A 115,343-nucleotide genomic window follows, 5' to 3' on the forward strand; every position below is an offset into this window, starting at 1 on the left:
CGTTTTTCCGGCGTCGATCCGAAAACGGCCGCGTTCCTGATTTCGGCGATTTTCATCCTGCCGTTCGTGCTGCTGTCGGCGACCTCGGGCCAGATCGCGGACAAATACGACAAAGCGATGCTCACGCGTTTCGTCAAAAGCTTCGAAATCGTCGTGATGCTGATCGGCGGCGCGGGTTTCTTGCTGCATAGCGCACCGCTGCTGTATCTGTGCACGTTCCTGATGGGCGTCCATTCGACCGTGTTCGGGCCGGTCAAGTATTCGTACCTGCCGCAGCACCTGTCGAAGTCGGAACTGGTCGGCGGTAACGGCATGGTCGAGATGGGCACCTTCGTCGCCATTCTGATCGGCACGATCGTCGGTGGCGTGGGTGCGGGTTTCGTCGAGCATGGCGCCGCGATGCTGGCCTGCGCATGCGTCGCGATTGCGCTGGTGGGGCGGCTGGTGTCGAACTTCGTGCCGGTTACGGCGGCGCCGCAGCCCGATCTGCGCATCAACTGGAATCCGGTCAGCGAGACGTGGCGCAACCTGAAGCTCGCGCGCGAAAACCGGACGGTGTTTCTGAGCCTGCTGGGGATTTCCTGGCTGTGGTTCGTGGGCGCGACCTTTCTGTCCTCGTTTTTCAGCTTCGCGAAAAACGTGCTGTCCGCCAATCCGGACGTCGTGACCGTGCTGCTCGGCACCTTCTCGATTGGCATCGGCATCGGCTCGCTGCTATGCGAAAAACTCTCCAAGCGGCGCATCGAAATCGGCCTTGTGCCGCTCGGCTCGATCGGCATGAGTGTGTTCGCGATCGATCTGTTCTTTGCGAGCCATGCGCTGCCGGCCGCCGGCCATCTGCTGAGCGTCGGCGAATTCCTCGTGCGGCCGGCCCATTGGCGCGTGCTGGCCGATCTGTTTCTGCTGGCCATGTTCGGCGGCTTCTATAGCGTGCCGCTTTATGCGCTGATCCAGAGCCGCAGCCAGCCGAGCCACCGCGCGCGCATCATCGCGGCGAACAATATTCTGAATTCGCTGTTCATGATCGTGTCGGCGTTGATGGCAATGGGGCTAACCGCGGCGGGTTTCAGTATTCCGGCGATTTTCCTCGTCACCGCGCTGCTGAACATTGTGGTCGCGACGTATATCTATTCGCTCGTGCCCGAGTTTCTGCTGCGCTTTATCGCCTGGGTGCTGGTGCACACGTTCTACCGGATTCGCCTGGTTCATGCCGAACGGATTCCGGAAGAGGGCGCGGCCGTGCTGGTGTGCAACCACGTGAGTTTCGTCGATGCGATCGTCATCATGGCCGAGAGCCCGCGGCCGATCCGCTTCGTGATGGACCATCAGATCTTCAAGTCGCCGTTCGCCGGCTGGGTGTTCCGCCACGCGAAGGCGATTCCGATCGCGCCCGCCCATCAGGATCCGGCGCTGCTGGCGCGCGCTTATGAACGTTGTGCCGAGGCGCTGGCTGAGGGGGATCTGGTCTGCATTTTCCCCGAAGGCAAGCTGACGAAGACCGGCGAAATGAATCCATTCCGCCACGGCGTGACCGAGATCATCCGCCGCACGCCGGCGCCGGTGATACCGATGGCGTTGCGCGGATTGTGGGGCAGCGTGTTTTCGCGCGCCAACGATGCGCGCTGGCCGCGACCGATCCAGAAGGGTGTGATGAGCCGGCTGACGCTGGCCGTGGGCGAGCCGATCGATCCGGCTGAGGCGACGCCGGAACTGCTGCAGCAGATCGTCAGCGAATTGCGCGGGGCGCGGAAGTAGCGCCAGCGGGTAACGGCTTGCCGATCGGGCCCGGAGCCCATCGGCTGTCGCGTACCGCGGCCTTGGCGGCATCAAGGCTGGCATAATAGTGTTTTCCCCGCATTTCTTTGGACGACGCCCATGTCCGGCAACACGCTCGGTACGCTTTTCACTGTCACGACCTTCGGCGAATCGCACGGCCCCGCTATCGGCTGCGTGATCGACGGCTGCCCGCCGGGCATGGCGCTTAACGAAGCCGACATCCAGTTCGAACTCGACCGCCGCAAGCCGGGCACGTCGCGCCACGTCACGCAGCGCCAGGAAGAGGACAAGGTCGAGATCCTGTCGGGCGTGTTCGAAGGCCAGACCACCGGCGCGCCGATCGCACTGCTGATTCGCAATACGGACCAGCGCAGCAAGGATTACGGCAATATCGCGGACACTTTCCGTCCCGGTCACGCTGATTACACCTACTGGCAGAAATACGGCATTCGCGACTATCGCGGCGGCGGCCGGTCGTCGGCCCGTCTGACTGCGCCTACGGTGGCGGCTGGTGCCGTTGCGAAGAAATGGCTGCGTGAGAAATTCGGGACCGAGATTCGCGGCTACATGGCGGCGCTCGGCGAGATCGACGTGCCGTTCGTCGACTGGGTCCATGTGCGCGAGAATCCGTTCTTCGTGCCGAATGCGCAGATCGTGCCGGAACTCGAAACCTACATGGACGCACTGCGTAAAGATGGCGATTCCATTGGCGCACGCATCAATGTCGTGGCTTCCGGCGTGCCGGTTGGGCTTGGCGAGCCGCTGTTCGACCGTCTCGACGCGGACATCGCGCACGCCATGATGGGCATCAATGCGGTGAAGGGCGTCGAGATCGGCGCGGGCTTCGCCAGCGTCGCGCAACGCGGTTCGGTGCATGGCGACGAATTGACGCCGGAAGGCTTCGTCGGCAACCACGCGGGCGGCGTGCTCGGCGGTATTTCGACCGGGCAGGACATCACGGTGTCCATCGCGATCAAGCCGACTTCGAGCATCCGCACGCCGCGCCGTTCTATCGACAAGGCAGGGCAGCCGGCCGTCGTCGAAACGTTCGGGCGCCATGACCCGTGCGTCGGCATTCGCGCTACGCCGATCGCCGAATCCATGCTCGCGCTGGTATTGATCGACCACGCGCTGCGTCACCGTGCGCAATGCGGCGATGTCGCCGTCAGCACGCCGAAGATCGCCGCGAGCGCGCCGTAAAGGGCGCGTTTCGAGCGTCCTCGTAGTGCGCGCGGCATCGTTTTAATGACCGATCCGAACATCGAGCCGGCAAATAGCCAACTCGCGGATTTGCGTGCCCGCGCTGCCGCGCCGCAAGCCGGCGCAGCCGATTGCCTCGCGTTCGGGCAAACATTGTTGCAACACGCCGCTCGCGACAAAGGCAGCCAGCACGAAGCGCTTGCAGCGCTCGTACGGGCCTATCAGCTTGATCCCTCCTGCGAACCCACATTGCTTCACACGATTGCGCAAACGGCGTTCATCGTGCGCGATTGGGCACTCGTCGACTCTGCCACTACGCTGCTTCTCGAACGGAACGCCGAAGACGCCAACGCGTTGATCTGGCGTGCCGCCGCCGTGCAACAACGCAACGACTTCGACACGGCCGAGCACCTGCTGCGCGAAGCGGTGCGCGTCGCGCCCGGTAATCCGGTGGCACTTCACAAACTTGCGTTGTGCATCAAGGAGCAGGCGCGTTTCGAGGAAGCGGAAGCCTTGCTCAGGCAGGTGTTGGAGTTGTCGCCGGATAACGTGCATGCGCTATTCGATCTGTCGGAGCTCGAAATCCGCACCGGGCGTTTCGCCGAAGGCTGGGCGCATTACGAATCACGCGTCGCGTTCGGTGACGATTTGAATAATGCGCAGCATGCGCTTGCTGCAATCAGCGCACATTGGCAGGGCGAATCGCTGCAAGGCAAAACGCTGGTGGTGTACGGCGAGCAAGGCAACGGCGACTGTCTCTGGGCGGTGCGCTTTCTGCCGCTGCTGGCAGAGCGGGCGCGCCGTGAGGGCGGTCGCGTGATTTTCGGTCACGACGGGCCGTTGCGGCATCTATTCGAACGAATGCTGCCTGCCGATTTGCGGCTCGAAACGAGCCTCGAGACCGAGCCTGATTTTCATTGCGGGTTGATGAGCTTGCCGTTGCAGCTTGGCGTCTTCGATGTCAAAGGGTGGGGTGCGCCGTATCTGAGTGCCGAGCCCACGCGTGTGCAGGTTTGGCACGAGCGGGTTGATGCGCACACGGCGCGCAAACCGGGTAATCGCAAAGTCGGTCTGGTGTGGAACGGCAATCCTGACCATGTCCGCGACAGGCGGCGCTCGGTGCCCGTCGAACAACTCGAGCCGTTATTGAGCGTGCCCGGTGTGACCTGGTTTGCCTTGTCGCCTGGGCGCAGCGAGACGGTTGCGCAGTGGCGGGCCCAAGGTCACGATGTCGCCGATTTGACCCATCATTTTCAGTCCGGATTCGATGACGTCGCTGCTTTGCTGGCGAATCTGGATCTGGTTGTCACGATCGATAGCGGGCCGGCGCATCTGGCGGGCGCACTTGGCGTGCCGACCTGTCTGATGATCGATCATGTGTCGGCATGGTTCTGGGGCGACGAATCGCGCACCACGGCCTGGTACGATTTTATTGAGATCTTCCGGCAGCCTGAGATTGGCGCGTGGGCGCCGGTGCTAGCCAAGGTGCGGGAGCGGATTGAAATGATGCGGGGCGTCTGAGTTTTCGGCTTTGCGGCGGCATTGGGGCTGGCATTGACAGTAAGTCTGCCCTGGACGCCTTCTTGTTCTTTACCGACTCAGAACGGTTGATGCAGACCGTGCACGGGCAGACCAACAAGCTCCGCGCACGGCAAATCAACTCCGGATCACATGTTCGGATAGTTCGGACCACCGCCACCTTCAGGCGTCACCCAGACGATGTTCTGGGTCGGGTCCTTGATATCGCAGGTCTTGCAGTGCACGCAGTTCTGCGCGTTGATCACGAGCCGCTCGCTGCCGTCGTCGTTCTTCACGAACTCATAGACTGCGGCCGGGCAGTAGCGCGATTCCGGACCGGCATAGGTCTGCCAGTTCACATTCACCGGCACCGAAGGGTCTTTCAGCGTCAGGTGAGCCGGCTGGTTCTCTTCATGATTCGTGTTCGAAATGAACACCGACGAGAGCCGGTCGAACGTCAGCTTGCCATCCGGCTTCGGATAGACAATCTGCTTGCACTGCGATGCGGGTTTGAGCATCTCGTGATCGGAATGCTGGTGATGCAGCGTCCACGGCACATTGCCGCCCAGCAGCTTCTGCTCGATGCCGACCATCAGCGTACCGAGGTACAGGCCCTTGCTCATCCACTGCTTGAAGTTGCGCGCGCGATGCAGTTCCGTGTGCAGCCACGAAGTCTTGAACGACTCCGGATAGGCCGTCAATTCATCGCTGGTGCGGCCAGCCTGCACGGCCTCAAATGCGGCATCGGCGGCCAGCATGCCGGTCTTGATCGCCGCATGCGAGCCCTTGATCCGCGATGCGTTCAGGAAGCCCGCATCGTCGCCGACCAGCGCGCCGCCCGGGAACACCAGCTTCGGCAACGACATCAGGCCGCCTGCGGTGATGGCCCGTGCGCCGTACGACACCCGCTTGCCGCCTTCCAGAATCGCGCGGATGGCCGGATGCGTCTTGTAGCGCTGGAATTCCTCGAACGGCGACAGGTACGGATTCGTGTAGCCGAGGCCGACCACGAAGCCCACCACCACCTGGTTGTTGTCCATGTGATAGAGGAACGAGCCGCCGTACGTGTCGTTCTCCAGCGGCCAGCCGGCGGTGTGCATCACCAGACCCGGCTTGTGCTTCGCCGGATCGATTTCCCACAGTTCCTTGATGCCGATCCCGTAGACCTGCGGATCGACGCCTTCGCGCAGCTTGAATTTGTCGTTCAACTGGCGGCCCAGGTGCCCACGCGCGCCTTCGCAGAACAGCGTGTACTTGGCGTGCAACTCCATGCCGAGCTGGAAGTTCTCGGTCGGCTCGCCATCCTTGCCGATGCCCAGATTGCCGGTGGCGACACCTTTGACCGAGCCGTCGTCGTTATACAGAATCTCGGCGGCGGGAAAGCCCGGGAAAATCTCGACGCCGAGCGCCTCGGCCTGCTGACCCAGCCAGCGCGTGACGTTCGCGAGGCTCACCACGTAGTTGCCGTGGTTCTTGAAGTTGTCCGGCAGCGCCCAGACCGGCACGCTCTTCGAACCGGTTTCGGTCAGGAACAGGAACTTGTCTTCGGTCACGTCCACCGTCAGTGGTGCGCCTTTTTCTTTCCAGTCAGGGATCAGTTCGGTGATCGCGCGCGGATCCATCACCGCGCCCGACAGGATATGAGCCCCGATCTCCGAGCCTTTTTCCAGTACGCACACGCCAATCTCGACGCCTTTCCCAGCCGCCAGCTGCTTCAGGCGGATCGCCGCGGACAGGCCAGCCGGGCCGCCGCCGACGATCACGACGTCGTATTCCATCGACTCGCGTGGTCCGTATTGCTCAATGAGGCTTGCGGGGGTCATTGATGCTCCTCTTCTTACCGTTAGAATGCTTTTTTCGGGATCGTATTGTGGGCGATGGTCTCCGCCACTGCAACCCGATCAACGGAGATTAGCACGATCGTTCTATTTTTGTGATACGGTGTGACCCGCAGTGGCGGTCTTGCCGTATCCGTCAATCGCGTCTGTAACAACAACCGAACAAGGGAACGACAATGGGCCGTTCGATCAATCTGGAAGGCAAAGTCGCGCTGATTACCGGCGCTTCGAGCGGGTTGGGGAAGCGCTTTGCTCAGGTATTGTCGCAGGCCGGCGCCAAAGTCGTGCTGGCGAGCCGCCGCACCGAGCGTCTGAAGGAATTGCGCGCCGAGATCGAGGCTGCGGGCGGCGCGGCGCATGTTGTCTCGCTCGACGTCACGGATTATCAGAGTATCAAGTCGGCCGTCGCGCACGCGGAAACCGAAGCGGGCACGATCGATATTCTGGTGAACAATTCAGGCGTGTCGACCACACAGAAGCTTTCGGAAGTGACGCCGGCCGATTTCGAGTACGTGTTCGACACGAACACGCGCGGTGCTTTCTTCGTCGCCCAGGAAGTTGCCAAGCGCATGATCATGCGCGGCGGCAACGGGCAGAAGCCGTCATACCGGATCATCAATATCGCGTCGATGGCGGGCTTGCGCGTGCTGCCGCAGATCGGCCTGTATTCGATCAGTAAGGCCGCCGTCGTCCATATGACGAAAGCCATGGCGCTGGAATGGGGCAAGCACGGCATCAACGTGAACGCCATCTGCCCGGGCTATATCGATACCGAGATCAACCATCATCACTGGTCGACCGAGCAGGGGCAGAAGCTGGTGTCGATGCTGCCGCGTCATCGTGTCGGCAAGCCGGAGGATCTGGACGGGCTGTTGCTGCTGCTGGCGGCCGATGAATCGCAGTTCATCAACGGTTCGGTGATTGCCGCCGACGATGGATTCGGGCTCGCCTGAACGCACGGACCGTTCGCCAGAAGACTGCCCGCGTGCCCTTGTTTGTCATGTTTGCGCCGGCTTACTCGCCGGTTTCACCCTCGTTTCAACCCGTTAAAGAAGTACGATGAGCGATTTTCACGCAGTTTTTGAGATGTCTATGCCGATCCGTTGGGGCGACATGGACGCATTCGGCCATGTGAACAACACGGTCTATTTTCGTTATATGGAGCAGGTGCGGATTTCCTGGTTCGAACAAATGGGTATGCTCGGCAGCAACGCCGATGGGCAGGGGCCGGTGATCGTCAATGCGTCGATGGAGTTTCTCAAGCAGTTGCACTATCCCGGCGACGTGATCGGCCGGATGTCTGTGGCGACGCCTGGGCGCAGCAGTTTTGACACGGCCTTCGAGCTCGTGCGTGCCGACGACCCGAACACCGTCTATGCCCGTGGTGCTGCCCGCTGTGTATGGATCGACTACGCGGCCGGCAAATCGGTGCCGGTTCCCGATCAGTTGCGCGAGACCATCGAGCGCGCGGCGCCGGTCAAGGCGGTCTGACCCAAGTAAGCCGATTCAGGCGGCCAGATGCAGGCGGCCTGATCGCCCCTCAATGACCGAGCAAGCGCTGCAGTAGCTCGGTCGCGTTCCCCGTATCGTATTTGCGCATCAGCCGCGCGCGGTAGACGTCGACCGTGCGCGGGCTGATATCCAGCACCCGCCCGATCTGCTTGCTGGTTTTGCCCGTCACCAGTTGCGCGGCGATTTCCCGTTCCCGCGGAGTCAGTTCGACCGCCACGCGCCGCGTCGCGCTCAAATCCTCGAAGGTCCAGACGCCGGCTGCGTGCGCGTCGGCGCGTTGCTGCGCGCGGCCTGTCACGTGGCACCAGAACAGTTCGCCATTGGCCCGCTTCATGATCCGGTCGTCCGCATAGCTGCCTTGCGCGGTCATGATCGGCGCAATCCGTGCGCCGATCCGCTCGAATTCGTCGGTCGACGGGTACAGCACCTGGAACGACTGGCCGAGCAGCGTTTCGCGCGGGTAGCCGAATATCGACGCCAGTTCGTCGTTGCAGTCTTCAATGATCCGTTCGCGCGACAGCACGAGTCCGATCGGGGCGAGGTGAAACGCGGTTTGGTAATCCAGTGCGGGCATGGGCTGGCGGCAAGTACTTATGTATTTTTGCGTATTGTGCCGCATGGCGCGCCCAGCGTACTCTTTCGGGCACATGACAAGGCGGCGAAGCATTCGCGGCGGGCGTTGGCGCAAGGTAGGGCAACCTGAGCGCAGGACCAGCCGCAGATGACTAGAATGACGTGTCGGGCTTTTGCCCGCTGAGCGTCATATCGAGGCCGCAACGAACCGATTTCGGGTTTCCATAAAGGAAGGGACATACAGATGAACAAGGTCTATCCAGGCGCTGCCGAGGCGCTGAAAGACATCGTCAAGGACGGGCAGACGTTTGCCGTCGGCGGTTTCGGGCTGTGCGGCATTCCCGAGGCGCTGATCGCGGCGCTGCGCGATTCGAAGGTGCAGGGCATCACCTGCATCAGCAACAATGCGGGTGTCGACGGTTTCGGCCTCGGTCTGTTGCTCGAAACGCGCCAGGTCAAGAAGATGATTTCGTCGTACGTGGGCGAGAACAAGGAGTTCGAACGCCAGTATCTGGCCGGTGAACTCGAACTGGAATTCACGCCGCAAGGCACGCTCGCCGAGAAGCTGCGCGCCGGCGGCTCGGGCATTCCGGCTTTCTTCACGAACACCGGCTACGGCACGCTGATCGCCGAGGGCAAGGAAACCCGCCAGTTCGGCGAGAACCAATATGTGCTCGAACATTCGCTGACGGCCGACGTCGCGCTGGTCAAGGCATGGAAGGCCGACAAATCGGGCAACCTGATCTATCGCCGTACCGCGCGCAACTTCAATCCGATGTGCGCGATGGCCGGCAAGATCACGGTCGCGGAAGTCGAGGAAATCGTTGAAGTGGGCGAACTCGATCCGGATGCGATCCACACGCCGGGCATTTTCGTGCAGCGCATTGTGCTCAATGCGCATCCGGAAAAACGCATTGAACAACGCGTCGTCCGCGCGAAAGGAGACTGATCATGGCATGGACTCGTGACGAAATGGCCGCCCGCGCGGCGAAGGAATTGCAGGACGGTTTCTACGTGAACCTCGGCATCGGCTTGCCGACCCTGGTGGCGAACCATGTGCCGGCCGGTGTCGAAGTGTGGCTGCAGTCGGAGAACGGCCTGCTCGGCATCGGCCCGTCGCCGACCGAAGAAGAAGTGGATGCCGACCTGATCAATGCCGGCAAGCAGACGGTGACCACGCTGCCGGGTTCGTCGATTTTCTCGTCGGCGGATTCATTTGCGATGATTCGCGGCGGCCACATCAACCTGGCGATTCTGGGCGCGATGCAGATCAGCAAGAAGGGCGATCTGGCCAACTGGATGATCCCCGGCAAGATGATCAAGGGCATGGGCGGCGCGATGGATCTGGTCGCGGGCGTCAAGCGCGTGGTCGTGCTGATGGAGCACGTCGCCAAGGGCGACCAGCACAAGATACTCGAAGACTGCACGTTGCCGTTGACGGGCGTGGGCGTGGTCGATCAGATCATCACCGATCTCGGCGTGATCGAAGTGACGGAAGACGGTCTGAAAGTAACCGAGCTGGCGCCGGGCGTCAGCGTCGAGGAAATCAAGGCGAAGACGGGTGCGCCGCTGGATGTCAGCGCGGTGAGCTGAACGGTTTTGTGAGCCGCCCGCGGTTTCGGTCTGCATGACCGGCACGGGGCGGCGGGGCAGGACCCGGAGCGGGCGAGGCGTGAGTCTCGCCCGCTTTGTTTTGGCGCTTGATGTCCGCTCGATGCCAGTCCCAGGCCGTCCTATGACGTTCGGCTGATCCTTGCCGCACGGCAAAGCGGTTTACAATCTTTCGAAGTTTGGACGCTTATTGATCCCTGCTGTGCCCAGGCCGAATCCGCAGCGCTTTTGCAAGGAAACCCGATGACCGAAACGTCCACTTCCACCGCCGGGCGGCCTGCGCCGCGCCAACGTTACGTGCAATGCGCAAGCGGCGGTGGCTTGCACCGTATCGCCTACACCGAGTGGGGCGACCCGGCCAACCCGCGTGTGCTGCTGTGCGTGCACGGCTTGACGCGCTCGGGGCGCGATTTCGACCGCCTCGCGGCGGAATTTGCCGGCACTTACCGCGTGGTGTGTCCGGATGTGGCGGGGCGGGGCTTGTCTTCATGGCTCGCAAACCCCAACTTCTATACCGTGCCGCAGTACGTCGCCGATATGGTCACGCTGATCGCGCGCCTGAACGTCGAAACGGTCGACTGGTTCGGCACTTCGATGGGCGGTCTGATCGGGCTCGCGCTGGCCGGTCTGCCGGAAACGCCGATTCGCAAGATGCTGCTGAACGACGTCGGTCCGCATCTGGAACCGGTGGCCGTGCAGCGAATCGGCGATTACCTCGGTAAGCCGGTGCGTTTCGAATCGCTGCAGCAGGGTATCGATTACGCCGCGTTGCTTGCGCAAACGTTCGGTCCGCTCACGCCAGAGGAATGGCGCGAGATCAATACGCCGCTTTTGCACGAGCAGGACGGCGCATGGTTGTTCCGCTACGACCCGCGAATCGCGCAGCCATTTACCGCGACAACCGAAGAGGCGGCCAAACTCGGCGAAGCCGCGCTGTGGCATTCGCTGGCGGCGTTTCAGGGGCCGGTGCTGGTGGTGCGCGGCGAGCAATCGGATCTGCTTTCTCGCGAGACCGTCGCGAAGATGGTCGAAACCGGGCGTGCCGTATCGAGCGCGGAAATCGTGGGCGTCGGGCACGCGCCGGCGTTCCTCTCGGCCGATCAGATCGACCTCGCGAGGCAGTTCTTCATCGGGTCGGCCACTGACGCGTCATAATGTAGGGTTCCGCACATCGCCCTTTCGTTTCTGATCGGGTGCAATGCGGAACGCATCTTCGATCAACTTTCAACCCAACTCAGGATTCTTCATGGCAGTCATTCGTCATCACGTCGGCAAGCGCCTCTCGGAAACCGCCGTTTACAACGGTACCGTGTACCTCGCAGGCCAGATCGCCGAAGACGCGGATCAGGACATCACGGGTCAGACGCGCGAAGTGCTTGGCCACATCGACCGTCTGCTGGAGGAAGTGAACAGCGACAAGTCGCATTTGCTGTCCGTGCAGATCTACATCTCGGACATGGTGCATTTCGCCGGCATGAACGCTGTGTGGGACGAGTGGGTCGCACAAGGCGCCACGCCGCCGCGCGCTACCGTGGAAGCGAAGCTCGCGAATCCGAAGTGCCTCGTCGAAATCGTCGTGGTCGCGGCGCAGCGCGATTGAGCGTGACCGAACCCGGTCTCGCAGTTGTTGAAATTCTGTTGATCCGTCTGGCCCGGTGGGCCGTCGCACCATGACTACCGAAATCGTTACGAGCACGCCGGCCCCCATCCCTTCCTTCGACGAAGCGATGGCGTTCGTGCGCGAGCATGCGGGCGAGGTGCGGCTCTCGTCGGGTGAGTTGCTGGCGGATCATGCGGCGGGTACGGCGTCGATCATGCGCACGCTCAATGTCGATCCGCCGGCGGTGCTGGCGGCGGCCCTGTTTGCGCTGACGCCGCATCTGCAAGACCCGGAACGCGTGATCGCCGACAACTTCGGCGAAGAAGTCGCGCAACTGGTCGGCGATGTACGCAAGCTGCTGCGCCTCGGTACGGTGAGCTTGCGCGCCGCGCAAAATGCAATGCCTGAAGCCGGACGCGATGCGCAGGCCGCGCGCCGTGCCCAGGTCGAGGCGCTGCGCAAGATGCTGCTCGCGTTCGCGCAGGACATTCGCGTCGTGCTGATACGACTCGCGTCGCGCCTGCAATCGCTGCGCTATTACGCGGCGGCGAAGATCACACCGTCGCCCGACGTCGCGCGTGAGACGCTCGATATTTATGCGCCGCTCGCCAACCGTCTGGGCATCTGGCAACTGAAATGGGAGCTCGAGGATCTCGCGTTCCGTTTCGAAGAGCCGGTCACGTACAAGCGCATCGCCAAGCTGCTCGACGAAAAACGCGTCGAGCGCGAAAGTTATGTTGCGCAGGCGATCGAGCGATTGCAGCAGGAGTTGGCTGCGGCGAACGTGCAGGCCGAAGTGAGCGGCCGGCCCAAGCATATCTATAGCATCTGGCGCAAGATGCGCGGCAAGGAACTGGACTTCGCCGAACTGTACGACGTGCGCGCGTTTCGCGTGATCGTGCCGGACATCAAGGATTGCTACACGGTGCTCGGCATCGTGCACAACCTGTGGCAGCCGGTGCCCAGAGAGTTCGACGACTACATCTCGCGGCCGAAGCCGAACGGCTATAAATCGCTGCATACGGTTGTGATCGGCGACGACGGCCGTGCGTTCGAAGTGCAGATCCGTACGCAGGAAATGCATCAGTTCGCCGAGTACGGCGTGGCGGCGCACTGGCGCTACAAGGAAGCGGGCACGCGGGGTTACGGTGGCCAGTTCAGCGCCAATGAGAAGTACGACGAGAAGATTGCGTGGTTGCGTCAACTGCTCGCATGGAAAGACGAAGTTTCAGAAGGCGAGCACGGCGAGAAGCGCGCCGCGCAGCCGTGGGAGCAACTGCGCCAGGCCACGCTCGACGACGACCACATCTACGTGCTCACGCCGCAAGCGCGGGTGATTCCGTTGCCGCACGGCGCGACGCCGGTGGACTTCGCGTATCACCTGCATAGCGAGCTGGGGCATCGCTGCCGCGGCGCGCGCGTCGACGGCGCGATGGTGCCGCTCAACACGCCATTGCAGAACGGTCAGACGGTCGAGATCGTCGCGGTGAAAGAGGGCGGTCCGTCGCGCGACTGGCTCAACCCGCAACTCGGATATCTGCAGAGCCATCGGGCACGGCAGAAAGTGCGCGCGTGGTTCAACGCGGTCGAAGTGCAGGAGCACATCGCGAGCGGCCGGGCGATGGTCGAAAAGACCCTGCAGCGCGAGGGTAAGACGTCGGTCAATCTCGATCAGCTTGCCGCCAAACTCGGTTTCAAGACCACCGACGATCTGTTCTCGGTGGTCGGCAAGGAGGAATTCAGTTTACGGCTCGTCGAGCAGGCGTTGCACGATGCGCCGCCGCCCGAGCCCGTCGTCGAGGCGCCGGAACAGTTCGAGAAGCGCAGTAGCGGGGCGAGTGTTGCCCGTGGCGCTTCCACCGGTGTGCTGGTGGTCGGCGTCGACGCGCTGCTTACGCAGCTCGCGCGCTGTTGCCGGCCCGCTCCGCCCGACGACATCAGCGGTTTCGTCACGCGCGGCAAGGGCATGTCGATCCACCGCAGCGATTGCCCGACCTTCCTGCGCATGGCCGATCGCGCGCCGGAGCGCGTGCTGCAAACCGCATGGTCGGCCGATGTGATGAGCGGGCGCGGGCAATCGGTCTATCCTGTCGACCTCAGCATCGAGGCAACGGATCGGCAAGGCCTGCTGCGCGATATCTCCGAAGTTTTCGCGCGCGAGAAAATGAACGTGATTGGTGTGAAAACGCAATCGCGGCGCAACGCCGCGTTCATGCAATTTACCGTCGAGGTATCGAGCGCGGCGCAGATTCAGCGCGCGTGTACGTTGCTCGGTGAGGTGACGGGCGTGATGCGCGCTTCACGCAAGAATTAATGTTTGGACGCCGCGGTGGGTTGCCGGCAGGCATCCCTTCAACGCGCCCGGGCGCGTGAGTAGAAATTTAAAGTCGATGCATAAAAGTACTTGCCAAGCGGTGTGGCGCTCCATATAATCTCGTTTCTTCAGGCTCGTAGCTCAGCTGGTTAGAGCACCACCTTGACATGGTGGGGGTCGTTGGTTCGAGTCCAATCGAGCCTACCAACGAAAGAGAAATTCCGGTTTTGCCGGGGTTTCGCAAACTGCAGTAAGCGCTTCGGCGCAAAAGGCAAATACGGTTATGGCACCGCGAACGTTGACCGAAACTACTTCGGAGCGACGCTAGTCGAGGACCACTTTCGCCAATGTAGTTTGCAAAAAATGTGAATGCGGCCCCTCGAAAGCGGGGCCGCATTTTTTTTGGCTTGTTTGATGGTTGTATGTGCCGCCGCCGGTCGGCACCACGGAGAACACAATGGTTTCGATACGTCTGCCCGACGGTTCTGTTCGACAGTACGAGCATCCGGTGACCGTCGCCGAAGTGGCCGCCTCGATCGGCCCCGGCCTCGCGAAGGCCGCGCTCGGCGGCAAGATCGACGGTGAACTCGTCGACACGTCCACGCTGATCGATCACGATGTGGCGCTTGCCATCGTCACCGAGAAAGACGCAGACGGCCTCGATATCATTCGCCACTCCACGGCGCACTTGCTCGCGTACGCGGTGAAGGATCTGTTCCCGGAAGCGCAAGTCACGATCGGCCCGGTTATCGACAACGGCTTCTACTACGACTTTTCCTACCACCGTCCCTTCACGCCTGAAGATCTCGAGAAGATCGAAAAGCGCATGCAGGAACTCGCGAAGAAAGATGAGCCGGTCTCGCGCCGCGTGGTGTCGCGCGACGAAGCGGTGGACTACTTCAAAAGCATCGGCGAAAAGTACAAGGCCGAAATCATCGAATCGATTCCGGCTACCGACGAAATCAAGCTGTATTCGCACGGCAGCTTCACCGATCTGTGCCGCGGCCCGCACGTGCCGTCCACCGGCAAGCTGAAGGTTTTCAAGCTGATGAAGCTGGCCGGCGCCTACTGGCGCGGCGATTCGAAGAACGAGCAGTTGCAGCGCATTTACGGCACGGCCTGGACGAAGAAAGAAGACCAGGACGCGTATCTGCACATGCTCGAAGAGGCGGAAAAGCGCGACCACCGCAAACTCGGCAAGCAACTCGATCTGTTTCATATGCAGGACGAGTCGCCGGGCATGGTGTTCTGGCATCCGCGTGGCTGGACGCTGTGGCAGCAGGTCGAGCAGTACATGCGCCGCCGCGTGAACGACGCCGGCTACCTTGAAATCAAGACGCCGATGATCATGGACCGCTCGCTATGGGAAGCGTCGGGCCACTGGCAGAACTATCGTGAAAACATGTTCACGACCGAGTCGGAAAAGCGCGACTACGCGATCAAACCGATGAACTGCCCGGGTCACGTGCAGGTGTTCAACCACGGTCTGCGTTCGTATCGCGATCTGCCGCTGCGATACGCGGAATTCGGCTCGTGCCACCGCAACGAATCGTCGGGCGCGCTGCACGGCCTGATGCGCGTGCGCGGTTTCGTGCAGGATGACGCCCACATTTTCTGTACCGAAGACCAGTTCATCAGCGAATCGATCGCGTTCAATACGCTGGCGATGAGCGTCTACAAGGACTTCGGCTTCGAGAATGTCGAAATCAAGCTGTCGTTGCGCCCGGATGCGCGCGCCGGCACGGACGAGACGTGGGATCGCGCGGAGCAGGGTCTGCGCGAGGCGCTGACGGCCTGCGGCGTAACCTGGGAAGAGTTGCCGGGTGAGGGCGCGTTCTACGGTCCGAAGGTCGAATACCACATCAAGGACGCGCTCGGCCGCTCGTGGCAGTGCGGTACGTTGCAGCTCGACATGGTGCTGCCGGAGCGTCTGGGTGCCGAATACGTCGCCGAAGACAATAGCCGCCGCCGCCCGATCATGCTGCACCGGGCAATCGTCGGATCAATGGAGCGCTTCCTCGGGATTCTGATCGAGCACCATGCTGGTGCAATGCCGTCGTGGCTTGCTCCGATGCAGGTTGTGGTGATGAATATCGCGGAAAATCAGGCCGAATATGCGCGGTCTCTAGCCCAATCGTTGCAAAAACAAGGGGTTAGAGTAGAGGCCGATTTGCGCAACGAGAAGATTAGCTATAAAATACGCGAGCACACGCTAGAAAAGGTGCCGTACCTGCTCGTGGTCGGCGACAAAGAGCGTGAAGCCCAAACGGTAGCCGTGCGTGCCCGTGGTGGTGTCGATCTGGGTGTGATGCCTCTCGATACCTTCATTGAGCGTCTGCGTCAGGACGTGCAGTCGTTCAACTGAGCCACTTGGCAGCCCGGCTCGTTTTTTTTAATTTTTAGAGGAAACGTAACATCGCTACTGATAAGTCTGCGCACCGCATCAACGGTGAGATTACTGCACCCGAGGTGCGTCTGGTCGGAGTCGAGAACGAACCGCTCGGCATCGTGAAACTCGCTGATGCGTTCCGCATGTCGGAACAGCAAGATGTGGATCTGGTCGAAATCGCTCCGCAAGCGGTCCCGCCGGTCTGCCGTTTGATGGATTACGGCAAGTTCAAGTACTCGGAAGCGAAGAAGCAGCACGAGGCCAAGCTCAAGCAGAAGGTGGTTCAGGTCAAGGAAGTCAAATTCCGCCCGGGTACCGATGACGGCGATTACAACGTCAAGCTGCGCAACCTCATCCGCTTCCTCGACGACGGCGACAAGACGAAAATCACGTTGCGTTTCCGTGGCCGCGAAATGGCTCACCAGGAAATCGGTATGCGCATGCTCGAGCGTCTGCGTACTGACCTCGACGAAGTCGGTCAGGTCGAGCAGATGCCGAAAATGGAAGGGCGCCAGATGATCATGGTGCTCGCGCCGAAGAAAAAGAAGTAAGCGATTGGAGCGGCGGCGCGCCGTGTGGCGCGCGCTCTGGTTGTCATTGTGAAAGATTGAACGGTGCTGTGCCGGGTGTCCGGCGCGGTATCGGCAGGTTTCGGATCGGTGTCCATGCAAATGGGCGCTGTGTCCTGAAAAGCGGCTGCCGGCGGCATTTTCACTTGCCGGCGGTCTGCATACCAAGTGGAATGGGTTTCGAAGGGCGGGTAATGGCCATCTGGCCGACCGCACACCCATATCCATCTAATAATGGAGTTGTCATGCCGAAGATGAAGACCAAGAAGAGTGCTGCAAAGCGCTTCGTGGTGCGTCCGGGCGGTACCGTCAAGCGCGGTCAAGCCTTCAAGCGCCACATTCTTACCAAGAAGACCACCAAGAACAAACGCCATTTGCGCGGTTCGACGGCAGTTCATGAAGCAGATATGAACTCCGTGCGCGCAATGCTGCCGTTCGCTTAACCCTTAACCGACACTCATAGGAGCAAGATATGCCTCGAGTAAAACGTGGGGTTACCGCACGGGCCCGTCACAAGAAGATCATCAAGCTGGCCAAGGGTTACCGCGGCCGTCGCAATAACGTCTATCGCATCGCCAAGCAGGCGGTCATGCGCGCAGGCCAATACGCCTACCGCGATCGCCGCAACAAGAAGCGTGTGTTCCGTGCATTGTGGATCACGCGTATCAACGCGGCGGTGCGTCAGCACGACATGACGTACAGCGTGTTCATCAACGGCCTGAAGAAGGCTTCGATCGAACTCGACCGCAAGGTGCTGGCCGACATGGCTGTGTTCGACAAGGCTGCTTTTGCTGCGATCGTTCAGCAGGTGAAAGCCGCCGTTGCAGCCTGATTGCGCTTTGGGCAATTAAACTGCGTGGTTCGTTGCAGCGAACATCCGGTAGTCTCGGTGACGCTGCAACAAAAACGGGGCTCCTCACCGAGCCCCGTTTTTGTTGGTAGAACCAGTTTTGCAACGATTGAACACTGACGTTGAAATGATGGGATCAATGGATCTGGACCAGATTGTCGCCGACGCGCAAAAAGCCTTCGCAGAAGCCTCCGACGTCACCACCCTCGAGAACGAGAAAGCCCGCTTTCTCGGTAAATCGGGTGCGCTGACGGAGCTGTTGAAGGGCCTTGGCAAACTTGACCCCGAAACGCGCAAGACCGAAGGCGCACGGATCAACCTCGTCAAGCAACAAGTGGAAGCCGCGTTGACGGCCCGCCGTCAGGCGTTGGCCGACGCGTTGCTGAACCAGCGCCTCGCCGCTGAAGCCATCGACGTTACGCTGCCCGGTCGCGGCACCGGTGCGGGCAGCCTGCACCCGGTGATGCGCACATGGGAGCGCGTCGAACAGATTTTCCGTACGATCGGATTCGACGTGGCCGACGGCCCCGAGATCGAAACCGACTGGTACAACTTCACCTCGCTGAACAGCCCGGAAAACCATCCGGCGCGTTCGATGCAGGACACCTTCTACGTCGACGGCAAAGACGCCGACGGCCGTCAATTGCTGTTGCGCACGCATACCAGCCCGATGCAGGTGCGCTACGCGCGTACCAACACGCCGCCGATCAAGGTGATCGTGCCGGGCCGCACCTATCGTGTGGACAGCGACGCGACTCACTCGCCAATGTTCAATCAGGTCGAAGGCCTGTGGATCGACGAGAACATCAGCTTCGCGGATCTGAAGGGCGTCTACTCCGACTTCCTTAAGAAATTCTTCGAGCGCGACGATATTCAGGTGCGCTTCCGTCCGTCGTACTTTCCGTTTACCGAACCGTCGGCTGAAATCGACATGCTGTTCGAAACGGGCAAGAACGCCGGCAAGTGGCTCGAAATTTCGGGTTCCGGCCAGGTTCACCCCACGGTGATCCGCAACATGGGCCTCGACCCCGAACGCTACATCGGTTTTGCTTTCGGCAGCGGCCTCGAACGGCTCACCATGTTGCGATACGGCGTGCAAGACCTGCGTCTGTTCTTTGAAAACGACCTGCGTTTCCTGCGTCAATTCGCGTGAACCGGCGCGTACGAACGCGACTAGCATAGAGCGCGGCATCGCACGCAGTGCGTGCCGCCAGCAGCGTCCCCGGCAGTGCCCAGCGAATCAATGGGCCGTTTGCCGGACATGGACCTAACCTGATCAGAACGTACACAGAACCATGCAATTCCCGGAATCCTGGCTGAGAACCTTTGTCGATCCGCAACTGACGACCGATGAACTGTCGCACGCTTTGACGATGGCGGGTCTCGAAGTCGAAGACCTGCGGCCGGCCGCGCCGCCGACCTCGAAGATCGTCGTCGGCCAGGTGCTGGAGGTCGTCAAGCATCCGGATGCGGATAAGCTCAACGTGTGTCAGGTCGACGCCGGCACGGGCGCGACGCTGAACATTGTGTGCGGTGCGCCGAATGTCGCGCCGGGCATCAAGGTGCCGGTCGCATTGGTCGGCGCGCAACTGCCGCCGGCCGAAGAGGGCGGCACGCCATTCGCGATCAAGCTTTCGAAGCTGCGCGGCGTGGAAAGTCAGGGCATGCTGTGCTCGGCACGCGAACTGAAGCTCTCGGAAGATCATAGCGGCCTGATGATCCTGCCGGAAGCTACGCCGATCGGCCAGGACATCCGCGAAACGCTCAATCTCGACGACACGGTTTTCGAAATCAAGCTGACGCCGAACAAGGCGGACTGCCTGTCGGTGTTCGGCGTGGCGCGCGAAACTTCGGCGATTACCGGCGCGCCGCTGCGCCCGCTCGAGATCAAGCCGGCCGCAGTGACGCTCAACGAAACCTTGCCCGTCAAAATCTCGGCCCCCGATCTGTGCGGCCGTTTTTCGGGCCGCGTGATTCGTGGCGTGAATGCGCGCGCGAAGTCGCCGCAATGGATGGTTCAGCGTCTCGAGCGCTCGGGCCAGCGCAGCATTTCGGCGCTCGTCGACATTTCGAACTATGTGATGCTCGAACTCGGCCGTCCGTCGCACGTGTTCGATCTGGACAAGATCCACGGCGGCATGGACGTGCGCTGGGGCCGCAAGGGCGAAACGCTCAAGCTGCTGAACGGCAACACCGTCGAACTCGATGAAACCGTCGGCGTGATCGCCGATGAACAGCACATCGAAAGCCTCGCCGGCATCATGGGCGGCGACAGCACGGCCGTTACGCTCGACACCACCAACATCTATCTCGAAGCCGCGTTCTGGTGGCCGGATAGCATTCGTGGCCGCTCGCGCAAGTACAACTTCTCGACCGATGCCGGACATCGTTTCGAGCGCGGCGTCGATTACGCGACCACCGTCGACCACATCGAACGCATTACGCAACTGATTCTCGATATCTGCGGCGGCGAAGCCGGCCCGGTCGACGATCAGATCGTCAACGTGCCGAAGCGCGAGCCGGTGAAGATGCGTGTCTCGCGTGCGAACCGCATTATCGGCATCAAGATCGACGCGGACGAAATCGCGCAGATCTTCACGCGCCTCGGCCTGACGTTCGAACGCGACGGCGATACCTTCGCGGTGAACCCGCCGTCATACCGCTTCGATATCGAAATCGAAGAAGACCTGATCGAAGAGGTCGCGCGTATCTACGGCTTCGAAAAGATCCCCGCGCGTCCGCCGGTCGCCACCAGCGAAATGCTGCCGACCAACGAAACGCAGCGCTCGATCCACGTGATCCGTCACGCGCTTGCCGCGCGCGATTACGCGGAAACGGTCAACTTCAGTTTCGTCGACGCCGAGTGGGAACTGGACTTCGCCGGCAACGACAAGCCGGTACGTCTGCTCAATCCGATTGCAAGCCAGTTGTCGGTGATGCGCACCACGCTGTTCGGCAGCCTGATCAACGTGTTGCGCACCAACCTGAACCGTCGTGCGGCCGATCGCGTGCGCGTGTTCGAAGCCGGCCGCGTGTTCCTGCACGATCCGTCGATCAAGGCGGGTGAGCTGACGGTAGAAGGTTTTGCACAGCCGAAGATGATCGGCGGCCTCGCCTATGGTCCCGCTCTCGAAGAGCAATGGGGGGCGCAAACGCGTGCGGTCGACTACTTCGACGTGAAGGGCGATCTGGAAGCGGTGCTTGCACCGGCCGTGGCGAGCTTTGTGAAAGCGGGGCATCCGGCATTGCATCCGGGCCGCAGCGCGCGTATTGAACTGAATGGCCGCGCAGTGGGCTGGATTGGCGAATTGCATCCGCGCTGGATGCAAAAGTATGATTTGCCGCATGCGCCGATTCTGTTTGAAATTGAAGCGGAAGCATTAATGCAGCGGGTATTGCCCACTCCGGCGGATGTGTCTAAATTCCCACCGGTACGGCGTGATATTGCGCTAGTCGTCGATCAGAAAATCGAGGTGCAGGCGCTGCTGGACGAGCTTCAGAAGGCCCAATCCGAAGCGGCCTGCAAGGCTGTCCAGAAGGTTGCGCTTTTTGACGAATTCCGTCCAAAATCAAACACTTCCGGTGGTCTGGCTGCGCATGAGAAAAGCCTTGCGTTCCGTGTGACCTTGCAAGATACTGGCGGGACCCTTCAGGATGAAACGGTCGAACTGGCCATTCAAACTCTGGTGGAACGTCTGGCTCGAGTATATGGCGCACGGTTGCGTGGATAACCCGCAGTTAACATTTGCACGGCATTTTTCCGCAACTTCCGTTTCTGCTTGGCGCGCCATTTGATAGATATGAATGAAATGAACTCGAGTGATTTCGAAGCCCTTCTTACGGCGCAGCGTAGCGCCATGATTCGCGATATTCCGACATCACCCGCGGCCGTTTCTACCGAAACGCCGACGCTGACCAAAGCTGAACTTGCCGAGTTGCTGTTCGACAATGTCGGGCTCAACAAGCGGGAAGCGAAAGACATGGTTGAAGCATTCTTCGAGGTGATCCGCGACGCGCTGGAGAGTGGCGATAGCGTGAAGCTGTCGGGGTTCGGCAACTTCCAGTTGCGCGACAAACCCCAGCGTCCTGGCAGAAACCCGAAGACCGGCGAGGCGATTCCGATCGCCGCGCGCCGCGTTGTGACGTTCCATGCAAGTCAAAAGCTGAAAGCGCTGGTCGAGAACGGCGCTGAAGCGAGCTTCACGCGCTGATCGACTGGCGCGTCCCTGCGCAACCCACCACGACGGCTAACTGACGATGACAGCGACGATCGAAAAAGTCGTCTTGCCTCCGATTCCGGCGAAGCGCTACTTCACAATTGGTGAGGTCAGCGAACTATGCGGTGTGAAACCGCATGTGCTGCGCTATTGGGAACAGGAGTTCACGCAGTTGAGGCCGGTCAAGCGGCGCGGCAATCGCCGGTACTACCAGCATCATGAGGTGCTGCTGATCCGGCGGATTCGTGAGTTGCTGTACGAGCAGGGTTTTACGATCAACGGTGCGCGCAATCGGCTGGATTCGCACGGCGGCGGCGCCCACGGTGCGCCTGCTGAGATCGCCGGGGAAGGTGAGGACGTGGCGGCACCGGCAGCAAAAACGGCCGCGGTCGACGTGGAGCAGCTGCGCAAGGAGTTGCTGCACGTGATCGATCTGTTGGGCCACTAGTTGGCTTTGTTGGGCTCGGGCAGTTCTAATCGCCTGAAGTGTCTGTTATAATTTTTAGCTGTTCGGGGCGTAGCGCAGCCTGGTAGCGTACCTGCATGGGGTGCAGGTGGTCGGAGGTTCAAATCCTCTCGCCCCGACCAAGAGACATAGCCCGGTAAGTCAAGCCAGTATTGGTAAAGCCAATGCTGGTAAGGCTCACCGGGCTTTCTCGTTTACGGCTGTGTCTCTGGAGTGTGTCAATCCGCTGTGCGAAACTACGGAGATGACAGACATGCCCGTTACTCTTCCTGCTGGCGTTAGCCTTCGCGGCTCCGTGTATCACTTGCGCATCAGAGTGCCTAAAGACATCTAGCCTCGTCAATCGAATGGCAAGCTTGCCGTCGATGCCTATCGTGCAAGCCTCAAGACTTCGAACCGCAACGAAGCTGCCGTTAAAGCGCATGCCATCATCGCTGAGTATCAACGCAAGTTCGCGAAGCTTGCGGCCGACGCGCAACCGCTGCCCTACACGCCGATCACTGACGAGCTAGTTGCATACGTCGTCCAAAAAACCGAGCAAATGATTCTCGCGATGGATGACGTGTTGCGCCACAATCCAGCGTATTTTGCTCAGTGGTATGGCACCCGCAAATGGCAAGGCTACCGCATCACAGAAGCCCACCTCATGAGCCTGTTGCTATCTTTCCCCGCAAATCGGTGATGTCCGCTGCACTTCGCGCTCAAGCGACACCTGCTACGCGCCTCGTGCTTTCGAAAACAGCATGCCACGCGTTTTGGCGCCTGGCATCGCTTCACTGGGATCGTCCACGATCCGCCCGCTTTCGGAGCATGCGGGTGCCCTGTCCGCTATGGAGCGCGAACAATTTACCGTGACAGCCCCAACAATCACGGAACCGGAAGGCGCTTTGCGTTACTCAGCGATGGCGACGACTCACACTGATCGTCCGAATGCTTTGGCGCTCTAGATCTCACTTTGTACCCATGCAAATCTCGACACTCGTCAGGAAGTCAACTATGTCAATGGATGCGATGGAGCGTGCGCTCGCGGGGTTGGGTGCACTCATCGGAATTCCGGATCTGACGTTCGATGATGACGGCATCAGTCACCTCAAGGGCGACAAACAACAGCAGCTCGCGATAAAGCGGGATGACCGGAATTTCCGGTTCGTTGTGGTTGGACTTGTCGCGTTAGCGTTGCCTGAGTGGCTTGACCGGGCGGTCATTGAAGAACTGCTTGCGCTTGGACTGAGCCCGTTGCGAGAAGATGGGGCGGGCGTCGGGCTTGATTCGTCATCCGGGGCAATCGTGTTACATCAAAGCTTTCGGCTTGACCAGAACGATGCTGAACAGCTTCGTGACGGCCTCGTGCAATTCATCCGTTTGCAGACGCATTGGAGTGAGCGTCTGAGCTTCGCGACCATGGCCACACTGATGTGACGTACGCGGCAGCCTTCGCTGCCGGCTTGGAGCCTTCCGTTCATTGCCAGGTTTCACGGTGGCCAGCGCGGCATCACAGTGATGCGGACGAGCCCCGAATACCATTGCACAAGGAGATTGCGTGGATCCGATCACGCCAGGCCTCACCCCCGGGACGATATCAATTTCCTTGCCCGAGGGTGTTGCCAGATCGCAGCAACACTTTACGAGTGTGAAGAAGCCGGACAATTTTATCGACCGGCTATTTAGCGGTCTGTTTGCCAGTTGGTCGGGATTCAGCGTCGCGAAAGGTGGTGTTCTGGCCACACAGGGTTCCACGGGTGCGGGCGCGTCTGCGCCGGTGATCCGGGGCGCCACGATAGCAGGCGCTGTCGTCGAACCCATCACGATTATTCATTCGATTGTGGAAAGCGTGGGCGCTGCGGTCGTCCTTCGAAACGAGGTGTTGAACTACCAGAAAATTTCGCGCAAAGAGGAGGCCGCGCGTGGCAAGGCCGAAATTTACGTGCGCTTGAATTCGGAATATGACAGCCATTCGCTCAGGTTTTTGCGGGACGAAACGAGGAACGACGGAGTCGGCACGGACGGAATCGAGAAGGAGAGAACCGGGCGCCCCTCCCCGAAGGACATCTATGTCGGCGGCGCAAAAGACGCTGTTCATTATCTGAAGTACAGCAAGGCCAGCAGTGATCGCCAGGGCGCTCAACGAACGGTTAGCCGCGTCGCGATCTATTTTGCCCGGGATTGCGTGGCCCAGCTTGCCGGTGTGGGCAACCGCCTCGCGTCCGCGTCCGTCACGCTAGTGGGCCTGCTCGGACGAAATGCGGTACAGGTTTCGTCCATCGCGTCGGGTGTGGCAGGCGGCGCTTTTGCGATGCTTAGTGGGCTGTTGCACGTGGTCCAGGGAGGGCTGGAAATTCGCCACGCCTCGAAAGCGATTTCCGCGGCTCAAAGCGCCAAGGCTCGGGCGGGCAGCTTTGCCGACGGAGGGCGGGTTAGCGTGGATGTACTCGCGAGCAATGCGGCTTGGGAAACACCCGCAGGCAAGCTGCGTGAACGAAAAATTGCCAAACTGACAGAGGCAGCCGGCAGGCTGGGGAAGACCTCGAAAGAAGAGTTGGCACAGGTCAAAAAGGTGATCAAACACTGCTTTTACGCGTTCGAGAAGAACCAGGATACGTCGATCGCCACGAACAGGCGGGCGATCACTGCGGCAAAGTGGAGAATTGCATTCGGTGCGGCAGGAATCGGTATTGGCGTTGCGGTGACGGCGCTGACCGTTATCGGCACCGGTGGCGTTGCACTGCTCGCGATTGGCGCAGTTTCCGCGCTGTTGGGGGTGGGGTGGACAGCGTACGCATGCATCAAGTATCGCAGGGTGGTCCGCGAGACCGGGGAAACCTGCAACGCGGGCGTGGCGTTCAAGGCGCAAGCGCGAAAACTCCTCGATCTTCCACTTGGGGAGGCCGAGAGCCAGTTTCTGAGCACGATGCGGACCAATGGCTATGCGGCGGGCGCATTGCTTGCAAGATACATGGAGGGAGCCAAACAGGCTTCGATGCTGGATGAAGCCGCTGATACACGGCGACGGAACGGTGCAGACTATAAAGCGCTGGTTAGCGAGGCCTGCCACACCTTTATTGCCTCGATAGATGAGAAAAATGCTGGCGCTAAAGACGAGATCGTTGGATTAGCACGTGGCGTCTCTGAGGACGGATTGCCGGGCACCGGAAATGTGGATGACAAAATATTGCCGAGGCTCGGGTTAAGCGATGTGGAGCGGTTAACCCGAATTTGCGAGGCGTACAGGGACTTCGACCAGGAGCAGAGAGTGAGACTGGCGCAATATCTCGGCGCTTTGTCCGGAAGGGAAAATGACGAAGCCTACATTGCGTCATTGATCTTCAAGCAGCTCCACGGCGGTGAGTTCAAGGTGTCAGACCTCGTACTTCGCCGGAAGATGGCAACGCGCTTTTTGCTACTGACGGGAATGGAACGAATTGACGTGCGTGCGATTAAAAGCACGGTGGCACTCGATCTTCACCCGGATACGGTTTTCCAGATTATCGAAGGCTACATCGTAGGCGACACCTCGCGTCAGCGGAACTTCGAACGTTGACGATTTATGTGTGAAACCGGTTGTCAGCAAGCGGATCGACGTTTCGGATTCAGCCTCACGGGGCGGTCAACGCGATCGGCGGCGTCGCGCACGGGCAGTAGGGGAACGATTTCACGTCAGGGGTACATACCGTGACGTACAGAACGGAGACTGTTTCATGGATGTCGAAGTACCATCCAACTACGCTCGGGTAACGCAAGCCGCTCGCGGCACCGCACCGACTTCATCAGGCCTGGTTTCGGGACACTCGTCGAAGAGACTATCTCCACGTGCGGGTTTGCTTGAAAAGTGCAGCGCGTTTCTTGACCGGATACTGGGACGTGTGTCGATCCAGGAGTCGAAGTCTGTCGTTCCCCGTATTCCGCTTTCCGAATGCTGCGCGAAAATCGATCAATGGGCCGCCGACCTCGAGGTTCCCGACGGCGAGTTTCGCGCGCCCGCGGCGGTGCTCATCAAGCACGCACTTTACTCATCGGATCTCGAGCTGGATCTGACGCCATACGGCGTGCTGGCGCTGCCTGCCGAAGTCGCCGTTGCACTGTCGGGAAAGCGCGTCCTTTACGGGCCGATTCTTTGCGGTTCGGCTAGCACACCGCTGACGGCGACGCTGCTGCGTGCCCGCTTCGACGCTCACATAAAAGCCTGGGTTGCGTGCTCGCGAGCGGAGATTTGCGAGCAGCGAGCAGTGGCTGCCAGACGGATCGGCGCTTTCCTCGACAACCCAAACACGGACGTCCTCGACCTCCGGCGGCTCTCCCTGCTCTCGTTGCCGCCGCAACTCGGCGCGCTCGACGAGCTATGCCGGCAGACCGGACACAAACCGCTGCGGCAACTCGTCATCTACTGGAACAAGCTGAACGTGCTACCGGATTCGATCGGCATGCTGCGCGATCTCGAGGTTCTCGACGCCTCGTATAACGAAATCACAACGGTATCCGAGTCGATTGTCCGGCTCGACAAACTGCGCAGTGTCGATCTGACGAGAAATGGCCTGAAGTCGCTGCCGGGTGCGTTGTGCGCGCTACCGGCTCTGACGCGCCTGTGCCTTACGCAAAATGGCATCAGTGCATTGGGAGACGGGATCGGCCAGTTGGCGACGTTACAGGAACTCGACATCAGTGACAATCCGCTGGCCGACCTGTCACCCGGGTTCGGATTGTTATGCGCGCTGCACATCCTGAACGGTTCCAGAACACGTATCAGGTCGTTACCGGATACGTTTGTCAATCTGGTGTCCTTGCGCGTTCTTAAGCTGGTGGACACGCCACTCGAATCGTTGCCTGAGCAATTCGGAAAATTGACTGCGCTCGAACAGGTCGATCTGTCCGAAAGCAACCTCGCCGTAGTACCTGAATCGATCGGGGGGCTGTCCAAGCTGCGTTTTCTCGCGCTAAATCTCAATCCGCTTATTTGTTTGCCGTCCTCGATCGGCGAATTGTCCGAATCATGCCTGATATACGCGTCTCCCGAGCATTTCGTGCCGGAGGAAAAAGAGCGCTTGGAGAGCAATACAGGGGCCGGTCCGCGCGTGCGGTTCGGCAAGCCTTCTGACGAACAGAACGGGCGTACCGAACGCGGCTTGCAGGCGGCACTGAAGATGTGGCTGCCGGCACTGCAAGCGCAAAGCGACGAAGGAAAATGGAGACTATTTCTGGACACGCCATACTGGCGCGACTTCGCCGAGTTGCTGACCCGTCTCAAGGAGACGGCCGAGGCACGTGTGCCGGCCACGCGCGCGCAACTCGCGACGCGCGTGTCGAACGTCGTCGATGCGTTGGCGGTATCGGCGACGCTTCGGGTCACCGTGTTCGATATCGCGCGCGAGGCACTGGGACAGTGTGGCGACCGCGTCGGCTACGGGCTGCAAATGATCGAATTTGCCGTGCTCAATGCCCAGGCCGAATCGGGCGATCTCGATACGGTCGCGCTGGTCACAACGGGCCGGCAAATGTGCCTGCAGTCCGAACTGACGCGCATTGTCATCGAGAAACTGCAAACGCTGAGCGACAAGGAAACAGTAGAGACGTACCTCGGCTATCAGGTCCGGTTGAGAGAACTTGGCGTGGATCTGCCGGGCGGTGCGCCGGGCATGAACCACTGGGCAACATCAGGGCTCACCAACGAGGACATCGAAATCGCCGGTGCGAGGTTGAAAGCGCTGTCGCTCGATGGCAATGAGCAGATGAAGGTCTTCCTGCGCGATTATGGCCCACTGAAGGCGTACGTCGAGCGTGTGTTCAAGGCGGAGCTCAGTGAGGTAGACGCGTTGTTCCGCGACGAGGGTGAAAGGCTCGCTGTGCGGCCTGACGAGATGAGCTATGCCGCGTACGACAAACTTGCGCGCGGTTACATTGAGCGCAAGGAGCGCGCATGGCTCGATAAACGCAACGAACTGATTGATGCAGTCGTCGCGGACGCGAAGGCATCCGCAGCCGAAGCCGCGACGACCGCAAGCACGGGCGGCGGGTTGAACGATTGACGCTACCGCGTGCGGCAGAGCACCGAGAAGGCTCCAGGCGGATAGGTCGGATATGGAACCGGCGTGTACTCGTTGTTACTTACCCGTTGACCAGTATGAATTGGATGCAACGGGTGAAGCGGTTTTTCCTTGAGGAGCGTTTGCCATTACGGGAATTTTTTCTGCTTCATTCCTTTTGAGGAGCAATGAACCATGGTGACGAATTCCACTTCGGCTGTATCCAGATACGCGGGTGCCAATATTCCGATCGCGAAGGTATTCGTCGAAAGTCAGCAGCCGATGCGGCAGATCGACGATTTCGACGAGGAATTTTCGACTGAGTTTGCTACCGACAACTCCGACGTGGCTCCACATATCCAGGTTGGTGAGGAGCCGGTAGACTTTTCGAAGAAGCAGCCTGAGCAAAGCGCGGCGGACTATCTTAAAGAGGTTCTCGCGGAAAAGTCGCTGTGCTCCGGACTTGATCAGGATGAAGTAAAAAGTTTGTGCCGGCTGGTTTGCAATAATCTGACGAACGACGGCGTAATGGGTCGGGCGCTTTATCATCTGGGAGAAACGACGCATGAGAAAAAAGGGCAGTTGAAACTAAACGACCCCACTTCATGGATCAGAATTACGCCGACCGAAGAGGGGTTTCTTGTGCACAAGACGGTTGTCGCTGCCACGATATCCGTAACTGGAAAAGACGGAAAACTGGAAAATGAGGGGTACCACGATGGCGCTGCCGCGAAAATAGATTTCCGGGTCTACTTTCATTACTCCCAGAGCAATGCGGCGACGCATGCATTGAAGACGCTGCTCGGTGTCGAAACCAGCGCAAAGTACCTAGGGGGCGCATACCCCGTGAGCCTGGATGTCGAAACGCGTTCGGCGGATTACCGGGAGTCGATTACTTCGCACAAGGCCACCATTTGGCATTTCCTCGCTAATTTCTTCGCGCAGCTATTCGATGCGCCACGCAGCTACCTCTCCACGGCCAGCAGTGCTGCGTACAAGGAAATGGACGAAACGCGCCACCCGCAAATACCGCTGTCCGCCGGCGGCACAAGTAGATCCACGCTGCTTCTTAACGACAAGCATGTGCAAATAGCGCCGATTCATGCGGACGCGCTCATCGCCTGCGGACTCTCGCCGGATGCCTACTCATTGGCCGATCAGAAGAGCAGGGCTTCCGACCTGGATAAACTCCGTACTCGCAATGAACAAAAGAGATCAACGCTGGAGCTTTGTGAGGATGCCCAGAAAAAAATCAACGAGATCTTTGACAAAGCACTGGAAAGCGATCCTGATTTTCAGCACGAGATAAAAAAGCTTAAAGGTCTTGAAGAGAAAAAGAAGCGTGACCGAGTCGGCACTGGCCCAGGCGCTTTTTCTGAACAGGAGTTCAAGGAGACTATCCTCGGTCTGCCGAGCGCAAAAGGCCGCTCGGAAGCCGACATAACCACTTACATGGAGAAGATAAAGGACGAAGCGGGAGATGGCTGTGGAATGAAGATGATCTACGACTGTATCAGGCGGGCAGGGCCTATTTCTCATCCATCTGGAGGAAAGGATAGCGCTGCCTCGACGTCTCATGAAACGCATGTGAGCAATCTGGTCGTCAATTTAGACAAGAAAATTCGGAGTCTTGAAGAAGACGTCAATGACACAGGGAATGATGATATCAAGGAGCAGGCGGATAAAGTGGCCAAGATGGAAAATAAAATCCGTCTTGATACCAACCTGACAAGACCGGTCAAGCAAGCGGAAAAGGTCCTTGAAAGATTAAAAAAAGAACTGCATAACAAGACCAGACTCTTTGATCTCGAGTTTTCAAGGCGACGTGAAGCTGATTCGGATTGTGCGATGCGTGCATTGGTAGACAGCCTTGCGCCGCAAGCGCATGTTGCCGAATTGAAGCGCGTGCGTCTGGATGGTAATGGCCACAGTCAGATACCCCATACGCCTGCCGCAATGTTGATGTACGCAATGCGTCGGGCAGACAATGCCTTGCAATCCCTAGATGTTACGGCGCGAAACGCTAGCGCCGAGGCAAGACATGAGCAGCTTGAAACTGCTGCCCAGGCTATCGTCAAAACGATGGCGAATGAGACGGATAAGCGTGTACTCTACAACGAAGTGATTACCGCCGTGGCTATCTCCTTCCGGGCCGATACGGTCGCCTCGCGAGAACATAATGTCAGGCATTGCGAAGTCTCGGAAATCTGCAAATCAAATTTTGCAAATGGCCAGAACCTGCTGAAACTGTTTGCCAATGCGCTCGATGCAGCGCAATACAAAAAAGACACGGACGATTTGATGAAACTGCAGCGGCTTGAGTACAATCATGATCCGAAAGACAGAGACGCCAGAGACGTATTACGCAAAAAATTCGGCTCACTGGAGCCGCCGCCCGGATCGGTGGCCAGCATGGCACAGCTGATGTGATTCGGGCGTCGACATGCACGGCAAGCATCCGAATCAGGCGCTCAGAAAGATGAACCGGTGCGGCCCCTCTTGCAACGCAAGATATACCCACCGGCCAGATGGCCGACTTCCCACGCCGTTGCGCGCATGGGAACTTCGCCGGTCACGCCGTTACTGAATGCCGGCGTGGCGCCACTTTTCAAAATAAAAGGCACGCAAGGAGTTCGTGTCGCGTGATCGCGATTCGATTTAAAAGAGGTCTTTGCTTTCCGGAAACACAAAATGAATCGGGTCTTGTTTGCCGAAGAAAATCTCCGCATCGGGCAGGCCGTGGCCGACTATTTGCGGCCATTCAGCTTCAATACCAGAATTGCGTCGAATTGCGACCAGACACTGTTTTTTTTCAGGTCGTTCCAGCCGGACATTATCGTAGTGAACCAGCATTTGCCGACCGGTGGCGCACTTGAAATTTGCCGCCAGATTCGCCGGGTCGGCGATACCCCGATCCTGATCGTCGGACGCGGAGACGAGCCGTTCGAAAGCGTGTGTGGACTCGAAGTCGGCGCGGACGGCTATGTTGCAAGTCCGCTGGAGCCGCGGGTATTGCTCGCGTGGGTGCGGGCGCTGTTGCGCCGCGCCGCGGGAAAGGTCCACTCGCAAGCCGGCGAGGACATCGTGTATGGCAACCTGCGGATCGTGCCGACCCAACATGCGGCATATTGGCACGACAAGCGTTTGCGGATCACGCCACGCCATTTCGAGCTACTACTCATACTCGCGCGCAGCGCCGGCCAGGTCGTGTCTCGCGAACAGATCGTGCGCGAGATGCGCGGCCTGCCGTTCGACTGCTTCGACCGCTCAGTGGACATGGCCGTTTTCCGGCTGCGAAAATGCGTAGGCGACGCGGCCAGTGAGCCGAGGAAGATCCGGACCGAGCGCGGCCGTGGCTATGTGCTCTGTCCGCAGTCGTGGGACTGACGGAACCGCACCGCCTTCGGATGCACAAGCCGCCCGCTGCGGCGCGGATGCCTGGACGGCATCATGCAGCCTTCTGGATAATGCCCTTTAGCGTGTCGCCGATCTCCTTCACGATAGTCGAATCGAGCTGAACGAGCATCGACCACGATTGCAGCTTCTGTTGCATCAACAACATATCCTTTTGAGTGGGCTCGGGCCCGAGCTGGCTGAGGGCGTTCTGCAGATCGGTTTCGGTCTGGTCGACAGAGGTGCCTATCACGTTGGCGAAACCGCCGATGCTAATTGAGTTTGACGAGCTAAAGTTCGGCATGGGGTTGGTCTCCGTAACAAAAAAACGCGAACGCTCAGTGCTGCCTGGGGCCGGCGACGAGCAACACCGCGCGTGCCGCCTCGGTGGCCTTGCGCAACGCGAGCAGATGTTTGAACGTGTCCGGCGGCGATTTTTTGCGCAAGGCCTGTTCGATGCGTTGCGCGATATCGTTGATCTGGGCGCGCAGCATCTGCGCGTGTGCGAGACCGTCGGGCATCGACAGTCTGTCTTCGAGTTCGGTCATTGCACGCGGCTCGTGGCTGCGCTCAGCAGGAAAAGAAGTCATCGTTGCACCATCAGGGTACGGGGGGAATCGAAGACGATGCGGTCCGGCTCGATTGCTTTCAGGTGCCATCCGCTATAGATGCCGCCCGGTGCGACGATCGTGCCATCCGCCGTCATGATGTAGGGATTGTTACCACCCACCACCGAGCGGATCGCGAACGGTAACGGATTGCTCGAGTAGCCGGCGGTGTCGCCGGTGCCGGGAAGGCGCGCAAGGAAGGCGACGCGATTGCGATAGTGAGCGTCGAGTTGCTGAAGCACATCGTTGACCGACGCCTGCCGCCCATCGGGAATGTTGCCTCCGACCACGATCCGCTGGCCGTCCCATTGCGCATTCGCATGCGTGAAGCCGGCCGCGACCAGCGCGTCGTCGGTACGCTTCACAATGTCGTCGGGGTAGTCGATCGTGCCGGTCTCGATCAGAAAATCGGGCAGCGCGCTGCGTAGACGCTGTGTCACCGCTTCGACCTGGCCTGGATTCAACGCGGCGCCCGTCAGCGTGATGACACGTTGTTCGTCGTAATCGAGGCTCAGTAGCGGCGCGTACGAGTCCAGCAGCGAGCGCGTGATGTTCCTGATGTCGTCGCCGGTCAGCACGTTCAGCGCGGGGCGCGGCGTGACTCGCGAAAGCTGGTTGGCGAGGTCGTCGTAGCTGTCACGGTCCGGCACCCGGCCTGACACCACAAACACGCCGTCCGCGCGACGCGACACGCGCAAGCCGGACCATCGGGGCGCGGCGAGAATTGCGGCGAGCGGGGTGGGCGTTACCGGTGGAGCGGGTCTCGCCGGCGGCGCGATCTTCACGGCTGATGCTCTGGCGGAGGTCGGCATGGGCGCGGCGCGCAGTAACTGCGTGAGCGACGGAAGCCGCGGCGTCAGCAGGCATGCCAGCCCCAGCAGCAAGCTCGCAAGCAAGGCGTGACGCCGTGTCGCGGTGGGTTTGCGGCGCGGCGGCAAAGGCCGGCTCTCGGCGTCCGCCGGCTTGCTGCGCTGGCCGTCCGCTGGCGTACTGCCGCTCGCGCCTACGGCCACTTGCTGCCAGTGTGTCGCGTCCTTGATCTCGCTGCCGCCCGGCGCGATAGCGAGCCATACGTCGTCGCCGAGGCGGAGCGCGAGTGGCATGGGTATCCATGCGCGAGGAGCCGGCGCGTCGCCATGCACGTCGCTTGCGTCGGCGTGCACCAGCACATCCCAACCGTCGGTGCGCGAGCGCAATTCGGCGTGGCGCGGCGCAATCGACGCGTCGGCGAGCAGGATGTCGTTGCTGTCGCCCTGGCCAATGCATACTACCTGCGCGCCGCCACGCGCCGGCAACGGCACGCGTGAACCTGCATGAATACCTGAGGCGATATGCAGTTCTTCCAGGGCGTGCGAAGTGGTATCGTCGCTATTCATGAGGTCGGAGACAGAACAAGGAGAACGATATGGCACACCGTGACGTACTGAGCACCACGCTCGAGCATCGAGGCGACGCGCTCGTTGTGACGCTCGTGGGCCGGCTCGACAGCAGCGTAGCCGAGAATTTGCATCAGATGCTGCGCGACGCGATCGTGCCCACCGTGCGGCGCCTCGTGATCGACTTGAACGGGCTCGACTACATCAACTCGGCGGGCTTGCGCATCGTGCTGATGGTCGGCAAGCAGATTCACGGCGCCGAAGGCCGTGTGATTTTCGTCGGCCTGCACGGCATCGTCGAGGAAGTGTTCGGCACGTGTGGCTTTCTGATTATCTTCGACACCGCGCCCTCGCTCGAAGCCGCGCTCGGCGCACCCTGACGCGCGGCGCGCCAGCCATGCAGCCTCACGCCGACTCCGGGCGGACCTTGGGGGGAGCGGGCGTAGAAGCGGGCGTCGTTGCATGAGATTGGCCGGGCGGCGGGTGGTGGCCTGTAGCAATTCAACTTGGTCGAGGTCCATCACAGCCCGATACGTCCTAACGGCTGGATGGTGGTTTCGGTCGCGAGCTCCTGATACGACACCACGGCAAGCTCATACAATTCCTCTTCGATCATCTTTCGCAGATAACGGCGAATATCCATCGACGTCAGCAGCACCGGGCGCAGCGTGGCGTGCGCGAGATCGCCCACTGTTTCACGAATGCTCTGCATGATCTGGCGCGAAACCTCGGGGTCCAACGCGAGATAGCTGCCGGACGAGGTTTGCCGCACCGAATCGCGGATCGTTTCCTCGACATCGGGCGTGAGCATATAGGCGCTCAACACGTTCTGGCCGTTGGTGTAGTGATGGCTGATCTGCCGCTTGAGCGCCGAGCGCACGTATTCGGTGAGCAACACCGAATCCTTTTCCTTCTGGCCGAATTCGAGCAGCGTTTCGAGTATCGTGCGCACGTTGCGAACCGACACGCCTTCGCTCACGATGCGCTGCAGGATCTCGGCAATGCGCTGCGGCGGCAGAATCCGTGTCACCTCCTTGATCAGTTCGCCAAACTGTGCTTCAAGTCCGGAGAGAATGGAGCGGGTTTCCTGTACGCCGATGAAATCCGCCGCATAGCGCTTGAGCACGGCCGCAAGATGAAAGGTAACGATGCGGGTGGGGTTGAAGAAGGTGATGCCGGCATCGCCAAGTGGTTTTTCCAGTTTCGCGGATACCCAGAGCGTAGGAACGCCGGGCAGAAAATCCACTCCGCTTTCGTAGGCGACGCCGAGCGCGTCGAGATTGCGCGGGTTCTCGCGCACGAGTAACTGTGCTGGCCGCAGGTATCCCGATGTCACCGGCACTTCATTGAGCAGAATGGCGTAGCGGCCCGCTTCGAGTTCATTGTTAAAGCGCAGCTGGATACCAGGGAAGGGTACCCCCAGATCGTGATACAGCGCACGACGCACGACACCCAGTTCCTCGTTCAACGCCGCCTGATCGAGCGAGCCCTGCAAGCCCGCCGACACGTCGAGCATTACCGGCACGGACGCGGAATACTCCATCGCACTGTGCTTTGCGCCTCCTTTGCCGTCGTGTCCCGCGCCGCCGCCCACGGACGCCCGTTGGTCGCCTTTGCCGCCCGGCGAAATCTGCGTCAGCGCATAGCCGACTATCGCGATTACCACGCTCAAGGCGAGAAACACGCCACCGGGCATGCCAGGAATGGCCGCCATGGCGAGCATCGCGGCAGCGGCGATCAACAGCGCGCGCGGTTGGGCGAGCACCTGCGAGGTGATGTCTGCACCCACGTTGCTCGCTTCTTCACCCTCGGGCGACACGCGCGTCACGATCATGCCCGCGCTGATGGCGATGAACAGGGCGGGGATTTGCGCGACGAGACCGTCGCCGATCGTCAGCACCGAATAGGTCTGCATGGCCTCGGCCGCCGACATGCCGTGCTGCATCGTGCCGATGATGAGGCCGCCCACCAGATTCACCGCGACGATAATGAGCCCGGCGATCGCGTCGCCCTTGACGAATTTCATCGCGCCATCCATCGCGCCGTACAGCTGACTCTCTTTCTCCACGATCGAGCGGCGGCGGTGCGCTTCTTCCATGTCGATCGAGCCGGCGCGCAGATCGCCGTCAATGGACATCTGCTTGCCCGGCATCGCATCCAGTGAGAAGCGCGCGGCCACCTCCGCGACGCGTTCCGCGCCCTTGGTGATCACCACGAACTGGACGATCGCGAGAATCAGGAATACTACGAGGCCGACCACCAGATTGCCGCCCACGACAAAGTTGCCGAACGTGTAGACGATGTGACCGGCGTCCGCCTGAAGCAGGATCAGGCGCGTGGTCGCGATGCTGATGGCGAGCCGGAACAGCGTGGTAATCAGCAAAACCGAAGGGAACGACGCGAACTTCAGCGCTGAGGGGAGATAGAGCGCCACCAGCAGCAGGATGATGGCCACGCTCATGTTGAAGGCGATCAGCACATCGATCAGGATCGTCGGCAGTGGCAGGATCATCATGAAGATGATCGCGATCACGCTGGCGGCGAGCACGACGTCGCTGCGCGAGGTCGCGCGCACGACAATGCGCTGAAGGCGAGTGCGCAGGGTGTTCATCGCGAGCTCACTCCATTGCGCGGGTTGCGTCGCGCGCGTCGGGCGTTGTCGGTGCGGACGAATCCGCCTGCAACTGAAGGAATTGCAGCATCGCCTCCCTGGCCGCGCCGGCATAGCCGAGCGCGCTCAACGCGCGTGCTCTGAGCATCAGCAGAAATGGCGGGCGCGGCGCGCCGGCGCCGAACGCCTCGATGATGTCGAGTGCTGCCCGTGCGTCGCCGGTGTCGAGCCGCGTGAGCGCGCGCAATCCGGCGGTCTGGGCGCTTGTGTCGCCGCAGAGCCACAGCGTGTCGAGCAACGCGCCCGCCTGCGCTATGCGGCCCTGGCGCCAGAACAGATAGCCGAGCGAGGCGAGCGCGCCCTGCAGATCGGACTCGCCTGGCTCGGTGAAGTAAACGGTCGACATCACGGGCTATCCTTGGTACAGAGCGTTCTTGTAGAGATGCAGGAGTTCGTACAGCCGGTCTTGCTCGTTGAGGACGGCGAGCGCGGTGTCGAGTGTGGTTTCATGTTCCGGGTAGGCGTGCCGGAGCTTCTTCAGATGGGTTCGCAATCGTCGGCGTTGCTGTGAGAGCGTGTGCGCGTCGGCGGCCGCGGGCGGGCGCCATAGCGCCTGCTCCAGATAGCCGTCGAGGCGTGCGCCCGAGAACATCTGCGCAAGACGGTTCGGTTCCGGCGTGTCAGGGCGCGTGAGCCGCAGCGAGCCGGGCAGTGGCGGCGAAGTGTCCCGGTTGTCGACAACGCGGTCTATGCCGTGTTCGAACGATGGCGGGACGGCTGGGCGGATAGCGACCATGGCCGGACGTTACGGGCGGCGAACGCGCGCGAACAGCGTGTCGCCGGTCGTGCGCAACGCCGTCTCGTCGAATGCGAGCGGGGTGTGACGCGCCGCAGCCACCAGCAGCGGACCGGTATCGCCAGGCACGATACCGATGCCCACGAGCGGTTCGTGCGTATCGTCGGTGAGCCAGTTATCCAGCAGCGCAGGGAGCGTCTCCTCGAGATAGGCGTCCACTACCGGCGCGCTCGCGTAGACCAGCACGTCGTGGCCGCTGAAGTCGACCGTAAGGGACGCGCCGTCCTCGAACGACAGTTGCGCGACGTGCTCCGGCCCGCTTTGCCAATGGGCGAGGCCGAGACTGCGGCCATAATCGTCGAGCGTGGTTTCAATCATGTCAGGCGTGGCTCCGGATTCGCCGCGTCGGCGGCCATGTCGGCCTGATCCAGCGCGGCCTGCACCGCGTCGATCACTGCGCCACGCTGTCTGTCGCTGCCGTATGCCTGCACCGGCAGTTGCTTGACGAGCGTGAGCATCTGGTTCATGAACGACGCGCGTGCCGATGGTGCGCCGATGCCAAGTTCGTTGGCGAGCTTTTCGAGGTCGAACGACGTGGGCCGCGCGTTGTCGACGAACACAAGCAGGCCCATCATCAACGTTTCCGTGCGCGGGTCGGCATCTGCGTCAGCAGCCACGTTGGGCCTCCCCAAGTTTGACGAGCTTCATGATCCTGGTGCACTGAACCACGACCGTGTTCAGGCACTGGCAGATCGAACCGTGCCGGTTCAACTGAAACTGCGCGAGCCGCCCAGGCGCGGTGCGGACGGCCAACTGATCGCGGCTGAGCGCCGAGTTCGCGAGATCGAGCACCTGGGGGAGCGACTTACCCGGACACGCTTCCTTCATCTTGCGCAGGTTCGTCAACATGCCGTCGACGCCGGATACCATCTGGCAATATAGATGCCCGAATGTCGACGACGCCGCGGTCGGCAGACTGGTGTCGCGCGCGCATTCAAACGCGGCGAGGTTCGCGCGGATCTCGTCGGCATGCTCTGTTTCGTGCAATCGGAGGGCCTCGCGGAGCAACTCGGGACGGCCGCTTTCGGCGCTGCCGCGCTGCTCCTCGGTATCGAGTGTATGACGCAGCGCCAGATACTTCTCCATCGGACTTTTGAAGCGACGCAGCGTGCTGTCCAGGATGCTTTGGGCTTCGCTCGCGTCGCCTAAATATGCCTCGATCCCGAACCCTTCCAGGTCCTCCAGCACTTCATCGAGACCGTTATCGGCGTCCGCGTCCGAACGCGCCGCGCCGTCGTCATGGTTCGTGCCGCGCTTGCGGCCGATCTGGCGAAGCGAGCGGATGTATTCGGCGATCTCGCCCGGTTCGAAGCTCACCTCGCCGGAGCGCACGACGCTGATGCGCTGTTCCGACGTGGTGCGGCGCGGCGGCACGCTGCGCTGCACGAGCAACGGCACCGGCGTCGCAACGGCTTGCGGTCCGCGCGTTCGTTCCGAACGTTCAGTGTTCGAGGTGCCGCGCGCCCGGACTCCCTGGTTCAGATTGACGGCACGCTGCTTCTGGCCAATATCGGGCGACATGGTGAATACCTGCAAAGCGGGCGGGCCCGCGTGAGTCGGATGGGCGCCGGGTGCGTCGCGCCGGCGCTCGAATGGATGGTCTGATTGCCTGGTGAGTAACAATCGCACGCGTTCGGTTCCCACGCACGCATGCACGCAGCGTGGGTTAGCGCGGGCGAGGCAGTTTGGCCCGGCAGGCACTCGTGAACTTCAGGCGCCGTGCCCGTCAGGTGTCGTGGCCGGATGGACCGAGGTAGGTCACGCTGACGCAGGCAATGTCGTCGGAAGGCGCGCGGCCGTTTTCGAATTGCCGGACCGTGTCGATGATCCGCGTGGGCAGCGTCTGCGAATCGACTTCGGGAATGTCGCGAGGTGCGCCGCTCAGCGCGCCACCAAGCGCGCGCAGCAGGCGATCCTTGCCGAACAGGGAGCCATCTTCGGAGAACGCTTCGCTGACGCCGTCGGTGTAGAGGAACAGCGTGTCGCCCGGCGCGAGCGTGAGTTCGGCCTCGGCAAAACAGTAGTCGTCGACGATACCGAGCGCGGGATTGCCTTGTGCCGCCATGAATGTGCAACTGGCGGCCCGGCACAATACCGGCGGCGGGTGTCCGCAGATCACGTAGGAGAGACGGCCGGTGCGTAGATCGAGCACACCGTGAAACAGCGTCACGAACATCTGCTGTTCGTTGTCCACCGCGAGCCTGGCATTCAGATCGCGCACGCGGCGGGATGGCGAAGGGCTGTGTGAAGGCGCGCCACCGTTATTGAGCAGCGTGCGCACCAGCGCCATGAAGAGCGCGGCCCCCACGCCCTTGCCGGAGACGTCACCGATATCGATCGACAGTCGATGCTCGTCGAGCAGCGTATAGCCGTAGAAGTCGCCGCCGATTTCGTTGGCCGGCACCATGCTCGCCGCGATACGTACCGCCCGGGTATCAGGCGCCGCGCGCGGCAGGATCGACTGCTGGATTTCGCGCGCAATGGCGAGTTCGCGTTGCAGCGCGGCGAGGGCGGTTTTCGCTTCGACCGAGCGCGACAGTTCGGCCAGCAACTGGACCACGCGCTCCTGTTGCGACGCGATGTAACCGGTCATTCGGCTCAGCGTGGCCGATAGCGCGAGCAGCTGGTTGCCCGCCGGTGCGTGGCCGGCGTCTTCCAGTTCGAGCAGGATCGAGTTCTGCTCGTCGTTGTCGAGCCGCTTCGACAGGCTGCGCAACTGCGTGCGGATCATGTCTTCCTGACGTTGCCAGGCGAGCTGGCGCTCGTCGCGCAGCAGGTTCAGTTCGATCAGCGCCCTGCGGATCTCGCCGACGTGGCGTGAGATTTTACCGAATGAGCCCGGCAATTCGTCATCCTCAAGGTCAAGGCGCGCTGCGGTATCGAGCACGGCAAGGCGGCGGGTGACCGACGCGATGCGTTGCAGCGCGCGCGACAGTCCCTGAACGAGTACGGCCAGACAAGCGATGCCGGCGAACACGGTTAGACCAATCGCGGCGACAGTCAGCAGAAAATGACGCTCTGCCGCGGTGAGCATCGTGCCGAGCGCGCGCGCGGCGACCAGCAGGCCGACTGCGTGGCCGGCCGGGTCGTCGATCGGCATGGAGATCGTCTCGTAGCGCTCGCCTTCGATGACTGGCGAGGCGAGCGCGCCCTGGCCGAACGGCAGCCGGCGCGCCTCGTCGCCCAACGCCGTTGTCCCGCTTGCCATCACTTCGTTGCCGTGTACGTTGATCAGAAAGATCTGCGCGCCGGTTGCCGCCGCGATGCGCGCGAGCGCCGGTTCCATATCGGCGCCGAGCGCGAGGTAGCCGAGCGTGCCGGCGCAACGCAAGGTGGTCGCGCGGACCCACAGGTAGCGGTCGTTGCGCCACGGGATCGGACCGCCGATCGCGCGTTCCGGACGCGCCGCAAGTGTCCTGCGCATGACGTCGCCAAGGAGCGGCTGTATCCGTGAGCCTGAGCGGTTCGCGTACAGCCGTGTCCCGTCGGCATCGTAAAGCTCGATCCAGCCGGGGGACGGGCGCGTCGCCACGGTGTCCCGCAGCACGCGCGCGAGCGCGTCGCCATCGTGGGCGCGTAGAGCCTTGCATAGCTGGCGTGAATTCAGCAGAGTTCGTGCTGTGTCATCCAGCAGTTCGAGCTGGTCGTGCTGCGCGTCCAGCCACATCCAGCGCAGCGACTGGATCGCGATCTGTTGCGAGGCGTCGGCGTTCAAGCGGTAGCTCCTCGCAATGAACCATCCGCTGATGCAGCCGACCAGCGTGAGAAGGGCCACCGAGGCCAGCAGGAAGCGGTTACGCGAGAGCATGGCGGCGCGCGAGCGTGCTGGAGCAGAGCCACGCGATGCATACGAGGATGGCGCCGGCGCCGAGGTAGACGAGCGCCGGATCGAGCAGCAGGCCAGGCAGCAGGTTCGCGCTTGCCGCGAGCGTGCCGGCGGCGAACGCCGCGCAGTCGGCTCGCGCGAGCGCGACGACCGGGGCGTGAGCGCGCCGGTACAGCCGCGTGCGGCAACGCATGCTGAGCCACAGCACGGCGCCCGGCACGAGCGGCGCCAGCCAGTGTGTGGTCCAGCCGACCAGCGCCAGAAGCACCAGTGCAAGCATTTGCCATGAAGTGCGGCGTGACGGCTCGCGAGTGCCGGCCCATGCACAGCAGCACAGTACGGCAGCCGTCACGCTGCTGAGCGTCGGGCCCTCGCGCAGAATGATGTCGTCGAGCGCGCCGTGCAGGAGCATCCCGCAGCCCGCGCCCGCGAGCAACGCGCACAGCCACTCCGCGATGCGCGGCGCCTGCTCCGGACGCGCGCGCAGTGCAGCGCTCGAGGCCGACGCGTGCAGTATCGTCATCAGACCCACGCCCTCGGCGAGCGACAGCAGCACGATGGTGCCGGACGGACTCATTCCCTGCACCGCGAGCAGGCCGAACAGCGGGCCGATCAGCAGCGCGCCGAGCACCGCGCCCGCACTCGCAATGTGACGCTGGCGTGCCTGCTGGTCGAAAACCAGCGTTGCGCGCAGGCCGAGCATGGCGGCCGCGCCCAACAGCACCTCGGGCAGCGGCGCGGCTTCGACGATCAGGCCGACCTGGGCGAGGCCCGCTGTGGTAAAGAACAGCAGATACTGCGTACCGGGACGCTGCCGTCCGAGGCTGCCGGCAAGCGCGCCGGCCACGAACGCGAGCCGTCCGGACGGCGCGGGGTGCAGTAGCAGTGCCGTCACTGACCATGCCGAGGCGTGCAGGATCGCCGCGAAGCGGTGATAGCACGCCATGCTGACGGTCAGTCGCTGAACTCGCGCGGGCGCGTCCAGCACGTCGGCGCCCTGCGTGCGCGCGGCGAGTTCGCGCAACAGCGTTTGTCGCGCGGCGTTCGTCTCGATTCGCGCGCGCGATTCGGCGAGGCGCGCGACGCGCTCATAGCGTTCGCTCAATGCCAGCATGCGGCTTGCGAGCAGCGGTGCGCGCAGGTCGGCGTCGCAGCGGCGGGTGCCTTTCCAGACGTGATTGAAGCGGCCGTGCGCAGCGTTGTAAATGAGTCGCCGCACGACCCGTTCGCGTTGCCAGGGGCCGCGCTCCAGCGAAAAGCGCAAGGTTTCGCGGCCGAGCACGGCAACGCCGAGCGTCAGCAACAGGGTGACGAGGCCGATCTCCGTTATATCGCCCATGCTCAGCCGGGCACGCGCCGAAACGGTCAGGCGCGCGCCGGCGAGCGCGCCGTCCGGCACGCGGACTGTGTATTGCGCGCTACTGGCGGCTCCATTGCGGTTTCGTACCGCGACGAACTCGCGTGCTTGTGGGCCGGTGTCGTCGTGCAGTGAGATCGCATCGACGTCCTCGAGCTGGGCGAGGTGGCCTTGCAACAATGCCGTGATGGTGGCGGGGCGGTCGCGGCCGGCCAGTTGGACCCGGCTCACGAGAGCGAGCTCGTGCGCGACGCGCAGAGCATGGAGGCGGGCGTTGGGTATTGCTTCGGCGGCGCGCGATGCCGACAGACTATAGAGCGCCTCGGCGCCACACAGCACGGTCAGCACGATCGCTACCGCGAGCGTCAGCCACGCGAGCCGCGCGTGCATGCGTCCCCTTCGCAGGCTAGTCATCGCGAGGGCCTTCTTTCGAGAGCTGTCGCTCAGCGAAGGCGAGCCGCACCTCGGCTTCCTGCACGCGTGCGAGCGCGGCGGCGAGCGCGTCTTCGTGCGGACAGTCAGCCGCGGCGGCACCGCTGATGCGCTCCAGTTGACGGCGCACAAAGCCGGTCAGCGGACGATAGATGAGCCAGAAGGCGACGCACGCCATCCCCAGCACCAGGGCGGTGCCTGCCATGTCCGGCATGCCGGCCGAAAGCACGGCGGGAGTTGCCGCCGACGGCAGCGAAAACGTCACGCCCACATATGCCGCGTGATCGCGCAAAGGCGGGTCGAGCGCCACGACATAGGTGGACAGGCCGTCCGTCTCGGTACTCCAGTGCGCGGCGGCCGACGGCTGCCAATGGCGCGGCGCGGCGAGCCAGGCGGCCGGCACCGGCGTGCCGACCGCGCTGCCGTCGGTGCTATACAGTGTGCGCCCGTTGAGCGCGAAGACGTCGATCGAAACGAGTTCAGGATGGTCAGCCCATGTTGCCTGCAGGAGATGGCCAATCCGGCTCGCGTCGTCGTCCGCGGATGCGGACGGCAGCGCGCCGATGCGATCGCGCAACTCCCAGGCGGTCGCGCCCAGTTGTTCGACCTCCTCATTGTCATGGAGCGCATGTTGCACTGACTGAAGCGCGCGATGCGTCAGCGCCGTGCAGACGGTGAACGTCGCGAGCCACGGCCACACGGTCTGGGTGAACAGCCTTGCGGCGTGCCGGCGGCGCGTGGACGCCACGCTTTCTACGGTACGGCTGGAATGTACGCGAAATGCTTTGTACACTGCCCGAGGCCGTTGGACGAATTGCATCATCCGGCGCAGCAGGTGGTGGTTCATCGCAATATCGACCTATCCATGAGCGTCCCTGACTTTGATTGTCGCTACCGTGCAAGCCTGCAATCCGTTGCCGAATGCAGCGGTGCATTTGCGTGCTGGATGCAGGCCGCCGCGTTGCCGCGTTCACTGGCTGAGCCGCTTTCGCTCGCGCTCGAAGAACTGCTGGTGAATATCGTCACGCATGGTTGCGCGCAGGACGAGCGCCGCATCTTCTCGGTCGCCGCAGTCTGTTCGGCGGAGGGCGTGGTACTCACGCTGCGCGACGACGGCGCCGGCTTCGACCCCACGCGCGCACGCGCGCCGGATATTCATGCGCCGCTAGCGCAGCGCGAGCCTGGCGGCCTTGGGCTGTGGCTGGTTCATCACCTCGTCGACAAGCTTACCTACCGGCGCGTGGGCAATGAGAACGAACTCACGCTCAACAAGCGCTACACGGCCGGCGGATCCGCGGCGGCGTCAGACGCGACCGGCTAGCAACTGCCAGTCCCGCCGGAAGGCGACTGCGTTCTGCGGCGCGGCGGCGCGTGCGGATGTCCGCGCGTGCATTTCATATTCGGCAACCCAGTACTTCGCCGCGGCGGCGAAGCGCTCCAGGTAATTCTTGAGCGCATCCGCCCCGACCACCATGTCCTCGAGGCGTGCGCACAGGATGATTTCGCCGGCGGGCTCGTCGAATGCGAGACTCGCGCCGCCGGTCTTACTACCGAATGTGTTGCCTTTCAGCAGCATCAGGCAGGCATCGTGCAGCACGCTGTGCACGTTCGATGCGACGATGCTGTACAGGTGCAGACACTGCCCATCTGGATCGGCCTCGATGTGCAGACTCGGGCAGCCTTCAATCTGAACGAGGGCGAGTCCGCGGTCGTCGAGTTGCAACTGCGGCAGACCAATGACGATGCCGATCTGAATTGCCATTGCTTTGGTATCCATAGGGTTTTATTCCGCCAGATGTGGGCTGATGTTGCCGGATGCCGGGAGGGTTGGATGAGGCCGGACTACAGGGAAGGGCCCCGGCCGCATGACGCCCTTTCCCCATGTATTACCGCGAAAGTTAGCCTTCGAGGCCGAGCAGGGTTGCGACGCCAATGACGTCGGCTTCGTTGACGTTTTCGGGCTGGTGATCGAAAACTGGGTTAGGCCACATCCCGCCATCGACGGGTAGGCGATTTTTATGGATGTTATGAACAAATGACACGCATGAGGCCATGACGAGAAATTGCGGTTGCGTCCGCCCCGGCAGAACTTTGCCGAACTGCGAGTCGTTGACCTCGTAATATTTCCGATTGACCGCTGCCAATACGTTGAACAGGCTGGTGACACTATCTTCGTCAAAGAGATGGGCGATCGAGAACGCAAGTTGTTCGGTCAGTTCCCCTTTCTCGTCGCCGCCTATCTCGCTGCTGGCGCCGACAGCCGCCCACGCGTCAGCGGCGGGCCATATTTTTTGTATAAGCGCGTAGGTCACGACCGGGCCGCCAGCTTTCTGAATACTGATCAGGTCTCCTTTTACCTTCTCGGAGGTCTTGATTGGGGAGCCGAACTTGTTCCCTACGTAGAAAGTCATCGGTTCATCCCTTGGAGCCTGCGAGGACGAAGCATCAAGGGGATCCGATAACCCCCCGAATTCATTCGGGTTCTTGAATGCGATATTCAGCCCGCTAACCTTATTCAGTTCCGTAACGACACGCTCATTGCCGGCGCGCCACGATTTCAGCATGAGTCGCTGGGTGTTGCCCTGGCTGAAAGTAACGAGTTTGTCTTCTCTCTCAGTGCTGCGGGCATGAGTCCGTTGTTTTTTAAAGTCCAGATCTGCCGTCAGTTTGATCTGTGCGGTGTCCAGCAGTCGATTTTTCGTATCGAGGGGTATCGTGTCCTTATGAATCGCGGCACGGTGGACGTGTGAGATGCGCACGCGCTGGTCTTCGGGAATCAGCTCCGGCTTGCGCAATTCCGGCAGCGGCTCTTCCGCTGCCGGACGCCCGATCGAATGCGGCAATGTCGGCATCGACCTGTACAACAGGGTTTCCTCCCCGCGGTTGGGCGCGTACACCTCATAGCGAGGGGCGTCAAAGAGCTGCGCAAAGAAATCGATGAGCCTGTCGAGAATCGAGTTGGAACGCGTTACCAGGCTATCACGTAGTTCGCGTGACGGCGTGACGGCATCAGCCGATACGAAATAGCTGGTGGCGGTGTGGGTCTCCTTTCCATTGCCTTGCCATTTGTTGACCGCGCGTTCGACGAGGCTGTCGTCACGCTTGAACTCCACGATATGCCGCAGATGGATTTCGAGCGCGGGTTGAGTCTCGAACTGGATGACTTTGCCCTGCTGGTCGGCGACATGGGCGTAGGAAAGGCGGGTGTGAATGAGAATGCCGTTCTTGAGCGGGACAAGGTTGACGGCCCGCACTGGTTCGCCGACGGGCTTGAGCGGCGAATCCTTGAGCGGCTCGGTGATTACGCCTTCCGCGCCTTTCAGCATGAAATGGTCGAGGGCGGGGCCGAACATTCGCATTGCATCGTCCGCATGGGGAAACTGTGGCCCGTTCGCATTCAGCTCGCCGATCAGGTTGCGATAAATCTGCTCCCTTTCCAGCAGATCGTCATTCTCGCTGGTTTTAAGTGGCGTGCCGTTGATCTGCACCACTCCAGCTTTGGTGAGGTCATCCGCTCGCAGCGCAATGCTAGGGCTTTTACTGAATAACCGTTGAATCGGCGGCATCGATTTCGAGCCATGCGAGATGGTACTACTCGCCAGTGGGCCGGTAGCCATGATGGATTCCTTTTATTGTGCGGTGAGGCGCGAGGCGCCGGATCGGCCTGAAAGCCGCGGCGAGCCCATACCCGCCGCGCACTGAGTAACCGATCCGGCAGCATGAGTTCCGCAGTTCAGGAAATCATATGATCCGTGCCGGCCCGGTAAGGGCTGTTCAAGGCTGAAGACCAAGCAATATCGAAACGCGCGCGACCTCTTCCTTGTCAACCTTCTGAGGCGTGTGATTTGGAACGAAACTAATTTTTGTGTTGGGATCCTCAAGTTTCTGCCCGCTGTGAACGGTATAAAGCATTTCTACAAACCTGGACATTCTCTGAAACTCGCGTTCCTTCAACGCTGGCAGCGTCGCGAACGGGGAGTTGTCCACGTCATAAAACTGTTTGTGGATTTGTGCGAGTACGTCGAACAGGTCGGACACGGTTTTTTTGATAAATAGATCCTTTGTCAATGTGGCAAAGTGCTCCAGCGCTATGACTTCCGCGTCCACTCCAATCGACGGCACCTGTTTTTCGAAGGCGGTGAGGATTCTCTGAATGAGCAGATAGGTCGCGACCGGGCCGCCCTGCTCTTGAATGCTCTGGATGCCCACTTTCGCGTTTGGGGAAACATCGAGACGGTCCTTGATTTCAGCATCGACGTAGAAAGTAATTCGGCTTTGGGTTACGGTTGATTGTTTGTCCTTCTCGTCGGCCTCTTCCTTGAGCTGTTTTTTTTCCGCAGCGTTCAACAGGGAGTTGGGGTCAGTGTCGCCCTTACGCCAGATTTTCAACTTGCGCGGCTCATTTTTCCTGTTATTCACTTCTTCGAAGTCCTGCTGGCTTCCAAATTCGAAGGGAATATCCCGAATCCTTCTGATCATTGAATGGATACTTTCTCCCGTATCCCCGCGCCTCGCGCGCGCAATGAGCCGATCGAGGTTGAGCGCTTCAAACCTCTGATACACGGCATTTTCGGCCGTCAGAGTCTGATCTTGTTCATGGAGTTCGTTCTGCTTTTCAAGCACAAGCTTGCGTTGCTCATCGAAGGCGAAATCTGCGAATGCGTTTATCTTCAAATGTGCAGTCATGGAATGCCCTCGCGATCCGACGTCGAGCGTCCTATGGTGAAACGCTTCGCGGTGGACGTGTGAGATGCGCACGTGCTGGTCTTCGGGAATCAGGCCGGCGACGCGTACCTGCGCCCCATCGGCTTGCAGTTCGGCTGTCGAAGGCGTCAGTTTCGGCGTCGAGTCGAGGAGCCGCACTTTCTCAGAGCGATTGGGCGAGTAGATCTCGTAGCGCGGTGTGTCGAAGAGTTGGGAAAAGAAATCGATGAGTCTGTCGAGAATCGAAGCGGACCGTTCTACCAGGCTGGCACGAAGCTCGGGAGACGGCGTGACGGCATCGGCCGACAGGAAGTAGCAGGTGGCCGTACGATTGTCGATTCCGGAGTCTTTTATCCGGTTCGCTACGCGCATGAGGACGTTGTCGCCATGATCAAATTCCACAACATGGCGTAGATGGATTTCGAGCGCAGGCTGGTTGTCGAAGCAAATCTCCTTGCCGTTCTGGTCCGCACGTTCGTAGGATAGGCGAGTGTGAATGAGGAACCCGTTCTGGTACGGCACCAGGTTGATGGCCCGCGAGGGTTGACCCGCGGGTGTCACAGGTGTACCTGCGAACGATTCGGTGACGATGTTCTCTGCACCTGGTTTCATCAACTGCATGAGCGCCGAATCGAATATTCGCCAGGCCCCAATCTCTTTGGCGAACTTCGGCCCGCTGCTGTTCAAGTCATCGATCATCTGATCGTAAATTCTGTTCGCATCCAGTGGCCTCCCCTGGTCGTCGCACGTTTTCAGCGGTTTGCCGTTGATCTGCACGACTCCATCCTTGGCGAGATCGTCGTATCGCAACGCCATGGAAGGGCTTTTACTGAACAACCGCTGAATTAGTGGCAATGAGCCTGAGTTGTGCGAGATGGATGTACTCGATAGTGGGCCGCAGGCCATAGCCGATTCCTCCTTTGTGTCATGGACCGGTGGGCATCGGGTCAACCGGAAAGCCGGGGTGATCTCCAATCCCATTGCGCATTTGGTAACCGAATTGAAAGCCGGAGTTCCACAACCGGAGATGCGCTCCTGCTAATCCCGGACCGGCATGGAACGATTCCGTGCGTTCGTGTTACTTACGCCATGTCGCGCTTTGCCCGCTTCGCGCCGAAGTCAATCTTCATGGGTGACGTCCATCGGACGACGATCTTCTCGTCGGGTACATGGTCTCGTTAGCGGGCACGTTTCTGGAGAGGGAATATGAGATTTTCTGAGCAGGTTGTATCTCGTTCGTCGCAAAACCAGCCGTTAATGGTGAAGGTACTTAGTGAGCCGACGAGTTCGATGACAGGCGACGCATGTTTCGACGGTTGGCTGAAAGAATATGTGGACCGGCCAGGCGAATGCCAGATCGGCGGAGAGAAGCTCGATTTTCCTGACCTTCGAGGAACCCCCAACGCTGGGCGTGCCGCGTACGAGAAAGTTGTCGATCGCCTCGTCGAACTCAGCGAGCTGAGGGGGGTGAGCCCGGCGGCCGTGCGAAGGGTGTGCGAGACGGTGGCCAGGAATTTGTTGATGAACGGGGTTGCGGGCGCGGACGGCATGGCGTTTCTCCGTCGCCCATCGGACGGCTATGCGGTCAATCCAGACCGTTCGGTCGTCAACGTCGTACCGCTTGACGATGGATTTTTGCTCCACAAGACAAGCCTCTGCAGAACCGTTAAGTTGCTCCGCGAGAACGGCACTGCGGAATATGTCGAGGCGGAACTCGGCGTTCACGCGCTGGAAACCGACTATCGGGCGATCTTTCATGTGGAGACGGAGAACCGCGTCGTGAATGGGATTGCGCACACATTGCACGGTGCAGGAAAGAGCGAGTATCAGGTGAGGGTGCTGCCGGTGTCGTTCGATATCACGACGCCATTCAAGGACGTTCGGGACCAGTTCGTCGCCAGCCAGGAAACCATCTGGGACCGGCTATTCGCCATTTTCGCGCAACTGTTCGACGCACCCCGATACGTATTTTATCAACCCTGCAAGGCAGAAAAACAGTCTCTTGCAGACTCGCGGCCAAAACTTGGAGGGGACTCTGTTCCGGTGCCTGCCAAAGCGTCGGCGAATGGCAATGCTCTGGTACGTCGTCCCGCCACGCTGGTTGGCAAGGAGCGGGTCACCAGGCTGACAACCACGCACCGACTGCCGGTGGAAGCGGAATCGAGAAAAATTGTTCTGGCTGCCGGGATCGATATTGAAATCAATCCGGGCGCGCCTGAGAGCAAGAAAACGCAGCTTGCGGAGTTGACAACGGCCGACCAGAAGCTGAAGGATGCGCGTGATGCGAAGAAACCTAATGCAACGGAATTGTCCTCTCTTAGGGACAAGGAGTCCGCGCTCGGGGGCGCAGTCCGGCGGCATAAATTGATGCTGGAAACGTACGTTGATACTTGCCTGAAGGCCGACCTCGTTGGGGATAACAAGAATCTGATCGAGCAGTTCGTGAAGGTATCCAATGTTACGCCGACCGTCGGTGATCAGTTCGGCAACCTTGTGCACAAAGCGATGTCGGATTCGAACGGCAACCAGACGAGCGCGCTTGCGCGGGTCGACGCGGTTTTGCGCAAGGAGCTTGGCCCGGACGCGGCAAGAAAGCTGGTGGAGAACGTCCGCAACATTGGCAATGAAACGCAGGATGAACTCCCGCCGGACGATGCTGCCGGTGGGGGACTCTCGGTGCATCTGAGGGATCTCGGCACGAGTGACCTTCAAGCGATGCTCGACTTTGTCGAGATGCTGGAGGTCACCCTCAGCCTCGGCACGTCAAACACGGAAAAATTCGAGGAGGAATATTGGAAATCAACTCAAGGGGTGCCGCACCACGAACGGCGGCAGACGTTGCAGGAGATGCGGGAAGGTCTAAAGAAACTGGAAAGCAGTGAGGTTGTCCTAAAGAATGCTGAGACGGCTGGGCAGAACGATTTGGTTCGGGCGATGGAGGCGCTGCAAAACGGCAACATCGAGCGTGCAATCCGGCGTATGTGGGTAGGAGGTTCCGCCGCGCGCGAGGACCTCCGGGACGTGGCGTTCCACCGCTCGAAAGACAACAAGAAGCCAGTCGAGATCAAAAGCCCCGTTTCGCTCTACATAAAGGTCCTCGCCGACATGGCTCTGATCCGAGCGGAATTGGCCGCTTTGCCGCACGATAGCGCCCAGACTTTCGAGGGCAAGTTAGAGGAGCTGGTGACACAGATGCTCAAGAACGGGATAGTGAGCCACTCTCTCGTCCGGAGCACCCTGACACTGCTCGCCACGGCTAACAAAACCGAGGCCAACAACGGGGTGCCCAATGCCAGCGACCCGAAGGCGGGCATCGCGATAGTCGACGAGACAGTTCAGGAGGCGAAAAAAATCCTCGAGAGTCTGGAGGAGAAACTGCGCCCCGACGGGTATCAGGAGCCCGAAGGCGGAAACTCCGACAATGTCAAAGAAATCGACCTGGAAAGAGAGCGGATCCGCATCAATGGGTTCCGTGAACTGATCCTCGTGTAAGCGCGGCCGCGCTTCGAAAGTGTGCGTCGCCGCGAACTTTTTTCGTGTGTTTGTTACTGAACTGCCGACCCCGCCCGCACGTCCACCGGGTGGCGGCCGCGCCGCGGTGCTGGAAGTCTCGGCGCGGCGCACCCGTTGCGTACATGGCGCTCGCCGGTATCCGGCGGCGCCAGAGCGATTGCGTACGCGGCGCGAGGTGGCAGACGGAGGCACGATGAAGATTGAACCGGTGGCGCAATGGCCGCTGCTGACGGACGGCGCAGCCGTGGACGGGGTCTACGCGTATCGTTTCGAATGCGAAGGATTCGGTGCGCAGGCCTTTCTGGTGGCGCAATGGCGCGGCGAGGAGTGCGTGTCGCGGCCTTACCGCTTCGAACTGCTGCTGGCATCACCGCGCGACGACATCGCGCCCGCCGATCTGCGCGGCCGTCGCGCGACGCTTGCCATCACCGGCAGCGAAAACGCGCCGGTGGCGCGGCGTCAGGGGGTGTTGACCGTCGCCGAGCAGTTGGACCGTGACGATCACTGCGCCTGGTATCGCGTCACACTCGAGCCACGCCTTGCGCGATTGCGTGAGACTGTCGGCAGCGCGACCTATCTGGACATCGCGCTGCCGGACCTGATCCGGCAGGTGTTGCGTGATGGCGGACTGGTTGCCGAGGCGTCCGGCGCAGGGGCCACCGGCGACTTTCGGATCGCGTCATCGTCTGTGGACAGCACCCCGACCCATGCGAATTTCGTATGCCAGTACGAGGAAAGCAACCTCGACTTCCTGTCGCGCCGCCTCGAGCACGCGGGCTGGTACTACGCGTTCGAGCAGGGCGAGCGCGGCGAAACGGTCGTGTTCTACGCGGCGCGCGATCAGCAGCCCACGCGCGCCGTCGAACTGGCGTACCGGCCCGCTGGCGTGTTGCGTGCGCAAGCGGATGTTGCCAGCGTGAGCAGTTTTCACCAGCAATCGTGCGATGCGCCGCTAAGCGTGGTGATGCGGGACTTCGCGGGTACACGCGCGCGTCTGTCGCTCGACGTGTCGCAGGCCGTGGATGGCGGCAACGTGGGCGCATGGGCACGCTACGGCGATCATTTCGACAGTGAACGCGACGGCGAGCGCCTTGCCGCATTGCGCGCCGAACTGGCCGCCTGCATGGCGGGGCACTACACGGGCACCTCCGGCGCGGCGACTCTGTGCGCCGGTCAACCGGCGGCGTTGCGCGATCACTTTCGCGACGCTTGCAACATCCGCTTTTATGTCACCGAAGTGCGTCATGCAGGCAGCCAGCCGCTGCCACTTGTCGCGCCGCGCGATGCCGCGCGCGCAAGCAGCTATCACAACACCTTCGTTGCGTTCGAGGAAAGCCGGCAGTTCCGGCCGCCGCTGGCAACGCCCTGGCCACGTATGCCCGGCTGTGTCAGTGCGGTGATCGACGCGCAGGGCGACGGCGGTATCGCCGAGTTGAACGAGCACGGTTGCTACAAGGTGCGCTTCGCGTTTTGCGCGGCACAGAACGCCGGACGCAACTCCGCATGGCTGCGTCTCGCCACGCCGTACGCTGGCGCGACGCACGGGATGCATTTTCCGCTGCACAAGGGCAGCGAAGTGCTGGTGGCATTCGTGAACGACGATCCGGACCGGCCGGTCATCGTCGGTGCGGTGCCCAACTCCGAAAATCCGGGCGTGGTCACGCAGGCCAATCCCACGCAGAACACGGTCCACACGGCGGGCGGCAACAGCCTCGTGATGGACGACCAGGACGGCGCGCAGCGCGTCGCGCTGTCGTCGCCCACGGCCACGAGCAGCTTTGTGCTGGGCGCCGCGGCACAGCAGGGTGCGGCGCTTAGTTCGCAGGGCCATGTGGATGTGCAGGCGGGCAGCTATCACCGGGCGGTGGCGGGCGCGTACGAGGAACACATGTATGGCCTCGGCAAACAGCAGTTGACCCAATCAAAGAAGCCGCCGCACCAGTCTGGCAATTCGACGGTCGAGCAGCTTGTGAACAGTTCGCACCGTGCGGGCCAGCATCTGGCGTTCGAGGCGACTCAAGGCGCGGGCATGATAGTGCAGAACTACCTTGGCGCGACGGTGCAAAATTATGCCGGTCTGCTAAGTGAATTTGTGGAGGGAATCAACACGAACATCAATTCGGGGCTGACGTTCGAGACATTTGTCGGCGCTCACGTCGAGCTGCATCGGGGCATACATTACGAGAAACACTTTGCTCTGAAGGAAACCAGCGTGCCAGAAAAGACGGTCCTGGTTGATGGCCTGATGCTGTTGCAGACCAACCGACTGGTGGCTAGCGGTACGAGTTCCAATTTGCAATTTAACACCGTCATGTCATTCGCGGAAGAGGAGATGATTCTCGAGGCTGGGGAGAATATTTCGCTCAGCGCATTGGACGGGATAACAGTAACGAGTCCCGCGAGTGTTACTTTGACTTCCGGGGAGAATGTGATCGAGGTCAACGATGAGGGCGTCCAGGTTGTGGCGACGGAGGACATCAGTCTCGGCGCGGCCGGCGATCTCGCCGCCACCGCCGCGATGGTGGCAATCGGGGCGACAGCCGAGGTGTCGTTGACCGGCGCCACGGTCACTCTCGAGGCGACGGCCGGGGTGGAAATCGACGGTCTCATCATCTTTCTCGGCTGAACCGCATGCGCATCGACAAGCCAGACGAGCCGCTCGTGTTATTGCATCATGGCGAGCAGGCCGGCCGACCGTGCCTGACGGTCACCGTAGGGTATATGTCCCGCTTTGACGGCGCACTCATGCGCGAGCAGCAGGCTTGGCAGGCGCTCGTCGCGCGGTTCGCGGGACAACCGTTCGACGAGGGTGTGAAAAAGGCGCGCGGCACCTTTGCGGTGGCGGGCGCGGCATGTGCGCCGCGTGGCGAGACGGTGACCTCGCTGATCGTGTCCGCAAGGTTCGCGCAACTTCGCAAGCGTCTCGCGGTGTTCGGTGATCGGTCCTGGCGGCACAGCGCGGCCGGATGGCTCCCGGGCGATCCGCAACCGTTCACGCGGATGCCTGTCGACCTGGCGCATGCGTATGGCGGCCCTGGCTGGCAGGAGAATCCCGCGGGGCGTGGCCACGCTCAGGCGCCGCACGATTGGGCGCGTGTGCCGCTGCCGAATGTCGAATGGATCGACGCGCTCTGCGTGGCGCCTTCGAGTCGTCCGCAGCCGGCCACGCTGGCTATGTTGCCGGGCGGCGTGCCGGCGCGCGCGCAGTGGCTGGGCGATATCGCGGCGCACCTGCGCGCGCGTCGTGGGCGGGGTTACCCAGCGGACATCGACTTGCGCTATTTCGACGCTGTCGCGCAGGACCAATGCGCGACGGGCTACTTTGCCGGCGACGAAACGTTTGCCGTCGAAGGGATGAATGAACGGGCCGGCATTGTCGAAGGCGCGCTGCCGTGTGTGCGTCCGCGTTTGCTGTGGCGCGCGGCCACGCAGAAGGAGGATGCCGCGGATGTTTCGCCAGTGTTCGAGAGTCGGCTCGACCTGGATACGGTCTGGCTGTTTCCGAACGACGAGCAGGTGCTGTGCCTCTATCGCGCCTGCTGGCCCGTCACCGATATCGATGCTGACGACGTCGGCGCGCTGCATATCGTGACCGAGCGTCTCGCCGATGCGCCGGCCACTACCGCGACGTTGGCCGAACGGTGGCGCGAAACGACGGCACGGCGCGCGGTCGCTGCACCGACGCGGGCTGCCGCACCTACGCCGGTACTTGCACCTGACTCTGCCGCGGCACCAGTCGACGATGCGCCGACGCCGCGCGCCGAGAGCGCGTGGGCTGAGCATCTCGCCAGTCATCAACGGGTCATTGAGCAGTTCAGCGCGCAGCCGGACGCGCACTCACTGCTCGCCGAGCTGCCCGCGCCCGATCGTGCGGCATTCGACGCGCTGCGCGCGAAGCAACCCGGCGCGCCGGATACGTTTACACGCGAAGCGTTCGACGCCCGGCTGCGTGTCCATCTGGAGCAAGCGGGTCTGCCAGGCAGCGCGGTGCAGGACATGCCGGGTGCGGGCGGCGCCAGCACGTCGAGCATGGCGCTCGCTGATCTGCCGGCGCAACTCGAAGCCTTGCCGCTGGCGCAGCGCGCGGTGGTGCTCGAACAGTGGCATGGCATCGGCGCCATGCCGGGGACCGCGGCGCAACGCGCGGTGACCGCAGCGGCCGCGCTTGCGGCGCATCCGGCCAAGCCCGCGCCGTCGGCGCAACCGGTCATCGACAAGACCGCGTTGCTGGCGCGGCTCGCCAAGGGTGAACCGGTCCGCGGGATCCGGATGAAAGGTCAATGCCTTGCCGGCCTCGATCTGGGCGGTCTCGATTTCACGGACAGCGTGTTCGAAGCGTGCGATTTCAGCGGTGCGCGTCTCGCGCACGTCCATTTAACAAACGCACGCCTGAACGGCTGCGATCTCTCCAACGCCGGATTGGCACAGACAAGCGCGCGCCGCGCGTATCTGACCGATTGCAAACTCGATGCCGCCGACCTCGCCGCAAGCGACTGGCAGGTCGCCCGCTGGGAGCGCTGCACGGCGATCGGCGCGACGCTGCGCGATGCCGACCTGTCGCAAGCGACGCTGCGCGACGTTGCACTCACGCGTGTCGAAGCCGCGGGTCTGCGCGCGTCGCGCGTATCGTTCGATTCATGCCGGCTCGACGACGCCGATTTCAGCGCTGCCGCCTTATCTCGCTCGACCTTCGCGCATTGCGACGTGGACCGCCTGCGACTCCAGAGCGCCGAACTGGACGGTGCGCAGTGGCGCACGGTGCGGGGCGCGGACCTCGCGCTGTGCTCGGCGCGACTGGCGAACTGGCGCGTGTGGGGCGCCACCTTGCTGCCCGGCGCCGACTTCACCGGAGCGAACCTGTGCGGAGCCAGCCTGCGCGACAGTTCGCTTGTGAAAGCGTCGTTGCGCAATGCGGTGCTTGATCAGGCGGTTGTACTGGGATGCGATCTGAGCGGCACCGACGGCACACGCCTGAGCGCGCGCGGCGCGCAGTTTACAGGCTCGCGTTTCACGGATGCGCGCTGGCGCGGTGCGAATCTGATGGGAGCTTCGCTGCGCAAGACGCACCTCGCGAACGTCGACTTCGAAGGCAGCAATCTTTATGGCGTGCGCTCGCGCGGTGCGACGATTGCGGGCGTGCGTATCGAACGCGCGCTGACAAGCCGCTGCGAACTGCTGGAGACCTTGCCCCATGAATGATCCGAACGCCACTGACATCACGCCCCTGACACGCGAAGCGCTGGCCGAACGTCTGTCGCGGGGCGGCACGGTGCGGCGCGTCTGTTTGCGCGGCGGCGACTATCGCGGGCTGGCGCTCGGCTCGACGCGGTTCGAGGATATCGACGCGCGCGGCGCGCGCTTTGACGATGCGCAGCTGGAAGGAACGCAATGGCTACGCTGCCGGCTCGACAACGCCTGCTTCGACGGCGCGCGACTCGCGCGCGCGCGTTTCAGCGGGTGCGCCGCGACGCAGTCGCGCTGGCGTCGCGCGCAGCTTGTTCGAGCGGCATGGACTCAGTGCGAACTGGCGGGGGCCGGTTTCGACGCGGCAGACCTTACCCGCACGACATGGATTCGCTGTCGTGTATTAGGCATCGTGTTGCGGGACGCGATGTTCACGATCGTCTATCTGAAGGAGTGTGAACTGACCGATGTCGACCTGACCCAGGCGCAATGGAGCAGCGTACAGATGCACGGCGGCAGCCTGCGCGGCACACGCTTCACGCAAGCGCGACTGCATCAGTGCGGCTTCGCGTCGGTAGAGGCGGCCGGCGTCGACTGGTGTGCTATGGACGCTGTCAACGTGGCCTTCGTGGCGTGCGATCTGCAAGGGGCGCGGTTTTCCGGCGCGCAGTTACACGGCGCGAAGTTCAATCGCTCCAACCTGAGCGGCACGGACTGCTCGGGCGCGCAACTCGCGCTCAGCTTCTGGCGTCATGCGAGGGCCGACCACGCGAATCTGCGTGACGCGTGTCTCGACCACGCCGATTTACAGCATGCGTCGTTGCGCGGGACGGACTTCGCGCGCGCGTCGGTAGTCGGTGCGCGTCTGCTGTGCGCGGACCTGGATGGTGCGAACTGGGACGGTTGCGCGCGCGACCAGGCGCGCCGCGACGATCCGCTGTTGCTCGAAGCGCTGCAATGGCAGCCGTCTGTCTGAATGGTGCACGACGAATTTACGAGGGAGAACGAATCATGCAGTCTGTACGGAATTCGCGACGGCAATCACTCACGCAGCAGACCCAGACCTCGTCGGCTGCCGTTTTTCACCACGCGCGGGTCATTGCGCGGGGCACCGACCGCTCCCTTGCTGTCGTTTGCGAGACCGGTTCGCTATGCGCGAGTGTCGCGGACGGCTGCCTGTTACGTCCCGACGTCGGCGACATGGTGCTCGTGTCGGTCACGGAGCGCGACGCCTACGTTGTCACGGTGTTGTCGCGCGCGGCGCAAGCCGGCGGCGCGGTGCTGCTTGACATGGGCGAGGGCGTGACGCTCGCGGCCGAGAGCGGTGTCCTCTCGATCGAGGCCGCACGCGCGTCGCTGCGATTCGCGCATTGCGACTGGTCGAGCGGCGTGCTGCATTGCCATGGCGACGTGGCGGAATTCTCATGGCGCGACCAGCGCACGTGGAGCGAACGCAGTGTGGAGGCCGCGGCGGAAAAGCGCGAGTACTTTGGCGAGGCTTCGCGGCACGTTGCGGGCCATGAGGAGCACAGCGCCAATTCACTGCGTCAACGGGTGACGGAAGACTGGTCCGCGCAAGCGAAGGACATCAGTCTGTTCGGCACCGAGCGCGTGAAGGCGGACACCGACGGCGACATTCAACTGGGCTAGGCCCGCGAAGGAGGCGGCATGTTTCAGATGACCTGCGCGGGCGGCATGGCATTCGCATTTCCTGACGTGTGCTGGACGCCCGCCGGCCCCGCGCTGGTGCCGGTGCCCTATCCGAACCTGGCGTCGGGCGCGTGTGCCGATCCGGATACGGCGGTCGATAGCGTGCTGGTGTGCGGCATGCCGGCGCTCAACCAGACGAGTGTGATTACGTTCAGCCAGGGCGACGAGGCCGGTACCGGCGGTGGCGTGATTTCGGGCGAGATCATGGGGCAGGCTACATTCATAACCGCGAGCATCAGGGTCATGATAAAGGGCGTGCCGGCTACGCGGCTGACGGGCGCAATGGCGCAAAACGGCGCGCTGCCCAATACGGAAGGCGTGGTGATCGTACCGTCTCAAACCGTTGTCATGATTTTGACGTAGGGTTGGGAACGCCAACGGCACCGAGGTTACAAAGCGATAGCTCAAAGCGATTCGATCGGCGGGTCGCAGCAAGGCGGCCGGCGCACCCGGGTCGTGAAAGGGGGCGTAGCTGCCGCGTCGCCTGTAGGTAAAAGCCTTGGACTACATAATTTCGTACGACGGCCCCGATGCCGGTATGACCATCGAACAGATTCGCATGATGGTGCTTGCGCACGACGGGCCCGTGAACCGGCTGGAGCGCGATTTCGAGAATGTTGCCGAGTTCCTGCGCGACGATCCGCTATCCGCGCAGCGGCGCCTGCTGCTGGCCAATCCACCGTTTACGCCACCGGCGGTGGCGATAGTGAACACCATCGTCACGATGACGACGACTTCCCGGCGCAGGCCGGCGTGGGCCGCAATCCTGACGGCGATCGCGCGGCAAGGGCCGATCGCCGTGGCAGAAGACTTCATCTTGCAAGCCGATAGGCAACTCGCGACCTCGTGCGAAAGCCACGCGCTCGCGTGGGCATTTCGCGGCACTTTTATTCGGTATCCAGACGTATTTCTTGGCGACGCAAAAGAAGTGCTGGAGCGCTTTATGCTGTCCCGCATGCGCTAACGAGAATGCGGCTCGCGTTTCGAATGCGCGGGCCGGACTTCACGAACTCTTCGGATCGTCCTTTCCTACTGCACCGCGGGCGCGATACCGAGGCCACTGGACGGCGGGCTGGTCGGCGGTTGCGGCAACGCGGGCAGCGGCCGCAGCGCCGGTGGCTGAATCACAGGCAAGCTTCCCGGCGGCACGCTTTGCGTCACCTCATTCGCGAGCGTCACGACATGCGGGCGGATCAGGAACATCCGTTCACGCTGTTGGGTCGTGCTGTAGCGCCGGCCGAACAGATAGCCCAGTACCGGTATCTTGCTGAGAAACGGCACGCCGCCGCTTGACACGTTTGCCTCGTCGGTGTCGTAGCCACCCACCAGCAGACTCTCGCCGTCGCGTACGACGGCCTGCGTGCTGACCGCGCTGGTCACGACCGTCGGCAGATCGTCCACCGAATGATCGATTACGCGGCCGTCCTGAACGTCGATAGCCATCTGGATGGCGCTTTGCCCGTCGCGCTGCACAACGCGCGGCGTCACCTTTAGCGTGGTGTTCGCAGTGACCGGCGTGACCGACGCCACGCGCTCGCCGACGGTCCTCACGTAAAAGGTCTGGTTCAGGTTTAGCACCGCACCGACGTTGTCGCTCGTGACGACAGACGGGCGCGACACCACGCGTGCGTCGCCTGCTTGCTCGAGCGCGCGGATGCGGCTCGCGAAATAGCTGCCCGCGCTCGCAAGCAGGCCGGTCCCCGCGCCGGCCGCGAGCGCGATCGTGCCGCCGCTCACGCCGCCCGCGACATTGCCGATCTGGCCACGCCAGTTCACGCCGAGTTCGTCGATATGCGACTTTTCCACATCGATGACCATGGCTTCGATTTCGATCAACGCGGTCGGAACGTCCAACTGCTTGATGAGGGCCGCATAGACCGGCATGCGTTCCGGCGCGTCCTGCACGATCACGGCATTGAGCGCCGGGAACGGTTCGACCGCGCCGCGCAGCAGAGCGCCGCCTGGGCCGGCGTTTTGCTGCGTGCCGGCGGCCGGGGCCGCGACCGGCGGCGTCAACCCAGCGGCGGCGCCGGCGAGCGGCGCCGCGGCCGCGAGCGCCGGCAACGACGGCAGTGCGCCGTTCGCAACCGCGCGAGCCGGCGCGCCAGGCTGCATCGTATTGCCGAAGCCGCCCGCGTCCTGCAGCAGATTGCGCAGGGTTGTGGCGACGCCCGGAATCACAATCTGGCTGTCGCGATACTGGATCGCGCGGTCGTCCACCTGCGCGTGCTGCAAACGGAACACTGCGATGTCCTGACGCTGATCCACGCGTGGCAATCCGGCGAGACTGCGCTGTACGAGCGCGACGTATTGCGGCGGTCCGCTGACCATCACGACACCTTGGTCGGGCATGTCGCCCCAGCCGAAGCGTGGATCGAGCACGCCGAGATCCGTGAGCGCCGTGCGCGCGGCCACGGTGTTGCCGCCGCTCACCGGTATCGTGGCGGTCACGGTGTCGCTATTGCGATTGACGTAGAGCGTGCCGCCGTAGGTGTACCAGCTGAAGCCGTAGATGCCGCCGAGACGGTTCAGATAGTCGGTGGGGCTCGCCGTATTGAAGCGGCCGGTGAGGCGTCCTTCGACCGCGGGGCTCATGTCGAGGGTGAGGCTGAAGGCCGCCGCGAAATCGCTGAGCACGCGCGCCAGGCTTTCGTTTTGAGCATAGTATGAGTAGTTGACGGACGGCCACGGCGGGGCCGCGGCCTGCGCGCTCTGCGTTGCCGCAAAGAGCGAGGCGAGCAGTGCGGCGGACACCGATCTGGCCAGGCGGTGACGGACTGGATTCATGACGCTCCCTGCATGCGTGGGTATCGGTTTGGAGGAGGGCTAGCGCGGGAGCACATCGCCGAGCGTTTGCGCGGTGTCCAGAAACGCCGCGAGCGCGGCGTCCACTTCCGGTTCACTCGCGTTGAGCGCCCAGGTGTCCTGCCACCACAACTGCTGGCGTGCGGGATCGACCGCGAGGCCACCGCTGGTTTCGCCGAGTAGCGCGCCGGCGCGAGTCAGCGCTTCGCGCAGCAACTGACTGCGCGACGTGACATTCTGCGGCAGCGGCGCCAGCGGCGAGCGCACCACGACCCGTTGCGCGCCGAGCCGCACATGCAGCGACGACCGCGCGGCGATCTGCAGCTCCAGCTCGTTCTCCGGCTGCCACATCGAACGCCACAGCTGACGTCGTTCAAGCCAGAGCGCAAGGCCGGGGCAGGCTTTCAGCAAATCGGTCATAGCGTGCCTTCCTGTTTCATCTCATTGACGATGCGAATGATCTCGGCCACCGGCCCGATCAGATCGCTGGGGATGTACTGATTTTTCTCGCCATGCTCGTACAGCGACCACGCGAGGTTCACATCGCGCAGCACCGGCACGCCGGCGGCGCGCGCCGCGCCGATCATCTGCTGCGCGTGGCCGTCGCGGCCCCTGGCCCACACCAGCGGCAACGCGGTGCGCGCCTCGTCGTAGAAGAGCGCGACCGCCACATGTGTCGGGTTGACCACCAGCGCGCTGGCGGATGCGCTGCGTTGCACGTCCTCGTTGCTTGCCAGTTCACGGTGCAGCTCCTTGCGGCGTCCCTTGATCTGCTGGTCGCCTTCCGCTTCCTTGTATTCACGGTCCACTTCCTCGCGGCTCATCATCAGTTGCTTGTTATGCTGGCGGCGCTGCCATACCACGTCCGCGCCCGCGAGGGCGATATAGACCGGCGCGAGCGCGAGTGTCAGCGTGGTCACCATGCTCGTGAATACCGCCGCGCCGCCGGAGACGGTCAGGCTCGGCAGCCAGACCAGGTAGCGCAGGTTGTGGGAGATCACAAGCCATACGATGCACGACAGCACGGCGATCTTGATGGCGGACTTGAGCAGTTCCACCACGCTCTTCTTCGAGATGATGTTCGTGGCGTTCTCGGCGACGTTCAGGCGTTTGCCGGACGGCACGAGCGCCTTGAACGACAGCGTGAAACCGACCTGCGCGATTTCGACCGCCATGCCGAGCAGGACCGGGATCAGGATGAACGGCAGCATCAGCGCGATGCCCTCGTCGAGCAGGGTTTTGCCGAGCGAGTCGAGGGCGATGGGAAGCGGCAGGTTTATCACCTCGGCGGGAGCGAGCATCAGCTTGGCCATGTGGTCGGCCATGCCCGAGCCGTTGGTGGTCAGATAGATCAGGTACGCGAGAATCAGTACTGCCTGCGAGAAGTCCTTGCTGTGCGCGACCTGACCTTCCTCACGCGCATCGCGCAGGCGTTTCGAGGTGGGTTGTTCGGTTTTTTCGCTCATGGCCGCCCCAGCAAGACGCCCAGGCGCGGCAGCAGCGTCGCGATACCGTTGAACTGGCGGCCGAGGTAGTCGAACATCGTGACCACGTAGACAGTCAGCACGAACAGCGCGAGTGCGCTCTTGAGCGGCATCGCGAGGAAGAAGACCTGCAATTGCGGCGCGAAGTGCGAGACGAGCGCGAGCCCGAGTTCAACCAGCAACATGGCCAGCACCACCGGTGCGCTCAGCATCAGCATCGTCTCCAGCATGCCGTTCAGACTTGACAGCCAGAACGAGGCATTCGCGCGCGACAGCATCGGCCAGAACGAGAGCGGCGGCCACAGCGTGTACGAGTCGTAGAGAATCCGCAGCAGCCGCGAAAAGCCACCGCTCGTCAGCACGAACACGACGAATGCCACACTGAAAAGCTGGCCGAGCGTGGACGTGTCGTGACCGGCAATCGGATTGAGCGTTGCCGAAATACTTTCGCCGCGCTGGTTGTCGATCAGGAAGCCGACCAGTTCCACTGCCCAGAAAGGCAGCGCGAGCATGAACCCGAGCATCAGACCGACCACGCATTCCTTCAGCGCGATCGCGAGCATCGCCCCGGTCGAGATATCCGTGCCGAGGTGTGGCGCGATCGCGGGCGCGGCGACCAGCGCGAATCCCGCGCTGATCGACACGCTCAGCAGCCCGGGGAACACCGAGCGCGTGATGATAGGAACGAGCGCGAACGCGGCAACGAGACGCGGCAGTGCCGTGAGCCAGCCGAGCGCCAGGGATTTGGCCGAGAGCCCCATCACGAGGGGCAGGTCGAGCTCGCTCATCCCCGCGCCCCGATTTTCGGCAGCAGATCGAAAATGCTGACGGCGTACAGATAGAGTTCGCTGCCCATCCAGCGTGCGGTCAGGAACAGCGTGACACCCGCGACGACGAGCTTGATCGCGGTCGGCAGCGTCTGCTCCTGGATCTGCGTGAGCGCCTGGAGCACCGCGAGCAGCACGCCGACTGTCGAGGCGGCGATGATCACCGGCAGCGAAAGCAGCAAGGACAGGTACAGCATCTGCGCGAGGTACGCGGTGAGATCGACGGATGTCATACGTATGAGAGCACAAGGCCGTGAATCAGGCGCGTCCAGCCGTCGAGCATGACGAACAGAAAGAGCTTGATCGGCAGCGCGATCATCACTGGCGATACCATCATCATGCCCATCGCAAGCAGGATGTTCGACACCACCAGGTCGATGACAAGAAAGGGTAGATAGAGCAGAAAGCCGATCTGGAACGAGCGGGTCAGCTCGCTCACCATGAATGCCGGCATCAATACGAGGAAGTTGTCCTCTTTCAGATCAGCGGGTGTATCGGGACCCCACAGCCGGCGCGCCGTGGCGACGAAGAACGTGCGTTGCGCAGGCTCCGAGTTGCGCATCATGAAGCCGCGCAGCGGATCGGATGCCGCCTGAACCTGCTTGAAGAAGGTGTCGACGCTGCGGGTCTGCTCGGGCGTGGCCGCCACCTGATCGTAGATGCGCTGCGCGACCGGCATCATCACGTAGGCGCTCAGGATCAGCGACAGCGCGTACAGCGCGATGTTCGGCGGAATCTGCTGCACGCCGAGGGCATTGCGCAGCATCAGGAGAACCGTCGAAATCTTCAGAAACGACGTGCAGACGATCACGAGCGTTGGCACGAGCGACAGTAGCGCCAGGGTGATCGACAGGCCAAGCGGATCGATGGGAATGTTCACCGTTCTTCTCCCGGCCAGCGCAGATCGGTCACGGCCACGCCGAGCAGTCCGTCGATTTCAACCAGCTCGCCGTGGCCGACCAGCAGGCCGTTGGTGCGGATCGCCACGGCGCGTCCAGGCGCGCGCCCGAGTTCCAGCACGCTGCCGGGCGCGAGCGCGCGCAGTTGCGCGAGCGTCATGTCACAGTGGCCGAGGTCGAAATGCAGCATGACGGGCACCTGTTCGAGTGCTTCGGCGACGGGTTCGCGCATATCGGCAACGGCTGGCGCGAGCGCCTGAGGTGCGCCGTGCGCGGAAATGGCGTCGCTGTCGGCAATAACGGTGGCCGGATTGCCGTGGCTATCGGTCGTGCCATCGCTGACGCTGGTGTGCGCATGCTCCGGCATGTCGGCGGGGAAATCATCGGTAGACGGGTTCATGATTGAATAAAGTCCGCGGGTCACAATCAGGGTTGATTTTTCGAAGCGCGCGCACCATGCGAGCGTCGGGCTCGCCCGCACCTGCAATTCGCCACTACGCCAGTGCTGGTCCTGCACCACGAGTACGTCGTGCCGGCGCAGCGAGCGCAACGTGCCGCTTGCCACCCGGCAGCAGCCGACGCCCAGGCGCTGCTGCAGCGGCAGCGCGTTGGCGAACGCAATGGTGGTCTTGACGGGCCGGCGGCCGAGCAGGCTCGCCAGCAGGAAGTGTCCGGTGGCGTTGCAATGCAGTTCGCCGGCCGCCTCGGTGGGATGCGTGCTGGCCGCGTGCTGGATACGCCAGCGGTAGCGAAACGGCAGGCTCGCTTGCGACAGTTCCAGGAACTGGGGCGCGCCACGTACGCTCAGTCCGTGGCGCTCGAGCAGTTCGTGCAGCCAGTATTCGAATGCGACGGCCCGCAAGGTGTGCGGCGCTTGCGTGGCCGCCGATGCGCCAAACTGACCGAGCACGATCGCGTCGACGATGCCCGGATCGCCGAACAGATCGAACCGTCCGCCGGACCACGCCATCGACAACAATGGCGGCGCCCGCGATGGCTCGCGCGCGCTGCCGTGTGGCAAGGGGCTGAGCGACGCGACGTGGTTGTCCTCGCCTGGCAACGCGATGTGGCGGCCGTGTTGCGCAATCGCGGTCTGCGCGATGGCTTCGTCTCGGCGCAGACGGGGCGGTGCATAGCGGTGAGGATGCGGGGGGCGGGGCAGGTCGTTATTCATGAGTGGGTTGCGCCACGGCTTCGACGCTTCGTTCCAGATTGCCGGACAGGGCGATCACGACGCTCACGGAGCGCCCGATGCGCTGCGCTAGCGTTGAGGCGATCGTGTAGCGCGCACCGGCCAGCCGCTCGAACGTTTCGTGCGTGGTGCACGCGATCCTCGCGTGCAGCGCGGCCGGTTCGTCGACGACAGTCACAACGATGCCGCCGAGCTCGGGTTCGTTCAGTTCGGCGTGAACGGCTCGCCGGTCGTCGGCAAGGCCGGCCCACAGGCGCGTCGCGCATGCACACACAACGCGGACGTCCTCGTGCGTGAAACGGGTGGCCGTGCGGGCGGATTCGGACGTCGATGCCGGTGTCGGCATCGACCTTGGCGTGACGTCGGCTTGTCGCTCAGTCTGCTGCTGGTGCGCGACTCGCTGCGGCGTACCGGATTCGGCTTGCGCATCGACAGAGCCGTAGATTGGCGGCTGCCGCTTCACAGCGGGCGAGAACGCGTCGTCATTCGACTCGTCCTCGGCCCGCAGCGCGCGCCGGAAGCGGTCTTCATCGCTGGCCGACGCGCCGGTCCGTGTGATCGCGATGAGCGCCGGCTGTCGAGGGCGGTCATCGCCGCGGTCGTTGCGCCGGGCGGTGTCGGCGCCGTGAGGTCCCCGTACTGGTTTCATCGTGTGTGTATTCCGTCTGCGTCCGGCGCCGTGTCCTGCTCCACGTCCAACGTGTTGCGGCGGTGAATCTCCAGGCTGTTTTCGTCCATGTCTTCGTTGTCCCGCTGCTGCTGGATTTGCCGCTCCTCGTCGCCCAGCCGGGTAGCGAGCGTCTCCATTTTCATCACCCGGCGTTCCGCGCGCAGTCGCTGCCGGCGTTTTTCGTCCTCGTCGCGGTGCGCATCGCTCAGCACGCTCTCGCTCGACTTTTCCGCTTCGCGTGCAACGATCACCTGCTGGCGGCTCAAGCTGATGCGGTTGTTGCATGCGTTTAACTGTCCGACCGATACGGTCCCCGCCGCCAGCAGCGCGTGGTCCTCGCGTGCCAGCGTGTCCTGGGCCAGTTGCTGGTTTTCGCTCACGCGTCGGCGTGCTGTTGCGACGTCAGCGACGGCGTTGCGCGTCTGTTCTTGCGCTTTCGCCAGCTCGTGCTCGGCGCTGCGCTCGTGGAGCTGGGCAGTGCGAACAAGGCTGTCTGCCGTGCGGGAGGAATTGATGGAGTGAGTCATGATCAGGTGTGGGTCAACGGCCTGGCGAGGAACTGTCGGCGAGTCGGGCGAGCTGTGCGACCGTGCTGTCGAGGCCGGCATGCTCGTCCGTTTCCTGGCGCAGGAACGCGCGGATCGCGTCGATCTTCTGTACGGCCTCGTCGGCGAGCGGATCACTGCCGGTGCGGTACTCGCCGATCTTCACGAGCAGTTCCACCTCGTTGTATTTCGCGAGCAGCTCGCGCACGCGGCGCGCATGCGTCTGGTGCGCGGGTGTCGCCACGGACGTCATCACGCGGCTCACCGACGCGAGCACGTCGATCGCCGGATAATGACCTGCATTGGCGAGCTGGCGCGACAGCACAATGTGGCCGTCGAGAATGGAGCGGGTCTCGTCGGCGACGGGCTCGGTCATGTCGTCGCCTTCGACGAGCACGGTGTACAGCGCCGTGATCGACCCGCGCTCGACGTTGCCCGGGCGCTCCATCAGCCGGGGCAGCGTGGCGAACACCGAGGGCGGATAGCCGCGGCGGGTCGGCGGCTCGCCGGACGCAAGACCGATTTCGCGCAGGGCGCGGGCGAAACGCGTGACCGAATCCATCAGCAGCAGCACCTTCTTGCCCTGATCGCGGAAGTATTCGGCAATCGCAGTAGCCGCGTAGGCCGCTTTCACGCGCTCCATTGACGATTTATCCGACGTCGCGCACACCACGACCGCGCGCGCGAGGCCGTCCTCACCGAGTTCGTGCTCGATGAACTCGCGTACCTCGCGCCCGCGTTCGCCGATCATCGCGATCACGGTCACGTCGACATCGGCACCCTTGGCCAGCATGGCGAGCAAGGTCGACTTGCCGCCACCGGCGGCGGCAAAAATGCCGATGCGCTGGCCTTCGCCGCACGTGAGCAGGCCGTCGAGCACGCGCACTCCAAGCGGCAACGGCGTTTCGATCGGGCGCCGCCGCAGTGGATGGGGCGCCTCTGCATAGACCGGATAGTGGGCGTCGGCGCGCAAGGGGCCGCGTGCGTCGTAGTCGAGCGGTTGACCGAGCCCGTCCAGGACTCGACCGAGCAGCGCATTGCCCACGGGAATCATGTGGGTGCGGCCGGTCGGAATCACTTCGGTAAACGATGAAATGCCATGCGTGCTGCCAAGTGGTGTCAGCAAAGCGGCTTCGCGCGTGATGCCGACCACCTCCGCCTGCGTTTCGACGGGATCGCCTGGATTGCGCAGCCGGCAGATTTCGCCGATGCGCACGGACGGCGCGGTTGCGCGGATCAGCGTACCGACGACTTGCAGCACGCGCCCTTTGAACTGAATGAGCGGCGCATCCTGGATGGCGAGCGCCATCAGATCGGCGATGTGGCTGAACTGGTTCATTGCAGGCCGGCCGCGAATGGGCCGTCGGCGTCCCGCTGCGGCGTCGTATCCGGAACCGGAACCGGACGACCAGGGCCGAACACTTTTTTCAGCGCGCCGCGCAGCGCGCCGATCTGGCTTTCGAGCGACGTTTCGACAAAGCCGAGTTCCGACTCGAGAATACCGCTGCCGGGCGCGACTTGAGTGTCCGGCTGCACCTGCAAGGCGCGGATGCCCGGATAGGCCGCGAGAATAGCACCCAGTTGCGGCTGCACGAGATCGGCTTCGGTGGGGCACAGGCGCAGCGTCAGTTGCGGTTGATTGCGCGCCGCGCTGAGAATGCTGCGCACCACGCTCGTCACCCGCTCCTGGTCCGGGACTTCGCATACGATGCGGCGTACCGCTGCGAGCACGAGCTCGATCATGCGCGACTCGACAAGCTCCAGGTAGTTGAGCGAGCTGGCTACCTGTTCGACCATATGCAGCGCGTGTTCGCTTCGCGCGGCGTCGCGGCCTTCCCGGTAGCCTTCGCTGCGCGCCTCCTCATAGGCGAGCTGGGCGGCAACGGCAATGCGACGCGCTTCGGCGTGCGCGTCGTCGACAATCTGCGTGGCGCGCGAGAGCAGCCAGACCTGTTCGCGCGGAATCACGCTTTGGCCGGGCGTGAGACGGATGCCCGCCTCGGCCTGGCCACCCGATAGACGCTTCATGAAATCCATGCCGGCTCCAGTTGGGTGGCAACCGATACGCATAGACGCAGCGCATGGTGCGGGTCGAGGGCGGCGTCGGCACGGACCGGCACCGGATGGCGCAACTGCCAGCGCCATGCGAGGCGCGCCGGCACACTCGCCTGTGCGCGCCACAGACAGGCGAAGCCGAGTGGCAGCGTCGCGCGCGCGAGCCGGCGCGGCTGCCACGCGGGCGCGTCGCGCAGCGTGAAGATGTCTTCCTGTTCGAGGCGTTGCGCGAAGCGCACGACGTCGAGCAGATCGCGCGTCGCAAACGGCGCGAGTGCGTCGCGGCTCACGAGCTGACGCAGCGCGCGCGAGAGGCGGGCGGCGCCGACATGCGCGGCGAGCCGACGCTGCTCGCTCGGTGCGAGCAGCGCGAGCCACAGCGCGTCGCCGCATACGTCAATGTCTGGAGCAAGCTGTTCGAGTTCGGCGTGGTGTTCGAGCAGACGGCGCGACCACGGGCGCGCATCACGCCGATGGCTGGTCTCCACGAACGCGGCCGGCACGCCGAGTGCGCCGGCGATGCGCGACGGCAGCGCATCCTGCGCGGGGTTGAGGGCGAAGTTCACGACGTACGGCACGCGCGCGCGTTGCGTCGTAAAGAGTTGATGCCAGGCGGACGAAGTGAACATAGCGTCGCCGCTCAAGTCACGGTTTCGGCGCGCGGCTCGACGCGCGCCACGACGCGCCCGCGCCACGCTAGCGCGCCGCCACCGACCAGGCCAGTCAGCGCGACGAGCGCGGCGGCGATCAGGGTACCGACGAGCGGCGCGTACGAGTCCGCCGCGACCCGCAGACCAAGCAATTCGCGCCAGCGCGTCGACGCTTGCGGATGCGCCTGCGCGAAGGCCGGCGGAGCCAACCCCGGCACGAACACGAACGAGATCTTGTCGGGCGAGAGGGCGGGAATGCTGTCGGCGATAAGCCTGCGCATCTGCGGCTGCAAAGTGTCGAGCGGCGAATCGGGCCGGTACTTGATGAACACCGCGGCGGATGACGGCTGGGGTGCGCCATCGAGCGCATTCTGCTCGGGCAGCACGATGTGGACGCGGGCGCTCAGTACGCCGTCGATCTGGCTGAGCGTATAGGAGAGTTCCTCGGACATCGCGTAGACATAGCGGGCCCGTTCCTCGACCGGCGACGAGATCAACCCGTCCTTGCGGAACATCTGGCCAAACGTGATGTGCGGATCGTGCGGCAGTCCCTGGCTTTGCAGAAGTGTGATGGCTTGCGCGACCCGATCCCGGTCCACCAGCACCGACACGCCACTCTTGACGGTCTGTTTGTCCGCACCGATGCCGGCGTTCAGCAGGACGGCGAGCATCTCGTTCGCCTCGTTTTCGGGTAGCGCGGCAAATAGCTCGGTACGGCTGCTGCAGGCCGCTAGCGTGGCGCACAGCAGCACGATGCCGAGCAGGCGCAGTACGCGGTTCGGCTGGACCTGGCGGGAGAGGCGCGAGCAAGCGCCGAGATGAGTCGTCATTGCATTCTCAACAGTTGATCGACGTCCTGCGAAGCCTTCGCAACCGACTTCGTCAGCAGTTCCGTCTGGTAGGACCACGAGACCAGCGACACCTGCGCGCGCATCACCTCCTGAAGCGTGCCGATACCGTTCGTGACGGCCGAGCTGACCTGGTGCAGGTCGGTTTCCATTGAACTGGACATGGTCCGCAAGCCGTTGAGAATACGTGTGCCGATGGGGCCACCGGCAGTGGCGGCGCCTGGCGTGGCGGCGATCGGCGCCGAAACGGCGTTGCCCGGTGCAAACGCGGCAGCCGTGAGCGCGTTGCGAAAGCGCTCGATGCTCGCGCTGCTCGGCGGCGGGGGCACGGCGACCGGCGCGAGCGTGGTGTCCGGTGAAGCAGGCGGCGCGATGGCCTGCTGGGTGAGTGCGACGGCGGCTGGAGGCGTGGGTGCAGGCATGACGTCGGCGTCCTGGTGGCGGGCAGTGCGGAGCTAGCGTGAGGGGGGGGCGAGCAGCGCTTGCGCGAGGGGCGCAGCTGCGCGAGCCTTGTTGGCCGAAGCGACGATCTGGCGCAGCAGCGCTTCGCTGCGCCCGCTTTCGCCGGCGAGGCGCAACGCGAGCGCGAGAAACGATTGAAGCTCGACGTCGTCGGGGAATTTCTGGAGCGCTTCGGCTTGCAGATAGTGCGCGGCTTCCTGTGGGCGTCGCGCGTTCATCAGAGCGATGGCGTTGCCCACATGTGGAAACGTGCTGTCGGAGCGTAGTAGCGCAAGCGCATTGAAGATGTCGGCTGCGTAGCCCGCGAGCCCCACGCCCGAGGCGAGGAAGCCGACGCTTGCGAGTAGATGCACTTCGTCGCTGGAGAGGAGTGCACCGCCGGGCGTGATTGCCTGCTCACTCATGGTTGACCTCCCAGCAGCGTTTGCCAGCGCGTCAGTTGCTCGCGCACCTCGGCGCTGGCGGGATCAGCGTCGGCGGCGATGCGCGCAAGCGCGTCATGGATCGTCTCGAGCGCCTGCGCGGATTGTCCAAGCGCCGCCTGACATTCGGCGATGCGCAGATCGAACGCGGGCGACAGCGCGCCGAGAGCGATCGCGAGCATGTAGTCGCGCAGCGCGCCGTCGGGGTCTCCGCTCAGCTGACGGGCGCGTGCGAGCCCGTAGCGATACGTAGTGGAGGCCGGCGCGTGCAGCGTGAGGATCGTGAACATCTGCTGTGCCTCGGCGAGTTGCCCGAGGCCAAGCCGTGCGTGTGCAAGCACGGAGATGGCCTCGAGCGTGGCGGGTTGCAGCGGCACAGCCGCGGCGCGCCGCTGCATGTTCGCGAAGCACGCGGCGAGCGTCTGCCCGGCCGCGGCGGCGGAGCGGTCGGGCGTGCTCATGCGCGAACGCTGGCCGCGTTGCGTTGCGCGTCGTTCGTGGAACGGACGATGCCGTCCAGGCTGTCGAGTGTGCGGCCGTATGCGCGCTGAAATTCGCCCGATAGTGTTTCCGCCGACCCAGTTGCGGACTCGTACACCATTCTCGCGGCAGCCAGCTTTTCCTTCTCGGCGTTCTGCTTGTCGGCGGCAAAGGTGAAGCCGGCGCTGCCGGCTCCGGCTGCGCCTTGGCTAAGCGTCGAAAGCGCACGACCTTTCGCGAGATGAAGGTCGACCTCGGTCATCTTGTCGGACCTGGGCTTCGCCTTCGTATTGGTTTTTGCGTCGGGCTTCGGGTCAGACGTCGGGTCTGTCTTTGGGTCGGCCTTCGGGTCGGTCGACGAACTCGATTGTTTGCCAACCGCCTGTTGCGAAGGAGATGTGGTGGTTGTGGTGCCCACCGTCGAACGCTGCGTGTCCGTCGCGTTGGACCCGCTGCTGCTCGACGCCCCGTCGTCCAGATTGCCGCCAACCTTCGCCTGCGTCGTACTGCCGGACTTGGCCTGCGTCGTGATAGCGGTATCTTCGAGCGTCGCTTGCTGGATCTGTTTCGACTGGTTGGACAGATTCGCCGAGGCCGTAGTCTGTTCGATCTGGTTTGTCGAGGCCGCATTCTGTTTGGCGCCGGTGGTGACCTGCTTTGCCGCAGAGCCTCCACGCGCCTCGGTGAGGGTGCTGGAGGCACGGATCGTGAACATGCCGTCCGCGAGTCCCGCCGCCGCCTGGCCGCCCGCCGAAATCAAGCCTCCCGCGAGCCGGATGCCTGCCTCTGATTTGAGCGTGTCGACCTCCTTGTTCTTGGTGGCGATCTGCAGGGTCAGGGTGCGTTGTTTATCGACGGTGGCCTCATGCCGGATCTTGTCGGTTTCCTCCAGCATTTCGGCGATAAACAAGTCGACGATGGCGAACGAGAAGCGCGCGCGAGAGAGGTCGCCAAATGCCGCGGCTGCACGGTTGGCGTCGAGCGGCGCCGTTGCACCGAGCACGGTGGCGTCGATCTTGCGCGAGAGTGCGCCGGGCACGCTGTCAGCGTCGTCGTCGAGCGCTTGAACGACCGTGATGCTCAGGCTCTGGCCGGACACGGCAACGCCGGTAGCCGGCGCGGCGTCTTGCACCGGGATTGAGGACGGCATTGCGTGTTCGATTCGGGTACTGGAAATCATGATATTTTCCTTCGAGTGGCGTGCCGCTCAGGCGTTCTGGTTCGAGAGGGCCGACGAGGGTATTTGCGCTTTCTGCATTTCCGCGCTCTGTTTCAGCATTTCGGTGATCTTCCCCACGAGCAGGGCAAAGATCGACACCGCGGTCTCGTACGTCGAGAGCTGGGTTTGAGTGTCGCGCTGCACACCCATGAGATTCGCCTCGATCCGCGTCGCGTCCACCTTCAGCAGATCGGCCTCGTAGGTGCGCGTGACGGTCGCGGCCTTGAGGCCGCCGCCGGTGATGTTGCCGGCTGACGACACGGCCTGTGTGCCGGTATTGACCCACTTCGCGGCAACCTCCACCGTCGACACGACCTTGCCGGCTGCGGCCGCGGCGCCTGCGCCGCCGCTCATGGCGACGGTGCCGATTGACATGCCGATCTGGGCCACGCCCGTCACGACGCCGCTGATGATCGCCTGAGTGGCTTCGTCGGCACCGGCAAGTTGCGCGATGCCGCCGGCCGCGTTGCCGATCGCCTGAGGCGCCACCACGAACGCGACAATAGCCATGATCTTCCCGCCAGCCTCGGCTTGGTCCTTCGGTACACCGAACGACTCCAGCATCGACGTGAAGCCACGCTGCAACCACTCGGCCGGATCGAGCGAGGGGCCGCCAGCGGCCTGACTGATCGAACTCGCGGTGTCGACGAGCGCGGCGGCGAGGCCGATGCCCGCGACGATGACGAGTGGCGCGGCGAGCCCGCCGGTAAACACAATGGCCGCCCCCAGCGCGAGCGCGGCGCCCGCAAGGCCGACACCCTTGAGCACCCAATCGAGCGTCGAGCTCTGGGTCTTCGATGCTTCGGCGAGCTTCGCGAGGCGGTCTTCGAACAGCGTGGCGCGCTTGGCGGCCAGATCCTCGTTGACCGTCGCGGCGGTTTCCAGCCGTTCGCGTGCACCATTGGTCTGGATCTCGACATTGTCGAATTGCTTGTCGGTGATGAGCGCGATCATCCGGTTCAGGTTCAGCGGGGCGTTCGCGCTTGCGCTCGTGGATGGGCTCAGCATGGGCCGCTGCGTGAACGCCGGCGATGCGGACGATGCCGATTGCGCGCCGCGCGCGGACTGCGCGGATAACCTGGACGGGTCGAGCGTGAGCGTCGGCTCGGCGAGCGGGTCGCCGCCTGCGAGGCGGCGGTCGCTCGAGCGGTTAGACGTTTTTTCGGCGGTCGTGCCGTCTTCGGCGGAACCGCCACGCGGCACATAAGCCGCGCTGCTGGTTTCAGCAATAGTGTTGCTCATTGAATCTCCGTTTTTTCCGGTTCACCCGGCATCAATTCGAGCATCGCGCGGGCGCGATCGGCGAGCGGATCTGCGACGCCGCGCCGCTCGTAGTCGGCGACGATCGCGCGCAAACCATTGCGCGCGTCGCCGGGGCGACCGAGTTGAAGAAAGCATTCGGCCATGTGCAGCGCCGGTGTGTAGTCGTTGGGATCGAGCGTTACGCACAGCACGTAGTACTTCAGTGCGGCTTCATAACGGCCGAGCATCTGCAGACAGGCGCCAAAGGCAAGCGCGAAGCGTCTGTCCAGGTAATCGAGCGTCATCAGGAACCCGAATATCTGCAGCGCGTCTTCGTAAGAACCCTGTTCGTACATTTGATGGCCGACTGAGTACGCAGCCTCGTAATCGCTCGCGGATAACCCGCGCAACGTGGCCGGCGTATGTCCGTCGGCGATGTACTGCATGACGTCCTTGACGATCGCTTCGACCTGCGGGTCGGGGAAGGAGGGGAGCATAGTGTCACTCACCGGTTGAGATTGCCGATAATGGACTTGAGCATCTGATAGCCCGTCGTCAGGACTTCCGACACCATGTCGCTCGCCGTGCTGTACTGCTTGATGCTCGAGTTCAGGTCGATCATCTCGCGCGAGTTCGCGTTGCTGTTGGTGGTCTGCGAGGATTGCAGCGAGCTGACCCAGGCGGAAAGTTGACCGGTCTCGACGTCGGCAGCGTGGTCGTCGTCGGGACCGCGACAGGTGCCGCTGGAGCCATCGTTCCACTTCAGTCCGAGGACCTGTTCAAAGTACGCCTTGGTGACCGCACTGTTGTACTTGGCGTCGTCTCCACCAACTTCGTCCCTGCTCGGCGGAGTGAAGGGTAACTTCATATCGTTCGGTCCGTTCATGACCGATTCATAGTCGACTGGTTGGAGAATATTCCAGTCATCGTCGTTCAGGCCTTTCTGGCTGCTCTGCGCAGCCGCGATGCCGACCTGGATGCAGCGCGATTTGTAGTCGCGCACGTCCATGGTTTGCTTCATCTCCAGGATCGCGGTTTCGCTGCGGTCCATGAATGCAAATTGAACTGCGCGGATGACGTTGATGAGATTGAATTTTCGGCCCCCGGCAGTGGCCAGCAGATCGATCGGGCTGTTCGAAGAGTCGGGCGTTTGCGAGGCGTTAACAACGGGAGAAGTGCTTAGCGATAAGCTCATACAGTGCTCCATTCAGAGGTCGGGCGCGCCGCCGATATGTGGTTGATTCGTTGGACAGGCGGCGCGCCGCATTGGGCCGGACTATCCGGCTAAACGGCTTTGCGTTTGACGCTTTGCCGCGAAACGGCGGGCAACCTCATGTCGGCAGTGTCCGCACTGGCCGCCTGCTGACGACATTCGATGGTGCTCGCCAACTGATCCGAAAATTCTTTTATTTCGAGCAGGCTCTCAGGCATGTCGCTGCCGACCTGCGCGAGTACTTGCGCATATAACTCCCGGAATGACTGGTTTTCGATCTCCACTTTGGCCCGTGCTTCTTTAATCGCACTCAGTGCATCCGCGACAAGGCGATTGCGGTCGTTATCCGTTGTCGCTGCAAAGTCTGATCCGGTGGGCGGAGTATTAACCATGGTCTATCGGCGCGAGCCGTGTTATGTTTGATGCAGCTTGAGTAACGAAAAATGTAAATCCAGTTCCGTCGCAATTACGCTTTATTCGCGAAGTGGAAGTGAGATTCAAAAAAATGCGCCTTTATACGGATCACACCTGTTCGAAGAAAAAGAATGACCGGTCTTGAACGCTGCGGAACATCCAGGCAGCCATTTTTCAGCGATGATTTGACTACCGGGGGGTAGTGCAATATGGCTACGGCATTATTTATTGACGACCACGCGATGTTTCGGGAAGGCGTTGTTCTCGCTATCGGGCAGGGCGAACCCGACCTGCAGATCCGTACCGCGTCGAGCGGTGTCGAGGCACTAAGGGCGCTACGGGTGCATGCCGATATTGCTATCGTGCTGACTGACTACTACCTTCCCGACACGGACGGCACCGAACTGATCGAACAGATCCTGCAATTGCGGCCGCAGGTGCCCGTGATGGTGTTGTCGGGCTCCGATCATCCGGACGACCGCCAGCGCGCGCTCGCGGCGGGCGCGTACGGATTCGTGCACAAATCCGCTGACAGCGAGGCGTTGCTCGACGCCGTGCGCAGGGCGTTGCGTCACGAGCAGTTGCCGCCGCAATATGGCGAGCCGCCCGCCGGCACGCCGATGAACAGCACGGACGAGGCGATGCAGCGACTGACACCGCGTCAGTTCGAGGTGCTGTGGCTGCTGTGCGAAGGGTTGCGCAACGGTGATATCGCCAACCGGCTGAACATGACCGAGAAGACGGTCAAGGCGCACGTGTCAGGGATCTTCGCGGCGCTGGAAGTGCCGAATCGAACCCAGGCGGTACTGATGGCCATGCGCTCGCGCAGCTTCAAGGGCAGAAGGGGCAGCGGGTCGCCTTGACCGGCGCCCGCGCTGCGGGCTTACCGGTTGTTTGCCGTTCGCTGCGCTAGCAGTGTGGCGGCGAGTGCACGCAGACCGTCGGGATCGACCGGCTTGCGCAACACGGGCCAGCCGGATGTGGCTGGCGGGGATGTGTGGTCGCCAATGAAGATGACTGGTAGCGCAGGATCGGCCAGCGCGTCACGTAAAGCGTGTCCAGCCTCGCCACCCGCGCTATCGCCGGGCGCCATGGTGCCGACGATGATGAGCTCCAGCCGGCCGGCTTGTGCGCGTGCTGACGCAAGCAGTTCGGTGACGTTTGCAACGCTCAGTGTCCGATATCCCCACGCTTCGAACAGCAGCGATAGCCCGTCGCGGCTTTCGTCGTCGCGTTCGACCACGCCGACGAAGCGGCCGCGCGAGGGCGCATACGCCTGCTGATTCGCCAGCGTCCCGTCGACGATGTCGTCTGCCGCGCTCGCCGGTATCGCCAGCGAAAATATCGAGCCGCGCCCGAGCGTTGAGCGCAGGACGAGCGGGTGATCGAGGAGGGTCGCGATGCGTTGCGCAATCGGCAGTCCAAGCCCGAGCCCCTTGTTGCGATCCCGCTCGGGGTTCGACAACTGGTAGAACTCCCAGAAGATCCGTTCCCGCTCAGGCTCTGCAATGCCGGGTCCGGTGTCCCATACTTCAATGCGTACCGTGCGGCCCACACGCCGCCACGCAAGCAGAATCCAGCCCTGCTGTGTGTGGCGTACCGCGTTGTCGACGAAATTGCGCACGATGCGACCAACCAGTTCGCGGTCCGAATACACGACCGGCGCGTTTCGGCGCACCCGCAGGATCAGCCCGCGGGACGCCGCCTGTGCGCCGAACTCGACCTTGATTTCATCGAACAGCGCGCTGATAGAAAAGGCGCGGCGCGAAGGTTGCACGACACCGGCGTCCAGTCGCGACACATCGAGCAGCGCGTTGAAGAGCGAACCCATTGCGGCCACGGCCTTCGAAATGTTCTCGACCAGATAGCGGCTCTTTTCCGCGAGCGGCTGCTCCTTTAGCACACCTAGATACAGGCTGAGCGCCTGCACAGGTTGGCGCAGATCATGGCTGGCCGCCGCGAGAAAATGCGTTTTCGCCTGATTGCTGCGTTCAGTGGCCGCCTGCTCCTGTTGCAGTCGCACGCGCAGCGTGGCGTTCTCGCGGTCGGTGCGCTGCGAGCGGCGCTGCGTTCGGTGCATCCGGAGAGACAGTGATGAACTGGCGATCAGGTAAAGCGTGACGATGAACGCCAGCGCGGAATAGTAGATGTTCACGCGGCTGGCGAACATCGCGAGTACGGGCAGGAATGTTGACAGCTGAAAGCCGAAGACCAGCAGCACGCAGGAGCTGTACGCGAGCGCCGCGCCAACGCCGACTGTCAGCAATGACGCGAGAATGAGGGTTTGCTGGGGGGACGGCGCATAGGTCATTGAATAGGCTGCGGGAATGCCCCACAGTGCGCCGGCCAGCGCGGCCGCCGAGATCGCCCAGATTTTCCAGCGGCGCACGGTGCGGACATTGCGCAGCGCGCGCCGGTAGTCGGCGGCGAGCGCATATTGCAGCACGCAGAGCGCGCCGCTCACCGCCAGCCAGCCCAGCAACATAGGCCGGTTGGCGTGGCCCCTGACCGCGAGCGCGACACATGCGCCGCCAATGAGGATCGACGTAGCGGAGACGTGAAGATGATGGCGAAGCGAATCCACCTCGGACGAATCGGGCTTCTCATCGCTCCGGTTGCTGACTGGCCGATCGGGATACCTCATCATATCTCCACGTGTGTATTTGCAACCCCAGCAGATCATTTCCCATGAGATTGCCGCATTAGTCCGAGCTCGGCAAGACGGAATCGGCTAAATTGTGTCCCCTGGACCTTAGTCCAATGCGGAGGACATTGCCGTCCCGTAGCATCGCTTCGCTGTAAAGGTCGGTTCCGAATGCGCCGGCCAGAATGTTGCCATTTGATTGATGAGGTATCCATATTAATTGGGTAGTCGATCGGAGCCGGCGCGCTCAAACTGCCGGCTGCTCCCGACACCTTTGCCGACGTATTGGACCTGCCAGGCGTTGCAGTCCGGCGCGGATTGGGGAGCCTGTGGTAAGTGAATCTGCACGAAAGGCCAGCGAGCGTGCGTCTCGACAGGCCGGAATCAATAAGGAGCCGCGGCACGCGGAGCGGGAATGTCGGGAAAAACTGTTTCGCGATCTGGTCGAGAAGCACGGCGCCAGGTTGTACCGGTTCGTGCTGCGCCGCACGGGGAGTGTCTACATTGCGGAGGAAATCACCCAGCAGACTTTTGTCGAGGCTGCCTGCGGGTTCGACAGCTATCGTGGCGACGCCAGACTCTCGACCTGGTTGTACGGCATAGCCGTGAATCTCATCCGCAATCACCTCAACCGCTGCCCAGAACGACGTTTTATGTTCGAGAGTTGCGAGAACGAGGAGGCGACGCTAGACGTAGGAGCGAGTGTCGAACAGGTTGTGGCAGGGCGTCAGGCGTTCCGCGTGCTGCTCGCGCAGATCGACGCGCTGCCGCAGGAAATGCGCGAGGTCGTGCTGTTGGTGGGCGTGCGGGAAATGAGCTATGAGGAGGTGAGCGCGATGCTGCGCATTCCGATCGGAACTGTGCGCAGCCGGCTTTCGCGGGCACGCGCGGCCCTGCGGGACAGTTTCGGTGCGATGGATTGACCAGCGCGCGGTGCGTAAGCTTCGCGCGCCGAGCACCCGCTATCCTGCCCGACGATGCCGCTGCACGTTTCAGGCGTGGCTGTGTCTTAGCAGCCGCTCGATCCAGTTGCGCAGCATTTCGACGTCCACTGGCTTGTGCAGTAGCGGGATGCCGTTCTCCGCTGCGTCGATGAGCCGGCTAGGGTCGGTGTCGCCGCTCACGATCAAGGCCGGAATGTCGGAGTCGTTGTATTCGTCACGCAGGCGGTCGATCACCTGGATGCCCGTTTCGCGCTCCGGCAACCGATAGTCGCTCACGATGAGAGCGGGTTTCTGCGTCAAATGAACGACTTTCTCCAGAATGTTCGCACCGCTAGAGCCGTCGATCACGCGATACCCCCAGCTTTTTAAGAGCAACGTCAGGCCTTCGCGGTTTTGCGGGTCATCATCCACCACGAGCACCAGTTGTCCTTGCGCGGTTGCGGCATCGCGTGCGCGGGCCCCGGACTCGGGGGTGTGAGGCTGCAGCGTGGGCGGTTGTACCGGCAGCGCCGCCGTTACGCCGCGCTCGACGCATAGGGAGAAAACGGTACCCTTGCCCTCGACGGAGCGCAGCGCAAGCGTGTGCCCGAGCAGCGCGGTGGTGCGACGCACAATCGCCAGTCCGAGTCCGAGCCCCTTGCTACGGTCGCGTTCAGGGTTGCGCAACTGATGGAACTCCCAGAACACGCGTTCCTCTTCCCGTGCGGGAATGCCTGGCCCGGTGTCCCACACCTCGATCCGGACGTGACCGTCGCGTACGCGGCACCCCACGAGGACGCGACCGGTCTCGGTATGGACGATGGCGTTGCTGACGAGATTGCGTATCACGCGTTCGAGCAGGACGGGGTCCGACTGGACCTGGACGTCGCGTGAGCGCACGCGCATGGATAGGCCCTTTTCCTGAGCCTGCGGCGCGTATTCCATCCGGATCTGATCCAGTAGCGTGTTGAGTGCGAAGGACTGACGGCGCACCTGCACAACTCCCGCATCCAGCCGGGAAATGTTGAGTAGCGCGTCGAACAGGTTACCCATTGCCGCCGTCGCGCTGGCGATGTTCTGGACGAGATAAAGGGCGTGCGACGACAGCCGTTCCTTGCTGAGCAGCCCGAGAAAGAGGCTGATGGCGTGCACCGGTTGGCGCAGGTCGTGACTTGCCGCGGCGAGAAAACGTGACTTCTCCAGATCGCTTCGCTCGGCGGCTTCCTTCTCGCGACGCACCTGTTCCAGCAGCGCCAGATTCTCATAGCTCAGGCGTAGCGCGTCGAGGTGAGTCCGGTGCATCCGGTGAATGAAGGCGAGTGTGGCGATGAGGTACGCAAGGCCGCCGGTGACGAGCGCGAGGTTGATGGCCGTCGGCTGGGCGGCGAGAGCGACGAACGGCGGTGCGAATGCGGGTACCTCGAACGCGTAGATGACCGGCAGGATCATGTAGTTCGAGTAGATTGCACCGGTGCCGAGGCCGAACAGGATGACGATGAAAAAGAGTTGATACTCTATTGGCACGAAGAAGGTCCAGTACGCGAACGGCAATCCCCATAACGTGCCCGATGCGAGATTGCCGATAAACATGTGCCGCAGCCAGCGCGCGGCGGCTTGCGGTTGCCCACGCGTGCGATCGTAGTAGAGCATCGCCGCCAGCCGCAACGCGGCGACAATCATTGTCGCAATGAGCCACACGATCACCTGGCGCGGTGGGATGACCGGGCACATCGCATACCCGGTCATGCCTGCGGAGACGACCGAGCCGCCTAACGCGAATGGGAAGCTGCGGCGCAGCGCCGTGACCTGTACTGCGCGGATGCGTTCGGCGTGCATGTGGCCCGCTTCGCTGTCCTGCGGGTCGACGACAAATTGGGCGGTTGTCTCTATGATTGTTCTCCGGAACGAGGCGCGTCGCGCGGCTGGCGACGGCAATATTAGCGTAGAGTCCACCGTCGCGTCGACGTATCGCGCCGGTCAGACGCGAATCCATGTGTGATGGAACCCGATCGATGAAATCGTTACTGAGGTACGCAACGCGGCGGTGACACCTGTCCGGCGCGCCGCCGCAACGGCTTGCCGCGAGATGTGCAAAGCATGCGCGCGGCACACCGGCCTGCGTTTCTCATTCCTTTTTTCAAGCCATCTGTGGGTTCATCATGACTATCAAGAGCATCACGAAAACACTGACCATTGCCTGCCTCGCGGCCACCAGCGCGTATGCATGCGCGTGGGAACAGCAGCCCGTCGAGAACGTTAGCCCCGCGTATCACGGCAATCTGGCAGCTGCGCAGACGTCGATCCGCCAGGCGTTCCGCGATATTGACGCCGCGCAGAATGCGAATCACGGGGAACTCGGCGGCCATGCCGAGCGCGCCAAGCAACTGCTCGATGAGGCGAGCAACGAACTGAAGGCCGCAGCCGAAACCGCCAACTTCCGGTGAGCGCGCGAACCGGGCCGATCGTGGCCTGGTACCGCCCAGCGTTATCGGCGCGGCGCATCGCTTAGCGACATGACAGGGTGCCGTCCGGCACCGTCGCGTCATTCTTCGCGCACGGCGCCTCCCTCTGGCACCGTGCGCACGCTTTAAAGCGGCACTGGATTCGTCCGCATTCGCATTTCCCAGTTTCGTCCTTCTTCTCCCCGCCCCACGAAATATTGCAGCGTTGGACTTTAGTCCGATGCCGCCACCTGCGTGCGTTCCTATCATCCTTCATATAAGCCGTGCACGACGAAAGGCGCATCGCGCTGACGTCGAAATGCACACACCGAGGGGCCAGGTGATTCTAACTACAGGTATCGAAATCATGGCGACGTTAGCGGAGCGGGACACAACGACGTGCACACTGCCGGTGTGCATGCGGGGCAGCGATAATCGTGAACAGGTCTTTTGCGATCTGGTTCGTGAGCATCGCAGACGTCTGTACTACTTCGTACTGCGCCGTATCGGCAGCGCGGTGGACGCCGAAGATATCACTCAGGAAGCCTTCGTCGAGGCAGCGGACGCATACGGCAGCTGGCGCGGCGATTCGCGTCTGTCGACGTGGCTTTACGGAATCGCGATGAACCTCGTGCGCAACCATCTGAACCGCTGTCCTGAACGGCGCTACCGGTTCGAGTCGGACGACGAATCGCTGTTCGAGGCACACGAATGCGAGAGCGTGGAAAATGCGTTCGAACGCAAGCAGACGGTTAACGTGCTGATCGAAGAGATGGGTGGGCTGCCGGTCGAAATGCGCGAGATTCTGATGATGGTCGGCGTTCAGCAGATGAGTTACGAGGAGATATCCGTCGTGCTCGGTATTCCGATCGGAACTGTGCGCAGCCGTCTCTCTCGCGCCCGCTCGACGCTGCGCCGCAAGCTCTCGGCAGTCGGTTGGGAGCACGCCTGACGGTTTGCGGCCGCGAGCGACGCTGAGATGCGTTCCGTGAGTCCATGCCTGCCGCCGCGCGCTCGTGCATTGATGCTAGCGCTGATGCTCGCGAGCGGTGCCGCGGCGCGTGACGCTCACGCCGAGCGCTACGCTTGCGTGACCGCTTCCGGCGTCCGTTACGTGTCGGATCGACCATGGTCCGACTGTTATGCGCTGCTGCTGGGCGCCGATTCATCGGCCGGTCGCCCGGCACCGCGCGCAGTACCTACGCCCGCGCCTCGCGCACCCCGTGGCAGCGAACGCGTTCTGGCCAAGGCATCGCCCTACGGCGCGATCATTGCGGACGCCGCGCTGGCGAGCGGTGTCGATCCGTATCTGCTGACCGCCGTGATCGCAGTCGAGTCCGGCTTCGATCCGTCGGCAGTCTCGCCAAAAGGAGCGGTGGGCTTGATGCAGGTCGTGCCGGCCACCGGGATTCGCTATGGCGTGGGGGCCGCGTCGTCGCTGGAAGTTGTGCGCCAGTTGACCGATCCGGTTATCAACGTACGCACGGGCGCGCGCTATCTGGGCGCGTTGCTGCGCCGTTATCCCGACAACCTCATGCTCGCGCTTGCGGCCTACAACGCCGGCGAGGGCAGTGTGGCGAAGTACGGCGGAACGGTTCCCCCCTACGACGAAACGCGTGCCTATGTGACGCGTGTGCTCGAACACTACCGGCAGTTGTGCGCCTTTCCCGTGCCTCCCGATCAGCCTGTGCCACGGACGGCCGAGGCCAGCGCGCGATGACAATCGCTCGCCGGTTAGCGCCGCGTGGTGCCATCACAGCGATACACGATCGTTGCGCGTGCAACCAGTCGCGCAGCGGCGGTCGAGCACATGCGTGGAGAAAAATGCGCCGCACATGCGAACCTTTTTTCCGCTGGTGTTACAGAGCGTGACAAATCACATGCGGGAGCAGCGGCGATGGACAGCACGAGGCGCAAGGGCATGGACGCATTGAATGGTGGCATCCGATCCGGCCACGGCAGCAATGCCGTTCTGAGGTAGCACATGTTGACACACGCGGAACGCATCGAGACACCTACCAGCGCCATCCGGGCCGCTGGCGATGCACTGTTGCCGGAGCAGGCCACGGCTGTCGAGGTCCGCGAGACGGAAGCGTTTGCGATTCTGCAGGCGGAAATGGACAAGCTGGTGGCGATGGGTGCCTCCACCTCGCCTGACTGGTCACGTGTCGTTGCATCCGCAACCAAAGTGCTGAGCGAACATGGCAAGGATCTGGCGGCAGCGGTATGGCTCGTGCTGGCGGCGTTCAGGACCACGGAGCTTGCCGGACTGGCGGACGCCGTCCATACGCTGCGCGCGACGGTCACCATACACTGGGATTCGCTCACGCCGCCCGCGGCCCGCATGCGGGCGCGTGCCAACCTGATCGACTGGTTGCTCGAACAACTGGATCGCCAGGTGGGCGCGGCCGCTCAAGCGGGCCAGCTCGAGCCACTCGATGCCGCCGTGCATGCGGCGCTGCTCGAGGACTGGGACGAACTCGATCGCTACTGGACCGAGCGGCAGACAGACGGCCCTGCATTCTTTCGAGTGCGCCGCATGCTCGCCGGCCTGCCAGTGCAGGGTGCAGTGGACGATCTGCTGAATGCGCCGCCTGGCGAGGACGGTGGTCAGAGCGCTGTTTCCGTGCAACCCGAAAACGCGGCGAAAGCGCCGCAAGGCGTCGAACGTTCATCCTCGTTGCCCCGGCCGGCGGTCAACGCGTCGACGCCAACCATTATCGCGCCGTCGATGACACCGGTAGACGCCTCAGCCGTGGGCTCTGAGGAAGACGCGCGGCGTGCTGCGGGGCAGTTGATGCGTGGCTGGGGCGCATTCCTGATTGCCTGTATCACCGCCATGCCGGCGCTCGCCTTTGCCTATCGCCTGAAGCGTGCCGCGGCTTGGGCGCTGATCGACACGGTGCCGCCCGCGCAGCAGCACATCACCCGTATCCCACCGCCAGCCGACGCCGTGCGCACCGCGCTTGCAAGCCTGATCGCGGGTGGCAATGCGGCCGCTATCGTGCAGTTCTGCGAGAGCCGCCTCGACGAGTGTCCGCTTTGGCTCGACCTGAATCGCTACTCCGCTGAAGCGCTGCAGCAGTTGGGCGCCGGCCAGGCCGCCGCGGCGGTGATGTGCGACACGCGTGCCTTCGGCGCGCGGCTGCCGTCGCTCGCCGCGCTGCAGTTCGCGGACGGCATGCCGTTCGCGGACCCGGCCACGCAACGGTGGCTTGCTGCGCGAGCCGAAGAGGGCAGTGCGGGGCAAGCGGTGGCGCCTGCCGATCGCGCCGACGCCACGCTCGACGCCACCATCGGGACCGCCCGTGCGCAGGCCATGGGTGGCGCGTTCGACGAAGCAATGCGCACGCTCGAGATGCTCGCGCAGCGTCAGCCGGCCGGACGCGACCGCTATCGGGTGCGTCTCGCGCAGTGCGAGATGCTCGAGGCTCACGGTGCCCGTCATGCCGTGCGCAACGTGATCGGCGCGCTGACCGGCGAAGCGCAACGGCGCGACCTCGCGAGCTGGGAGCCGGTACTCGCGCGGCGGGCCATTGCCCTTGCCGCGACGGCTCAGGCGCCGGTGTCGCGTACGGAGCAACAGAGCTGGATTGCGGCGCTGGCAGCGCTCGATCTGGAAGAGGCGTGGCGGCTCTCGCCGCACGGCGCTTGATCGCGAACGATAACGAGGAGAGTGAAGATGGCGGATAACGGGTCGGTGGCGCCGAAAGAGCGCGTGAATATTGTCTACAAGCCTGCGACGGGCAATGCAAAAGAGGAAGTCGAGCTGCCGCTCAAGCAACTGGTGGTGGGTGACTTCACGATGCGCGCGGATAGCACACCCGTGGAGCAGCGCAAGCCCGTTCAGGTCGACAAGGACAACTTCAACGACGTGCTGAAGGCACAGGACCTGTCGCTCGACTTCATGGTGAAAGACGAGTTGCACGATGGCAGCGGTGGAGCGGACGGCGACGAACAACTGCGCGTGCAGCTGTCATTCGGCCACATTCGCGACTTCGAGCCGGACGTGATCGTCGATCAGGTGCCCGAACTCAGACAACTGATTCTGTTGCGCGAGGCGCTCAAGGCGCTGAAGGGTCCGCTTGGCAACCTGCCGGAGTTCCGCCGCCGCCTCCAGGAGCTCGTGAAGGACGAGGGTACGCGCGAGAGATTGCTGAAGGAACTGGGCGCGGGCAACGCCGCCGCGGACCCAGCCACACAGGATGACACGTCGACGAAGGATGGGAAATGAGCGAAGCGCAAAGCCAGCGGGCAGACGGCCCCGAATCGACGGCAGCAGCCCCAGGCGGCTCGCTGCTCGAGGAACTGATCGAAGTGACCCGCGTCAAGCCGGGCGACGAAGCCTACGCGGTCACGCGGCGCGGGCTGGAGGCATTCATCGCCGAGCTGGTGGAGCCGCGGCGCAGCAACGAGAAGATCAGCCAGGCGATGGTCGACGACATGATCGTCGCGCTCGATCGCAAGCTGTGCCGCCAGGTCGACGCGATTCTGCATCACCCGTCGTATCAGAAGATGGAGTCTTCCTGGCGCTCGCTGCAGTTCCTCATCAACCGCACCGATTTTCGCGAGAACAACCGGATCGAAATTCTCAACGTATCGAAAGAGGCGCTGCTGGAGGATTTCGAGGACGCGCCGGACATTACCCGCTCGGGACTCTACAAGGCGGTATACACCACCGAATTCGGGCAGTTTGGCGGTCAGCCGATTGGTGCGATCGTCGGCAACTACGAGTTCGGCCCGGGCATGCAGGACATCAAGCTGCTGCAATCCATCGCCAGTGTCTCAGCGATGGCGCACGCGCCGTTCATCGGCGCAGCGGGCCCGGCGTTCTTCGGCGTGGATTCGTTCGCGGACCTGCCGAACCTGAAGGATCTCAGCGCGGTGTTCGAGATGCCGCAATTCACCAAGTGGAACGCCTTCCGCCAGAGTGAGGACGCGCGCTTTGTCGGGCTGACGATGCCGCATTTTCTGCTGCGCGTGCCGTACGGCGAGTCGACGGTGCCGGTCAAGAAATTCCACTACGAGGAAGACGTGTCGGCGGGCAACGACCGCTTCCTGTGGGGCAACGCGGCATTTGCGTTCGCGAGCCGGCTGTCGGACAGCTTCGGCCAGTACCGGTGGTGCGCGAACATCATTGGACCGCAGGGCGGCGGCACGGTCGGAGATCTGCCGATCTATACCTACGAGGCAATGGGTGAGACACAGACCAAGATTCCGACCGAGGTGCTGATCTCCGAGCGTCGCGAGTACGAACTCGCGGAGCAGGGCTTCATCGCGCTGACGATGCGCAAGAACACCGACAACGCCGCTTTCTTCTCCGCCAACTCGTGCCAGAAACCGAAGCTGTTCGGCAATACGACCGAGGGCAAGGAAGCGGAGATGAACTACAAGCTCGGCACGCAGTTGCCCTACATCTTCGTGGTGAGCCGGCTCGCCCATTACATCAAGGTCATCCAGCGCGAGAACATCGGCACCTGGAAAGAGCGCAGCGACCTCGAAGCCGAGCTGAACAACTGGATTCGCCAGTACGTCGCTGACATGGATAACGCGACAGCTGGTGTGCGCGGGCGCAGGCCGCTTCGTCAGGCGGAGATCGCCGTGTCGGATGTGGAAGGTGATCCGGGCTGGTACCGCGTCGGACTCAAGGTCCGGCCGCACTTCAAGTATATGGGTGCGTCGTTCACGCTGTCGCTGGTCGGCAAGCTCGACAAGAAATAGAGCCTCGCAACAGGACCGGACAACAGCGTAATTTCAATCTATTGCAGTACTGAATCTGGAGATTTGCTATGCCGATGCCATGTTATTTGACGCTTGAAGGCGCCGATGGGAAGAAGATCGAAGGGTCGTGCGAGATCGACGGTCATCAGGGAAAGATCCTCGTGCAGGCAGCCGACCTGATGGTAGAGCTGCCGAAGAATCCGCAGACCGGTTTGCCTTCTGGCAAGCGCCAGCACCTGGGACTTACGGTCACGAAGGAAATCGACAAGTCGTCGCCGACGATCCAGCAGGCGCTATGCGCGGGGCAGACGCTCAAGTCCGCGCTGCTCGAGTTCTTCCACATCACGAAGGAAGGCAAGGAGGAGAAGTACTACAGCATCCAGTTGGCGAACGCGGCTGTGGTGTCGGCGCGTACGTGGGTGCCGAACTGCCTCGAGCGGGAAAATGCGTCGCTCGGGCACATGGAGACGATCGGCATGACTTACGAAAAAATCGTGTGGACGTGGGTCAAGGACGGCATCGAGTCCGAGGACGATTGGCTCAAGCCGAACAAGAGCTAATGCGCAGGTCAGTCAGGCAATGAGAGAACAGCGGCTCCTCGAACGCATCGCGGCCTGCGAACGCGCCGAGGAGCGCTCGCACTCGACCCGCGCGGACCTGTTGATGCGCTCGATTCTCGATCATCTCGCGCGCATTCTCAACACGCGCCAGGGTTCGGTGCCTTGCGCGCCGGATTTCGGAGTGCCCGACTTCACGAATCTGGCGGGGTCGCTTGAAACCGGCAACCTGGACCAGGTGATCGACGAAGTGCGGCGGCTCGTGCGCCGCTACGAACCCCGTCTGAAGGAGCCACGCCTGACGTTCCTCGCAGGCGACGGCCCGAAGCTCACGCTGAGTTTCGCGATCGAGGGGCACATCTCGATCGACCAGCATGACGTGCGGATGAAGGTGATTTCACAGGTGAGCCCGGAAGGGCGCGTCCTGCTTCGGCGAATGGATCATGCTGAACACGTACTTTGAACAGGAACTCGGCAGGCTGCGCTCGCTCGCCAGCGAGTTCGCCGAGCTCAACCCGGCGCTCGCTCCGATGCTCGGCGCGGATGTCGCGCCGGACCCGGACGTCGAGCGGCTGCTCGAAGGGGTCGCGTTCCTGACTGGCCTGATGCGCCAGCGTCTGGACGACGATTTTCCCGAGTTCGTGCAGACGCTCGTTCAACTGCTGATGCCGCACTTCCTGCGACCGTGGCCCTGCATGACGATCATGCAATTCCAGCCGCAGGGGCCGCTCGGCGGAACGGTCACGCTGGCTGCGAACATCGCGGTCGCGTCGGTGCCGGTGGATGGCATGCGCACGATCTTTCGCACTTCATTCCCGGTAACCGTCGAGCCGCTCGCGTTGCGCAGCGCGAGTTGGGACGGTGGAGCGGGCACGCAGCGCAGCCTGCTGCTCGAGTTCGCCTTCGAGGGCGTGACGCCGCAGGCGTGGCAGGGCCGCAAGCTCGGACTTTATCTGGCGGACGCGATGCCCGATGCGGCACGCCTTCTGTTGTTGCTCGCGCGGTACGTGCGCGAAGTGCACGTGTTCGCGGCCGGCGAAGCGGTCACGGTGCTGCCGGCGGATTCGATCTCGATCACCGGCCTGCACGCGGACGCGCTACTGCTGCCGCAGAGCGAAAACGCGCACCCGGCGTACGAGTTGCTGCGCGAGTACTTTGCGTTTCCCGAGAAGTTTCTGCACATCAGCATTGACGGTTTCGAGCGCTGGCTCGCGCGCGGCAGCAGCGGGCGGTTCTCACTTCGCGTTGTGTTCGACGAGTTGCCCGACTGGGCGCCCGCGGTGCACGACGAGAGCTTTCTGCTCAACACCACACCGGCCGTCAATCTGTTTGACGCCCAGGCTCACCCGCTTCATCTCGATGACCGCCAGCCTGCGTGGCAGCTGCAATTCCCGCAGAAGGACGGACGCCATTTGACGCAGGTCTTTTCGATCGAACAGGTGAGCGGTTACGCGGACGGCGAGACGCAACGCTACGTGGCGTTCGGCACGGCAAACGCGGACGAGCCCGTTTATCACACGACACTGCGCGAATCGCCGCTGCGCGAGGGCGTCGATTGCCATATCAGCGTCGTGCAGCCTCGCGACGGCGCGGGCAATGCGCGCGGCGAGCCACGCGAGAGCGCGACACGAACCCTGTCCGTCGATGCGCTTTGCACCCACGGCGCGCTGCCCGAAGTATTGCGGCTGGGCGATATCTGCCATCCCACCGACAGCTCGCCGGCCCGCATGAACTTTCGCAACATCCGGCGCATATCGCCGTACCGGGTGCCGGTGCTCGATCAGCGGCTGCTCTGGCGGCTCGTGTCGCAACTGAATCTGAATCACCGGCAGCTCGCCGGTCGCGACCAGCTGTGCGCGCTGCTCGCATTGCAGTTCACCGGCGGGCGCAGCACGCCGGCGGACGCCGCGCATCAGCGTCGCGTCGACGCCATCGAATCGTTTGCGGTCAAGCCCGCGGACCGGCTGATGAACGGCCTGCTCGTCAGCGGTTGCGAGATCGAGCTGGTTTGCCGCAGCGATGCCTTCATGAACATCGGCGGCCTGTTTCTGTTCGGCGCGGTGCTAGACGATTTTTTCGCCGGCACCGTCGCGCTGAACGCGTTTTCCGCGTTGTCCATCACGGACTCGCTCACCGGGGGCAAGCTGCAATGGCCAGCGAAAATCGGTCAACAACACCTGCTCTAGACCTGCGCGCGCGGCAGGGCGCCGACTACAACTTCTTTCAGGCGCTGCGCGTGCTGCGCGGCGGCTTCGCCACGCGCGCGCAGTTCGAGTCGGCGGTGCGCTTCCAGGCGAATCTCAGCCTCGCGTTCCCGCGCTCGGACATCGAACGGATCGACGTGGACGAGGCGGGCAGGATCCGCATCGTCGCGAACTTCTTCGGACTCTACGGTGTCGCGTCGCCCCTGCCGACGTTCTATACCGAAGACCTGATCGACGAGTCGCGCAGCGGCGGCCGGGCCATGCGCGACATGATCGACATTGTCCATAACGTGCTGTATCCGATGCTGTTTCAGGCGTGGGAAAAGAACCGCCTGTGGCTCGCGGCCGGCGAGCAGGACGACATGCGCCGGCGCGATCTGCTGATGGCGCTGGTGGGACGCATGGGCCACGCGCCCGATCCGGCCGACGACGCGTTGCGCCTGCGTTTTGCCGGACTGACGTCGCACCGGCCGCGCTCCGCGCTCGCGCTGCGCACCCTGGTGCGCGGCCTCACCGGTTTGCGCGACGTGCGCGTCGAGAGCTGCGTGCAGAACGACGCGACGGTACCCGCGAACGCGCATTGCCTGCTTGGCGTGGCCCGGCTTGGCGCTACGCTGGTCGGCAGGCAGGTCGCGCGACGCAGCGGCGTCGTGGATATTTATCTGGCTGGCTTCGGCACGCTCGAGCTTGCCGCGCTGCTGCCGGGCGGTGCGCTGTGGCGGCGTCTCACGGCTCAGTTGCGGTCGTTTCTCGAGGCACCGCTCGTGTGCCGTCTGCTTCTTACGCCGCGCACCGACGCCGGCTGCGAGCTCGAACTCGGCGCGCGCGACGCGGGGCGGCTCGGCATGAATACCTGGCTCGGTGGCGCACGGCCCGGCGTGCCACTGGAAACGGTGATGCTGACGCTCTTCGGCGCCGGCGCTGTGCGTTCGTTCGATCAAGGAGATTTTGCATGATCCAGCTTGGCCTCAAGCCGCTGTTCGCGCGGCTCAATATCCATAATCGGGCCGCGCTCGAAGATGCCGCCGGCTTTGCGTTGTCGCGCAACCACTATGAGATCACCGTCGAGCATCTGCTGCGCAAGCTGCTCGACGAGCCGTCCGCGGACGTACCGCTGCTGCTCGGGCAGGAGGGCGTCGACGTGGCCCGTCTGCGCGACGCGCTGGAGCGGCAACTCGCCGGGCTGAATACCCGCAACACGGGGCGGCCGGTGTTCTCGCCGCTTCTGAGCGAGTGGCTGCAGGACGCGTGGCTCGTCGCGTCGGTCACACTCGGGCAAGAACAGATTCGCGGTGCCGGGCTGTTGCTCGCGCTGCTCGAACGGCGTGGCTACTACGTGGCCGGTTCGGCCTACGCCGCGGCGCTGGAGGCCGTGTCCGCCGAGCGTGTGCGCGACGCGTTCGCGGCGGTGAGCGAGCAGTCGTGCGAGGGCGGTACGCCGCGCGCCGAAGGCGCGAGCGGCGCCCGCGATGATGGCGCGGCGGCGCGCGGCGACTCCGCGCTCGCGCGGTTTTGCGAGGACTTCACCGCGAAGGCGGCGGCGGGCCGGATCGATCCGGTGTTTGGCCGTGACGCCGAGATTCGGCAGATGGTCGATATCCTCGCGCGGCGGCGCAAAAACAATCCGATTTGCGTCGGCGAGCCGGGCGTGGGCAAGACCGCGGTGGTCGAAGGGCTTGCGCTGCGCATCGCCACCGGCGACGTGCCAGGCAATCTGGCCGGCGCGCGTCTTCTCGGACTCGACCTCGGGTTGCTCGAGGCGGGTGCGAGCGTCAAAGGCGAGTTCGAGAGCCGCCTGCGCGGCGTGATCGACGAGGTGAAGGCATCGACCCAGCCCATCATTCTCTTCATCGACGAAGCGCACATGATGGTCGGCGCGGGCGGTCAGACGGGTGGCGGCGACGCGGCGAACCTGCTCAAGCCGGCGCTGGCGCGCGGGGAGCTGCGCACGATCGCGGCGACCACATGGCGTGAGTACAAGAAGTACTTCGAGAAGGACCCGGCGCTCGCCCGCCGCTTCCAGGTCGTGAAGCTCGACGAACCCGACGTGGCGACCACCGTGCAGATTCTGCGCGGCCTCAGGACAGCCTATGAGGCGAGCCACGGCGTGATGATTCGCGACGAGGCGCTGGTCGCGGCCGCCACGCTGTCGCACCGTTATATCACGGGCCGGCAGTTGCCTGACAAAGCTGTCGACCTGCTCGACACCGCCGCGGCGCGCGTGAAAATCGCGCTCGCCGTGAAGCCGGCGGCGGTGGAGCGCATCGAGCGCACGCTGGCCGCGCTCATCCGCGAAGCCGACGCGTTGACGCGCGACGCATCGTTCGGCTACGGCGATCAGGCGCCACGGCTGGCAGATATCGCGGCGGAGCGCGCGGCGCTCGACACTGAACTCGACGCCCTGACGAAGCGCTGGCAGGCGGAGCGTGCGGCAATGCGCGATCTGCTCGACGCCCGTCGCGAAGAGGCGGATGACGCGGCCGTAACGGCGCATCGCGGGTCGGCCGTCGACGACGCGCCGGCCGACCCGCGCCGGTGTGCCGCCGCGGCGCTGCGCGAACTGCAGGGCGACGATCCGCTGCTGTTTGCCGATGTCGACGCGGACACCGTGGCGAAGGTTGTGTCGGACTGGACCGGCGTGCCGCTCGGACGCATCCAGCGCGATCGCGCGGCCATCGTCATGAGCCTCGCCGACACGCTGAAGAGCCGTATCCGCGGCCAGGACGCGGCGCTCGAGCGGATCGCCGTCCAGATCAAGGCGGCCTCGTCGGGGCTGAAGGACCCGACCCAGCCGCTCGGTGTGTTTCTGCTGGCTGGTCCGAGCGGCGTGGGCAAGACGGAAACGGCGCTGGCCGTTGCGGACATGCTGTTCGGCGGCGAGCAGTCGCTCGTCACGATCAACATGAGCGAGTTTCAGGAGCGTCACACCACGAGCCGGCTCGTCGGCTCGCCGCCGGGCTACGTCGGTTATGGCGAGGGTGGTCTGCTGACCGAGGCTGTGCGTCAACGGCCGTATGCGACCGTGCTGCTCGACGAGGTGGAAAAAGCTCACCTCGACGTGGTCAATCTGTTCTACCAGGTGTTCGACAAAGGCGTGCTGTGCGACGGCGAAGGGCGTGATATCGACTTTAGCAATACCGTCGTGTTTCTCACCTCGAATCTCGCCGCCGAGCAGATCGCGGCAGCATGCGAACGGGCGGCGGCGCAGGGCGTCGAGGCAGATCTCGACAGCGTCGTGCGCGAGATTCATCCGGTGCTGGCTCGGCATTTCAAGCCTGCCTTGCTCGCGCGCACGACCGTCGTGCCGTTTCTCTCGCTGCCGCCCGCTGCGCTGCGCGGGATCGTCACGCTCAAGCTCGCGAAGATCGCGCAGCGGCTGCTGGCCGGCAATCGCGTGGCGCTCACGTTCGCGCCGGAAGTCGCGGACGCGATTACACAGCGGTGCACCGAGGTGGACAGCGGGGCGCGTAACATCGACTTCATCATTCGCCGCCACGTGCTGCCGCAACTGTCCGATGTGCTGCTCGCGGCTCAATGCGATGGACGCACGCCCGGCGCGCTGCATATGAGTGTCGACGCCGGCGGCCAGTGGATCGTGAGCGAGACGCCTGGCGGAGCGACTGACGCAGACCCCGCCGTCCCTGGGGCGGGTCTCGATCCGGCCATGATTTTGCCTGAGGCCGCGCCGATTGCGGCAGCGGCGGCGCTGGAGGAGGATTCGGCATGACGCGCCTGCATAGTCCGCGCGCAGCCGCGATTCGCCGCGTGACTCAGGGCGTGCTGCGATGGCCTGGCCTGGTCTTGCCCGCCGTGCTGCTGGCGGGATGCGGCACGGTCAACGGCATGCTGGGCGGCAACTCGGGCACCGATGCGCTCGCCAAGCTCAAATGGTCCTACGCCGCCGACGCCATCCACATTGCCTGGCAAGCCGACCCCCGCCTCAATGAAGCGGACGGCCAGCCGCACGCGCTGTCGCTGGTCGCCGTGCAGATGACGGACGCGAGCGCATTCGCGCCATACGCGGCGTCGCCGGCCAGGCTCGCGCAGTTGCTCAGTGCGTCGATGCCGCCTGCCGGGCTGCTGTCCTTGCGGGCCTTCTTCGTGCAACCGGGCGAAAACGGCTCGATCGTGCTACCGCGGGTCGAGAGCGCGCAGTACGTCGGCATCGCGGCGGGCTATTACGACATGGACAGCGCCCGCGTGACCAGGCTCTACCGGATCGGCGTGGATGTCGCGACCAGCGGTTGGGTCGTCAAACATCGCGAGGCGGCGCCGGTGCCGCTGCAGATCTCCTTGCAGCTTGGACGCAGCGGCTTCGTCGGCAGCGAACAGGCTGGTGTGCCGGCGAGCGCGCCGTTGCGCACGCCGCCGCGGGCTGGCGAGATACCGGTGCCGGCCGAGCTGCCGCGCGGCACCGGCAATGACGCCGGCACGCCAGCCACGAACGACGAGGTGGGGCCGGCGGCGCAACCCGCAGCGCAATCAGCAATACCGCCGGCAGGCTAGTTACACAGAATCCAGATGAAGGAAACCCGATGACCCGGACGCAAATCGCCGTTGCCGTGAAGGAGCGCGCATGAATCACGACGTGCCGCTTTACTGGCACCAAGGGCAGCTCCTGCAGCCTCAACACCTGCAGCACACCGACCAGCTCAACGCGCGTCGCGTGGCGCATGCACTGGACGGCTTCGTGCCGCATGGGTGGGGGATGGAAAGCGTGCAGATCGCCGAGTCGGCACTCACGGGCGGCCAGTTCGTGCTCGCCTCGTTGACCGCGCGTTTTCGCGACGGCACCTGGGTCCAGTACCCGGGAAACGCGCTGGTCGAGGCGCGCAGCTTCAGCGCGGGAGAACTTGCCGAGCAGGCGCGGGTGGTTTATGTGGGAATCCGACGCATGGCGCCGGGGGAGGCCAATTGCGGCGTGTTCGCCACGCGCGACGACGCGGCGCGCGCCTCGACGCGCTTTGCCGTGCTGAGCGAACCGGACCTCGTGGCCGACGAGCTGGCGGGGGCGGCGTCTGCGCAGGTGCGGCCGATGTACCACGTGCTGCGGCTCTTCTGGAACACGGAACTGGACGAACTCGCGCAGTACGACCTGCTGCCGGTCGCGGCGCTCGACATGGTGGGGGGCAACGTCCGCCTCGCGCCGGCGTTCGTGCCGCCCGTCGTGAATCTCGGCGCGAGTGCCGTGCTGACGCAGACGGTGCGCAACGTGCGCGACGAACTGCTCGGCCGCGCGCACCAGCTCGAAGGCAACAAGATGGCCACCGACATGATGACGGTCGGGATCGACAGCGCGCAGCTGCGGGTGATGATGGCGCTCGGGCTCTTCAGCCGCTACGCGCCGCTGCTCTCGCAACTGGTCGAAACGGCGCAGACACATCCGTGGCACGTCTACGGCGTGCTACGCCAGCTTGCCGGCGAACTGAGCCTGTTCAGCAGCCGCTTTGACATGCTCGGCCGCGGCGCTGACGGCAAGGCCGCAATCGAACCGTACCGTCACGAGGACGCTGGCGGGCAGATCGCGGCGATCGCCGCGTTCATCACCACGATGCTCAACGAGATCACATTCGGCCCGGATCAGGTGATTCCGCTCGAACGCGTCGACGACGTGTGGACGGCCGACTTGCCCGAGAGTTTCGTGACCGGCCGGAATCGCTATTACCTGATCGTTTCCGGTATCGACGACGCCGAGACCGGCACGGCCTTCGCGCAGCAGGCGCGGCTCGCGACGCCGTCGGAGTTGCCCAGGCTGGTGTCGCATGCGCTCGCCGGCCTCGAACTGTTGCATCTCGCGGTGCCGCCGGCCGGCATGCCGCGCAGGCACGACGCGTCGTGCTTTCGCATCGAAACGGTGAGCGATGGCTGGGCTGCCGTGGTTCGCGAGCGCGGGATTGCGCTCTTTTACGGTGGCGCGTCGGAAACGCTTGCCGCGGAACTCGTCATGGTGCGGAGATAGACGATGCGACTGGCCAGTTGCTGGACGCCCTTGATCGAGTACGCGACCGCCACGTTCGACGTCGAGCGCGCGCGGCCGCATGGCGAGCCGTCGGCGGCAAGCGGGGTGGCCGCGGCCACCGTGGTTGCGCGCGAGCTGCTCGACCGGCTGGAAGCCGCGCAGAAGCGTGCGGGCGACGAAGGCCATTCGGCTTTCGCCGTGCATGAGTCGCTGTTCGCAGTGGTTGCGTGGCTCGACGAGCGCGCGATGAACAGCGCGTGGGACGGCGCCGCGGCGTGGCGCGCCGCGCCGCTTCAGCAAACCTGCTTCGGCACGGTGCGCGCAGGCGCCGAATTCTATGAGCGACTCGATGCGTTGCCCGACGATGCCGCGCAGGTTCGCGAAACATTCGCACTGATGCTGCTGCTCGGTTTTCGCGGACGCTTCGCAACGCGGCCGGCCGCCGAATTCGCGAGTTACCGGAATGCATTGCTGGAGCAGGTGGTGGAGGAACTCAGAATGGCGCCGCTCAATGCTCATGCGCCGCTCTTCCCCCAGCCCGATGCCGCACCGCCCACGCGCCCCCGTTTACAGCGCAGCGCCACGATGATCGCTGTGCTGCTGGTGGCGGTTCCGGTCGTCTTCCTGGCGGGCATGATTGGGCTCTACGACGTGCTGCTGTCGCTTCTTTCCTCCAACGTGATGGCAGGCCCCTAATGTTGCACAAGATTCTTCGGGCGGCCGGCGCGTTGTTGAGCTTCGTCGTCGCAGCGATAGGTTGCTGGTACCTGGTGTTGTGGGTCAACTGGCCCACCTGGGGTGTGGGCGTGTTACTCGCCCTCATCGTGTTCGGCGTGTTCGCCGCGGTGTTCACGCGACGGCGCTGGGTGGCCTGGCGAATTCGTCGGCGGCTCGCCGTCGGTATGGTCACGAGCAGCGATCGCGAGGCCGTGCGTGCGCTCGATCGTGCGTGGCGTGCCGGCTTCAACCGATTGCGCCAGCTGCGTCAGCGGCGCGCCGGCGGCGCGTTGTACGCGCTGCCGTGGTTCCTGATGCTGGGCGCGACCGGCGCGGGCAAGTCCACGCTGCTCACCCGCACGCGGCTGGCGTCGACGTTGCGGCCCGTGAGGCAGGACGAGCCGGTTGCCGGGACCGCTGTACTGGACTGGTGGTATTTCGATCGCAGCGTGGTGATCGATCCGGCCGGGCGTTTGATCGAGCGCGACAGCAGCAACGGCGGCAATGCGGAATGGACGCGCCTGCTGCATTGGCTTGGCCGCTCGCGTCGGCGCGAACCGCTCAACGGCATCGTGCTCGCGCTCTCGGTTGCGGAACTGCGTAGCGCGACGGCGCAGTGGCTCGCCGAGACGGGCCGTCTCGCCCGTGCCCGGATCGACGCGCTGACGAGCCTCTACTGCGCGCGGATTCCCGTCTATATCGTGCTAACGCACGCCGAATGCATCGAAGGTTTTGCCGGGTGGACGAGCGGGCTACCGCAGGCGCTGCGCGAGCAGCCGTTCGGCATGACGCTGACGGGCGGCGAAGGCACCGAGGCATTTGTCGACGGGGCATTTGCGCGGATTGTCACGCGCCTCGCCGACATCCGCGTCGAGCAGCGCATGCGAGAGGACAGCGCCGCCGTATTCTTGCTGCCCGAGCGCATCCAGGCATTGTCGACGGCGCTCAAAGCCTATCTGCATCCGGCTTTCGATTTCAATCCGTATGGCGAGACGCCGCTGCTGAGCGGCGTTTTTTTCACCGCCGAGGTCAACGGCGAAAGCGGGGCGCCGCGCGGCTGGTTTTCGCGCGAACTGTTCGACGTTCTGCTGCCGGGCCGCCGCGATGCATTCGTACCAACCGGCCGCTTTGGCCACTGGCAGCGGCTCTTGCGGCATGCGGCCGTGGCAGGCTGGCTTGGCGCGTGCATCCTGGTCGGCGGCGCAATGACCTGGGGCTTTCTGTACGATCGCGCGACGCTGCAGCATCTTGCCGGCGATCCGCCGCAGCGCATCACGTTTGCTGGCCCGTTCGCGGTGCGGCTCGGCGCGCTTTCGCGCTACGCGAAGACGCTGGCGACGGTGGGTCGTCGCGCGGATGGCGCTGTACTCGACTGGCTGCCGTTTCACCGCCACGTGCGGCGTGTCGAGGCTGCGTTAGGTCAAACGTATTGCGAGGACTTCCGGCGCGAGGCGCTGAACACGGGCAGCGACCCGATGCTCGACAGCCGCATCCAGGCCGTCGCGCGCGGCGACAACGACACGCTGGTGGCCGCTTACGCGCAACATCTGGTGAGGCGCATCAATCTGCTCGACGCGGCGCTCGCGCGTCGGTCGCTCGACGGCCTGCCGCAGCTTGGCGCCGACATGGTGGCGATCGAGGCGGATGCGCAGCCGGGCGCGGCGCTCGACCCGCTGATGACGAGCCGCTTCGGCGCGCTCTACAACACTTATCTGCACTGGCAGCGCAAGCGCGGCGTCCTCGCCGACGAACGCGCGCACATGGTGAACCTGCTCGATACGCTCGCATTGCCGTCGCGGCGGGTCGGCTGGCTGCTCGCGTGGGCCGATCTGCAGGGCGATCTTGCACCGGTGACGCTCGCGCAGTTCTGGGGGATTCGCGACCGCAGCGACCTGCCGCGCATTTCGGCGGCCTATACGCCGGACGGGCATGCCGCGATTCGCCGCTTCATCGGCGAAATTCAGCGCACGAAGCAGTACGACGCGATATGGAAGAACGGCACGATGGGTCTCGACGGGCAGTATCGTCGCGCGCTGACCAATGCCTGGTACGCGTTCATGACGGCATTTGTGCAGGCGCCGACTCTGCTGCGCGGCGAAGACGACTGGCGCAGTTCGATGGCTGGCATGCTCGGCGCGCAAAATCCCTATCAGCAACTGTTGCACGAGATTGCCCGCACGTTCACCGATCTGCCGCACGACGGCGATACGGTCACACTCGATGTGCCCTCCTGGGTCGATACCGCCAGGCGGCTCGACAGACTGCAGCGGGCCGTCTATGACGGCAGCCGTTCGACCACGTCGAAAATGATCGATACGCTCCGGCTGTCGAACGACGTGAGCCGCGCGGCGGTGCAGCAGCCTGGCGGCCCGGTCCAGCAGATCTCGGCCATGCGCGACGACTTCGCGCTCGCCCAGCGGCTGGGGCAGTTTCGCGACGAGTTGTACGGCATCGGCAACGAGATCGCGAAGGGTGACGGCCACGCGTTCAAGCTCGCTGCAAACGCGTATGCATTCTCCGCGATAGCCGATCTCAAGACGACACCGCTGGTCGCCGCGGCCGGCACTTTCGAACAGTTGAGCGCACCGGGCGTGACGCGCGCGCCGGCGGATCTGCCAGTCTGGAATCTCGTGCGTGGCCCGCTCGACTTCACGATGCAGTATGTGAGCCGGGTTGTCGCCAGCACGCTGCAGAAGAGCTGGGACGCCCAGGTGCTCGCGCCGTTGCAGGGCGTGTCCGATCCCATCCACACCATGCAGCTCGTGTATGCGGAAAAGGGGCTGGTGCCGGCCTTCATGGACGGCCCAGTGCAGGCGTTTGTCGAACGTCGCACGGACAGCTACGCGCCACGCGAGCTGTGGGGGCAGCGGGTGCCGCTCAACGGATTGTTCTATGCGTTCGTGAGCCGTGCGCAACGCGAGAAGAACAACCTCGCCGACACCGCGCAGCGCGACGCGGCGCAGGAAAAAGCCGACGACGAAGCGCGCGCGGCGCGCGGGCGCGAACGCGAGGACATTGGCCGGCAACTCCAGCAGCTGCAGGCGCAGATCGCCGCGTTGCGCGCGGTGTCCTCGGTGGTCACGCTCAGCGCGAGCCCGCCGGACGTAAACGCGGGTGCGCGTGCCGTGCCGCAGAAGACGTCGCTGTCGCTGCAATGCACTGCGGGCAAGACAGTGCTCGAGAATCTGAACTTCCCCACGAGCGCGACGTTCGCATGGTCGTACGCGACCTGCGGCGAGACGGTGCTGACGATCGAATTTCCCGACATGACGCTCACGCACCAGTGGAGTGGACCGATGGGATTCATCGAATTTTTGCGCACGTTTCGCGATGGCCGGCACACCTTCGGAGCCGAGGATTTTCCCGCCTCGCGCAAGGCGATGGCGGCGTCGAACCTGCAAACGGTGACACTCACGTTCACGCAGCAGGGCGAAGTGATTCTGTTGTCGAGCTTCGCAGAGGCAGACCGGCTGAGTTCGCAGAGCGACGCGCTACGGGCGCGTCAGGCCATGCTGGCTGCTGTGGACGAGCAGGCGACGCAACCATTGCCCGGCATGCCTGCTCAGGCCGCATTCGACCTGTCGGTGCCAATGCGTATCGCGGACCCCTGGAACGAGGCCGCAGCGAACACGTCGCCGCTCACCACGGCGCCGGCGAGCGCTGCCGCGCCGGCGTTGGTGGCCCCGGCGGGCGTGGTTGGCAGCGGTGCGGCGCGTGCGCAGACGACGCATCAGTATGCCGTCCGGGTTGGACTCTTCGCGCAGCCGGCTCATGTCAACCAGGCACTGCGCGAGATGGATATCAGCTATGAGAATCGTCCGGTAACGCGCGCGAGCGGCACCGTCGATTACCTGGTGCTGGCGACCGGCTTCGCGGATCGCGCTGCGGCCCAACAGGCAGCGGACAAGATTGGCAAACAACTGAAAGTCTCGCCGCTGGTTGTGGCAGACAGCGGGGCGTAGCGGTTGTTCTGTGGGCGGGAAGTTGAGACGAACCGCGAGGGCCGCGCGTTACGCGGCAGCCCGTATCGCGGACTTGAAGGCTAAAGAAGGGTAGTGATATCGATCCATGCGATACCGCGTGTTGCGGGGCCGCCTGCTGGATGAAGCAGGGTGACGACCAGCCTGGTTCCATCAGGGGAAAATTTCGCATGTTGTGCGCCGAGCGCCGGATCGGTGATCTGAGTCACGGTGGCTTTCGGAATGCTGTACAGGTAGATCGCGTAACCCCCTTTACGATTGGACTCGAACACGATGCTTTGCCCGTCGGGAGACCACGCCGGTGCGCGGCCCTGATAGGCGGGGTCGAAGCGGGTGACCGACGCGCCGGCTTCCATCGGCGCGCTCGTATAGATCCCGTTCTGACAACTATTGAGAAAAATGTAGTTGTAGTCCTGGTTGTACGCAACATTCGATGCATTGGTGCTGACCCATCCCTCGACAATCGGTTGGCCGGCAAACGCGATCTGCGGAAGGTCATTCGGCCCGACCGTCGGCATGCCGCCGTACAAGGAAAGGGCGCCGGTTGCCGTAGTGCCGTCAATGTTCGTCGCCTGCAGGACGCCGGTCCTGTCGAAGCAGGTGTTGCACGGCAACGGCTTCGCACCCGGTCCGCTGTTCTCGCTGACCAGCTGCTTGCCGTCGATATCCCATTGCGGATAAAAGAAGCCGTCGGTCCCATCGATGCGACGCGCGCCGGAACCATCACCCCTGGCGATCCATGCCGTGGGCCGGCTGGTGTCGGTGGGCGCGCCGTTGAACGCAATTTCGTTGGTTTTCCAGCACCACGCCGGCCGGGTCTGGGAAACCGGCACGGGTTGGCTGGCGTCGAGCAGCAGTGTTGGCGAAGTAGGGGTGCTGAGATTCTCGAGCTTGAACAGTTGTGTCGTGCCACCCGACACCGCTGTGCGCTCGAAAATGACGACATTGCCATCGCCGCTGATGGCCGGCCGGTAGTCGGTGTAACCGGCGTCGGAAGTTAGATAGTGGACGGCGGGAAGGGTCTTTGTGCCATTGCCGCCGCTGTTGCTGTTACCTCCAGGGGCAGCACCGCCCGACGTGTTGGTCGCATCGGCGCCATTCACGCTGGATTCCACGCCGCCACCGCAGGCGGCCAACGTTGAAAGGCCCATGGCGGCCAGAAAGTCGCGTCTTTTCATATTGATTCCATTCGTGGTAGCGAGAACCGCTATGTTTCTCGTAGCGCTCCGCACTCAGCGGTCGCGCCTTCCGTTCAATTCACGAGGATGTCCAAACCTCTTTGACGAAGATCCTCGACCCTTTGCTGTTGAAGGCTTTGGTTTCCGCGCAGATCGATCTTGCAGTCTTTCAGATGGTCGACGGAGCCTGGCAGGTCTTCTAATGGTGTGTTCCGGATGGCCAGATGCTTGAGAGGTAATGTGCCGATATCCGCGGGTAGCGCATGCAGATTGGCACATACAGAAACGTCGAGCGTTAGCAGACCCTTCAACTTGGTGAGGGACGCCGGAAGACTTGAGATCGGGAGGAAGGCGGCGCTCAGATGTTTGAGTGCACCTGCGTTTGAAATAGCGGCCGGAATTTCCTCGATGTCATTCTGGTGAATACGCAGCGTTTCGAGCTTTGGCAAGCTGAAAATCGTGTCTGGCACGCTGCTCAGTTCATTGTTTCCAAGGCTCAGCTTGCGAAGATCGTTCGACCTGCCGATGGAGTCCGGCACGTCCCGCAGTTTGCAACTGCTGAGGTCGAGCTCTTCCAGCTGGAGAAACTTGTCGAACGAAATGGATAGTTTTACGAAAGGGTTGCCGGACAGGTTCAGATGCTTTAACGGGCGCCCGCCATTCTGCTGCCTGATTTCGTCAATTTCCTCGAAACCCGGCGGAGTGCAGTCCAGCTTGCATTCGCTCAACAACAAACGGGTTTCTTCGCCGTTAGCCAGCCATGTCGCGATGATGTGCGCGGCTTTCTGGCGGCTCGGCGAATCCTTGGCCCAGTTCTCCATATTCACCATGAATTTCTTCATGGCTGGTCCAGCTTCGCGTTGCGCGGTTCCGAGGCGAGGCTTGCCCGGCTGGCCAATCGATACCTGACCCAAGAGACCCTTGATGGTGGAAAAAAATGATGTGCTCTGGCCAACACGCTGCGTTTGAGTCGAGGAAGAAGGATTAGCGCCAGTGGACGCCAGCCTGGGCGGCAAGGTGCGGGTTGAGGGCGGTGAAATGTTGTCTGTCATATCGATCTCCCACGGGAATTTCGATGTGAGTAACCGTTTTCGACAGGGCGTTCCAGCCGATTCGACGCAACGTCCTGCCCGAGGAGGCATCGCCTGGTCAGAGCGAGTTCACTGGTGGGCTCACGCATTGACGAGTGGTCTGGCTGTCGGCATGAAATCACTCGCCGTCCTCGCGCTGGAGGCTGCAAGATCAAGGGCGGGGATGCTGCCTTGATTTTGCAGATACTTTTAGCCAACGGTCGAATTTCCTGGCACCCGATAGAAGTACGGTTCCTTGAGATTCGGGAGCTGGGCCTGGATACTTGCCGCCGTGACACCCGACGGGAAGGATTCGCCCGGATTCCTTAGTTAATGAATCACTACGAGGTCCTTCAGTTGCAGAAGGCACGCCGGCAGGCCGGGCATATGGTTGTCGGAGAGATCAAGCTTGAGTAGTTTCGCCTCACCAAATTCCCTCCGTATTTCGTAGATAACTCCAAACTGCGGTGGAAGTCCGATCACGCCTAGTCTATTGAGCTTCAATTCGGTGGCTTCAGCCGAGTTAAGGAACGCGTCGACACGGTTTGCCAGCTCCCGCCGGTTTTCGTCCGTGGACGCACGCGGATCGGTAGCCCACGCGTCCAGATGGGTACGAAAGCGCGAGAGCATTTTGTTGGGCGATGCGAGCTGGCCGATCTGGTTACCCGTCTGGATGGAGCCGATGACCACAGTTGACGATCGCAACCAGCCGCGAACGTTGTCAGGTATCGCGGTCACTCCATAGGGCGTCAGGTCGACAGCAAAGCCTTCTTTTCCGTACGCCTCCATGATGGGTTCGATGGCGGCAAATCGAAGCTCATCGTCGTGATCATGAGCCTCATTCGCCCACTTCGCTAGCGCGGCGCTCAATGCCACTTCGCCACAAGCGTGCTGAATATTTTCGAGTTCGAACGGGTCAAGCGCGCTTGCTGCTGGCGCTGTGCCCAGCTTCGTTCTGTCGGTCCTCGGCGACATCAAGGACCGGCGAAACTGGTCGCCCTGTGTCTCCCGCCTGAATTGTTCGTCGGCCGAAGTTGCGCTGTCTGCCCACGCCGTCAGGCGCAGATCCAGCTGAGAAACCAGTTTCTCGGACTCAGCCAGTGAGGGTGTCACCGGTTTCATCAACCCCAGTCTGAAACTTGGACTGAGTCTATTCGCTATTTCCGGTGGCACGCTCCATATAGAGAAAGGTGTCAGGTCGATGACGTCCTCCCGTCTGGCTGCTGCCAACTTGATCTGCATCCCTGCAGCGCGTCGAAACTCTCGGTCTGATCCGTGCTTGTCATTGACCCACTTATCGACCTTCCTGTTGAGTTCGGAATCCATACGAACGTGTAGTTCAACGATCAGGTTGGTCGCTTCGGCCGATAACGATAGCCCTTCCGTCAGCCCCGAAAAGTCAAGGAATTCGGCCCCCGATTCCACATAATCGCGAATTCGCTGGACGCATGCATCGCGGTGCCCCAGCAGCCCCGGCCGGGCCCTTTGGACCCACGCGTCCAGGTGAACCTCGAGGCGTTCCATCAACGTGCCGATCTCTACGGGTTGATTGAAGTTGGGCGAGCCCATTGAACCTAGCTCGATACTGGTCGGGTTCAGCGTGCTGACGACCTCATGGGGCAGCGACTTGATCAGATACGGAGTCAGATCAAGTTGGGAAGGCCGAACTTTGCTCCCGGTAAAAACATATGCATCGGCAAAAAGCCTGATCTTAAGCCCCGCGGCGGTGCGCAATTCATTTGTCGGCGCGGTAGGATCACCGACCCATGTTTCCAGTGCGCGCAAGAATTCCTCGCGCTTCGTAGGGGAGCTGACGTCACCGTTGACGGGTGTCTGTGTGATGGGATACTTCACAGGCAGACCTGATATGTCTTCGCTCTTCGTTTGCGCGGCGAGGTCAGTCGGGCTCGTACCATTCGATGTCGGGTCAGTTTCAGGCACCGGCGGCGGACTCTTTGGCGGCTGGGGGCCCCACTTGATTCGGGTTGAACCAAGCATGGCGAGAACGTCTGCGGGAAGCGGTGACTCCACGCCGAACCGGGTCAAATCGAGCTCTGGTGCATCTTCAGTAGAGTTGGCGAAGACATAGGATTTAGCGTATTCCACGATCTCTTCCGCGGCTTCCTTGCGCGCTTCACCGGACGGAGCTCTCCGATCATTCGTCCATTGATGAAGCTTGTCTCTCAACTCCATAGTTTTCTTGCGGCTGGCGATTCCCTGGGTGGCTCCGGTATTGATGCCCGTGGGCAGCAGAGGAGGGGGACTGCCGGAGCCGCTGGCGCTGACACGCGGTTCGCCCTGGTTGCTGGGGTTCCCGGGTCTTGATTGCACGTGCGGCGACGATTTGTCCTTGCCATTGACGGGGCGATTGAACATACGATCCGACTTCTGATTGAGATGGCCCATGAGTTGGCAAGATCGTCGAAATGGTTCCATCGGTGCTGTCAATCTGACCGGAAAGAGACGGCACGACGGAGGTCGTGATACTGCCAGGAAGGCAGTCGAGGCATCTTGGAAAAGCTCGGCGAATTCCCGCTATGCAGCGCTCGCGTTCGCGAGTCATCGCTCGCACGAGTGTCGCTAACTTTGACAGTGCCTCCTTGACTCTTCGAGTTAGCCGGTTCTCTTTCAATTCTTTCTGCAGATTGAGCGAACCGGAACACGCTCATTGTTACGAAGACCATGAATTAGCCGCCGATAACCAGCAACCAGTATTTACCGACGGAATAAAAAATGGACCGCCGAAATTTTCTTGCCTTGACCGCGCTTTCCTCGTTGGCCGCATGCGGCGGCGACAAGGGGACATCGACCACACCGAATGCGTCCGCCGCTTCGGGAACAGGGGGCGCGTCCGCACCGATACCCGCGTCTGCACCGATACCCGCATCCGTGCCTACCGCGGGTTCTCTGGCGTCGCAGCAAACGGACCAGTACATTGCGTCGCTGCGGCAGACCTGGGGCGCAGTTTCGCCGTCGATTTCACTGGCCGTGCTAAAAGACGGCAACGTGGTCAAGCAGGCAGCGTATGGATATCGGCAGATCGACCCGCCGCTGCTTGCGGACGATCAGACCGACTACCTGCTGGCATCGGTCACGAAGCAGTTCACGGCGGCGGCGCTGATGGTGATGGTGCAGAACGGGCAGGCGAGCGTTGACGATTATCTGAGCCAATATTTCACGTTGCCGACCGGCGATCCGAACTGGCTATTGATCCAATTGCATCACTTGTTGTCGCATACCGCGGGACTGCCTCGCTACTCGCCTATGCCGAATGTGGATTTGCAGAACGCCGGCAGCCCTGAGCAGGCAATGGCGTCATTCACGCAGATAGAGGGACCGCTAAAGGTTCCGGGCGCAGCGTACCTGTACAGTGACGTAGGGTATGGAATCCTCGGCATGGTGATGCGCCAGATCGCCGGAAAATATCCCGCTTCATATCCGAAAAATACCTTTGCGCCGAGCGAACCGCCAACCTACAACAACATCCTGCAAACGCTGTTATTCGGTCCGCAGGCCGCCAACATGCCCAGCACCGGGATCGACTTTCAGGAAGGCAAGAGCGCGACGTTCGCGGTGGGCTACGGCTGGTCGAACGGGAGCTGGGTCGTTACGCCGGCCTACAACCGGCCTGTCGGCGCAGGGCTCATCAGTTCGCGTCTTTCGGATCTGGCGATCTGGGAGCGGGTACTGCTCAATACCACAATTCTGTCGGAAGCCAGCAAGCAGAAAATGTGGTCGCCTACCTTGCTTAACGATGGCACAACGGCGACTTATGGTTTTGGCTGGGAACTTGGAGAGACGATGGCGGGCGGCGTCGTCATCTATCACGATGGTGACGCGGCTGACGCATTCAATTCGGCGTTCTACCGGTTTGTCGACAGTGGCTATACCGTCATCGTACTCATCAACATGCAGCGCAACGATGCCGGATATGGCGGGGGTCTTCCGGACACGATCGCCGAACAGGTGGCGATGTTTTATTCGGCGGATTTGGCGTTCAAGCAAACCTGACCGATCTGGCCAGTCTAAACACAATACGGCCGCACGCGACTTGATTACATTGAGGCGTCCTCTGGCCGCCATGTCGCACGCGATCGCCTGCCAGAATCAGCACCAGGATTAGAAGAGGATAGAAGTGAAGACGGACATCGTCGCCATTCAGACCTGGCGTGCTATCGCGGCTGGATTGGCCTTATGGCTCGTCACGGGCTGCTCAGCCGGTGTTGAAACACCGGCAAATGCATTCGTTCCTCTCATAGGCAACATGGCGGAACGCCTCGGTACGGCCGACCAGGTCGCTTTGAGCAAGTGGGACTCAGGTCAGCCGGTCTATGATCCTCAGCGGGAAGCGCAAGTTATTGAAAACGTCGTTAGGGTCGCGCCCGGCTACGGCCTGAGCGCTGAGGACGCGACAAACATTTTCGTAGACCAGATCGAAGCCAGCAAAGAAGTTCAGTATGCCCTGCTCGACGACTGGAAACGGCAGGGCAGTGCTCCCGCGACGCCGCGCCAGAGTTTGTCCGGCGTGATTCGGCCGGCACTCGATAAGATGCAGATTTCTATCATGCAGAATCTGCGGGCGGTGGCGCCTTTGCGCAGCACGGAAAATTGCCGGACGCAGGTTGCACTGGCCGTGGACCAGGTCGTCCGGCAAATGTCGATTGACGTCCTTCACTTTGTTGCACTCGACAGCGCGGTTGCGCGTGTATGCCTTAAATCCTGATGAAAGCCTGGACGCTCGATTAATCCGGCAAGCCGTTGCCTTGGCGCGCCCTAACGCGGCTCGCGTGCGGATGGAGGCGGTGCCGAGCGGCATTCCGTCATCAAGGGGCCGGCCTCGGTCAGATCACGACCGGTTGTTCGAGTCGCAAAGCACGACGCGCGGTATCGAGCCGCACTCGCGCACCGAGCGGTAGCGTCAGATTCGGATCGCAGTGTCCGCTGGGCCAACCGGCCAGCACAGGAATGCCAAGCGGTTCAAGTGTCCTGCGCAACAGTGGATTGAGTACCGCGGGATCGACAGCGTCATCCGGTCGCTCGCCGAGCTCGGAAAAATCCCCGACCAGCACACCCTTGAGGGTGGCCAACTTACCGGCGAGCCGCAGTTGTGTCAGTAAGCGGTCGATTCTCGAAGGTGTCTCGCCGACATCTTCGATAAAGAGAACGGCATCTCGCGTATCCACTTCATAGGACGTGCCGAGCATACTGCAATGCAAGGAGAGATTGCCGCCGACCAATCGCCCGGTTGCGACGCCGGGTACGAGTACGGTCAGGGTGAAATCCGCTGGCGGCTCGATCCACGCCCCTTGTGTGACGCCTCCCTGGATCATCGCAAATACATTCGTCTCGGTGGGTGCGCGCTTGTTGACCAGCAAGTCTGACGACAACATTGGACCGTGGAATGTGACGAAGCCCGCGTGCCGCTGAATGGCCGCATGCAGCGCGGTGATGTCGCTGTAGCCGACGAAAGGCTTCGGATTTGCGCGCAACAGCGCATAGTCGATCTTGTCGACTAATTGCGATGAGCCAAAGCCGCCCCGCAGGCACCACACCGCACCGATATCGGGTGCGGCAAAGGCTGCATGCAAATCCTCCCGTCGCGCGTTGTCCGTGCCGGCCAGATACTCGAACGGGGCCGCCAACGGGGCTCGGCTTGCCGGCATGACACGCGCCATGAAGCCGTGTGAGGTGAGCCAGCGCGCCGCTTCATCGACCTTGTCTGGCGCCGTCGAAGCAGGCGCAACGATCGCCACGCCAGCGTCTAACCTGAGCGCCGGCACAGGTGTGAGACTGACCTCGGTAGACGGAGACCCGACGCGAGAGGTGAAAGAAGCGCACCCGCTAACGGTTGCGCTCGCGAAGGACAGCGCACCGGTGCGAGTCAGGAAGTGTCGTCGGTTCATCTCTACTCGTCACAATGTCCGTTGGATACGGCGGTGATCCGGAGGTTCGACAGGTCGTGTTCCCGGGCAGACCTTTCTTGTCGAGTGCTTCGGCTTAGGTGCGAATACGCTGCCCTAGCATGCTGGCGTGACCGTCCGCTGTTTCGATTTGCCGTTTTCTCAACTTGCTGATGACCTCTTGCCCTTCTTTGATGGGATTGAAGTCAAATGTCACGACAGTCAGATTTTCACAGCGAAGCAATGAAGCAGGGATCTTCGTTATCGAGTTCGCTGCAAGCAGAAGAAAGCGTAAGTTCCCCAGTTCCGGCAACCAGTCGGGTACAGACTGGATGTTGTTCTCGAACGCTTGCAGCGTCTGCAGAGCCGAAAGGTTCTTTACCGGGGACGGGATCTCGGTGAAGCGATTCCCGGACAGTGAGAGCGAGGTGAGCGCCCGCAGTTTACCAACCGACTCGGGCAGCACGGTGAGTTTATTGCCGCTCAGGTCCAGTTCATCCAGTACCACGCCGTGCTGCTCACAGAGATCCTGCAAGTCAGGCAGCACGGGTGGCGCTTCTTCCAGACCCAGTTTCGCAAGGCGGAGTTTGAGTTTTATCTCGCCCACTTCGCCCAGGCTTTCCACAGTTCTGACGAAATCGCGAATCTCTTTCGACGCGCCGGATACCGCCTCACTGTCCGGCGAGGCTCTTTCCCAGTCGGCGAGCTTCAGATTGATGCGCTCGATGGGCGCCTTCGCCGATGCGCGCAGCGGCACCTGGTCCGTGTTGCCCCGGCTACTCGGTGGAAGAATCTGATTGAACGCGTTGTGAAAGTGCTTTGCCGCACGTACCACAAAACCGCTCTTCTGCGCTTCGCTATATTGCGTTCCGATGGAAATGACGGAGCCGTTGCGTGTTCCCTCAATCGATTTATTCATGGGTCGCATTCCTCACTTCATGATTAGTATAGTTGATGAGTAACGAGACCTTCAGTGAGGGTTCCAAACAAGTTTGTTCTTCGGTGAGGTGGAACCGGACCCCAGCCGCCGTTACTCAGGGGTAGTCGCCCGGATCGGGTGTGGCTCCGACGAGAGAACGCTCTCTCGCTTTACGTAATGTGACTGATGGGGGAGTTTTCTCCAGTTGATCCATTCACAATGGAATTCGAACTCGGTTCTTCAAACTGCGTGGTACGACTAATCATGGTATCGAAAACGGAGCCGGATTTGAACGCGCTTACACGCACCGCGATTTGCATCCTGCTGTGTCTTGGCCTCGTCGCGTGTTCGCGTTCGAGTGACACGCCATACCAGGGGTATGTTGAAGGCGACTGGATCTATCTCTCCGCGGGTCAGTCCGGTCAAATCGCAAACCTCCAGGTGGGCCGCGGCGAGCAGGTCGCCGCGAATACTGAGCTTTTTTCTCTCAGATCCACCGTCGAGCAGGTAGCCGTGGACGGGGCGATGCAAATGTGGCTCGCGGCAAAGGCCCGACTCGCCGATCTGGTGTCTGGTAAGCGTTCGCTGGAACTCGATGTTCTCAAGGCGAGAATTCTGCAGGCGAAGCTGGACGCGCGTAGAGCCGCGGCGCAATGGAGACGCGACCAGCAACAAGTGGGGCTGGGCGCGGTGGCGCAGCAGCAGGCCGACAACGCGAAGGTGGCCGCGCTCATTGCCGCGGCGCATGTGCAGGAGCTCGAGCGGCAATTGGTGCTGGACAGCCTCGCGCCGCGGGCGCATCGACTCGAGGAGCAGGAGGCGCTCGTGGCGGCCGCTTACGCGTCGTTCGTTCAGGCCCAGCAGATGCTGGATGAGCGCAGCGTGCGAACGCCGGTAGCTGGAACCGTCGACGACACTTTATATAGGCTTGGGGAATGGGTGCCGGCCGGGCGACCCGTCATCAAGTTGCTGCCCGTGGCTGGTATCAAGGTTCGCTTTTTCGTCCCGCGCAAGGCGCTCGATAGCCTGCGGCCAGGAGCTATTGTGCACGTGGTCGTGGGTGAAGGCGTGCCCAGGCTCAATGCAAAAGTGACGTTCATATCCAGCAAGGCCGAATATACGCCGCCTGTCGTGTTCAACAACAACAGTGACGACAGGCTCGTCTATATGGTTGAAGCTCGCCCGAGCACAATCAAAGCGGACGCGTTGCGGCCCGGCGTACCGGTTGAAGTGAGCGTTCGATGAACTACGCGGAAGCCTTCACGCGCTCCGCCAGTGCGACTAACGCTGGCGGCGAAGAGTGGGCGGTCGACACGCATCTGCTTAACAAGCACTTTGGGCACTGGCACGCCGTCAGGGACGTGTCGCTGCAAATCAGGCGCGGCGAAATATTCGGCTTTCTCGGTCCGAACGGAAGTGGCAAGACGACGTGCATGCGCATGCTGTGCGGTCTTCTTGTGCCCGACTCCGGGCGCGGCCGCTGTCTGGGCCTGGACATCGTGCAGGACAGCGTCGCGCTCAGACGCAAGGTGGGGTATGTGACGCAGCGCTTCTCGTATTGGGGCGACCTGTCAGTGCGAGAAAACCTCGACTTCGTTTCGCGTGCGTACGGACTGGAGAACCGGCGTGCGGTTGTCGAGCGTACTCTGGAGGAATTCGGCTTGCGCGAGCGCGCCGGCCAACTGGCAGGGGCACTGTCTGGGGGATGGAAGCAGCGGCTTGCCATGGCGGCTTCATGGATGCACGAGCCGGAATTGCTGCTTCTCGACGAACCGACTGCCGGGGTTGATCCAAACGAACGCCGCGAACTCTGGGAGGAGCTGCATCGTCTCGCGGAGCTGGGCACGACCATTCTGGTCAGCACACACTACCTGGACGAGGCGGAACGATGCAATCGCATCGGGTATCTGGTCCATGGACGGCTTTTGGCCCATGGCGCCGTCAACGATATCGTCGCAGCGCAAGGCCTATCGAAACTTGCGCTCAGCGGGGCAAGTTCTGGCCGGTTGAGAGCGAAACTGCATGGCGCGCCGGGTGTGGAGCGGCTGGTCGCATTCGGCGGCGGATTGTACGTTTGTGGGTGCGATTACGCGTCGCTCGACAGGACCTTGACGTGTCTCGCATCGGACGAGCCTGGTCTGAGAGTGGAGGTCGTGCCGACGCGTCTGGAAGACGTATTGATTTATCTCATGGATACCAGTGAGCAGATGTCGGCCGAGTTCACCCGACCTCTCACATGACGACTCAACCTCGTTTCTCGCTCGCACGCTGGTGGAGCATAGCCGTCAAGGAGTATCTGCAGATTCGCCGTGATCGGCTGGCCTTCGCCATGATGCTCGGATTTCCGCTTCTGCAGATGGCGCTATTCGGCTTTGCGCTCAACTCGGACCCGAGGCATCTACCCACTCAGGTGATCGCACGAGACGACAGTGAGTTCACGCGAAGCTTCATGTCCGCACTTACGATTTCGGCGTATTTCGACATTGTCGCCGACGATTCGGCCGGTCTCGATGCCGATCAGATCCTGGAGCAGAACAAGGCGCTGATCGTGATTCAGATTCCGGCCGGTTTCAGCCGCGATCTGGTGAAGGGTCTCCATCCAGAACTGCTAGTGGAGGTTGACGCTGGCGATTCGGGAGCGGTCGCCAACGCACTGGCCACGTTGCCTGCGATCGTTGATTCCGCCTTGAGGAAAAACCTGAAAGGACCGCTCGAGGCGCTGGTGGCAGGAAGCGCGGCCTTCGGGGTGACGATACATCGACGTTTCAACCCCGAGAACATTGCGCAATACACCGTCATACCAGGGCTAATGGGGGTCATTCTCTCGACCACGATGGTCATGATGACGGCGATGGCAATCACCCGCGAGCGCGAACGGGGGACCATGGAGAATCTACTCGCGATGCCGTTTCTTCCTGTCGAGGTAGTGGCAGGAAAGATTCTTCCGTACATCGTCATCGGCATGCTTCAGGTGAGCATGATCGTGATGAGCGCTCACCTCCTATTTAATGTGCCCATACGAGGCAGTCTGGCGGCGCTCTATACGTGTTCATTCCTTTTCATCATTTCAAATGTCGGGTTGAGCGTGATGCTGTCGTCATTCGCGGAGAATCAACTGCAGGCGATGCAACTCGCGACGTTCTATCTGCTTCCCAACTTGTTGTTGACCGATTTCATGGTCGCCTTCGCGGGTCTGCCCAAATGGGCGCAAGCGATCGGCAATACGTTGCCGCTGACGTATTTCAACCGGATCGTACGCGCCGTGTTTCTGAAAGGCGCCGGTTGGACGGAGCTGTGGCCGCATATCTGGCCGATGATGATTTTGATGGTGGTGACGCTCGGCGTTACTGTGCGTTTCTACCGGCGAACCCTCACGCATTGAAGGGGCGGGCATGGCACGACCGAACCGCGCAACGTCCGCGATCATTCTCCTGCTCGCGACGAACATGGCCGGCTGTACGGTTGGTCCTGATTTTCGCTTGCCCTTGCCGCAGGTCGGCTCAACCTACCCCGACATGCAACGGTCCTCAGGTATTGCAGGCGGCGGCCACGCCGACGACGAGGGCGCACAGCGGCTGATCTTCGAGGCGGAGCCTCCTGGAGATCGATGGTGGCGTGCGTTTGGATCACCTGCGCTTGACGCGCTCGTCGAGCGCGCGTTGGTGTCGAATCTCACGCTGACTCAGGCCGCGATGCGACAAATCGAAGCGCAGCAGGAATATCTGGCCGAATCGGGTGGACACCAGTTTCCGCAGGTGGACCTCAGCATGTCAGCCGAGCGGCAGAAGTCCAATCCCGATTCGCTAGGTCTCGGTACGCTTCCGGCTGGCATTGGCCTTGCGCCCTACACGCTCTATGACACGAGCGTGCGCGTTAGCTATGTATTCGATCTTTTCGGCGCCAATAGACGGGCGCTTGAAGCATTGGCGGCGAGGGCGGAATACCGGAAATACGAGTTTGAAGCGGTGCGCCAGATGCTGGCCGCAAATCTCGTCGCGAGCGCGATTCGACTCGCATGCGTGAGGCAAATGACCGAGGTTGCGCAGCGTCAGCTTGCAATACGCGAACAGCAGCGGCAGATCGATCGGGCGAGCGAACGCCTTGGCGCGATATCGGAGGTTGAGCGCATCGCCAGAGACGAGCAGGTTGAAAAGGCGCGCCAGCGATTGCCGGCGCTGCGCAAGGAAATGGCGCGGCTGCGCAGCCGGATTGCCATTTACGAGGGGCGCTCGCCCGCGAACGTCGAGGCTTTGCCGGATGCGCTCGATGAACTGCGGCTCGACAGGCTCACGTTGCCGGCGACCGTGCCCGTCGTGAAGCCGGCGCAACTGGCGTTGTCGAGACCGGACGTGCGCGCTGCCGCGTCGTTGCTGCACGTAGCGAACGCCGAAGTGGGGCGCGCCACCGCCGCGCTCTATCCGGGCATTTCGCTTGTGGCCGGTGCCGGGAGCCAGCAGACCTCGATCCTCGATTCGCTGGGTTCACTGAACGTATGGAGTGTGGGCGTGGGGCTGACGCAACCGCTCTTCAACGGCGGCAAACTGCGGGCCCACAGGGACGCCGCCCAGGCCGCGTACGAGGCGACGCTCGCCGACTACCAGACCGCGGTATTTCAGGCGGTGCAACAGGTCACCGATTCCATTGAAGCACTCCGTCAGGACACCGACGAGTTGAGTCTGAGCGAGGCCAGCCTCGAACGCGGGGAGCATCGTGCGGACATCGATGCGAAGCGCCATCTGGCGGGAAACATCAGTCTGATAAGCCTACTCGACACCCGGCACGCAATGTTGGCAGCTTCATATCGCCGGATCGAAAAATACATGCAGCAGCTAGTCGATACGGTTGCCTTGTACCAGGCGGTCGGCGTTCGACCCGACTCCCTTCGTTGACAGGACGCGTGAGCGTTCGTATGACGGCCGCCTCCCGGGGCATCCATGCTCTAGTTGGCGATCAATACCAGCGAAGACGCGACAGCTCGCTGCGTCGGATTAGATGGCCAGTTGTCAGAGGGGTGACCGACGTTCGCGCCGTTGACGATCATCGCACTTGAACCACCGCCATCGAGATTGACGGCCGATATTGCGCCAAGCCACTGCATGACGTCCGCCGTCTCCTGGATGGTTGTCCCCAATGCAAGACCGGGCTGCCGTCCATCGACCTCGACCATCAGGATGGTGCCATCGGGGGCCTTGCCGATCATTGTGCGCGGACTGCGTGCGTTGAACCACCCCCAATAGAAACCGGATCGATCGACGCCGGCATAGTTGGGCGACCAGCCCTGCGCGACAGCTCTTTGCCGAACCGTCGCCGCGGGCAACAAGATTGGACCGGCGGCTGCGAGCGACATGCCGGGCGACAGCGTCACGGCCGTGTCGTTCGACTGGACACGCGGTGTGATGTTCAGCATCGTGCCGGGCGTTGCGTTCTGCTGCAACCACGTAGCGCTCGTCCCAAGGCCCTGCAGCACATAGCCGCCCTGAGGCGGCGCTGCACCCAACACTGCGCTCCCCGACACGACCTGGCCGGCACTGTCGACGAGCATCGCATAGGTCAGGCCGCTATAGCCCGCATCGACAGTGACCGACGATGTGCGGCCGCCGTTGAAATTGCCGTCGTACAGGACGAGGTCGTCGTAGTTGGTGCAGGTGTAATCGTGAGCACGCCCCGATGCGGGTAATGCGCCCGG

101 protein-coding genes and 2 tRNA genes (2 of these 103 only partly in view) are annotated in these 115,343 nt (G+C 62.6%); 57 read left to right on the forward strand and 46 right to left on the reverse strand.

The genetic code is table 11. From position 1 onward, the window contains the following. The 3 genes from GH665_RS05475 to GH665_RS05485 all read left to right on the forward strand — a co-directional run. Positions 1-1,755, forward strand: the 3' portion of a protein-coding gene (locus GH665_RS05475; RefSeq protein WP_153134980.1) for an MFS transporter. The gene continues 183 nt to the left of window position 1, outside the view; only the last 1,755 of its 1,938 coding nucleotides appear in the window; the start codon falls outside the window, past its left edge; it ends in the stop codon at positions 1,753-1,755. A 120-nt stretch (positions 1,756-1,875) separates the two neighbouring features. Next, a complete protein-coding gene (aroC, locus tag GH665_RS05480) occupies positions 1,876-2,976 on the forward strand; it encodes a chorismate synthase (protein WP_153134981.1) in 1,101 nt (366 codons plus the stop codon). A 45-nt stretch (positions 2,977-3,021) separates the two neighbouring features. After that, the gene (locus GH665_RS05485; RefSeq protein WP_153134982.1) at positions 3,022-4,497 is read left to right on the forward strand and encodes a tetratricopeptide repeat protein; all 1,476 of its coding nucleotides are present in this window, start codon (positions 3,022-3,024) and stop codon (positions 4,495-4,497) included. Positions 4,498-4,643: 146 nt separating this feature from the next. Here GH665_RS05485 and GH665_RS05490 read toward each other — a convergent pair whose 3' ends face one another. After that, positions 4,644-6,317 carry an electron transfer flavoprotein-ubiquinone oxidoreductase gene (locus GH665_RS05490; RefSeq protein ID WP_153134983.1) on the reverse strand — a complete coding sequence of 558 codons (1,674 nt, stop codon included), beginning with the start codon at positions 6,315-6,317 and terminating at the stop codon, positions 4,644-4,646. Between the two features lie 191 nt (positions 6,318-6,508). On the opposite strand from GH665_RS05490, the gene GH665_RS05495 reads away from it, so the two are divergent. Beyond that, positions 6,509-7,285, forward strand: coding sequence for an SDR family oxidoreductase (locus tag GH665_RS05495; RefSeq protein ID WP_153134984.1), 777 nt, complete (start codon positions 6,509-6,511; stop codon positions 7,283-7,285). Between the two features lie 106 nt (positions 7,286-7,391). Further along, a complete protein-coding gene (locus GH665_RS05500) occupies positions 7,392-7,823 on the forward strand; it encodes an acyl-CoA thioesterase (protein WP_153134985.1) in 432 nt (143 codons plus the stop codon). A gap of 49 nt (positions 7,824-7,872) precedes the next feature. Here the strand turns inward: GH665_RS05500 and GH665_RS05505 are convergent, their stop codons facing one another. Continuing rightward, positions 7,873-8,418 (reverse strand): LuxR C-terminal-related transcriptional regulator, encoded by a 546-nt coding sequence (locus GH665_RS05505; RefSeq protein WP_153134986.1) that lies wholly within the window; start codon positions 8,416-8,418, stop codon positions 7,873-7,875. A 243-nt stretch (positions 8,419-8,661) separates the two neighbouring features. Between GH665_RS05505 and GH665_RS05510 the strand changes: the two genes are divergently transcribed. From GH665_RS05510 to GH665_RS05605, 20 genes are all read left to right on the forward strand, one after another. Next, positions 8,662-9,366, forward strand: coding sequence for a CoA transferase subunit A (locus GH665_RS05510; protein ID WP_153134987.1), 705 nt, complete (start codon positions 8,662-8,664; stop codon positions 9,364-9,366). 2 nt (positions 9,367-9,368) lie between these two features. Continuing rightward, entirely contained in the window at positions 9,369-10,010 is a 642-nt protein-coding gene (locus GH665_RS05515) for a CoA transferase subunit B (RefSeq protein ID WP_153134988.1), read from the forward strand. A 261-nt stretch (positions 10,011-10,271) separates the two neighbouring features. Continuing rightward, positions 10,272-11,183 carry an alpha/beta fold hydrolase gene (locus GH665_RS05520; RefSeq protein WP_153134989.1) on the forward strand — a complete coding sequence of 304 codons (912 nt, stop codon included), beginning with the start codon at positions 10,272-10,274 and terminating at the stop codon, positions 11,181-11,183. Between the two features lie 91 nt (positions 11,184-11,274). Next, positions 11,275-11,628 (forward strand): RidA family protein, encoded by a 354-nt coding sequence (locus GH665_RS05525; RefSeq protein WP_028200195.1) that lies wholly within the window; start codon positions 11,275-11,277, stop codon positions 11,626-11,628. 70 nt (positions 11,629-11,698) lie between these two features. Further along, the gene (locus GH665_RS05530) at positions 11,699-13,942 is read left to right on the forward strand and encodes a RelA/SpoT family protein (protein WP_153134990.1); all 2,244 of its coding nucleotides are present in this window, start codon (positions 11,699-11,701) and stop codon (positions 13,940-13,942) included. Between the two features lie 130 nt (positions 13,943-14,072). Then, a tRNA-Val gene (locus GH665_RS05535) sits at positions 14,073-14,149 on the forward strand. Positions 14,150-14,399: 250 nt separating this feature from the next. After that, a complete protein-coding gene (thrS, locus tag GH665_RS05540) occupies positions 14,400-16,307 on the forward strand; it encodes a threonine--tRNA ligase (protein ID WP_153134991.1) in 1,908 nt (635 codons plus the stop codon). 50 nt (positions 16,308-16,357) lie between these two features. Further along, a complete protein-coding gene (infC, locus tag GH665_RS05545) occupies positions 16,358-16,882 on the forward strand; it encodes a translation initiation factor IF-3 (protein WP_075643546.1) in 525 nt (174 codons plus the stop codon). A 263-nt stretch (positions 16,883-17,145) separates the two neighbouring features. Then, positions 17,146-17,343, forward strand: coding sequence for a 50S ribosomal protein L35 (rpmI, locus tag GH665_RS05550; RefSeq protein WP_028200199.1), 198 nt, complete (start codon positions 17,146-17,148; stop codon positions 17,341-17,343). A 29-nt stretch (positions 17,344-17,372) separates the two neighbouring features. Then, complete coding sequence (gene rplT, locus GH665_RS05555) at positions 17,373-17,732, forward strand: 50S ribosomal protein L20 (protein WP_006052502.1); 360 nt, start codon at positions 17,373-17,375, stop codon at positions 17,730-17,732. A gap of 157 nt (positions 17,733-17,889) precedes the next feature. Beyond that, positions 17,890-18,903: a phenylalanine--tRNA ligase subunit alpha gene (pheS, locus tag GH665_RS05560; protein ID WP_028200200.1), complete on the forward strand. Its 1,014-nt coding sequence runs from the start codon at positions 17,890-17,892 to the stop codon at positions 18,901-18,903. A gap of 142 nt (positions 18,904-19,045) precedes the next feature. Next, positions 19,046-21,481 (forward strand): phenylalanine--tRNA ligase subunit beta, encoded by a 2,436-nt coding sequence (pheT, locus tag GH665_RS05565; protein WP_153134992.1) that lies wholly within the window; start codon positions 19,046-19,048, stop codon positions 21,479-21,481. Between the two features lie 69 nt (positions 21,482-21,550). Further along, positions 21,551-21,961 carry an integration host factor subunit alpha gene (locus GH665_RS05570; protein WP_028200202.1) on the forward strand — a complete coding sequence of 137 codons (411 nt, stop codon included), beginning with the start codon at positions 21,551-21,553 and terminating at the stop codon, positions 21,959-21,961. 46 nt (positions 21,962-22,007) lie between these two features. Then, positions 22,008-22,415 (forward strand): MerR family transcriptional regulator, encoded by a 408-nt coding sequence (locus tag GH665_RS05575; protein ID WP_153134993.1) that lies wholly within the window; start codon positions 22,008-22,010, stop codon positions 22,413-22,415. 63 nt (positions 22,416-22,478) lie between these two features. Beyond that, a tRNA-Pro gene (locus GH665_RS05580) sits at positions 22,479-22,555 on the forward strand. 874 nt (positions 22,556-23,429) lie between these two features. Next, positions 23,430-23,852, forward strand: a complete 423-nt coding sequence (locus tag GH665_RS05585) for a CesT family type III secretion system chaperone (protein ID WP_167530906.1) — start codon at positions 23,430-23,432, stop codon at positions 23,850-23,852. 121 nt (positions 23,853-23,973) lie between these two features. Beyond that, positions 23,974-25,971, forward strand: a complete 1,998-nt coding sequence (locus GH665_RS05590; RefSeq protein WP_153134995.1) for a hypothetical protein — start codon at positions 23,974-23,976, stop codon at positions 25,969-25,971. Positions 25,972-26,128: 157 nt separating this feature from the next. Further along, complete coding sequence (locus GH665_RS05595) at positions 26,129-28,450, forward strand: NEL-type E3 ubiquitin ligase domain-containing protein (protein ID WP_153134996.1); 2,322 nt, start codon at positions 26,129-26,131, stop codon at positions 28,448-28,450. 192 nt (positions 28,451-28,642) lie between these two features. Next, positions 28,643-30,877: a hypothetical protein gene (locus tag GH665_RS05600; protein WP_153134997.1), complete on the forward strand. Its 2,235-nt coding sequence runs from the start codon at positions 28,643-28,645 to the stop codon at positions 30,875-30,877. A gap of 261 nt (positions 30,878-31,138) precedes the next feature. After that, entirely contained in the window at positions 31,139-31,834 is a 696-nt protein-coding gene (locus tag GH665_RS05605; RefSeq protein ID WP_153134998.1) for a winged helix-turn-helix domain-containing protein, read from the forward strand. Between the two features lie 61 nt (positions 31,835-31,895). Here GH665_RS05605 and GH665_RS05610 read toward each other — a convergent pair whose 3' ends face one another. The 3 genes from GH665_RS05610 to sctD are packed head-to-tail and all read right to left on the reverse strand — an operon-like array spanning position 31,896 to position 33,824. Further along, positions 31,896-32,144, reverse strand: a complete 249-nt coding sequence (locus GH665_RS05610) for an EscF/YscF/HrpA family type III secretion system needle major subunit (RefSeq protein ID WP_153134999.1) — start codon at positions 32,142-32,144, stop codon at positions 31,896-31,898. Between the two features lie 34 nt (positions 32,145-32,178). Then, positions 32,179-32,430 (reverse strand): EscE/YscE/SsaE family type III secretion system needle protein co-chaperone, encoded by a 252-nt coding sequence (locus GH665_RS05615; RefSeq protein WP_167530907.1) that lies wholly within the window; start codon positions 32,428-32,430, stop codon positions 32,179-32,181. Next, positions 32,427-33,824: a type III secretion system inner membrane ring subunit SctD gene (sctD, locus tag GH665_RS05620; RefSeq protein WP_153135001.1), complete on the reverse strand. Its 1,398-nt coding sequence runs from the start codon at positions 33,822-33,824 to the stop codon at positions 32,427-32,429. The genes GH665_RS05615 and sctD overlap by 4 nt, the downstream gene beginning before the upstream one ends. A gap of 29 nt (positions 33,825-33,853) precedes the next feature. Here sctD and GH665_RS05625 point away from each other — a divergent pair, with 29 nt between their 5' ends. After that, positions 33,854-34,204: an STAS domain-containing protein gene (locus GH665_RS05625; RefSeq protein WP_153135002.1), complete on the forward strand. Its 351-nt coding sequence runs from the start codon at positions 33,854-33,856 to the stop codon at positions 34,202-34,204. Positions 34,205-34,344: 140 nt separating this feature from the next. Here the strand turns inward: GH665_RS05625 and sctV are convergent, their stop codons facing one another. The 9 genes from sctV to GH665_RS05670 form a co-directional block, all read right to left on the reverse strand. Continuing rightward, a complete protein-coding gene (sctV, locus tag GH665_RS05630) occupies positions 34,345-36,435 on the reverse strand; it encodes a type III secretion system export apparatus subunit SctV (RefSeq protein ID WP_153135003.1) in 2,091 nt (696 codons plus the stop codon). A gap of 7 nt (positions 36,436-36,442) precedes the next feature. After that, positions 36,443-36,841: a hypothetical protein gene (locus GH665_RS05635; RefSeq protein WP_153135004.1), complete on the reverse strand. Its 399-nt coding sequence runs from the start codon at positions 36,839-36,841 to the stop codon at positions 36,443-36,445. A 6-nt stretch (positions 36,842-36,847) separates the two neighbouring features. Continuing rightward, the gene (sctX, locus tag GH665_RS05640) at positions 36,848-37,231 is read right to left on the reverse strand and encodes a type III secretion apparatus assembly protein SctX (RefSeq protein ID WP_153135005.1); all 384 of its coding nucleotides are present in this window, start codon (positions 37,229-37,231) and stop codon (positions 36,848-36,850) included. 9 nt (positions 37,232-37,240) lie between these two features. Then, positions 37,241-37,609: a type III secretion system chaperone family protein gene (locus tag GH665_RS05645; RefSeq protein WP_153135006.1), complete on the reverse strand. Its 369-nt coding sequence runs from the start codon at positions 37,607-37,609 to the stop codon at positions 37,241-37,243. Then, a complete protein-coding gene (locus GH665_RS05650) occupies positions 37,606-37,908 on the reverse strand; it encodes a TyeA family type III secretion system gatekeeper subunit (RefSeq protein ID WP_153135007.1) in 303 nt (100 codons plus the stop codon). Before GH665_RS05650 ends, GH665_RS05645 begins: the two co-directional genes overlap by 4 nt. After that, a complete protein-coding gene (locus tag GH665_RS05655) occupies positions 37,898-38,812 on the reverse strand; it encodes a hypothetical protein (RefSeq protein ID WP_153135008.1) in 915 nt (304 codons plus the stop codon). Before GH665_RS05655 ends, GH665_RS05650 begins: the two co-directional genes overlap by 11 nt. 205 nt (positions 38,813-39,017) lie before the next feature. Next, positions 39,018-41,099, reverse strand: coding sequence for a PP2C family protein-serine/threonine phosphatase (locus GH665_RS05660; RefSeq protein WP_153135009.1), 2,082 nt, complete (start codon positions 41,097-41,099; stop codon positions 39,018-39,020). After that, a complete protein-coding gene (locus GH665_RS05665; protein WP_153135010.1) occupies positions 41,086-42,888 on the reverse strand; it encodes a hypothetical protein in 1,803 nt (600 codons plus the stop codon). The genes GH665_RS05660 and GH665_RS05665 overlap by 14 nt, the downstream gene beginning before the upstream one ends. Continuing rightward, a complete protein-coding gene (locus tag GH665_RS05670; protein WP_167530908.1) occupies positions 42,881-43,654 on the reverse strand; it encodes a hypothetical protein in 774 nt (257 codons plus the stop codon). The genes GH665_RS05665 and GH665_RS05670 overlap by 8 nt, the downstream gene beginning before the upstream one ends. A gap of 117 nt (positions 43,655-43,771) precedes the next feature. Here GH665_RS05670 and GH665_RS05675 point away from each other — a divergent pair, with 117 nt between their 5' ends. After that, positions 43,772-44,227, forward strand: a complete 456-nt coding sequence (locus tag GH665_RS05675) for an ATP-binding protein (protein WP_167530909.1) — start codon at positions 43,772-43,774, stop codon at positions 44,225-44,227. Here GH665_RS05675 and GH665_RS05680 read toward each other — a convergent pair. From GH665_RS05680 to GH665_RS05690, 3 genes are all read right to left on the reverse strand, one after another. Further along, positions 44,210-44,683 (reverse strand): type III secretion system chaperone, encoded by a 474-nt coding sequence (locus tag GH665_RS05680; RefSeq protein WP_153135013.1) that lies wholly within the window; start codon positions 44,681-44,683, stop codon positions 44,210-44,212. The two genes, GH665_RS05675 and GH665_RS05680, sit on opposite strands and share 18 nt — an antisense overlap. Positions 44,684-44,804: 121 nt before the next feature. Then, on the reverse strand, positions 44,805-46,523 hold the full coding sequence (locus GH665_RS05685) for a hypothetical protein (RefSeq protein ID WP_153135014.1): 1,719 nt from the start codon (positions 46,521-46,523) through the stop codon (positions 44,805-44,807). Between the two features lie 157 nt (positions 46,524-46,680). After that, entirely contained in the window at positions 46,681-48,426 is a 1,746-nt protein-coding gene (locus GH665_RS05690) for a hypothetical protein (protein ID WP_153135015.1), read from the reverse strand. Positions 48,427-48,816: 390 nt separating this feature from the next. Here GH665_RS05690 and GH665_RS05695 point away from each other — a divergent pair, with 390 nt between their 5' ends. The 7 genes from GH665_RS05695 to GH665_RS05725 all read left to right on the forward strand — a co-directional run bounded on the left by GH665_RS05695 (position 48,817) and on the right by GH665_RS05725 (position 58,981). Then, positions 48,817-51,102, forward strand: coding sequence for a hypothetical protein (locus tag GH665_RS05695; RefSeq protein ID WP_153135016.1), 2,286 nt, complete (start codon positions 48,817-48,819; stop codon positions 51,100-51,102). A 214-nt stretch (positions 51,103-51,316) separates the two neighbouring features. Next, positions 51,317-53,749 carry a type VI secretion system Vgr family protein gene (locus GH665_RS05700; protein ID WP_153135017.1) on the forward strand — a complete coding sequence of 811 codons (2,433 nt, stop codon included), beginning with the start codon at positions 51,317-51,319 and terminating at the stop codon, positions 53,747-53,749. A gap of 5 nt (positions 53,750-53,754) precedes the next feature. Then, on the forward strand, positions 53,755-56,322 hold the full coding sequence (locus GH665_RS05705; RefSeq protein WP_153135018.1) for a DUF2169 family type VI secretion system accessory protein: 2,568 nt from the start codon (positions 53,755-53,757) through the stop codon (positions 56,320-56,322). Continuing rightward, a complete protein-coding gene (locus GH665_RS05710) occupies positions 56,315-57,283 on the forward strand; it encodes a pentapeptide repeat-containing protein (RefSeq protein ID WP_153135019.1) in 969 nt (322 codons plus the stop codon). The genes GH665_RS05705 and GH665_RS05710 overlap by 8 nt, the downstream gene beginning before the upstream one ends. Before the next feature lie 35 nt (positions 57,284-57,318). Further along, positions 57,319-57,957, forward strand: a complete 639-nt coding sequence (locus GH665_RS05715) for a DUF3540 domain-containing protein (RefSeq protein WP_167530910.1) — start codon at positions 57,319-57,321, stop codon at positions 57,955-57,957. Positions 57,958-57,975: 18 nt separating this feature from the next. Next, the gene (locus GH665_RS05720) at positions 57,976-58,380 is read left to right on the forward strand and encodes a DUF4150 domain-containing protein (protein WP_153135021.1); all 405 of its coding nucleotides are present in this window, start codon (positions 57,976-57,978) and stop codon (positions 58,378-58,380) included. A gap of 136 nt (positions 58,381-58,516) precedes the next feature. Then, a complete protein-coding gene (locus tag GH665_RS05725; RefSeq protein WP_153135022.1) occupies positions 58,517-58,981 on the forward strand; it encodes a hypothetical protein in 465 nt (154 codons plus the stop codon). 65 nt (positions 58,982-59,046) lie between these two features. Here the strand turns inward: GH665_RS05725 and sctC are convergent, their stop codons facing one another. The 21 genes from sctC to GH665_RS05825 form a co-directional block, all read right to left on the reverse strand. Continuing rightward, entirely contained in the window at positions 59,047-60,804 is a 1,758-nt protein-coding gene (gene sctC, locus GH665_RS05730; protein ID WP_153135023.1) for a type III secretion system outer membrane ring subunit SctC, read from the reverse strand. A 39-nt stretch (positions 60,805-60,843) separates the two neighbouring features. Further along, the gene (locus tag GH665_RS05735; RefSeq protein WP_153135024.1) at positions 60,844-61,242 is read right to left on the reverse strand and encodes a type III secretion system chaperone family protein; all 399 of its coding nucleotides are present in this window, start codon (positions 61,240-61,242) and stop codon (positions 60,844-60,846) included. Then, complete coding sequence (gene sctU / locus GH665_RS05740) at positions 61,239-62,288, reverse strand: type III secretion system export apparatus subunit SctU (RefSeq protein WP_153135025.1); 1,050 nt, start codon at positions 62,286-62,288, stop codon at positions 61,239-61,241. The genes GH665_RS05735 and sctU overlap by 4 nt, the downstream gene beginning before the upstream one ends. Then, positions 62,285-63,094: a type III secretion system export apparatus subunit SctT gene (gene sctT / locus GH665_RS05745; protein WP_153135026.1), complete on the reverse strand. Its 810-nt coding sequence runs from the start codon at positions 63,092-63,094 to the stop codon at positions 62,285-62,287. Before sctT ends, sctU begins: the two co-directional genes overlap by 4 nt. Beyond that, the gene (sctS, locus tag GH665_RS05750; RefSeq protein WP_153135027.1) at positions 63,091-63,366 is read right to left on the reverse strand and encodes a type III secretion system export apparatus subunit SctS; all 276 of its coding nucleotides are present in this window, start codon (positions 63,364-63,366) and stop codon (positions 63,091-63,093) included. The genes sctT and sctS overlap by 4 nt, the downstream gene beginning before the upstream one ends. Beyond that, positions 63,363-64,007, reverse strand: coding sequence for a type III secretion system export apparatus subunit SctR (sctR, locus tag GH665_RS05755; protein ID WP_408277069.1), 645 nt, complete (start codon positions 64,005-64,007; stop codon positions 63,363-63,365). The genes sctS and sctR overlap by 4 nt, the downstream gene beginning before the upstream one ends. Before the next feature lie 2 nt (positions 64,008-64,009). Beyond that, the gene (gene sctQ / locus GH665_RS05760; protein ID WP_153135029.1) at positions 64,010-65,206 is read right to left on the reverse strand and encodes a type III secretion system cytoplasmic ring protein SctQ; all 1,197 of its coding nucleotides are present in this window, start codon (positions 65,204-65,206) and stop codon (positions 64,010-64,012) included. Continuing rightward, positions 65,199-65,873 carry a hypothetical protein gene (locus tag GH665_RS05765; protein WP_153135030.1) on the reverse strand — a complete coding sequence of 225 codons (675 nt, stop codon included), beginning with the start codon at positions 65,871-65,873 and terminating at the stop codon, positions 65,199-65,201. Before GH665_RS05765 ends, sctQ begins: the two co-directional genes overlap by 8 nt. Next, complete coding sequence (locus tag GH665_RS05770; protein ID WP_153135031.1) at positions 65,870-66,421, reverse strand: hypothetical protein; 552 nt, start codon at positions 66,419-66,421, stop codon at positions 65,870-65,872. Before GH665_RS05770 ends, GH665_RS05765 begins: the two co-directional genes overlap by 4 nt. Positions 66,422-66,434: 13 nt before the next feature. Beyond that, positions 66,435-67,778: a type III secretion system ATPase SctN gene (gene sctN, locus GH665_RS05775; protein WP_153135032.1), complete on the reverse strand. Its 1,344-nt coding sequence runs from the start codon at positions 67,776-67,778 to the stop codon at positions 66,435-66,437. Next, positions 67,775-68,476 carry an HrpE/YscL family type III secretion apparatus protein gene (locus tag GH665_RS38680; protein ID WP_167530911.1) on the reverse strand — a complete coding sequence of 234 codons (702 nt, stop codon included), beginning with the start codon at positions 68,474-68,476 and terminating at the stop codon, positions 67,775-67,777. The genes sctN and GH665_RS38680 overlap by 4 nt, the downstream gene beginning before the upstream one ends. Continuing rightward, the gene (locus tag GH665_RS38685; protein WP_167530912.1) at positions 68,464-69,123 is read right to left on the reverse strand and encodes a hypothetical protein; all 660 of its coding nucleotides are present in this window, start codon (positions 69,121-69,123) and stop codon (positions 68,464-68,466) included. The genes GH665_RS38680 and GH665_RS38685 overlap by 13 nt, the downstream gene beginning before the upstream one ends. A gap of 11 nt (positions 69,124-69,134) precedes the next feature. Beyond that, a complete protein-coding gene (sctJ, locus tag GH665_RS05785) occupies positions 69,135-69,974 on the reverse strand; it encodes a type III secretion system inner membrane ring lipoprotein SctJ (RefSeq protein ID WP_153135034.1) in 840 nt (279 codons plus the stop codon). Further along, entirely contained in the window at positions 69,971-70,414 is a 444-nt protein-coding gene (locus GH665_RS05790) for an EscI/YscI/HrpB family type III secretion system inner rod protein (protein ID WP_153135035.1), read from the reverse strand. Before GH665_RS05790 ends, sctJ begins: the two co-directional genes overlap by 4 nt. A 33-nt stretch (positions 70,415-70,447) precedes the next feature. Beyond that, complete coding sequence (locus GH665_RS05795; protein ID WP_153135036.1) at positions 70,448-70,858, reverse strand: hypothetical protein; 411 nt, start codon at positions 70,856-70,858, stop codon at positions 70,448-70,450. Beyond that, entirely contained in the window at positions 70,855-71,337 is a 483-nt protein-coding gene (locus tag GH665_RS05800) for a hypothetical protein (protein WP_153135037.1), read from the reverse strand. Before GH665_RS05800 ends, GH665_RS05795 begins: the two co-directional genes overlap by 4 nt. After that, a complete protein-coding gene (locus GH665_RS05805) occupies positions 71,334-72,536 on the reverse strand; it encodes a hypothetical protein (RefSeq protein ID WP_153135038.1) in 1,203 nt (400 codons plus the stop codon). The genes GH665_RS05800 and GH665_RS05805 overlap by 4 nt, the downstream gene beginning before the upstream one ends. A gap of 27 nt (positions 72,537-72,563) precedes the next feature. Beyond that, the gene (locus GH665_RS05810; RefSeq protein WP_153135039.1) at positions 72,564-73,817 is read right to left on the reverse strand and encodes a type III secretion system translocon subunit SseC family protein; all 1,254 of its coding nucleotides are present in this window, start codon (positions 73,815-73,817) and stop codon (positions 72,564-72,566) included. Continuing rightward, positions 73,814-74,314, reverse strand: a complete 501-nt coding sequence (locus GH665_RS05815; protein ID WP_153135040.1) for a SycD/LcrH family type III secretion system chaperone — start codon at positions 74,312-74,314, stop codon at positions 73,814-73,816. The genes GH665_RS05810 and GH665_RS05815 overlap by 4 nt, the downstream gene beginning before the upstream one ends. An 8-nt stretch (positions 74,315-74,322) precedes the next feature. Continuing rightward, positions 74,323-75,012 (reverse strand): hypothetical protein, encoded by a 690-nt coding sequence (locus GH665_RS05820; RefSeq protein ID WP_153135041.1) that lies wholly within the window; start codon positions 75,010-75,012, stop codon positions 74,323-74,325. Between the two features lie 89 nt (positions 75,013-75,101). Further along, the gene (locus GH665_RS05825) at positions 75,102-75,422 is read right to left on the reverse strand and encodes a hypothetical protein (protein WP_153135042.1); all 321 of its coding nucleotides are present in this window, start codon (positions 75,420-75,422) and stop codon (positions 75,102-75,104) included. A gap of 231 nt (positions 75,423-75,653) precedes the next feature. On the opposite strand from GH665_RS05825, the gene GH665_RS05830 reads away from it, so the two are divergent. Continuing rightward, positions 75,654-76,307, forward strand: coding sequence for a response regulator transcription factor (locus GH665_RS05830; protein ID WP_153135043.1), 654 nt, complete (start codon positions 75,654-75,656; stop codon positions 76,305-76,307). Between the two features lie 20 nt (positions 76,308-76,327). Here GH665_RS05830 and GH665_RS05835 read toward each other — a convergent pair whose 3' ends face one another. Next, on the reverse strand, positions 76,328-78,088 hold the full coding sequence (locus GH665_RS05835; protein ID WP_217361860.1) for a hybrid sensor histidine kinase/response regulator: 1,761 nt from the start codon (positions 78,086-78,088) through the stop codon (positions 76,328-76,330). Between the two features lie 329 nt (positions 78,089-78,417). Here GH665_RS05835 and GH665_RS05840 point away from each other — a divergent pair, with 329 nt between their 5' ends. Then, on the forward strand, positions 78,418-79,011 hold the full coding sequence (locus tag GH665_RS05840) for an RNA polymerase sigma factor (protein ID WP_246216148.1): 594 nt from the start codon (positions 78,418-78,420) through the stop codon (positions 79,009-79,011). A 69-nt stretch (positions 79,012-79,080) separates the two neighbouring features. On the opposite strand, the gene GH665_RS05845 is transcribed toward GH665_RS05840, so the two are convergent. Then, positions 79,081-80,847 (reverse strand): ATP-binding response regulator, encoded by a 1,767-nt coding sequence (locus GH665_RS05845; protein WP_153135045.1) that lies wholly within the window; start codon positions 80,845-80,847, stop codon positions 79,081-79,083. A 323-nt stretch (positions 80,848-81,170) separates the two neighbouring features. On the opposite strand from GH665_RS05845, the gene GH665_RS05850 reads away from it, so the two are divergent. From GH665_RS05850 to GH665_RS05920, 15 genes are all read left to right on the forward strand, one after another. After that, positions 81,171-81,455 carry a hypothetical protein gene (locus GH665_RS05850; RefSeq protein ID WP_153135046.1) on the forward strand — a complete coding sequence of 95 codons (285 nt, stop codon included), beginning with the start codon at positions 81,171-81,173 and terminating at the stop codon, positions 81,453-81,455. A 337-nt stretch (positions 81,456-81,792) separates the two neighbouring features. Next, positions 81,793-82,404: an RNA polymerase sigma factor gene (locus GH665_RS05855; protein ID WP_246216149.1), complete on the forward strand. Its 612-nt coding sequence runs from the start codon at positions 81,793-81,795 to the stop codon at positions 82,402-82,404. Between the two features lie 36 nt (positions 82,405-82,440). Next, entirely contained in the window at positions 82,441-83,172 is a 732-nt protein-coding gene (locus tag GH665_RS05860) for a lytic transglycosylase domain-containing protein (protein ID WP_217361861.1), read from the forward strand. A 264-nt stretch (positions 83,173-83,436) separates the two neighbouring features. Further along, positions 83,437-85,107: a type VI secretion system protein TssA gene (gene tssA / locus GH665_RS05865; protein ID WP_153135048.1), complete on the forward strand. Its 1,671-nt coding sequence runs from the start codon at positions 83,437-83,439 to the stop codon at positions 85,105-85,107. Positions 85,108-85,134: 27 nt separating this feature from the next. Continuing rightward, positions 85,135-85,686 carry a type VI secretion system contractile sheath small subunit gene (gene tssB, locus GH665_RS05870; RefSeq protein WP_153135049.1) on the forward strand — a complete coding sequence of 184 codons (552 nt, stop codon included), beginning with the start codon at positions 85,135-85,137 and terminating at the stop codon, positions 85,684-85,686. Then, positions 85,683-87,173: a type VI secretion system contractile sheath large subunit gene (tssC, locus tag GH665_RS05875; protein ID WP_153135050.1), complete on the forward strand. Its 1,491-nt coding sequence runs from the start codon at positions 85,683-85,685 to the stop codon at positions 87,171-87,173. The genes tssB and tssC overlap by 4 nt, the downstream gene beginning before the upstream one ends. Before the next feature lie 68 nt (positions 87,174-87,241). After that, complete coding sequence (tssD, locus tag GH665_RS05880) at positions 87,242-87,733, forward strand: type VI secretion system tube protein TssD (RefSeq protein ID WP_153135051.1); 492 nt, start codon at positions 87,242-87,244, stop codon at positions 87,731-87,733. A gap of 19 nt (positions 87,734-87,752) precedes the next feature. Next, positions 87,753-88,193, forward strand: coding sequence for a type VI secretion system baseplate subunit TssE (gene tssE / locus GH665_RS05885; protein ID WP_153135052.1), 441 nt, complete (start codon positions 87,753-87,755; stop codon positions 88,191-88,193). Further along, on the forward strand, positions 88,174-89,916 hold the full coding sequence (gene tssF, locus GH665_RS05890) for a type VI secretion system baseplate subunit TssF (protein WP_153135053.1): 1,743 nt from the start codon (positions 88,174-88,176) through the stop codon (positions 89,914-89,916). Before tssE ends, tssF begins: the two co-directional genes overlap by 20 nt. Further along, positions 89,880-90,890 (forward strand): type VI secretion system baseplate subunit TssG, encoded by a 1,011-nt coding sequence (gene tssG, locus GH665_RS05895; protein ID WP_153135054.1) that lies wholly within the window; start codon positions 89,880-89,882, stop codon positions 90,888-90,890. Before tssF ends, tssG begins: the two co-directional genes overlap by 37 nt. Then, the gene (gene tssH / locus GH665_RS05900; protein WP_153135055.1) at positions 90,887-93,661 is read left to right on the forward strand and encodes a type VI secretion system ATPase TssH; all 2,775 of its coding nucleotides are present in this window, start codon (positions 90,887-90,889) and stop codon (positions 93,659-93,661) included. Before tssG ends, tssH begins: the two co-directional genes overlap by 4 nt. After that, complete coding sequence (gene tssJ, locus GH665_RS05905; protein WP_153135056.1) at positions 93,658-94,440, forward strand: type VI secretion system lipoprotein TssJ; 783 nt, start codon at positions 93,658-93,660, stop codon at positions 94,438-94,440. Before tssH ends, tssJ begins: the two co-directional genes overlap by 4 nt. A 70-nt stretch (positions 94,441-94,510) precedes the next feature. Beyond that, on the forward strand, positions 94,511-95,893 hold the full coding sequence (gene tssK / locus GH665_RS05910) for a type VI secretion system baseplate subunit TssK (protein ID WP_153135057.1): 1,383 nt from the start codon (positions 94,511-94,513) through the stop codon (positions 95,891-95,893). Between the two features lie 3 nt (positions 95,894-95,896). Further along, on the forward strand, positions 95,897-96,589 hold the full coding sequence (locus GH665_RS05915; protein WP_153135058.1) for a DotU family type IV/VI secretion system protein: 693 nt from the start codon (positions 95,897-95,899) through the stop codon (positions 96,587-96,589). Beyond that, positions 96,589-100,572 carry a type VI secretion protein IcmF/TssM N-terminal domain-containing protein gene (locus tag GH665_RS05920; protein WP_153135059.1) on the forward strand — a complete coding sequence of 1,328 codons (3,984 nt, stop codon included), beginning with the start codon at positions 96,589-96,591 and terminating at the stop codon, positions 100,570-100,572. Before GH665_RS05915 ends, GH665_RS05920 begins: the two co-directional genes overlap by 1 nt. Before the next feature lie 80 nt (positions 100,573-100,652). Here GH665_RS05920 and GH665_RS05925 read toward each other — a convergent pair whose 3' ends face one another. From GH665_RS05925 to GH665_RS05935, 3 genes are all read right to left on the reverse strand, one after another. Beyond that, the gene (locus GH665_RS05925; protein ID WP_153135060.1) at positions 100,653-101,768 is read right to left on the reverse strand and encodes a TolB family protein; all 1,116 of its coding nucleotides are present in this window, start codon (positions 101,766-101,768) and stop codon (positions 100,653-100,655) included. 74 nt (positions 101,769-101,842) lie between these two features. Next, entirely contained in the window at positions 101,843-102,820 is a 978-nt protein-coding gene (locus GH665_RS05930) for a leucine-rich repeat domain-containing protein (protein WP_167530915.1), read from the reverse strand. A 348-nt stretch (positions 102,821-103,168) separates the two neighbouring features. Next, positions 103,169-105,244, reverse strand: coding sequence for a hypothetical protein (locus GH665_RS05935; RefSeq protein WP_153135062.1), 2,076 nt, complete (start codon positions 105,242-105,244; stop codon positions 103,169-103,171). 327 nt (positions 105,245-105,571) lie between these two features. Between GH665_RS05935 and GH665_RS05940 the strand changes: the two genes are divergently transcribed. Together GH665_RS05940 and GH665_RS05945 are read left to right on the forward strand one after the other, a co-directional pair. Then, positions 105,572-106,849 (forward strand): serine hydrolase domain-containing protein, encoded by a 1,278-nt coding sequence (locus GH665_RS05940; protein WP_153135063.1) that lies wholly within the window; start codon positions 105,572-105,574, stop codon positions 106,847-106,849. Between the two features lie 124 nt (positions 106,850-106,973). After that, positions 106,974-107,561: a chorismate mutase gene (locus tag GH665_RS05945; RefSeq protein WP_246216150.1), complete on the forward strand. Its 588-nt coding sequence runs from the start codon at positions 106,974-106,976 to the stop codon at positions 107,559-107,561. Positions 107,562-107,679: 118 nt separating this feature from the next. On the opposite strand, the gene GH665_RS05950 is transcribed toward GH665_RS05945, so the two are convergent. Next, positions 107,680-108,618, reverse strand: a complete 939-nt coding sequence (locus GH665_RS05950) for a S66 peptidase family protein (protein WP_167530976.1) — start codon at positions 108,616-108,618, stop codon at positions 107,680-107,682. A 217-nt stretch (positions 108,619-108,835) separates the two neighbouring features. Continuing rightward, positions 108,836-109,657: a leucine-rich repeat domain-containing protein gene (locus tag GH665_RS05955; protein WP_167530916.1), complete on the reverse strand. Its 822-nt coding sequence runs from the start codon at positions 109,655-109,657 to the stop codon at positions 108,836-108,838. A 219-nt stretch (positions 109,658-109,876) separates the two neighbouring features. On the opposite strand from GH665_RS05955, the gene GH665_RS05960 reads away from it, so the two are divergent. Genes GH665_RS05960 through GH665_RS05975 form a run of 4 tightly spaced genes read left to right on the forward strand, consistent with a single transcriptional unit; the run spans position 109,877 to position 114,546 of the window. Further along, entirely contained in the window at positions 109,877-110,902 is a 1,026-nt protein-coding gene (locus GH665_RS05960; RefSeq protein WP_217361862.1) for an HlyD family secretion protein, read from the forward strand. Beyond that, on the forward strand, positions 110,899-111,897 hold the full coding sequence (locus tag GH665_RS05965) for an ABC transporter ATP-binding protein (protein WP_153135067.1): 999 nt from the start codon (positions 110,899-110,901) through the stop codon (positions 111,895-111,897). The genes GH665_RS05960 and GH665_RS05965 overlap by 4 nt, the downstream gene beginning before the upstream one ends. Next, positions 111,894-113,039, forward strand: a complete 1,146-nt coding sequence (locus tag GH665_RS05970) for an ABC transporter permease (protein WP_153135068.1) — start codon at positions 111,894-111,896, stop codon at positions 113,037-113,039. The genes GH665_RS05965 and GH665_RS05970 overlap by 4 nt, the downstream gene beginning before the upstream one ends. Before the next feature lie 10 nt (positions 113,040-113,049). After that, a complete protein-coding gene (locus GH665_RS05975) occupies positions 113,050-114,546 on the forward strand; it encodes an efflux transporter outer membrane subunit (RefSeq protein WP_153135069.1) in 1,497 nt (498 codons plus the stop codon). Positions 114,547-114,596: 50 nt separating this feature from the next. Here the strand turns inward: GH665_RS05975 and GH665_RS05980 are convergent, their stop codons facing one another. Further along, positions 114,597-115,343, reverse strand: partial view of a phosphodiester glycosidase family protein gene (locus GH665_RS05980; RefSeq protein WP_217361863.1) — the 3' end only. It continues 960 nt past the right edge of the window; 747 of the gene's 1,707 nt are visible here — the last part of the coding sequence; the start codon falls outside the window, past its right edge; the stop codon is at positions 114,597-114,599.

The organism is Paraburkholderia agricolaris (assembly GCF_009455635.1).
Lineage (GTDB): Bacteria > Pseudomonadota > Gammaproteobacteria > Burkholderiales > Burkholderiaceae > Paraburkholderia > Paraburkholderia agricolaris.

What these genes read in the sequence shown, in the direction of transcription:
- aroC (WP_153134981.1), top strand. Translation starts at nt 1,876, where the DNA reads ATGTCCGGCAACACGCTCGGTACGCTTTTCACTGTCACGACCTTCGGC.
- GH665_RS05485 (WP_153134982.1), top strand. Translation starts at nt 3,022, where the DNA reads ATGACCGATCCGAACATCGAGCCGGCAAATAGCCAACTCGCGGATTTG.
- GH665_RS05490 (WP_153134983.1), bottom strand. Translation starts at nt 6,317, where the DNA reads ATGACCCCCGCAAGCCTCATTGAGCAATACGGACCACGCGAGTCGATG.
- GH665_RS05495 (WP_153134984.1), top strand. Translation starts at nt 6,509, where the DNA reads ATGGGCCGTTCGATCAATCTGGAAGGCAAAGTCGCGCTGATTACCGGC.
- GH665_RS05500 (WP_153134985.1), top strand. Translation starts at nt 7,392, where the DNA reads ATGAGCGATTTTCACGCAGTTTTTGAGATGTCTATGCCGATCCGTTGG.
- GH665_RS05505 (WP_153134986.1), bottom strand. Translation starts at nt 8,418, where the DNA reads ATGCCCGCACTGGATTACCAAACCGCGTTTCACCTCGCCCCGATCGGA.
- GH665_RS05510 (WP_153134987.1), top strand. Translation starts at nt 8,662, where the DNA reads ATGAACAAGGTCTATCCAGGCGCTGCCGAGGCGCTGAAAGACATCGTC.
- GH665_RS05515 (WP_153134988.1), top strand. Translation starts at nt 9,369, where the DNA reads ATGGCATGGACTCGTGACGAAATGGCCGCCCGCGCGGCGAAGGAATTG.
- GH665_RS05520 (WP_153134989.1), top strand. Translation starts at nt 10,272, where the DNA reads ATGACCGAAACGTCCACTTCCACCGCCGGGCGGCCTGCGCCGCGCCAA.
- GH665_RS05525 (WP_028200195.1), top strand. Translation starts at nt 11,275, where the DNA reads ATGGCAGTCATTCGTCATCACGTCGGCAAGCGCCTCTCGGAAACCGCC.
- GH665_RS05530 (WP_153134990.1), top strand. Translation starts at nt 11,699, where the DNA reads ATGACTACCGAAATCGTTACGAGCACGCCGGCCCCCATCCCTTCCTTC.
- thrS (WP_153134991.1), top strand. Translation starts at nt 14,400, where the DNA reads ATGGTTTCGATACGTCTGCCCGACGGTTCTGTTCGACAGTACGAGCAT.
- rpmI (WP_028200199.1), top strand. Translation starts at nt 17,146, where the DNA reads ATGCCGAAGATGAAGACCAAGAAGAGTGCTGCAAAGCGCTTCGTGGTG.
- rplT (WP_006052502.1), top strand. Translation starts at nt 17,373, where the DNA reads ATGCCTCGAGTAAAACGTGGGGTTACCGCACGGGCCCGTCACAAGAAG.
- pheS (WP_028200200.1), top strand. Translation starts at nt 17,890, where the DNA reads ATGGATCTGGACCAGATTGTCGCCGACGCGCAAAAAGCCTTCGCAGAA.
- pheT (WP_153134992.1), top strand. Translation starts at nt 19,046, where the DNA reads ATGCAATTCCCGGAATCCTGGCTGAGAACCTTTGTCGATCCGCAACTG.
- GH665_RS05570 (WP_028200202.1), top strand. Translation starts at nt 21,551, where the DNA reads ATGAATGAAATGAACTCGAGTGATTTCGAAGCCCTTCTTACGGCGCAG.
- GH665_RS05575 (WP_153134993.1), top strand. Translation starts at nt 22,008, where the DNA reads ATGACAGCGACGATCGAAAAAGTCGTCTTGCCTCCGATTCCGGCGAAG.
- GH665_RS05585 (WP_167530906.1), top strand. Translation starts at nt 23,430, where the DNA reads ATGTCAATGGATGCGATGGAGCGTGCGCTCGCGGGGTTGGGTGCACTC.
- GH665_RS05595 (WP_153134996.1), top strand. Translation starts at nt 26,129, where the DNA reads ATGGATGTCGAAGTACCATCCAACTACGCTCGGGTAACGCAAGCCGCT.
- GH665_RS05600 (WP_153134997.1), top strand. Translation starts at nt 28,643, where the DNA reads ATGGTGACGAATTCCACTTCGGCTGTATCCAGATACGCGGGTGCCAAT.
- GH665_RS05605 (WP_153134998.1), top strand. Translation starts at nt 31,139, where the DNA reads ATGAATCGGGTCTTGTTTGCCGAAGAAAATCTCCGCATCGGGCAGGCC.
- GH665_RS05610 (WP_153134999.1), bottom strand. Translation starts at nt 32,144, where the DNA reads ATGCCGAACTTTAGCTCGTCAAACTCAATTAGCATCGGCGGTTTCGCC.
- GH665_RS05615 (WP_167530907.1), bottom strand. Translation starts at nt 32,430, where the DNA reads ATGACTTCTTTTCCTGCTGAGCGCAGCCACGAGCCGCGTGCAATGACC.
- sctD (WP_153135001.1), bottom strand. Translation starts at nt 33,824, where the DNA reads ATGAATAGCGACGATACCACTTCGCACGCCCTGGAAGAACTGCATATC.
- GH665_RS05625 (WP_153135002.1), top strand. Translation starts at nt 33,854, where the DNA reads ATGGCACACCGTGACGTACTGAGCACCACGCTCGAGCATCGAGGCGAC.
- sctV (WP_153135003.1), bottom strand. Translation starts at nt 36,435, where the DNA reads ATGAACACCCTGCGCACTCGCCTTCAGCGCATTGTCGTGCGCGCGACC.
- GH665_RS05635 (WP_153135004.1), bottom strand. Translation starts at nt 36,841, where the DNA reads ATGTCGACCGTTTACTTCACCGAGCCAGGCGAGTCCGATCTGCAGGGC.
- sctX (WP_153135005.1), bottom strand. Translation starts at nt 37,231, where the DNA reads ATGGTCGCTATCCGCCCAGCCGTCCCGCCATCGTTCGAACACGGCATA.
- GH665_RS05645 (WP_153135006.1), bottom strand. Translation starts at nt 37,609, where the DNA reads ATGATTGAAACCACGCTCGACGATTATGGCCGCAGTCTCGGCCTCGCC.
- GH665_RS05655 (WP_153135008.1), bottom strand. Translation starts at nt 38,812, where the DNA reads ATGTCGCCCGATATTGGCCAGAAGCAGCGTGCCGTCAATCTGAACCAG.
- GH665_RS05660 (WP_153135009.1), bottom strand. Translation starts at nt 41,099, where the DNA reads ATGCTCTCGCGTAACCGCTTCCTGCTGGCCTCGGTGGCCCTTCTCACG.
- GH665_RS05665 (WP_153135010.1), bottom strand. Translation starts at nt 42,888, where the DNA reads ATGACTAGCCTGCGAAGGGGACGCATGCACGCGCGGCTCGCGTGGCTG.
- GH665_RS05675 (WP_167530909.1), top strand. Translation starts at nt 43,772, where the DNA reads ATGAGCGTCCCTGACTTTGATTGTCGCTACCGTGCAAGCCTGCAATCC.
- GH665_RS05680 (WP_153135013.1), bottom strand. Translation starts at nt 44,683, where the DNA reads ATGGATACCAAAGCAATGGCAATTCAGATCGGCATCGTCATTGGTCTG.
- GH665_RS05685 (WP_153135014.1), bottom strand. Translation starts at nt 46,523, where the DNA reads ATGGCTACCGGCCCACTGGCGAGTAGTACCATCTCGCATGGCTCGAAA.
- GH665_RS05690 (WP_153135015.1), bottom strand. Translation starts at nt 48,426, where the DNA reads ATGGCGTTGCGATACGACGATCTCGCCAAGGATGGAGTCGTGCAGATC.
- GH665_RS05695 (WP_153135016.1), top strand. Translation starts at nt 48,817, where the DNA reads ATGAGATTTTCTGAGCAGGTTGTATCTCGTTCGTCGCAAAACCAGCCG.
- GH665_RS05700 (WP_153135017.1), top strand. Translation starts at nt 51,317, where the DNA reads ATGAAGATTGAACCGGTGGCGCAATGGCCGCTGCTGACGGACGGCGCA.
- GH665_RS05705 (WP_153135018.1), top strand. Translation starts at nt 53,755, where the DNA reads ATGCGCATCGACAAGCCAGACGAGCCGCTCGTGTTATTGCATCATGGC.
- GH665_RS05710 (WP_153135019.1), top strand. Translation starts at nt 56,315, where the DNA reads ATGAATGATCCGAACGCCACTGACATCACGCCCCTGACACGCGAAGCG.
- GH665_RS05715 (WP_167530910.1), top strand. Translation starts at nt 57,319, where the DNA reads ATGCAGTCTGTACGGAATTCGCGACGGCAATCACTCACGCAGCAGACC.
- GH665_RS05720 (WP_153135021.1), top strand. Translation starts at nt 57,976, where the DNA reads ATGTTTCAGATGACCTGCGCGGGCGGCATGGCATTCGCATTTCCTGAC.
- sctC (WP_153135023.1), bottom strand. Translation starts at nt 60,804, where the DNA reads ATGAATCCAGTCCGTCACCGCCTGGCCAGATCGGTGTCCGCCGCACTG.
- GH665_RS05735 (WP_153135024.1), bottom strand. Translation starts at nt 61,242, where the DNA reads ATGACCGATTTGCTGAAAGCCTGCCCCGGCCTTGCGCTCTGGCTTGAA.
- sctU (WP_153135025.1), bottom strand. Translation starts at nt 62,288, where the DNA reads ATGAGCGAAAAAACCGAACAACCCACCTCGAAACGCCTGCGCGATGCG.
- sctT (WP_153135026.1), bottom strand. Translation starts at nt 63,094, where the DNA reads ATGAGCGAGCTCGACCTGCCCCTCGTGATGGGGCTCTCGGCCAAATCC.
- sctS (WP_153135027.1), bottom strand. Translation starts at nt 63,366, where the DNA reads ATGACATCCGTCGATCTCACCGCGTACCTCGCGCAGATGCTGTACCTG.
- sctQ (WP_153135029.1), bottom strand. Translation starts at nt 65,206, where the DNA reads ATGAATAACGACCTGCCCCGCCCCCCGCATCCTCACCGCTATGCACCG.
- GH665_RS05765 (WP_153135030.1), bottom strand. Translation starts at nt 65,873, where the DNA reads ATGAAACCAGTACGGGGACCTCACGGCGCCGACACCGCCCGGCGCAAC.
- GH665_RS05770 (WP_153135031.1), bottom strand. Translation starts at nt 66,421, where the DNA reads ATGACTCACTCCATCAATTCCTCCCGCACGGCAGACAGCCTTGTTCGC.
- sctN (WP_153135032.1), bottom strand. Translation starts at nt 67,778, where the DNA reads ATGAACCAGTTCAGCCACATCGCCGATCTGATGGCGCTCGCCATCCAG.
- GH665_RS38680 (WP_167530911.1), bottom strand. Translation starts at nt 68,476, where the DNA reads ATGGATTTCATGAAGCGTCTATCGGGTGGCCAGGCCGAGGCGGGCATC.
- GH665_RS38685 (WP_167530912.1), bottom strand. Translation starts at nt 69,123, where the DNA reads ATGTTCACTTCGTCCGCCTGGCATCAACTCTTTACGACGCAACGCGCG.
- sctJ (WP_153135034.1), bottom strand. Translation starts at nt 69,974, where the DNA reads ATGACGACTCATCTCGGCGCTTGCTCGCGCCTCTCCCGCCAGGTCCAG.
- GH665_RS05790 (WP_153135035.1), bottom strand. Translation starts at nt 70,414, where the DNA reads ATGCCTGCACCCACGCCTCCAGCCGCCGTCGCACTCACCCAGCAGGCC.
- GH665_RS05795 (WP_153135036.1), bottom strand. Translation starts at nt 70,858, where the DNA reads ATGAGTGAGCAGGCAATCACGCCCGGCGGTGCACTCCTCTCCAGCGAC.
- GH665_RS05800 (WP_153135037.1), bottom strand. Translation starts at nt 71,337, where the DNA reads ATGAGCACGCCCGACCGCTCCGCCGCCGCGGCCGGGCAGACGCTCGCC.
- GH665_RS05805 (WP_153135038.1), bottom strand. Translation starts at nt 72,536, where the DNA reads ATGATTTCCAGTACCCGAATCGAACACGCAATGCCGTCCTCAATCCCG.
- GH665_RS05810 (WP_153135039.1), bottom strand. Translation starts at nt 73,817, where the DNA reads ATGAGCAACACTATTGCTGAAACCAGCAGCGCGGCTTATGTGCCGCGT.
- GH665_RS05815 (WP_153135040.1), bottom strand. Translation starts at nt 74,314, where the DNA reads ATGCTCCCCTCCTTCCCCGACCCGCAGGTCGAAGCGATCGTCAAGGAC.
- GH665_RS05820 (WP_153135041.1), bottom strand. Translation starts at nt 75,012, where the DNA reads ATGAGCTTATCGCTAAGCACTTCTCCCGTTGTTAACGCCTCGCAAACG.
- GH665_RS05825 (WP_153135042.1), bottom strand. Translation starts at nt 75,422, where the DNA reads ATGGTTAATACTCCGCCCACCGGATCAGACTTTGCAGCGACAACGGAT.
- GH665_RS05830 (WP_153135043.1), top strand. Translation starts at nt 75,654, where the DNA reads ATGGCTACGGCATTATTTATTGACGACCACGCGATGTTTCGGGAAGGC.
- GH665_RS05835 (WP_217361860.1), bottom strand. Translation starts at nt 78,088, where the DNA reads ATGAGGTATCCCGATCGGCCAGTCAGCAACCGGAGCGATGAGAAGCCC.
- GH665_RS05845 (WP_153135045.1), bottom strand. Translation starts at nt 80,847, where the DNA reads ATGCACGCCGAACGCATCCGCGCAGTACAGGTCACGGCGCTGCGCCGC.
- GH665_RS05850 (WP_153135046.1), top strand. Translation starts at nt 81,171, where the DNA reads ATGACTATCAAGAGCATCACGAAAACACTGACCATTGCCTGCCTCGCG.
- tssA (WP_153135048.1), top strand. Translation starts at nt 83,437, where the DNA reads ATGTTGACACACGCGGAACGCATCGAGACACCTACCAGCGCCATCCGG.
- tssB (WP_153135049.1), top strand. Translation starts at nt 85,135, where the DNA reads ATGGCGGATAACGGGTCGGTGGCGCCGAAAGAGCGCGTGAATATTGTC.
- tssC (WP_153135050.1), top strand. Translation starts at nt 85,683, where the DNA reads ATGAGCGAAGCGCAAAGCCAGCGGGCAGACGGCCCCGAATCGACGGCA.
- tssD (WP_153135051.1), top strand. Translation starts at nt 87,242, where the DNA reads ATGCCGATGCCATGTTATTTGACGCTTGAAGGCGCCGATGGGAAGAAG.
- tssE (WP_153135052.1), top strand. Translation starts at nt 87,753, where the DNA reads ATGAGAGAACAGCGGCTCCTCGAACGCATCGCGGCCTGCGAACGCGCC.
- tssF (WP_153135053.1), top strand. Translation starts at nt 88,174, where the DNA reads ATGCTGAACACGTACTTTGAACAGGAACTCGGCAGGCTGCGCTCGCTC.
- tssG (WP_153135054.1), top strand. Translation starts at nt 89,880, where the DNA reads ATGGCCAGCGAAAATCGGTCAACAACACCTGCTCTAGACCTGCGCGCG.
- tssH (WP_153135055.1), top strand. Translation starts at nt 90,887, where the DNA reads ATGATCCAGCTTGGCCTCAAGCCGCTGTTCGCGCGGCTCAATATCCAT.
- tssJ (WP_153135056.1), top strand. Translation starts at nt 93,658, where the DNA reads ATGACGCGCCTGCATAGTCCGCGCGCAGCCGCGATTCGCCGCGTGACT.
- tssK (WP_153135057.1), top strand. Translation starts at nt 94,511, where the DNA reads ATGAATCACGACGTGCCGCTTTACTGGCACCAAGGGCAGCTCCTGCAG.
- GH665_RS05915 (WP_153135058.1), top strand. Translation starts at nt 95,897, where the DNA reads ATGCGACTGGCCAGTTGCTGGACGCCCTTGATCGAGTACGCGACCGCC.
- GH665_RS05920 (WP_153135059.1), top strand. Translation starts at nt 96,589, where the DNA reads ATGTTGCACAAGATTCTTCGGGCGGCCGGCGCGTTGTTGAGCTTCGTC.
- GH665_RS05925 (WP_153135060.1), bottom strand. Translation starts at nt 101,768, where the DNA reads ATGAAAAGACGCGACTTTCTGGCCGCCATGGGCCTTTCAACGTTGGCC.
- GH665_RS05930 (WP_167530915.1), bottom strand. Translation starts at nt 102,820, where the DNA reads ATGACAGACAACATTTCACCGCCCTCAACCCGCACCTTGCCGCCCAGG.
- GH665_RS05935 (WP_153135062.1), bottom strand. Translation starts at nt 105,244, where the DNA reads ATGGGCCATCTCAATCAGAAGTCGGATCGTATGTTCAATCGCCCCGTC.
- GH665_RS05940 (WP_153135063.1), top strand. Translation starts at nt 105,572, where the DNA reads ATGGACCGCCGAAATTTTCTTGCCTTGACCGCGCTTTCCTCGTTGGCC.
- GH665_RS05955 (WP_167530916.1), bottom strand. Translation starts at nt 109,657, where the DNA reads ATGAATAAATCGATTGAGGGAACACGCAACGGCTCCGTCATTTCCATC.
- GH665_RS05960 (WP_217361862.1), top strand. Translation starts at nt 109,877, where the DNA reads ATGGAATTCGAACTCGGTTCTTCAAACTGCGTGGTACGACTAATCATG.
- GH665_RS05965 (WP_153135067.1), top strand. Translation starts at nt 110,899, where the DNA reads ATGAACTACGCGGAAGCCTTCACGCGCTCCGCCAGTGCGACTAACGCT.
- GH665_RS05970 (WP_153135068.1), top strand. Translation starts at nt 111,894, where the DNA reads ATGACGACTCAACCTCGTTTCTCGCTCGCACGCTGGTGGAGCATAGCC.
- GH665_RS05975 (WP_153135069.1), top strand. Translation starts at nt 113,050, where the DNA reads ATGGCACGACCGAACCGCGCAACGTCCGCGATCATTCTCCTGCTCGCG.